General features: G+C 67.9%; 105 protein-coding genes, 1 tRNA gene and 1 other RNA gene (1 of these 107 only partly in view). 50 read left to right on the plus strand and 57 right to left on the minus strand.

Annotated features, from left to right (window positions below):
- Positions 1-830: 3-hydroxyacyl-CoA dehydrogenase family protein (locus AB4Y72_RS08815; RefSeq protein WP_441425787.1), on the plus strand; the 830-nt coding region annotated here is incomplete at its 5' end.
- A 97-nt stretch (positions 831-927) separates the two neighbouring features.
- Here the strand turns inward: AB4Y72_RS08815 and AB4Y72_RS08820 are convergent.
- From AB4Y72_RS08820 to AB4Y72_RS08830, 3 genes are read right to left on the minus strand one after another with little or no spacing between them, the layout of a single operon-like run.
- A complete protein-coding gene (locus AB4Y72_RS08820) occupies positions 928-2,124 on the minus strand; it encodes an acetyl-CoA acetyltransferase (protein ID WP_441425788.1) in 1,197 nt (398 codons plus the stop codon).
- Positions 2,121-2,810: a CoA transferase subunit B gene (locus AB4Y72_RS08825; RefSeq protein WP_441425789.1), complete on the minus strand. Its 690-nt coding sequence runs from the start codon at positions 2,808-2,810 to the stop codon at positions 2,121-2,123. The genes AB4Y72_RS08820 and AB4Y72_RS08825 overlap by 4 nt, the downstream gene beginning before the upstream one ends.
- 42 nt (positions 2,811-2,852) lie before the next feature.
- Positions 2,853-3,590: a CoA transferase subunit A gene (locus tag AB4Y72_RS08830; RefSeq protein ID WP_441425790.1), complete on the minus strand. Its 738-nt coding sequence runs from the start codon at positions 3,588-3,590 to the stop codon at positions 2,853-2,855.
- Positions 3,591-3,808: 218 nt separating this feature from the next.
- Between AB4Y72_RS08830 and AB4Y72_RS08835 the strand changes: the two genes are divergently transcribed.
- Entirely contained in the window at positions 3,809-4,582 is a 774-nt protein-coding gene (locus AB4Y72_RS08835; RefSeq protein WP_441425791.1) for an IclR family transcriptional regulator, read from the plus strand.
- Positions 4,583-4,808: 226 nt separating this feature from the next.
- Positions 4,809-5,714 (plus strand): NADP-dependent oxidoreductase, encoded by a 906-nt coding sequence (locus AB4Y72_RS08840; RefSeq protein ID WP_441425792.1) that lies wholly within the window; start codon positions 4,809-4,811, stop codon positions 5,712-5,714.
- Between the two features lie 150 nt (positions 5,715-5,864).
- Here AB4Y72_RS08840 and nadE read toward each other — a convergent pair whose 3' ends face one another.
- Positions 5,865-6,689 (minus strand): ammonia-dependent NAD(+) synthetase, encoded by an 825-nt coding sequence (gene nadE / locus AB4Y72_RS08845; protein WP_441425793.1) that lies wholly within the window; start codon positions 6,687-6,689, stop codon positions 5,865-5,867.
- 299 nt (positions 6,690-6,988) lie between these two features.
- Here nadE and AB4Y72_RS08850 point away from each other — a divergent pair, with 299 nt between their 5' ends.
- Positions 6,989-8,242 (plus strand): FAD-dependent oxidoreductase, encoded by a 1,254-nt coding sequence (locus tag AB4Y72_RS08850; RefSeq protein WP_441425794.1) that lies wholly within the window; start codon positions 6,989-6,991, stop codon positions 8,240-8,242.
- 100 nt (positions 8,243-8,342) lie between these two features.
- On the opposite strand, the gene AB4Y72_RS08855 is transcribed toward AB4Y72_RS08850, so the two are convergent.
- The 5 genes from AB4Y72_RS08855 to acsA are packed head-to-tail and all read right to left on the minus strand — an operon-like array spanning position 8,343 to position 13,940.
- Positions 8,343-8,585: an acyl carrier protein gene (locus AB4Y72_RS08855; RefSeq protein WP_441425795.1), complete on the minus strand. Its 243-nt coding sequence runs from the start codon at positions 8,583-8,585 to the stop codon at positions 8,343-8,345.
- 28 nt (positions 8,586-8,613) lie between these two features.
- Complete coding sequence (locus tag AB4Y72_RS08860) at positions 8,614-10,014, minus strand: 2-oxo acid dehydrogenase subunit E2 (RefSeq protein WP_441425796.1); 1,401 nt, start codon at positions 10,012-10,014, stop codon at positions 8,614-8,616.
- 7 nt (positions 10,015-10,021) lie between these two features.
- Positions 10,022-11,002 (minus strand): alpha-ketoacid dehydrogenase subunit beta, encoded by a 981-nt coding sequence (locus AB4Y72_RS08865; protein ID WP_441425797.1) that lies wholly within the window; start codon positions 11,000-11,002, stop codon positions 10,022-10,024.
- Positions 10,999-12,069, minus strand: a complete 1,071-nt coding sequence (gene pdhA / locus AB4Y72_RS08870; protein WP_441425798.1) for a pyruvate dehydrogenase (acetyl-transferring) E1 component subunit alpha — start codon at positions 12,067-12,069, stop codon at positions 10,999-11,001. The genes AB4Y72_RS08865 and pdhA overlap by 4 nt, the downstream gene beginning before the upstream one ends.
- The gene (acsA, locus tag AB4Y72_RS08875) at positions 12,066-13,940 is read right to left on the minus strand and encodes an acetate--CoA ligase (protein ID WP_441425799.1); all 1,875 of its coding nucleotides are present in this window, start codon (positions 13,938-13,940) and stop codon (positions 12,066-12,068) included. The genes pdhA and acsA overlap by 4 nt, the downstream gene beginning before the upstream one ends.
- A 135-nt stretch (positions 13,941-14,075) precedes the next feature.
- Between acsA and pyrE the strand changes: the two genes are divergently transcribed.
- From pyrE to AB4Y72_RS08895, 4 genes are all read left to right on the plus strand, one after another.
- Positions 14,076-14,660: an orotate phosphoribosyltransferase gene (pyrE, locus tag AB4Y72_RS08880; RefSeq protein WP_441425800.1), complete on the plus strand. Its 585-nt coding sequence runs from the start codon at positions 14,076-14,078 to the stop codon at positions 14,658-14,660.
- Between the two features lie 98 nt (positions 14,661-14,758).
- Positions 14,759-15,532 carry a GAF and ANTAR domain-containing protein gene (locus tag AB4Y72_RS08885; protein WP_441425801.1) on the plus strand — a complete coding sequence of 258 codons (774 nt, stop codon included), beginning with the start codon at positions 14,759-14,761 and terminating at the stop codon, positions 15,530-15,532.
- 95 nt (positions 15,533-15,627) lie between these two features.
- On the plus strand, positions 15,628-16,173 hold the full coding sequence (locus tag AB4Y72_RS08890; protein ID WP_441425802.1) for a hypothetical protein: 546 nt from the start codon (positions 15,628-15,630) through the stop codon (positions 16,171-16,173).
- A 114-nt stretch (positions 16,174-16,287) separates the two neighbouring features.
- The gene (locus AB4Y72_RS08895; RefSeq protein ID WP_441425803.1) at positions 16,288-17,328 is read left to right on the plus strand and encodes a thioesterase domain-containing protein; all 1,041 of its coding nucleotides are present in this window, start codon (positions 16,288-16,290) and stop codon (positions 17,326-17,328) included.
- 39 nt (positions 17,329-17,367) lie between these two features.
- Here AB4Y72_RS08895 and AB4Y72_RS08900 read toward each other — a convergent pair whose 3' ends face one another.
- Complete coding sequence (locus tag AB4Y72_RS08900; protein WP_441425804.1) at positions 17,368-18,222, minus strand: HAD-IIA family hydrolase; 855 nt, start codon at positions 18,220-18,222, stop codon at positions 17,368-17,370.
- A 55-nt stretch (positions 18,223-18,277) separates the two neighbouring features.
- Between AB4Y72_RS08900 and AB4Y72_RS08905 the strand changes: the two genes are divergently transcribed.
- The 4 genes from AB4Y72_RS08905 (at position 18,278) to AB4Y72_RS08920 (ending at position 22,688) form a co-directional block, all read left to right on the plus strand.
- Positions 18,278-19,012: a TrmH family RNA methyltransferase gene (locus AB4Y72_RS08905; protein WP_441425805.1), complete on the plus strand. Its 735-nt coding sequence runs from the start codon at positions 18,278-18,280 to the stop codon at positions 19,010-19,012.
- A gap of 84 nt (positions 19,013-19,096) precedes the next feature.
- Positions 19,097-21,076 carry a S53 family peptidase gene (locus AB4Y72_RS08910; RefSeq protein WP_441425806.1) on the plus strand — a complete coding sequence of 660 codons (1,980 nt, stop codon included), beginning with the start codon at positions 19,097-19,099 and terminating at the stop codon, positions 21,074-21,076.
- Positions 21,077-21,240: 164 nt separating this feature from the next.
- Entirely contained in the window at positions 21,241-22,260 is a 1,020-nt protein-coding gene (gene fbaA / locus AB4Y72_RS08915; RefSeq protein ID WP_441425807.1) for a class II fructose-bisphosphate aldolase, read from the plus strand.
- A 2-nt stretch (positions 22,261-22,262) separates the two neighbouring features.
- The gene (locus tag AB4Y72_RS08920; protein ID WP_441425808.1) at positions 22,263-22,688 is read left to right on the plus strand and encodes a DUF3151 domain-containing protein; all 426 of its coding nucleotides are present in this window, start codon (positions 22,263-22,265) and stop codon (positions 22,686-22,688) included.
- 147 nt (positions 22,689-22,835) lie between these two features.
- On the opposite strand, the gene AB4Y72_RS08925 is transcribed toward AB4Y72_RS08920, so the two are convergent.
- Positions 22,836-23,468, minus strand: a complete 633-nt coding sequence (locus AB4Y72_RS08925) for a uracil-DNA glycosylase (protein ID WP_441425809.1) — start codon at positions 23,466-23,468, stop codon at positions 22,836-22,838.
- A gap of 186 nt (positions 23,469-23,654) precedes the next feature.
- Positions 23,655-24,893: a cobalamin-independent methionine synthase II family protein gene (locus AB4Y72_RS08930; RefSeq protein ID WP_441425810.1), complete on the minus strand. Its 1,239-nt coding sequence runs from the start codon at positions 24,891-24,893 to the stop codon at positions 23,655-23,657.
- A gap of 373 nt (positions 24,894-25,266) precedes the next feature.
- On the opposite strand from AB4Y72_RS08930, the gene AB4Y72_RS08935 reads away from it, so the two are divergent.
- The 10 genes from AB4Y72_RS08935 to AB4Y72_RS08980 all read left to right on the plus strand — a co-directional run bounded on the left by AB4Y72_RS08935 (position 25,267) and on the right by AB4Y72_RS08980 (position 31,609).
- A complete protein-coding gene (locus AB4Y72_RS08935) occupies positions 25,267-26,556 on the plus strand; it encodes an adenylosuccinate synthase (RefSeq protein WP_441425811.1) in 1,290 nt (429 codons plus the stop codon).
- A 389-nt stretch (positions 26,557-26,945) separates the two neighbouring features.
- Positions 26,946-27,452: a hypothetical protein gene (locus AB4Y72_RS08940; protein WP_441425812.1), complete on the plus strand. Its 507-nt coding sequence runs from the start codon at positions 26,946-26,948 to the stop codon at positions 27,450-27,452.
- A 101-nt stretch (positions 27,453-27,553) separates the two neighbouring features.
- Complete coding sequence (locus AB4Y72_RS08945) at positions 27,554-28,102, plus strand: RNA polymerase sigma factor (protein ID WP_441425813.1); 549 nt, start codon at positions 27,554-27,556, stop codon at positions 28,100-28,102.
- A complete protein-coding gene (locus tag AB4Y72_RS08950; protein WP_441425814.1) occupies positions 28,099-28,869 on the plus strand; it encodes a hypothetical protein in 771 nt (256 codons plus the stop codon). Before AB4Y72_RS08945 ends, AB4Y72_RS08950 begins: the two co-directional genes overlap by 4 nt.
- 16 nt (positions 28,870-28,885) lie before the next feature.
- On the plus strand, positions 28,886-29,311 hold the full coding sequence (locus AB4Y72_RS08955) for a CoA-binding protein (protein ID WP_441425815.1): 426 nt from the start codon (positions 28,886-28,888) through the stop codon (positions 29,309-29,311).
- 36 nt (positions 29,312-29,347) lie between these two features.
- Positions 29,348-29,758 carry an MmcQ/YjbR family DNA-binding protein gene (locus AB4Y72_RS08960; protein ID WP_441425816.1) on the plus strand — a complete coding sequence of 137 codons (411 nt, stop codon included), beginning with the start codon at positions 29,348-29,350 and terminating at the stop codon, positions 29,756-29,758.
- On the plus strand, positions 29,755-30,300 hold the full coding sequence (locus tag AB4Y72_RS08965) for a DUF1990 family protein (protein ID WP_441425817.1): 546 nt from the start codon (positions 29,755-29,757) through the stop codon (positions 30,298-30,300). The genes AB4Y72_RS08960 and AB4Y72_RS08965 overlap by 4 nt, the downstream gene beginning before the upstream one ends.
- A gap of 14 nt (positions 30,301-30,314) precedes the next feature.
- Positions 30,315-30,917 carry a hypothetical protein gene (locus AB4Y72_RS08970; protein ID WP_441425818.1) on the plus strand — a complete coding sequence of 201 codons (603 nt, stop codon included), beginning with the start codon at positions 30,315-30,317 and terminating at the stop codon, positions 30,915-30,917.
- Between the two features lie 49 nt (positions 30,918-30,966).
- On the plus strand, positions 30,967-31,284 hold the full coding sequence (locus AB4Y72_RS08975) for a putative quinol monooxygenase (RefSeq protein WP_441425819.1): 318 nt from the start codon (positions 30,967-30,969) through the stop codon (positions 31,282-31,284).
- 31 nt (positions 31,285-31,315) lie between these two features.
- Entirely contained in the window at positions 31,316-31,609 is a 294-nt protein-coding gene (locus AB4Y72_RS08980; protein ID WP_441425820.1) for a DUF503 domain-containing protein, read from the plus strand.
- Between the two features lie 83 nt (positions 31,610-31,692).
- On the opposite strand, the gene purL is transcribed toward AB4Y72_RS08980, so the two are convergent.
- The 3 genes from purL to purS are packed head-to-tail and all read right to left on the minus strand — an operon-like array spanning position 31,693 to position 35,034.
- Positions 31,693-34,026 (minus strand): phosphoribosylformylglycinamidine synthase subunit PurL, encoded by a 2,334-nt coding sequence (purL, locus tag AB4Y72_RS08985; protein ID WP_441425821.1) that lies wholly within the window; start codon positions 34,024-34,026, stop codon positions 31,693-31,695.
- The gene (purQ, locus tag AB4Y72_RS08990) at positions 34,023-34,781 is read right to left on the minus strand and encodes a phosphoribosylformylglycinamidine synthase subunit PurQ (RefSeq protein WP_441425822.1); all 759 of its coding nucleotides are present in this window, start codon (positions 34,779-34,781) and stop codon (positions 34,023-34,025) included. Before purQ ends, purL begins: the two co-directional genes overlap by 4 nt.
- A 1-nt stretch (position 34,782) precedes the next feature.
- The gene (gene purS, locus AB4Y72_RS08995; RefSeq protein WP_011690410.1) at positions 34,783-35,034 is read right to left on the minus strand and encodes a phosphoribosylformylglycinamidine synthase subunit PurS; all 252 of its coding nucleotides are present in this window, start codon (positions 35,032-35,034) and stop codon (positions 34,783-34,785) included.
- 263 nt (positions 35,035-35,297) lie between these two features.
- On the opposite strand from purS, the gene AB4Y72_RS09000 reads away from it, so the two are divergent.
- Both AB4Y72_RS09000 and AB4Y72_RS09005 read left to right on the plus strand, forming a co-directional pair.
- Positions 35,298-35,483 carry a hypothetical protein gene (locus AB4Y72_RS09000; RefSeq protein WP_441425823.1) on the plus strand — a complete coding sequence of 62 codons (186 nt, stop codon included), beginning with the start codon at positions 35,298-35,300 and terminating at the stop codon, positions 35,481-35,483.
- 291 nt (positions 35,484-35,774) lie between these two features.
- Positions 35,775-39,002, plus strand: a complete 3,228-nt coding sequence (locus tag AB4Y72_RS09005) for a S8 family peptidase (RefSeq protein WP_441425824.1) — start codon at positions 35,775-35,777, stop codon at positions 39,000-39,002.
- Positions 39,003-39,166: 164 nt separating this feature from the next.
- Here the strand turns inward: AB4Y72_RS09005 and AB4Y72_RS09010 are convergent, their stop codons facing one another.
- Genes AB4Y72_RS09010 through AB4Y72_RS09025 form a run of 4 tightly spaced genes read right to left on the minus strand, consistent with a single transcriptional unit; the run spans position 39,167 to position 41,545 of the window.
- Positions 39,167-39,550: a serine protease inhibitor gene (locus AB4Y72_RS09010; protein WP_441425825.1), complete on the minus strand. Its 384-nt coding sequence runs from the start codon at positions 39,548-39,550 to the stop codon at positions 39,167-39,169.
- A complete protein-coding gene (locus AB4Y72_RS09015; protein ID WP_441425826.1) occupies positions 39,547-40,566 on the minus strand; it encodes a 3-methyladenine DNA glycosylase in 1,020 nt (339 codons plus the stop codon). Before AB4Y72_RS09015 ends, AB4Y72_RS09010 begins: the two co-directional genes overlap by 4 nt.
- Positions 40,523-41,083: an SSI family serine proteinase inhibitor gene (locus AB4Y72_RS09020; RefSeq protein WP_441425827.1), complete on the minus strand. Its 561-nt coding sequence runs from the start codon at positions 41,081-41,083 to the stop codon at positions 40,523-40,525. Before AB4Y72_RS09020 ends, AB4Y72_RS09015 begins: the two co-directional genes overlap by 44 nt.
- 27 nt (positions 41,084-41,110) lie before the next feature.
- A complete protein-coding gene (locus tag AB4Y72_RS09025; protein ID WP_441426000.1) occupies positions 41,111-41,545 on the minus strand; it encodes a MarR family winged helix-turn-helix transcriptional regulator in 435 nt (144 codons plus the stop codon).
- A gap of 181 nt (positions 41,546-41,726) precedes the next feature.
- Between AB4Y72_RS09025 and AB4Y72_RS09030 the strand changes: the two genes are divergently transcribed.
- Positions 41,727-41,951, plus strand: coding sequence for a hypothetical protein (locus AB4Y72_RS09030; protein WP_441425828.1), 225 nt, complete (start codon positions 41,727-41,729; stop codon positions 41,949-41,951).
- A 142-nt stretch (positions 41,952-42,093) separates the two neighbouring features.
- Entirely contained in the window at positions 42,094-42,288 is a 195-nt protein-coding gene (locus tag AB4Y72_RS09035; protein ID WP_441425829.1) for a hypothetical protein, read from the plus strand.
- Between the two features lie 159 nt (positions 42,289-42,447).
- Here AB4Y72_RS09035 and AB4Y72_RS09040 read toward each other — a convergent pair whose 3' ends face one another.
- The 5 genes from AB4Y72_RS09040 to ffs form a co-directional block, all read right to left on the minus strand.
- Positions 42,448-43,806 (minus strand): aspartate kinase, encoded by a 1,359-nt coding sequence (locus AB4Y72_RS09040; protein WP_441425830.1) that lies wholly within the window; start codon positions 43,804-43,806, stop codon positions 42,448-42,450.
- Between the two features lie 315 nt (positions 43,807-44,121).
- Positions 44,122-44,700, minus strand: a complete 579-nt coding sequence (locus AB4Y72_RS09045; protein WP_441425831.1) for a GNAT family N-acetyltransferase — start codon at positions 44,698-44,700, stop codon at positions 44,122-44,124.
- 5 nt (positions 44,701-44,705) lie between these two features.
- The gene (gene recR, locus AB4Y72_RS09050; protein WP_090579574.1) at positions 44,706-45,305 is read right to left on the minus strand and encodes a recombination mediator RecR; all 600 of its coding nucleotides are present in this window, start codon (positions 45,303-45,305) and stop codon (positions 44,706-44,708) included.
- Positions 45,306-45,356: 51 nt separating this feature from the next.
- Positions 45,357-48,512: a DNA polymerase III subunit gamma and tau gene (locus tag AB4Y72_RS09055; protein WP_441425832.1), complete on the minus strand. Its 3,156-nt coding sequence runs from the start codon at positions 48,510-48,512 to the stop codon at positions 45,357-45,359.
- A gap of 27 nt (positions 48,513-48,539) precedes the next feature.
- Positions 48,540-48,636: signal recognition particle sRNA small type (ffs, locus tag AB4Y72_RS09060), an RNA gene on the minus strand.
- A 271-nt stretch (positions 48,637-48,907) separates the two neighbouring features.
- Here ffs and AB4Y72_RS09065 point away from each other — a divergent pair.
- Positions 48,908-48,992: transfer RNA gene (locus AB4Y72_RS09065), tRNA-Ser, on the plus strand.
- 52 nt (positions 48,993-49,044) lie between these two features.
- Here the strand turns inward: AB4Y72_RS09065 and AB4Y72_RS09070 are convergent.
- Positions 49,045-49,956: an oxygenase MpaB family protein gene (locus AB4Y72_RS09070; protein WP_441425833.1), complete on the minus strand. Its 912-nt coding sequence runs from the start codon at positions 49,954-49,956 to the stop codon at positions 49,045-49,047.
- Positions 49,957-50,267: 311 nt separating this feature from the next.
- Between AB4Y72_RS09070 and AB4Y72_RS09075 the strand changes: the two genes are divergently transcribed.
- The 4 genes from AB4Y72_RS09075 to AB4Y72_RS09090 all read left to right on the plus strand — a co-directional run bounded on the left by AB4Y72_RS09075 (position 50,268) and on the right by AB4Y72_RS09090 (position 54,892).
- Positions 50,268-51,653: a M23 family metallopeptidase gene (locus AB4Y72_RS09075; protein ID WP_441425834.1), complete on the plus strand. Its 1,386-nt coding sequence runs from the start codon at positions 50,268-50,270 to the stop codon at positions 51,651-51,653.
- Positions 51,654-51,789: 136 nt separating this feature from the next.
- Positions 51,790-52,275 (plus strand): glutathione peroxidase, encoded by a 486-nt coding sequence (locus AB4Y72_RS09080; RefSeq protein WP_441425835.1) that lies wholly within the window; start codon positions 51,790-51,792, stop codon positions 52,273-52,275.
- 224 nt (positions 52,276-52,499) lie between these two features.
- The gene (gene fdhA, locus AB4Y72_RS09085; protein ID WP_441425836.1) at positions 52,500-53,711 is read left to right on the plus strand and encodes a formaldehyde dehydrogenase, glutathione-independent; all 1,212 of its coding nucleotides are present in this window, start codon (positions 52,500-52,502) and stop codon (positions 53,709-53,711) included.
- Positions 53,712-53,950: 239 nt separating this feature from the next.
- Positions 53,951-54,892 carry a phosphodiesterase gene (locus AB4Y72_RS09090; RefSeq protein ID WP_441425837.1) on the plus strand — a complete coding sequence of 314 codons (942 nt, stop codon included), beginning with the start codon at positions 53,951-53,953 and terminating at the stop codon, positions 54,890-54,892.
- Positions 54,893-54,969: 77 nt separating this feature from the next.
- Here AB4Y72_RS09090 and AB4Y72_RS09095 read toward each other — a convergent pair whose 3' ends face one another.
- Together AB4Y72_RS09095 and AB4Y72_RS09100 are read right to left on the minus strand one after the other, a co-directional pair.
- The gene (locus AB4Y72_RS09095) at positions 54,970-56,385 is read right to left on the minus strand and encodes a stealth family protein (RefSeq protein ID WP_441426001.1); all 1,416 of its coding nucleotides are present in this window, start codon (positions 56,383-56,385) and stop codon (positions 54,970-54,972) included.
- Between the two features lie 303 nt (positions 56,386-56,688).
- Positions 56,689-57,603, minus strand: coding sequence for a hypothetical protein (locus AB4Y72_RS09100; protein ID WP_441425838.1), 915 nt, complete (start codon positions 57,601-57,603; stop codon positions 56,689-56,691).
- A gap of 179 nt (positions 57,604-57,782) precedes the next feature.
- Between AB4Y72_RS09100 and AB4Y72_RS09105 the strand changes: the two genes are divergently transcribed.
- Both AB4Y72_RS09105 and AB4Y72_RS09110 read left to right on the plus strand, forming a co-directional pair.
- A complete protein-coding gene (locus tag AB4Y72_RS09105; protein ID WP_120954228.1) occupies positions 57,783-58,082 on the plus strand; it encodes a type II toxin-antitoxin system VapB family antitoxin in 300 nt (99 codons plus the stop codon).
- Positions 58,075-58,752, plus strand: a complete 678-nt coding sequence (locus AB4Y72_RS09110) for a LytR C-terminal domain-containing protein (protein WP_441425839.1) — start codon at positions 58,075-58,077, stop codon at positions 58,750-58,752. Before AB4Y72_RS09105 ends, AB4Y72_RS09110 begins: the two co-directional genes overlap by 8 nt.
- Here the strand turns inward: AB4Y72_RS09110 and AB4Y72_RS09115 are convergent.
- Positions 58,749-59,387, minus strand: coding sequence for a TetR/AcrR family transcriptional regulator (locus AB4Y72_RS09115; protein ID WP_441425840.1), 639 nt, complete (start codon positions 59,385-59,387; stop codon positions 58,749-58,751). The genes AB4Y72_RS09110 and AB4Y72_RS09115 overlap by 4 nt on opposite strands.
- A gap of 242 nt (positions 59,388-59,629) precedes the next feature.
- Between AB4Y72_RS09115 and AB4Y72_RS09120 the strand changes: the two genes are divergently transcribed.
- Entirely contained in the window at positions 59,630-60,691 is a 1,062-nt protein-coding gene (locus AB4Y72_RS09120) for a sodium:calcium antiporter (RefSeq protein ID WP_441425841.1), read from the plus strand.
- 57 nt (positions 60,692-60,748) lie between these two features.
- Here AB4Y72_RS09120 and AB4Y72_RS09125 read toward each other — a convergent pair whose 3' ends face one another.
- From AB4Y72_RS09125 to AB4Y72_RS09160, 8 genes are all read right to left on the minus strand, one after another.
- On the minus strand, positions 60,749-62,071 hold the full coding sequence (locus AB4Y72_RS09125; RefSeq protein ID WP_441425842.1) for a nicotinate phosphoribosyltransferase: 1,323 nt from the start codon (positions 62,069-62,071) through the stop codon (positions 60,749-60,751).
- Between the two features lie 180 nt (positions 62,072-62,251).
- Entirely contained in the window at positions 62,252-62,983 is a 732-nt protein-coding gene (locus AB4Y72_RS09130) for a DsbA family oxidoreductase (protein WP_441425843.1), read from the minus strand.
- Between the two features lie 72 nt (positions 62,984-63,055).
- The gene (locus AB4Y72_RS09135; RefSeq protein WP_441425844.1) at positions 63,056-63,592 is read right to left on the minus strand and encodes a GNAT family N-acetyltransferase; all 537 of its coding nucleotides are present in this window, start codon (positions 63,590-63,592) and stop codon (positions 63,056-63,058) included.
- Positions 63,593-63,675: 83 nt separating this feature from the next.
- The gene (locus tag AB4Y72_RS09140; protein WP_441425845.1) at positions 63,676-64,548 is read right to left on the minus strand and encodes a TolB family protein; all 873 of its coding nucleotides are present in this window, start codon (positions 64,546-64,548) and stop codon (positions 63,676-63,678) included.
- Positions 64,549-64,562: 14 nt separating this feature from the next.
- Entirely contained in the window at positions 64,563-65,558 is a 996-nt protein-coding gene (locus tag AB4Y72_RS09145) for a sugar phosphate isomerase/epimerase family protein (RefSeq protein WP_441425846.1), read from the minus strand.
- 1 nt (position 65,559) lies between these two features.
- Positions 65,560-66,753 (minus strand): Gfo/Idh/MocA family protein, encoded by a 1,194-nt coding sequence (locus AB4Y72_RS09150; RefSeq protein WP_441425847.1) that lies wholly within the window; start codon positions 66,751-66,753, stop codon positions 65,560-65,562.
- 10 nt (positions 66,754-66,763) lie between these two features.
- Positions 66,764-67,885, minus strand: coding sequence for a Gfo/Idh/MocA family protein (locus AB4Y72_RS09155; RefSeq protein WP_441425848.1), 1,122 nt, complete (start codon positions 67,883-67,885; stop codon positions 66,764-66,766).
- The gene (locus tag AB4Y72_RS09160) at positions 67,885-68,616 is read right to left on the minus strand and encodes a sugar phosphate isomerase/epimerase family protein (protein WP_441425849.1); all 732 of its coding nucleotides are present in this window, start codon (positions 68,614-68,616) and stop codon (positions 67,885-67,887) included. Before AB4Y72_RS09160 ends, AB4Y72_RS09155 begins: the two co-directional genes overlap by 1 nt.
- A 197-nt stretch (positions 68,617-68,813) precedes the next feature.
- Between AB4Y72_RS09160 and AB4Y72_RS09165 the strand changes: the two genes are divergently transcribed.
- The 5 genes from AB4Y72_RS09165 (at position 68,814) to AB4Y72_RS09185 (ending at position 74,906) form a co-directional block, all read left to right on the plus strand.
- Positions 68,814-70,040 carry an ROK family transcriptional regulator gene (locus AB4Y72_RS09165; protein ID WP_441425850.1) on the plus strand — a complete coding sequence of 409 codons (1,227 nt, stop codon included), beginning with the start codon at positions 68,814-68,816 and terminating at the stop codon, positions 70,038-70,040.
- 261 nt (positions 70,041-70,301) lie between these two features.
- Positions 70,302-71,630 (plus strand): ABC transporter substrate-binding protein, encoded by a 1,329-nt coding sequence (locus AB4Y72_RS09170; RefSeq protein ID WP_441425851.1) that lies wholly within the window; start codon positions 70,302-70,304, stop codon positions 71,628-71,630.
- A gap of 72 nt (positions 71,631-71,702) precedes the next feature.
- A complete protein-coding gene (locus AB4Y72_RS09175; RefSeq protein WP_441425852.1) occupies positions 71,703-72,677 on the plus strand; it encodes a carbohydrate ABC transporter permease in 975 nt (324 codons plus the stop codon).
- Positions 72,670-73,509, plus strand: coding sequence for a carbohydrate ABC transporter permease (locus tag AB4Y72_RS09180; RefSeq protein ID WP_441425853.1), 840 nt, complete (start codon positions 72,670-72,672; stop codon positions 73,507-73,509). The genes AB4Y72_RS09175 and AB4Y72_RS09180 overlap by 8 nt, the downstream gene beginning before the upstream one ends.
- 209 nt (positions 73,510-73,718) lie before the next feature.
- Positions 73,719-74,906 carry an MFS transporter gene (locus AB4Y72_RS09185; protein ID WP_441426002.1) on the plus strand — a complete coding sequence of 396 codons (1,188 nt, stop codon included), beginning with the start codon at positions 73,719-73,721 and terminating at the stop codon, positions 74,904-74,906.
- A gap of 211 nt (positions 74,907-75,117) precedes the next feature.
- On the opposite strand, the gene aceB is transcribed toward AB4Y72_RS09185, so the two are convergent.
- Entirely contained in the window at positions 75,118-76,782 is a 1,665-nt protein-coding gene (gene aceB / locus AB4Y72_RS09190; protein WP_441425854.1) for a malate synthase A, read from the minus strand.
- A 203-nt stretch (positions 76,783-76,985) separates the two neighbouring features.
- Positions 76,986-78,329, minus strand: coding sequence for an isocitrate lyase (gene aceA, locus AB4Y72_RS09195; RefSeq protein WP_441425855.1), 1,344 nt, complete (start codon positions 78,327-78,329; stop codon positions 76,986-76,988).
- A 167-nt stretch (positions 78,330-78,496) separates the two neighbouring features.
- On the opposite strand from aceA, the gene AB4Y72_RS09200 reads away from it, so the two are divergent.
- The 3 genes from AB4Y72_RS09200 to AB4Y72_RS09210 all read left to right on the plus strand — a co-directional run bounded on the left by AB4Y72_RS09200 (position 78,497) and on the right by AB4Y72_RS09210 (position 83,385).
- Positions 78,497-79,981, plus strand: coding sequence for a helix-turn-helix domain-containing protein (locus AB4Y72_RS09200; protein ID WP_441425856.1), 1,485 nt, complete (start codon positions 78,497-78,499; stop codon positions 79,979-79,981).
- Positions 79,982-80,186: 205 nt separating this feature from the next.
- The gene (locus AB4Y72_RS09205) at positions 80,187-81,935 is read left to right on the plus strand and encodes a pyruvate dehydrogenase (protein ID WP_441425857.1); all 1,749 of its coding nucleotides are present in this window, start codon (positions 80,187-80,189) and stop codon (positions 81,933-81,935) included.
- A 178-nt stretch (positions 81,936-82,113) separates the two neighbouring features.
- Positions 82,114-83,385: a serpin family protein gene (locus AB4Y72_RS09210; RefSeq protein WP_441425858.1), complete on the plus strand. Its 1,272-nt coding sequence runs from the start codon at positions 82,114-82,116 to the stop codon at positions 83,383-83,385.
- 108 nt (positions 83,386-83,493) lie between these two features.
- Here the strand turns inward: AB4Y72_RS09210 and AB4Y72_RS09215 are convergent, their stop codons facing one another.
- On the minus strand, positions 83,494-84,414 hold the full coding sequence (locus tag AB4Y72_RS09215; RefSeq protein ID WP_441425859.1) for a hydroxymethylpyrimidine/phosphomethylpyrimidine kinase: 921 nt from the start codon (positions 84,412-84,414) through the stop codon (positions 83,494-83,496).
- 157 nt (positions 84,415-84,571) lie between these two features.
- Between AB4Y72_RS09215 and AB4Y72_RS09220 the strand changes: the two genes are divergently transcribed.
- Positions 84,572-85,978: an MFS transporter gene (locus tag AB4Y72_RS09220; protein WP_441425860.1), complete on the plus strand. Its 1,407-nt coding sequence runs from the start codon at positions 84,572-84,574 to the stop codon at positions 85,976-85,978.
- A gap of 132 nt (positions 85,979-86,110) precedes the next feature.
- On the opposite strand, the gene AB4Y72_RS09225 is transcribed toward AB4Y72_RS09220, so the two are convergent.
- The 9 genes from AB4Y72_RS09225 to AB4Y72_RS09265 form a co-directional block, all read right to left on the minus strand.
- Positions 86,111-86,893 (minus strand): ABC transporter permease, encoded by a 783-nt coding sequence (locus AB4Y72_RS09225; protein WP_441425861.1) that lies wholly within the window; start codon positions 86,891-86,893, stop codon positions 86,111-86,113.
- A complete protein-coding gene (locus AB4Y72_RS09230) occupies positions 86,893-87,717 on the minus strand; it encodes an ABC transporter ATP-binding protein (protein WP_441425862.1) in 825 nt (274 codons plus the stop codon). Before AB4Y72_RS09230 ends, AB4Y72_RS09225 begins: the two co-directional genes overlap by 1 nt.
- 9 nt (positions 87,718-87,726) lie before the next feature.
- Positions 87,727-87,975: a substrate-binding domain-containing protein gene (locus tag AB4Y72_RS09235; protein ID WP_441425863.1), complete on the minus strand. Its 249-nt coding sequence runs from the start codon at positions 87,973-87,975 to the stop codon at positions 87,727-87,729.
- Positions 87,976-88,063: 88 nt separating this feature from the next.
- A complete protein-coding gene (locus AB4Y72_RS09240; protein ID WP_441425864.1) occupies positions 88,064-88,813 on the minus strand; it encodes a dienelactone hydrolase family protein in 750 nt (249 codons plus the stop codon).
- A gap of 62 nt (positions 88,814-88,875) precedes the next feature.
- Positions 88,876-90,183: a tRNA guanosine(34) transglycosylase Tgt gene (gene tgt, locus AB4Y72_RS09245; protein WP_441425865.1), complete on the minus strand. Its 1,308-nt coding sequence runs from the start codon at positions 90,181-90,183 to the stop codon at positions 88,876-88,878.
- A gap of 33 nt (positions 90,184-90,216) precedes the next feature.
- Positions 90,217-90,942, minus strand: a complete 726-nt coding sequence (locus AB4Y72_RS09250; RefSeq protein WP_441425866.1) for an SRPBCC domain-containing protein — start codon at positions 90,940-90,942, stop codon at positions 90,217-90,219.
- Positions 90,943-91,020: 78 nt separating this feature from the next.
- Entirely contained in the window at positions 91,021-92,121 is a 1,101-nt protein-coding gene (locus AB4Y72_RS09255) for a DUF6707 family protein (RefSeq protein ID WP_441425867.1), read from the minus strand.
- Positions 92,122-92,241: 120 nt separating this feature from the next.
- Positions 92,242-92,781, minus strand: coding sequence for an NUDIX hydrolase family protein (locus AB4Y72_RS09260; RefSeq protein ID WP_441425868.1), 540 nt, complete (start codon positions 92,779-92,781; stop codon positions 92,242-92,244).
- Between the two features lie 117 nt (positions 92,782-92,898).
- Positions 92,899-93,678, minus strand: a complete 780-nt coding sequence (locus tag AB4Y72_RS09265) for a VOC family protein (RefSeq protein WP_441425869.1) — start codon at positions 93,676-93,678, stop codon at positions 92,899-92,901.
- A 90-nt stretch (positions 93,679-93,768) separates the two neighbouring features.
- Between AB4Y72_RS09265 and AB4Y72_RS09270 the strand changes: the two genes are divergently transcribed.
- Positions 93,769-94,368 carry a YdeI/OmpD-associated family protein gene (locus AB4Y72_RS09270; protein WP_441425870.1) on the plus strand — a complete coding sequence of 200 codons (600 nt, stop codon included), beginning with the start codon at positions 93,769-93,771 and terminating at the stop codon, positions 94,366-94,368.
- 91 nt (positions 94,369-94,459) lie between these two features.
- On the plus strand, positions 94,460-95,272 hold the full coding sequence (locus AB4Y72_RS09275; RefSeq protein ID WP_441425871.1) for a phosphatase PAP2 family protein: 813 nt from the start codon (positions 94,460-94,462) through the stop codon (positions 95,270-95,272).
- Here the strand turns inward: AB4Y72_RS09275 and AB4Y72_RS09280 are convergent.
- The 5 genes from AB4Y72_RS09280 to AB4Y72_RS09300 form a co-directional block, all read right to left on the minus strand.
- Positions 95,225-97,147, minus strand: a complete 1,923-nt coding sequence (locus tag AB4Y72_RS09280; protein WP_441425872.1) for a glycogen debranching N-terminal domain-containing protein — start codon at positions 97,145-97,147, stop codon at positions 95,225-95,227. The genes AB4Y72_RS09275 and AB4Y72_RS09280 overlap by 48 nt on opposite strands.
- Before the next feature lie 26 nt (positions 97,148-97,173).
- Positions 97,174-98,310, minus strand: a complete 1,137-nt coding sequence (locus AB4Y72_RS09285; protein WP_441426003.1) for an ABC transporter ATP-binding protein — start codon at positions 98,308-98,310, stop codon at positions 97,174-97,176.
- A gap of 50 nt (positions 98,311-98,360) precedes the next feature.
- On the minus strand, positions 98,361-99,923 hold the full coding sequence (locus AB4Y72_RS09290; protein ID WP_441425873.1) for an ABC transporter permease: 1,563 nt from the start codon (positions 99,921-99,923) through the stop codon (positions 98,361-98,363).
- 47 nt (positions 99,924-99,970) lie between these two features.
- Positions 99,971-101,008 (minus strand): iron ABC transporter substrate-binding protein, encoded by a 1,038-nt coding sequence (locus tag AB4Y72_RS09295; protein WP_441425874.1) that lies wholly within the window; start codon positions 101,006-101,008, stop codon positions 99,971-99,973.
- Positions 101,009-101,209: 201 nt separating this feature from the next.
- Positions 101,210-102,403, minus strand: a complete 1,194-nt coding sequence (locus AB4Y72_RS09300) for a glycoside hydrolase family 76 protein (RefSeq protein WP_441425875.1) — start codon at positions 102,401-102,403, stop codon at positions 101,210-101,212.
- 215 nt (positions 102,404-102,618) lie between these two features.
- Between AB4Y72_RS09300 and AB4Y72_RS09305 the strand changes: the two genes are divergently transcribed.
- Together AB4Y72_RS09305 and AB4Y72_RS09310 are read left to right on the plus strand one after the other, a co-directional pair.
- A complete protein-coding gene (locus AB4Y72_RS09305) occupies positions 102,619-103,410 on the plus strand; it encodes an SDR family NAD(P)-dependent oxidoreductase (protein WP_441425876.1) in 792 nt (263 codons plus the stop codon).
- Positions 103,407-104,687 (plus strand): acyl-CoA dehydrogenase family protein, encoded by a 1,281-nt coding sequence (locus AB4Y72_RS09310; protein ID WP_441425877.1) that lies wholly within the window; start codon positions 103,407-103,409, stop codon positions 104,685-104,687. Before AB4Y72_RS09305 ends, AB4Y72_RS09310 begins: the two co-directional genes overlap by 4 nt.
- Before the next feature lie 7 nt (positions 104,688-104,694).
- On the opposite strand, the gene AB4Y72_RS09315 is transcribed toward AB4Y72_RS09310, so the two are convergent.
- Together AB4Y72_RS09315 and AB4Y72_RS09320 are read right to left on the minus strand one after the other, a co-directional pair.
- The gene (locus tag AB4Y72_RS09315; RefSeq protein WP_441425878.1) at positions 104,695-105,525 is read right to left on the minus strand and encodes a DUF1684 domain-containing protein; all 831 of its coding nucleotides are present in this window, start codon (positions 105,523-105,525) and stop codon (positions 104,695-104,697) included.
- Between the two features lie 106 nt (positions 105,526-105,631).
- Complete coding sequence (locus AB4Y72_RS09320; RefSeq protein ID WP_441425879.1) at positions 105,632-106,273, minus strand: TetR/AcrR family transcriptional regulator; 642 nt, start codon at positions 106,271-106,273, stop codon at positions 105,632-105,634.
- A 406-nt stretch (positions 106,274-106,679) separates the two neighbouring features.
- Here AB4Y72_RS09320 and AB4Y72_RS09325 point away from each other — a divergent pair, with 406 nt between their 5' ends.
- The 3 genes from AB4Y72_RS09325 to AB4Y72_RS09335 all read left to right on the plus strand — a co-directional run bounded on the left by AB4Y72_RS09325 (position 106,680) and on the right by AB4Y72_RS09335 (position 111,032).
- Positions 106,680-107,360 (plus strand): NADPH-dependent F420 reductase, encoded by a 681-nt coding sequence (locus tag AB4Y72_RS09325; RefSeq protein ID WP_441425880.1) that lies wholly within the window; start codon positions 106,680-106,682, stop codon positions 107,358-107,360.
- Positions 107,361-107,597: 237 nt separating this feature from the next.
- Positions 107,598-110,411 (plus strand): phosphoenolpyruvate carboxylase, encoded by a 2,814-nt coding sequence (gene ppc, locus AB4Y72_RS09330; protein ID WP_441425881.1) that lies wholly within the window; start codon positions 107,598-107,600, stop codon positions 110,409-110,411.
- Positions 110,412-110,726: 315 nt separating this feature from the next.
- Positions 110,727-111,032 carry a hypothetical protein gene (locus AB4Y72_RS09335; protein WP_441425882.1) on the plus strand — a complete coding sequence of 102 codons (306 nt, stop codon included), beginning with the start codon at positions 110,727-110,729 and terminating at the stop codon, positions 111,030-111,032.
- Between the two features lie 30 nt (positions 111,033-111,062).
- On the opposite strand, the gene AB4Y72_RS09340 is transcribed toward AB4Y72_RS09335, so the two are convergent.
- Both AB4Y72_RS09340 and AB4Y72_RS09345 read right to left on the minus strand, forming a co-directional pair.
- Positions 111,063-111,698, minus strand: coding sequence for a DedA family protein (locus tag AB4Y72_RS09340; protein WP_441425883.1), 636 nt, complete (start codon positions 111,696-111,698; stop codon positions 111,063-111,065).
- A 28-nt stretch (positions 111,699-111,726) separates the two neighbouring features.
- Positions 111,727-112,221 carry the 3' portion of an RluA family pseudouridine synthase gene (locus AB4Y72_RS09345; RefSeq protein ID WP_441426004.1) on the minus strand. The gene runs 489 nt beyond the window's last position, so the window shows 495 of its 984 coding nt (coding positions 490-984); its start codon lies off the right edge, out of view; it ends in the stop codon at positions 111,727-111,729.

Here is a 112,221-nt window from a genome sequence, read left to right on the forward strand (position 1 = left end):
ACCGGCCCATCACTGTCATCGGCGGCGGCACCCTGGGCCGGCGCATCGCCTTGATGTTCTCGCTCCAAGGCGCCGAGGTGCGCGTCTACGACACGAACCTCGGGGTGGCCAAGGCCGCCATCGAGTACATCGCAACGCAGCGCCACCGCGCCGTGGAAGAGCTCGGCGGCAACCCGGCGGTCCGGCTCGCGGCCAAGGACAATCTCGCCGAGGCCCTCCAGGATTCGTGGCTCGTGGTCGAGGCGGTGCCCGAAAAGCTCGGGCTCAAGCAGGCGATCTTCGCCGACCTGGACCAGTTGGCGGCCCCGGACGCCGTGCTGGCCAGCAACTCCTCCTCGTTTGCCTCCGCCGAATTCATCGGCGGCGTGAGCAGCCCCGAGCGCGTCCTGAACATGCACTTCTACATGCCCCCGGCCGTCCGTTCGGTGGAGCTGATGTCCAGCGGCCACACCGATCCGCAGATCATGGAACTGCTCATGGCCGAGCTGCCCAAATACGCGCTGGTGCCGCACCTGGTGCGCAAGCAGAGCACCGGCTTCATCTTCAACAGGATCTGGGCGGCGATCAAGCGCGAATCCCTGCTGGTCGTGGCCGAGGGCGTCGCGGAGCCGCAGGACGTGGACGCCCTGTTCGCCGACGTCTTCAAATCCGAAACCACCCCGTTCCGTTTCATGGACGAGGTGGGCCTGGACGTGGTCCTGGACATCGAGAACCACTACTGCGAGCTGGCCGGCGTCGAGAACAAGTCGGCCCCCATGCTGGAGGAATTCATCGCCAAGGGCTGGCTGGGCGTCAAGAGCGGCCGCGGCTTCTACAACGACTACGCCTGACCCCACGGCGCCCAAGAACAACGCGGGGTCAGATCCGGCCCATAAAGTCCGCCGGAATGGGCCGTTGGTGACCCGCGTTGCCTTTTCAGACGGCTGCCTAGACGGCTTCAAGCACGCTGACGTAGTTTGCGATGCCCACGCCGCCCATGTTCTGCACCGCGGCCCGGCGGGGAGCAGCCAGCTGCATGTCCCCGGCCGTTCCGGTGAGCTGCATGGCCGCGATGACGTGCTGTGAGACGCCTGTGGCGCCCACCGGGTGGCCCTTGGCCTTGAGCCCGCCCGAGACGTTGACCGGCAGCCTGCCGTCCTTGAAGACCCAGCCTTCCTCGAGCGCCCGGGCGCCCTGGCCGCGTTCGGTCAGGCCCATGGCCTCGTACATCAGCAGTTCGGCGATGGTGAAGCAGTCGTGGACCTCCGCGAAGTCGAGGTCATCCAGCCCGACGCCGGCCATCGCCAGGGCGCGCTGCCAGGAGGCGCGCGTGGCGGCGAACTCGGTGGGGTCCCGGCGCTCGGACGGGAAGAAGTCGTTCGCCTGGCCGAAGCCGGCGAGCCGCACCGGGGCGGTGGCGCCGCCGGTGGGGGCAACGCTGAGGACGACGGCGGCGGCGCCGTCGGACACGGGGGAGCAGTCGGTGCGGCGCAGCGGATCGGCAACCATCGGGTTCTTGTCCGAGACGGTGCGGCAGAAGTCCTCGCCGAGGTCCTTGCGGAGCTGGGCGTAGGGGTTGTCCACGCCGTTGCGGTGGTTCTTCGCGGCGATGGTGCCCAGGACGTCGCCGAGCTTTCCGTTGCCGTCCCCGTAGCGCTTCCCGTAATGCTTCGCGACCTCGGCAAAGAGTCCCGTGAACCCGGTGGTGGAGGCTTTACCGGCCATGTCATAGTCCGCGCCGAGCAGGGCCGCGCCCACGACGTCGGCCCCGGCCTGGGTCATCTTTTCGGCACCGATGACGAGCACGGTCTTCGCGGTGCCGGCGAGCAGGGACTTGGTGCCTTGCTGGAACGCGGCAGAGCCGGAGGCGCAGGCGTTCTCGACCCGGGTGGAGGGGACGTTGGCCAGCTGGTCCGAGACCTGCAGGGCCAGCGAGGACGGGAAGGCCAGCGGCATCATGCCGGAGTTGAACTGGCCAAGGTAGATCTCGTCGATCTGGCCGGGCTCGATCCCTGCGTTGCCGATCGCCTCGGTGGCAACCTGCACGATCAGGGACTCGAGGGTCTCCTCGCTGAGCTTGCCGAAGCGGCTGTGCCCCCAGCCGGTGAGCAGGACGTCCTTGCCGAACTGGTCTTTGAGGCTCATGCCGTCGCTCCTTCAAGGGTGGGGGTTGCCTCTTCCAGGGCGACGGTAAACGCCGCCTCGGTCTTGGCCCGGATCTCGTCCACGGTGACGCCGGGGGCCAGGCGGGTCAGCGTCAGCTGCCGGCCGGCGCCGGGTTCATGCTTCACCAAGTCGAAGACGGCGAGGTCGCTGATGATGCGGTCCACGCAGCTGAGCCCGGTGAGCGGCAGGGTGCATTCGGCGACGATCTTGGCGGTGCCGTCCTTGGCGTTGTGCTCCGTGAGGACCACCACGCGCGGCGTGCCGGCCACGAGGTCCATGGCGCCGCCCATGCCCTTGACCATCTTGCCGGGAATGGTCCAGTTGGCGAGATCGCCGTTCCCGGAGACCTGCATGGCGCCCAGGATCGCGACCTTCACGTGGCCGCCGCGGATCATGCCGAAGGAGGTGGCGGAGTCGAAGATGCTGGCGCCGGGCAGGACCGTAACGGTCTGCTTGCCGGCGTTGATGAGATCGGCGTCTTCCTCGCCCTCGTAGGGGAAGGGCCCCATGCCGAGCAGCCCGTTCTCGCTCTGCAGGACAACGCGGACGCCGTCGGGCAGGTTGTTGGCCACCAGCGTGGGGATGCCGATGCCCAGGTTGACGTAGTCGCCGTCGTTCAGTTCTTCGGCCGCGATCGCGGCCATTTCATCTCGGGTCCAAGCCATGGTGTTTCTCCTGAAAGTGTGGGTGGCGGCGCTCAGGCCGGTTTAGGCAGAGGCGGCGGCGGATGCGGGTTCGGCAACCTCGGGGCGCGGGCGGACGGTCCGCTGTTCGATGTCCTTGGCGCGGCCGCTGGCCTGGACGAGGCGCTGCACGAACACGCCGGGGGTGACGATGTGGTTCGGGTCCAGCTGCCCGGGCTCCACGATCACCTCGGCTTCGGCGACCGTCACGACGCCGGCCGTGGCCACCACCGGGTTGAAGTTCTGGGCGGTGTAGCGGTAGATCAGGTTGCCCTCGGTGTCGGCGGTGTGGGCGTGCACGAGCGCGACGTCGGCCTTGATGGCGCGCTCCTGGACGAACGTTTCGCCGTCGAACTCGGCCAGCGGCTTGCCTTCGGCGACGAGGGTGCCCACGCCGGTCTTCGTGTAGAAGGCCGGGATGCCCGCCCCGCCGGCCCGCAGGCGCTCGGCGAGGGTGCCCTGCGGGGTGAACTCCACCTCCAATTGGCCGGCGAGGTACTGCTCGGCAAAGAGCTTGTTCTCCCCGACGTAGGAGGCGATGACCTTGCGGACCTGGCCGCCTTCGATCAGCACGCCGAGGCCCTTGCCGTCCACGCCCATGTTGTTGGAGACGACCGTCAGGTCCCTCACGCCGGAGTCCCGCACGGCCTCGATCAGGTCAGCGGGGATCCCGCTGAGGCCAAAACCGCCGACGGCGAGCGTCATGCCGTCGCGCAGCACGTCCTGCAGCGCGGCTGCTGCCCCGGATTTCACCTTTGACATTGCATCTCCTCATTGAGCTCTTCTTGCTGTCCTCGACAATCCACTTTGTGGACTCCGCATCTGAAGAAGGAGCCTATGGTGTGTCGCAGGCCACTGTCAATGCGGAAAACGGCTGTCAGATAGCGGAGTTTATAGTGTGGACGCTATGCTGAAGCGTGTCCACAATATGGATGCTATGGAGTGTTTTGGGATGTATTTCGAACCGGAATGAGGCAAGGATGAATGCTGCACCAATCCAGGGCGCCCAGGTGGTCAACCGGGTGGCCGGCCTGCTGCGGATGGTCGGCCGGAAACCGGAAGGCTGCCCGCTCGTGGAATTGGTGCGCGAATCGGGATTGACGCGCCCCACGGTGCACCGGCTGCTCAGCTCCCTGGCGGCCGAGGGACTGCTGGACCAGGATCCCGGCAGCGGCAACTGGGTCCTGGGTCCGGAGATCCTGCTGCTGGGCTCCGTGGCCTCGGCCCGCTTTCCACTGGAGGACATCGCCAGGCCGAGTCTGCGGCGCCTCGCCGAGGAGACCGGTGAAAGCGCGTTCTTCTCGATCCGCCGCGGGAACGAGACCGTGTGCCTTCTCCGGGAGGAGGGCAGCTTCCCGGTCCGTTCCTTCGTGCTGCACGAGGGGGTGCGGTTTCCTCTCGGCGTCGCCTCCGCCGGCACGGCCATCATGGCATTCCTGCCGCCGGAAGAGCAGGAAGAGCTGTTCGCGGACTGGGCCGCCCATGCCGGTAGCTTTGCGGCCGCGCACACAGAGGCTCTTGTCCGCGAGAACCTTGAGGCGACGCGGCAGGCCGGCTATTCGGTCAACCCGGGGCTGGTCCTGGAGGGCAGCTGGGGGATGGGCGCCGCGGTCTTCGACCGGCGGGGACGGCCGGCCTGGGCGCTGTCCCTGACCGGCATCGAGCCGCGCTTCAGGGAAGACCGGCGCGCCCGGCTGGGGCGGCTGCTCATGGACGAGGCCCACCGGATCTCGACGCAGCTGCAGGGCACGTGAGCGGGCAACGCCTGATGTGGGCAGCCCCGGCCGGCCATCGCGGGGCACGTTGACACGGACGCGCCGCTGGTCGACGCCGGGGGTGCCGGGCCGGGGCTCAAAGTGCCCCCGGACGGCCCAGGCTACCTCGGGCAGGTCCCTAGTCTCGAGGCTCTTGCGCAGGCGCCCGTTGTGCCAGAAGCTGGCAGCAGGCCGCAATCGCGTCGTGCCGAAGGAGCGCAGCCTCATGAAAAGCACCAGGATCTCTTTCGATCACTACGGCAGCTCGGACGTCGTCACCGTGGGCGATGAGGACCTGCCGGCGCCGGGGGAGAGCGAGGTCCAGGTGGGAATCCGCGCAGTCGCCGTCAACCCGGTGGACTGGAAAGTCGTTGCCGGCCACCTGGAGCGCTACCTTCCCCTGGACCTCCCAGCAGTTCCCGGCTGTGAGGCGGCAGGAACGGTGACCGCCGTCGGCCCCGGCGGAACCGGGTTCGAGGTGGGCGACGAGGTCATCTGGAATGGCATTTCCGGTGGCTACCGCTCCGTGGCCAATCTTCCGGCCAGCCAGCTGACGCCAAAGCCCGCGGGCATCGAGTTTGAGCAGGCGGCCTGCGTCGCGATCGCTGGCGGCACAGCGTATTCGGCGCTGGTCCAGCTCGGCATTGGCGTGGGGGACACGGTCCTCATCCACGGCGCAGCGGGCGGGGTCGGCTCGGCGGCAGTCCAGATCGCGCGGCACCTCGGCGCCAGGGTCATTGGCACCGCCTCAGAGCAGAATCATGACTATCTGCGCGGCCTCGGCGCCGAACCGGTGGTTTATGGCGATGGGCTCGTGGAACGCGTCCGCACCCTGGGCACCATTACCGCCGTCGTGGACACCTTTGGAGGGGAGGCGACGACGACGGCGACGGTTCAGTTGCTCGGTGGTCACGGCGCCGCGGTGACCACTGTGCCCGGCAAAGAGGCCAACGCCGCCGGCATTGCACCGGTCAGGCTGCTGGACGGACGGGTAGCGGAGGCGGCCCGGCTGTCCGCCGATGGAAAGCTCCGCTTCAGCATCCAGGAGCGGATTCCCCTCACCGATGCGGCCCGGGCGCTGGGCATCAGCCGCGCAGGCCACGTCCGGGGCAAGCTCGTGCTGATCCCGTAACTGGAACCTCAGCGGGGCCAAGAGCACCCGGCCAGAACATCGAGGCAAAGAAGCCGGCCGCGGGGCACATTGACACGGGCACGCCGGTCGTTGACGGCGGAGAGGTCAAGAAACGGCTCAAAGTGCCCCGCGGAGACACCTACCTCCGCGTTACTGCTTCCACCAGGTGTCGAAAATCGTCACCGGCACCGTGCGCTTGTGCCGGGTCCGCAGGTACAGCGTCTCGATCCGCTCCGCAACGGTATCCGGGACTTCGCGGCCCTCGAGGTAGTCATCGATCAGGTCATAGCTCAGGCCGAGTTCGTCCTCGTCGGTGCGGCCGGGCTTGCCGTCCAGGAGGTCCGCCGTCGGGATCTTTTCCCAGATCCGGGCCGGCGCGCCGAGCTCGGCCAGCAGCGCACGGTTCTGGCGCTTGTTGAGGCCGAACAGCGGCAGGATGTCCGCGCCGCCGTCGCCGAACTTGGTGAAGAATCCGGTGACGGACTCGGCGCCGTGGTCCGTGCCGATCACCAGGTAGTTGTGCTCGCCGGCCAGGGCGTATTGGGCGATCATCCGGGTCCGGGCCTTGGTGTTGCCCTTGTGGAAATCGGAGATCTCCGCGCCGACGGTCTTCTGGAACTCGTCCTCGAAACCGTCCACCGCGGCCGAGATATTGAACGTCCATTCGGTCTTGGCGGACACGAAGTCCAGGGCCGCCTGGGCATCGTCCTCGTCGTGCTGGACGCCATAGGGGAGCCGAACGGCCACGAAGTTCGCCTCGACGCCCTCGGCCTCAAGTTCCTCGACCGCCAACTGGGCCAGCCGGCCGGCGAGGGAAGAGTCCAGGCCGCCCGAGATGCCCAGGACAAAGCCCTTGGTGCCGGTGGCCGCCAGGTATTCCTTGAGGAACGTCACGCGTTTGCGCACCTCCCCGGCGGGGTCGATCCGGGGCTGCACGCCCATTTCTTCAATGATCTTGGCCTGGAGTTCACGCATGCCCCTCAGCCTAGCCAGCGGTGTCAACCGCGCTCAACTATTGCAGCCGACCCAGGCCCGACTGCCAGCACGGCCCGCGGCCCGGCTGGCCGTTCGGCGTCGGGCGGGCGGTTCCGGCGTCGGCGGGCGGGTAGCGGACGGCTTCAGGGCCGGAATGCGCTACGGTCCTCGACGGCCGCTGCGCTTTCGGACCGGCGCTACGCGGATCCCCGCCGCGCGGGTCAGAAACCGCAGCGCGGGTCCGAAACCGCCGCGACAACCCCCTCCCGCAGCACCACCGGCAGGCGTACCGTGGGGCCATGGAAAAGACCGGTTGCGCGGTGGTGGGCGGTGGTCCTGCGGGGATGATGCTCGGCCTGCTCCTGGCCCGGGCCGGGGTGCGGGTCACAGTGTTGGAGAAGCACTCGGATTTCCTGCGCGACTTCCGCGGCGACACGGTGCACCCCTCCACCATCCGGCTGATTGACGAGCTGGGCCTCGGCCAGGAATTCCGCCGGCTGCCGCAGAGCCGCCTGAAGAATGTCGCGCTTCCGGTCCCGGGCGGCCCGCCGGTAACGATGGGCGATTTTGACGCCCTGCCGCCGCCGTACAACTACGTGGCCATGATGCCGCAGTGGGATTTCCTGAATTTCCTCGCCGCCGCCGCAGCCGAGGAACCGGGGTTCACGCTGCTCATGAACCACACGGCCACCGGTCTGGTCCGCAACGGCGGCCGCGTCCGCGGCGTCCGTCTCCGCACCCCGGACGGCACGGCGGACGAACTCCTGGCGGATTTGGTGGTCGCTACGGACGGCCGCCATTCCGCCCTGCGCACCGCCGCCGGGCTGGCACCGAAAGAGTTTCCGGTGCCCTTCGACACCTGGTGGTTCCGGCTGCCCCGGTATCCCGCCGAAACCGGCGAGGTCGCCGGACTGGTCCCGGCGTTCGGCCCTGGCGAGGCGATGGTGGCCCTGTTCCGCAACGACTACTACCAAATGGGCTACCTCGCCCCGAAGGGCGCAGACGCCCGGATCCGCGCCGAAGGCGTCGAAGGATTCCGAGGGCGGATCGCGGCCCTCCGCCCAGACCTCGCCGACCGCGTGGACGCCATCCGATCCCTCGATGACCTCCACTGGCTGGACGTGCGCCTGAACCGGCTGCACTCGTGGCACATCAACGGGCTGCTCTGCATCGGCGACGCCGCGCATGCGATGTCCCCGGCCGGCGGGGTCGGCATCAATCTCGCCATCCAGGACGCGGTGGCCGCCGCCAACTACCTTGCCCCCGCCCTGCTCCGGGGCCGGGTGACCGCGGCGGACCTGAAGAAAGTCGAACGACGGCGGCGGCTGCCCACCTTCATCGTGCAGAGCGCCCAACGGCTCATGCAGCGCGCGGTCTTCGGCCCGATCATGGCCGGGAAGCGGACAAAAGTTCCTGCGGCGGCGCTCTTCGTGGCCCGCCGCGTTCCTGCGGTCCGCACCATCGTTCCCCGGTTCATTGCCTTTGGTCCGCGGCCCGAGCACGCGCCGGCGTTCGCGCGGCGGGCCGAACCCCGGCCGCAGAGGCAGCCGTAGCTGCACACCAAGCCATGCAGGGCCAGGCTTCGCCCCGTCGAGTGCTCCGTAACCGCCCCTTAGGCCCCCAAAAGGGCCGTTATGGAGCAGTCGATGGGGGTCAGCCGTGCGCCGCGAGGTAGCCGATGAGGCCTTTGACGGTGGCGACGGCCGGATAGTCGCGCTCCGGAATGTCGACGCCGGTGGCCGTATCGATGGTTTCCACAAGCCGCAGGAAATCCAGCGAATCGAGCTCCAGGTCCTGGCGCAGCCGGGCGCCCTCGTCGACGTCGTCGAGGTCGACGTCGGGTGCCACCGCGCCGATGGCGGCGTGCACCGCCGCCCGGGCGTCCTGTTCGTTCATGGTTCCTCAGCTTTCCTGGCGTTGGGTTTCACAGGTTCTCCGGTTCCTGCAGCAGCTCGTTGATCCGGACGAGATAGCGGCCGCCGCGCAGCCCGTCGCTGACCCTGTGGTCCGCGGAGAGCGTGGCAATGACGGCGTGACGGACCCCGAGCAGACCGTTCTCGGCCCACGGTTGTTCCATCACCCGGCCCAAGCCCAGCATGGCGACCTGGGGCGGATAGATCACCCCGTACACACTGTCCACGCCGAGGTCCCCGAGGTTGGTCACCGTCAGCGTGGGATCTGCCATCTCGGCGCGCTGCAGCCGTCCCGCGCGGGCCCGGCTGACAAGATCCCGCAGCTGCTCCATCAGCACGTCCAGGGGCAAGGTGTCGGCGTCGTGGATTGCGGGGGCCACCAGGCCGCCCTGGCGGAGGGCCACCGCGACGCCCAGGTGCACCGCCGCGCTGGGCCGGAACCCGCCGTCGTCGTAGAAGCCGTTGACCTCGGGCACATCCCGCGCCGCCAGCGCCGCCGCTTTGAGCAGGAGCGCTGACGGGACCAGCCGGGCGGCGACGGGCCGGTGCGCGTTGACGGACTGCATCCAGTCGACGGCGGCCCGCAGGTCCAGTGTGGTGCTGAGGTAATAGTGCGGGATGGTCTGCTTCGAGCGCGTCATCAGGGCGCCGATGGCCCGGCGCAGGCTGGCCACGCGCTCGCGGGCCTCCGCCGAAGGCTTTCCCTTTGCTGGAGCTGCCGGTGCTGCCGGTGTTTCCGCTGCCCGCGCAGCGCCTTCCCCGGCCGCGGCGCCCTGCACATCAGCCACGGTCACCGCACCGTCCGGGCCGGTGCCGGTCACGGTGGAAAGGGCGATCCCCAGCTCCGCCGCCAGCCGCCTGGCCCGTGGGGAGGAACGCACCCGGCCCGCGCTGCCGGGCCGGGCTGCCACCGCGTGTTCCACGTCCGCGCGGGTGACGGCGCCGTCCTTGCCGGTGCCGTGGATTCTGCCGGTGTCCACACCCAACCGGTGCGCCAGATGCCGCACGGGAGGCGCGATAGGCGCACCCTGCGACCGGCCGGGCGTCTCCGGAATCTGCGGGATCTGAGGCGGCCCCGCAGACGGGCCGGGCGCCTCCGGAATCTGCGGCGGGACCTGAAGCGGCCCCGCAGCGGCTTTGGCCGGCGCCCGTGCCGGGAGTGCCTCATGAACCGGAGCCCCGACCTCGGCCGGGGTCTGGGTGATCACGGCCAGCGGGGTTCCCACCGGGACGGTTTCGCCGATGCCGACTAGGAGGTCCGCCACGACCCCCTCCTGGAAGGACTCCACATCCATGACCGTCTTGTCGGTGTCCACGACGGCCACGAGATCGCCGCGGCGCACATAGTCGCCGGGCTTGACCAGCCATTCGACGATCTTGCCGTGCTCCATATCGGCCCCGAGTGAGGGCATCAGGAAGTCACCCACCGATGTCCACCGTCGCTTTGGCCGCGGCCACGATCCGTTCCGTGGACGGCAGGGCGGCCAGTTCCAGGTGCTTCGCGTAGGGGATCGGCACCTCGGCGCTGCAGACCCGGCCCACGGGCGCGTCGAGGTCGAAGAACGCCTGCTCGGTGATCCGCGCACTCACCTCGGCGGACAGGCTGCCGCTGCGCCAACCCTCGTCGATCACCACGGCGCGGTGCGTCCGCGCCACGGACGCGAGGATGGCGGCGTCGTCGAGCGGGCGGAGCGTGCGCAGGTCCAGGACCTCGGCGTCGATTTTGTCGGCCGCCAGTTGCTCCGCGGCGTCGAGTACCGCGGGGAGGGTCCCGCCGTAGGTGATCAGAGAGATGTCGTTGCCAGGTCGCCGGATGGCGGCGGTGCTGATATCCACGGCCCCGGCGTCGTCGGCCAGCTCCCCGGCGACGTTGTACAGCGAACCGTGCTCGAAGATCAGCACGGGGTCCGGGTCCTGCAGGGCCGTCCACAGCATCCCGCGGGCATCTTCGAGGGTGGCCGGAGCGAGGATCCGCAGACCCGGAATGTGGGCGTACCAGCCCTCGAGGCTGTGCGAGTGCTGGGCGCCGAGCTGGCGGCCCGCGCCGGTGGTCATCCGGATCACGAGCGGCACGTTGAACTGGCCGCCGGACATGTGCAGCAAGGTGGCGGCGTTGTTCACGATCTGATCGAGGGCGAGCAGGCTGAAGTTGACGGTCATGATTTCCACGATCGGGCGCATGCCGCCCAGCGCGGCCCCGATCCCGGCACCGACGAAGCCGGATTCCGACAGCGGGGTATCGCGGATCCGGTCCGGGCCGAACTCCTCCAGCAGGCCCAGGCTGACGGCGAACGAGCCGCCGTAGGCGCCCACGTCCTCGCCCATCAGGAATACGCGCTCGTCGCGGATCAGGGCGTCGCGGATGCCCGCCCGGAGCGCTTCGCGGTAGCTGGATTTCATGGCGTTCCTGTTCCCTTCCCGGCACGCCGCCGTGCGGCCGCCGAGCGGGTTGCTGTGTCCGTGCCCTCGTCGCCGCCGCGCTCGCTGTAGACAAAACGGGTCAGTTCTTCCACCGGTTCCGGCGTTCCGGCCTCGGCGAAGTCGACGGCGGCCGCGACTTCCGCCTGGACGTCAGCCTGCAGCTGCTCCCAGTCGGCGGCCGAGAGCTGGCCTGCTGCTTCCAGGGTGGCGCGCAGCAGCATGATGGGGTCCCGTTCCATCCACCGGGCCACCTCCTCCTTGGTCCGGTAGCGTTCGGGATCGAACATGGAGTGGGCCCGGAAGCGATAGGTCCGCAGCTCCAGGAAATGCGGTCCGCCGCCTGAGCGCACCGCGTCCACGGCTCGGCGGGCAGCCTCCTGGACAGCCAGGACGTCCATGCCGTCCACCGCCCAGGCGGGGATCTCGTAGGCGGCGGCCTTGAGCGCAATGTCCGTCTGGGACTCCGAACGCACCAGCGCGGTGCCCATGGCGTAGAGATTGTTCTCGCAGCAGAACAGCACTGGCAGCTGCCAGAGAGCCGCCAGGTTGAGGCTCTCGTGGAAGGCGCCTTCGGCCACGGCCCCTTCGCCGAAGAAGCACACCGTGACGTTGGAACGCCCCGCCATCTTGTCCGCGAGGGCCAGGCCGACGGCGAGCGGAAGGCCGCCGGCGACGATCGCGTTGCCGCCGAAGAAGCGGGTGGCGGCGTCGAAGAGGTGCATGGACCCGCCGCGGCCGCGGCAGCATCCTTCGACGTGGCCGTACATTTCGGCGAGGATCGCGCCGGCCGAGACGCCCCGGAGCAGGGCGTGGCCGTGTTCCCGGTACGTCGCGACGACGGCGTCCTCCGGGGCCAGGGAAGCCATGACGCCGGCGGCTACGGCTTCCTCGCCGATGTAGACGTGCAGGAAGCCGCGGATCTTGGCCGCGCTGTAGAGCTCGACGCACTTCTCTTCGAGCTGGCGGACGCGCAGCATCTGCAGCAGCAGGTGCCGGCCGTGGGCCGCGTCCACGGGGCCCCCGCGCGGGACTGCGGTGCCGGTCATTTCGGGGCCCGCTCTGTGCTGGCCGGCTCTGTGCTGGTCCGCTCTGTGGCGGCCGGGTCTGGCGCGGCCTGGGGCGTCTCGATGGTGGAGGTGTCACCCTCCGGCAGGCCGAGCTCGCGCGCCTTGAGCAGGCGCCGGAGGATCTTCCCGCTGCGGGTCTTGGGCAGCGCTGTGGTGAAGTCCAGCAGCCGCGGCGCGACGGCGGGGCCCAGCCGCTTGCGGGCGAAGCCGATGATGTCCAGCGCCAGCTCCCCGGACGGCTCCCAGCCGGTCCGGAGCTCAACAAAGGCCTTGACCACCTCGCCGGCCACGGGGTCCGGGACCCCGATCACGCCGGCCTCGGCCACGGCCGGATGCTCCATGAGGGAACTCTCCACCTCGAACGGCCCGATCAGGTGCCCCGAGGACTTGATGACGTCGTCGCCCCGGCCGACAAACCAGTAGTAGCCGTCGGCGTCGCGTTTGGCGAGATCCCCGGTCAGGTACCAGCCGCCCGCGAAGCAGCGGCGGTAACGCTCCTCCTCATGCAGATAGCCGCGGAACATGGACGGCCAGCCGGGCCGGAGGGCCAGTTCTCCCATGGTGTCCGGGGCCGTGACGAGGACCGCTGCGCCGTCGCGGATGACGGGCTTGCCGTCCGCGTCCCGGACCACGAGGGCCGCCTCGACTCCGGGCAGCGGCCGTCCCATGGACCCGGGCCGGATCTCGGTACCGGCGAAGTTGGAAATCATGATGCCGCCCGTTTCGGTCTGCCACCAGTTGTCATGCACCGGCTGCCCGAACGCCTCCTGCCCCCACACCACCACTTCCGGGTTGAGCGGCTCGCCGACGCTGGCGACGAAACGCAGGGCGGAGAGGTCGTGGCCCGCGGCGCGGCCGGCCCCGGCCTTCATGAGCATTCGCAAGGCCGTCGGGGCCGTGTACCAGACGGTGACCCGCTGTTCGGCCAGGATCCGGTACCAGCGGTCCGCGTCCATTTCCTCCTCGTCCACGATGGCCGTCACCCCGTGGCTCAGGGGTGCGATCACGCCGTAGGAGGTTCCCGTGACCCAGCCCGGGTCGGCCGTGCACCAGTAAACGTCTCCGGGGTGCAGGTCCAGGGCGAAGGTGCCGGTCGCGTGGTGGGCGGTCACGGCGTCGTGCACGTGGATGGCGCCCTTCGGGGTGCCGGTGGTGCCGGACGTGAAGTGCAACAGGGCCATGTCCTCCGGCTGGGTGACCGCGATCTCACTGTCCGGCGGTGCCTCGCGCATGAGGGCGGCCAGGTCGAGGGTTCCGGGTTCGGGATCGCCGTCGGCGTCGACCAGCAGGACGTGCTGGAGGTCCGGGAGCTGCCTGCGGAGCTGGGCGATCTTCCGGCGGTACAGCGCCCGGGTGGTGACCAGTGCCCGGCCGGAGCCCAGTATGAGGCGCTGCCTTACCGGCTCGGGGCCGAAGGCTGAGAACAGGGGGCAGAACACGCTCGCGTTCTTGAACGTGCCGAGGACTGCGATGTACAGGGCCGGCCCGCGGCCGGTGAGGGAGAAGACCCGGTCCCCGCGGCCGACACCAAGGCCGCGCAGGACAGCGGCGAAGCGGTTGGTCTGTTCGGCCAGCCCGGCGTAGCTCAACGAATGGGTGCTGCCGTCGGCCCGGACGAACCGCAGGGCCTCCCGCGCGGCCCCGCTGCCGGCCGCGTGCCGGTCCACCGCCTCGTAGGCGATGTTCAGGCCGCGGCCGCCGGGGAGCCCTGACAGGGCGCGCCTGGCTTCATCCCAGGTGAAGGCCGCACACGCCGCGTCATAATCCACCAGGTTTGGCCGGACCCGGAAACTGCCGGGGTCTTTGGTGATCGCAGGCCAGCGGGTGGATGGTTCGGTTCCTGCCGTCATGCTTCCATCGGACTCCCGGGTGCCGGTGCCGCCAAGAGTACAAGGTCCCGGGCCGCTGACCCCGCGCCCGGTGTCCCCGACACACAGGGAGCCCGGCTGGGAATCCGTGACCGGCCAGCCACTAAACTGGGAGCCATGACTGCCACCCGTGACTTCGCAGCCGATGCTGCCGCTGCCCGTGCCCGACTCCTGGAACTGATCAAGGAACTGGCGGTCGTCCGCGGCAAGGTCATCCTCTCGTCCGGCGCGGAGGCCGACTACTACATTGACCTGCGCCGCATCACCCTGCACCACGAGGCCTCCAAGCTGGTGGGGCAGGTCATGCTCTCACTGCTGGACGACGCCGGGATCGATTTCGAGTGCGCCGGCGGACTCACCATGGGGGCAGACCCCGTGGGCACCGCGGTCATGCACGCCGCCGTCGACGCCGGGCGCCCGGTAGACGCCTTCGTCGTCCGGAAGGCACAGAAGTCCTACGGCATGGGACGCCAGGTGGAGGGCCCCGCAGTGGAAGGGCGCAAGGTCCTGGTCCTGGAGGATACGTCGACCACCGGCGGCTCCGCGCTGACCGCCGTCGAAGGTGTCCGCAAAGCCGGCGGCAACGTGGTGGCCGTCGCCGTGATCGTGGACCGCGACACGGGAGCCAAAGAAAAGATCGAAGCCGAAGCCGGTGTTCCGTACCTCTTCGCTTTCGGCAAGGATGAGCTGGGCCTCAGCTAGCCGTTACTCCTGCGGCGTACACAGGTAGACGGTGTCTGGGGGGTGACTTATCATTTCTTAAATACCCCCGTCCGTACCCGCCCCTGGAGAAACGCGACATGCTCCCGCCCAATGAAGCCCTGACGACTGACTCCATCAGTTCTGTCGATCAGATCCAGAACCTGATCCTCGACAGCACGGACTTCGAAGAATTCCTCAACGAGCTGGCGCGTTTTTCCGCGCACCAGGTCGCGGGCTCCGGCGACGACGCGCTGTGCGGAATTACCCTGCTGCGGGACCGCAAGGCCGCCACGATCGGGTGGAGCAGCGATTCCGCGCGGGAGGTCGACGAGATCCAGTACTCGCTGTCCCAGGGCCCCTGCCTCACGGCCGCCAAGGAGGAACGGGAAGTCTACGTCCCGGACCTCTTCGACGAGGACCGCTGGGGCCCGGACTACGCCACGGCGGTGGCCTCGCACGGGCTGCGCTCGGTGTTGTCGGTGCCATTCCACCTCCAGGGCGAAGCCCAGGCGGCCCTGAATCTTTACTCCGACGTTCCGCACAAATTCGACGGCGACGTCGCGGCCCGGGCGCGCGGGTACACCCGCGAAATCTCCCAGGCCCTGCGGCTGGCTGTCCGGTTCTCCCTGCACACGGACAGCGCCACCAACCTGCGCGCCACGCTGGAGTCCCGGACTGTCATCGACATGGCGATCGGGATCGTCATGGCGCAGAACCGCTGCGACCAGGAAACGGCGGTCCGGATCCTCACCGACGCCTCCAGCAACGGCAATGTGAAGCTGCGCGATATCGCCACATCGCTGGTCCAGTCCGTCGGCGGAACCGGCACGCGGACCCACTACGAGGAGCCGGGCCGGCGACAGGCGGTCTGAACCGGCAGCCGGCGATGACTTGTGCGCCGAGAACAGCGAGGATACGCTGGATGCGGTTGAGCCGTCGGCCATAGTCATCCTTCTTTGGAGTACCTATGGACCAGTCTCTGCAAGCCCACGTTAAACTCGATGTCACTTCGGATGTCGTCCGGATCGATGTCCGGGGGAGCCTCACGCAGGCCTCCCGTCCCTCCCTGATGCAGATCATCCAGCGTGTTCGCCGCATGGGCATCACCGCGCACATCCGCGTCGACCTCGGCCGGGCCGCGTTCGTGGAATCAGGGGCGCTGGCCGGCCTGCGCAACGATCTCAACGCGATCGACGGCAGCACCTCCGGCTCGGAGACCGCCGGCATGCCGGCCCCCGGCGGCGTCTCCCTGGAACTGAGCCTGCGCGTCGATGACTCCGCCGCGATGCAGACACTGGACATGTCCGGTGAATTCCTCGCCTCGGTTGACCCCTCGGGCACCCGCCGGCTGACCCGGTTCTCCGACGACGAGCTCCTCGCCGCGAGCGACTCCGTCTTCGGCCTGCTCGATGACCCCTCAGACATGGCCCGCTCAGAACTCTTGGCGACCTATGACGAGATCGGTATGGAAATCAGCCGCCGCGAGGTCGGCCGCGAGCCCGAACCCGCGTAGCCGCGGGCTCCGAACCGCGCCGATGACGGCCTGGGACCGCGATTCCGGCCGCGTTCCATCCCTTCGTGCCGGTCCCGTTTCTCATCCCCGCCGGAGCGTGGATACGGTAGTCATGTGCCGGCCGAAATGGAACCGAACCATCCGCGAGGCCCCGGCCCTGCCGAGGCCCGCCTGCTCCGCCACGCCGTGGAGCTCAAACGGTTTTCCCGACGCACTTTCCTGATCGGCGCCGGGTCCGCGTCCCTGCTGGCGGCGGACATGCTGTTCACGCAGCACGTGCAGAACGAGCGGCGCGTCAACCGGATCCTTGAAGTGAGCGACGACGTCGCCGAATTGTATTTCCCGCACGCCAGCTGGATCCTGTTCCCCGGCTACAAGACCAGCTGGGAGGAGGCCCTGTGGATCCTGAACGCCCTGCGCGGCTCGCTGAACAAAAGGGGCCAGCTCGCCGCCGTCGGGTATTCCAACAACGGCCTGGACATCGACGAGGTGGTGATTGCCGTAATCGAGCACGTCCGCGCCCACCAGCTGACCACTCTCTATTTCTACGGCCACAGTTTCGGCGGCATGGTCGCAACCCAGGTGGCCGCCCGGCTGCGCGAGCTCCACGGCGTCGAAGTGGCGTTCATCCTGCTCGACTCCAGCCCCGAGAGCCGGCACGACGTGCTGGACCAGAGCTGGTTCGAGGGCGTGGTGCTGCTCTATGAGAGCGGTTTCCGCTTCCCCTCGGTGCTGCGCGGGGGCTACGAGCTCGGCGAGAGGATGCTGCACAAGAATGAGCGCAGCTGGGGCCAGGTGGTGGACCAGACCTTGGAGCAGTTGTCGCCAATCGCGCCCTCCAGCGTGCTGATCCAATCCGAATCCGCTTACATCTACCACTTTGACGCCAGCCGCTTCGTCGGGAAGCTGGGCGGCACCAAGATGGCGTTCATTGGCAACCCCGGGGACAAGACCGTGGATTACGAGTCTGCCCGGGACTCGTGGTCACTGACCTTCAAAGCCAACATGGTCTCGGATGACCTGCGAACGGACGGCGCCAGGCCGGAGCACGCGAGCCCCGGTTGGAGCCCGTTCATCTACCGGCCCATCATCGAAAAACTCCAGGACGACTTCTTCCCGCTGCCGGGCGGCGGCGGGAAGAAGACCGCGTTCTGATGCATCCCGGCGCCGGGAGCGGCCCCGCCGGCGCCCCGGTCAGATCTGGTTCTTGAGGTCCGCCACGGAATTGAGGACCTGGTTCGGCCGGAACGGAAAGGCGGCGATGTCGTCCCGGTGCGTGATGCCGCTGAGCACCAGCACCGTGTGCAGTCCCGCTTCCATGCCCGCGATGATGTCGGTGTCCATGCGGTCGCCGATCATGGCCGTGGTTTCCGAATGGGCGTCGATCTGGTTCATGGCCGAACGGAACATCATCGGGTTGGGCTTGCCCACGATGTACGGTTCGCGGCCCGTGGCCTTGGTGATGAGGGCCGCGATGGCGCCGGTAGCGGGCATGGGGCCGTCCTTCGACGGGCCGGTGGCGTCCGGGTTCGTGGCGATGAAGCGGGCGCCGGCCAGGATCAGGCGGATCGCCATGGTGATGGCTTCAAAGGAGTAGGTGCGGGTCTCGCCGAGCACGACGAAATCCGGGTTCTGGTCGGTGAGGATGAAGCCTGCCTCGTGGAGCGCCGTCGTGAGCCCGGCCTCGCCGATCGTGTAGGCGCGGTTGCCCGATTCCGATCCGCGGACCTGGTCCTTGAGGAACTGCGCCGTGGCCAGCGCCGAGGTCCAGATGTTCTCCTCGGGGATTTCCAGGCCGGAGGAGCTCAGCCGGGCCGCGAGGTCCCGGGGCGTGAAGATCGAGTTGTTGGTCAGCACGAGGAAGCGCTTGGAGGTATCCACCCAGCGCTGGATCAGCTCCGACGCGCCCGGGATGGGCTGGTTCTCGTGAACGAGGACGCCGTCCATGTCCGTCAGCCAGCACTCGATTTCCTGGCCGCTGCGGTACACCGACGCAGGTGAACTGGGCTCGCCTGAATCGGTCCGCTGGTCGTCGCGCTGTTCTGCCATGGTGTCCTCCGCCGTGAGTGTGCTGCTGCCTGCGTCCTAAGTCTAGTGTTGAGGCGTGACTGAACCCCAGATTCCCGACGACGCCGGTGCAACGCCCGCGGCCGAGCTTCCGCCCGCCCCTTTCACCGAGGCCGATACTGAGGCTGCTACTGGGGCTGATACTGAGAGCGGGCCCAAGGCGGAGGTCGGCGTCGGCCCCTGGGAGGGCGAACTTCCGCACGGCGACCACTGGGATCCGGACCTGCTGGCCGACGGGGACCGGCGCAACGTGGTGGACAAGTACCGCTACTGGAAGCACGAAGCGATCGTGGCCGACCTGGACTCGAAGCGCCACAGCTTCCACATCGCGATCGAGAACTGGCAGCACGACATGAACATCGGCACCGTGGTCCGGTCCGCCAACGCCTTTCTCGCCAAGGAAGTCCACATCATCGGACGACGCCGGTGGAACCGCCGCGGCGCCATGGTCACCGACCGCTACCAGCACATCCGCCACCACCCCACCGTCGCGGACTTCGTGGCCTGGGCGCAGGGGGAGGGCCTCGCGATTATCGGGATCGACATCTTCCCGGACTCCGTCCCGCTGGAGACCTACGAACTGCCGAAGGACTGCGTGCTGGTGTTCGGGCAGGAGGGCCCGGGGCTGACCGCCGAGGTCCACGAAGCGGCGCTCGCCACCTTGTCGATCGAGCAGTTCGGCTCCACCCGCTCCATCAACGCCGCATCCGCCGCGGCCATCGCGATGCACGCCTGGGTCCGCCGCCACGTGTTCGGCCAGATAGTTTCCTGAGGCACCTATAGTCAGATCGGTTTTTGCCGTTTAGGCTCTGGCGTGTGCGGGCGCAACGGGTGCCTGCTTAGGGGAAGGCATTTCATGAAGAAGGTCGCAACTTCGCATTCCCGGCGCACCACGCGCCTGCTCGCGCTTGGAACATCCCTGGCCGTTGCCATCGGCCTGACCGCAACAGCCGCGGTCGCGGCCCCGCCGACGCCGCCGCCGTCGAACAACTCTCCGGGTTCAGTTCCCCCCTGGGCAGGTTCACGCGCCAAGACCGGCACCCCACTGAGCAATACGACCGTCGAGGGCGAGATCTACCTGAACCTGCCCGACGCCGGAGCGGCCAAGGCGTTTGCGACGGCCGTGTCCACTCCGGGCAATCCGAACTACCAGCAGTACCTGTCGCCCGCGGACTGGATCGCCAAGTACGGTCCGGCCAAGGCTGACGTCACGGCGGTCGTTGACTACCTGAAGGCGCAGGGCATGGTGATTACCTCGGTCCCCGCGAGCGGCCTCTACGTGGTCTTCCGCGGAACCGTCGCCCAGATCAATGCCGCTTTCAGCACCACCGAGCAGACCTATTCGTTCCAGGGCCAGAGCCTGATCGGCCCGTCCACCGCCCCCTCCGTGCCGGCGAACCTGTCAGCCAAGGTCCAGGCGATCTCCATCGACCAGGGGCGGCTGCTCACCCGCCCGTCGCTGGCAACCGCCGGCGAGGCCTCGGACCAGGCCCAGCCGTCCGCCAAGCCCGTCGGCGCCCCGCCGGTTGCGGCACCCTGCTCGAACTACTGGGAGCAGAACAAGGTCACCGTCCCGGCGGCCTACGGCTCAACGAGCTTCGGCACCGGCATCTGCGGTTACACCCCGTCCCAGCTGCAAGGCGCTTACGGGGTGACGTCCCCCTCGACAGCCGGCGCGGGCCAGACTGTGGCGATCATCGACGCCTACGCCTCGCCGAGCATCGAATCGGACGCGAACACGTACTCGCAGAAGAACAGCCTCCCGGCCCTCAAGACCGGGCAGTACCAGCAGATCGTGCCCGACTCGAAAATGTTCATGGACCAGGCCCTGTGCGGGCAGCCCAGCGGCTGGCAGGGTGAGCAGACGCTCGACGTCGAGGCCGTCCACGGACTCGCCCCTGCCGCGAATATTCTCTACGTCGGAGGGAACAACTGCGGCGCGGGCCTCGACGTCGCGATGTCCACCATCCTGGACAAGAAGCTCAGCAACATTGTCAGCAACAGCTACGGCTACGTGGGCGAGGCGGTCTCCCCGAACGCGCTGATGGGCATGCAGAACATTCACCTTCAGGCGGCCGGCGAAGGCGTAGGGCTCTACTTCTCCAGCGGCGACAACGGCGACGAGAAGGCGAGCTTGGGCTACGCGTCCCCGGACTTCCCGGCCAGCTCGCCGTTTGTTACGGCCGTCGGCGGAACCAGCCTGGCCGTGGGCAAGAACAACGACTACCTGTTCGAAACCGGCTGGGGAACCACCCGCAACCGGATCGTCCCGAATCCCGACGGCAGCCTCAGCTACGCCGGGGCCATGCCTGGAACCTTCCGTTTCGGCGCCGGCGGCGGAATAAGCGCGGTGTTCGCCCAGCCGGGCTACCAGCAGGGCACCGTGCCGGCCGCGCTGGCCAATGGCCACCGGGTTTCCCCGGATGTGTCCTCCCTTGCCGATCCCTACACCGGCTACCAGGTGGGGATCAGCCCGATCACCAACGACCACGTCCTCAAAACCGGCGCCTATGAGACGACCGGGTACGGCGGAACGTCGCTGGCCTGCCCGCTGACGGCGGCACAGATGGCGATCGCACAGTCCGCGACCGGAAAGACCGTCGGGTTCGCCAACCCGGCCATCTACGCTGCAGCGAAGACGGCCAACTCCGGAGCGCGGGATGTGGTGCCGCAGTCCAGCCCCCAGGCCATGGTCTTCTCCAGTCCCATCAGCGGCGCTAGCTATCTGGTTGGCACCGGCAACGACACATCGCTGGGAACCGCGCCGGGCTATGACGACGTCACCGGCGTCGGCAGCATGACCGTCCGGTTCGCGACGAGCGTCGCGGGACAGTAGCCGGAGGCCGGCGCGCCGGCAGGGCGCCATAACATCTTTGCCTGCCTCTGTGGCCGGGTCCGGGAACATTTCCCGGGCCCGGCTTCACGTATGCGGCTCCGGGACGCACGTGGCTAGGATGTAGATAGCCATGTAGCTACCACTGCTTTCGACGAGGAGTCAGCATGCCCATTGCAACCCCAGAGATCTACTCCGAGATGATCGACCGCGCAAAGACGGGCGGCTTCGCATTCCCGGCCGTCAACGTCACGTCCTCCCAGACCCTGAATGCCGCCCTCCGCGGCTTCGCCGAGGCCGAGTCCGACGGCATCGTCCAGGTCTCCACCGGCGGTGCGGCTTACTGGTCCGGCGCCTCGACCAAGGACATGGTTGCCGGCTCCTTGGGCTTTGCCGCCTTCGCCCGCGAGGTCGCCAAGAATTACGGCGTCAACATCGCCCTGCACACCGACCACTGCCCCAAGGACAAGCTGGACGGCTTTGTGCTCCCGCTGCTCGCCGCCTCCGAGGCCGAGGTCAAGGCTGGCCGCAACCCCCTCTTCAACTCGCACATGTGGGACGGCTCGGCCGAGACCCTGCAGGAGAACCTGCGGATCGCCCGCGAACTGCTCGAGCGCACCGCGGCCGCCAAGATGATCCTCGAGGTTGAGATCGGCACCGTGGGCGGCGAGGAAGACGGCGTCGAGAACGCCATCAACGAAAAGCTCTACACCACGGTCGAGGACGCCCTGGCCACCATCGACGCGCTCGGTTCCGGCGAAAACGGCCGCTACATCACCGCCCTGACGTTCGGCAACGTGCATGGCGTGTACAAGCCGGGCGGCGTCAAGCTGCGCCCGGAGATCCTCAAGGACATCCAGGTGCAGGTCGGGGACAAGATCGGCAAGGCCAACCCGTTCGACCTGGTCTTCCACGGCGGCTCCGGCTCGTCCGAGAAGGAAATCGCGGACGCGGTCTCCTACGGCGTGATCAAGATGAACATCGACACCGACACCCAGTACGCCTACACCCGTCCGGTGGTGGACCACATGTTCCGCAACTACGACGGCGTGCTGAAGGTCGACGGCGAGGTCGGCAACAAGAAGCTCTACGATCCCCGCGTCTGGGGCGCCTCCGCCGAGGCCGGCCTGGCCGCCCGCGTGGTGGAAGCAGCCCAGCAGCTCGGCTCCACCGGTAAGACCTTCTAGCCATGTCCGACGAGTTCCGCAAGAATCTGATGGGTCCCGAGCCCACGCTCCTGCCTGCCGAGACTGAGATCTACCAGCACCTCGCGCTCGGCCAGGAAGCCGTGGACCTCGTGGCGAAGCACCCCACGTCCTCGCTGCTGTGGGCCATCCTGGCCGAGGAAGCGTGGGATGAGGGCCGCACCATCGATTCCTACGCGTACTCGCGGGTGGGCTACCACCGCGGCCTGGATTCGCTGCGACGCAACGGCTGGCGCGGCGTCGGGCCGATCCCGTGGGAGCACGAACCCAACCGCGGCTTCCTGCGCTCGCTCTACTCGCTGGGCCGTGCGTCCGCGGCGATCGGCGAGGCCGAAGAGCCGGAGCGGATCGAAAAGTTCCTGTCCGATTCCGATCCGGGCGCCAAGGCGGCCATCGAAGCCCAGGGCTGACGCGGCACCAAACGACGCAACGCGGGGTCACTTACGGTCCATCCCACCACGGTGGACAGGCGGTAAGTGACCCCGCGGTGTGGGTTAACTAGCGACGGCGGGCTCCCACCTTGAGGTGAGAGCCCGCCGTCGTATGGTGCAGGTGGGTTAGCTGGCCTTGGCCAGACCGGTGCGGGCCATGGCGTCCGCGTACGCGGTGTGCATTTCCGCCAGGTACTCCTCCTGGCGGACCGGGGTGCCGGCGAAGGCGCGGCCGCTGAGCGAACGGACCTTGTAGGTCTTCAGGCCGCGGCGCCAGATCATGGGCACTTCGGTCTTGAGCAGCAGGTTGGCCAGACGGTTGGCCTCGGTGCCGTGGGCCACGATCACGGAGGCGCGGGGCACGAGGGCCAGGAACTTCAGCAGCGGCTTGAGCCCGGCGGAAATCTGGTCCGGCGTGAACTTGCCGTTGGGTTCGCCGTCGACGTGCCACGGGTGGACGTTCCACGGCATGACGAATTCGGGGCGGAGGCCCAGCTTCCACTGGACGCCGAGCATGCGGGTGGCCGCCTCGTCATCGCCGGCGGTGATAAAGCCCGATGCGTCCGCGGTGCCGATGTTGGAGTACAAGCTGATGATGCGGCACTCATCGACATCGTGCATGGGGTCCACGTAGGGGACCATGGTGCCAGCTTTGGCTGCCTGGAGGGCGTCACAGAGTTCGTTGACGGCGCCGACGTTGGGTTCGTACCGGCGGCTCAGGAGCTCTTCGCGGAAATTTTCAGTGGCCAGGGCTGTCATATGTTGCTGGGTCTCCTGCGGGATTGGCAAAGCTGCCACACCGGATGCAGGCACGCCGAATACAGGCCATGCTTAGCAATGGTGTGGTTTGAAAATGTGGTGTGGACCGATTCCTGATCGATCTATATCAGTCTATCAAGCCCCGCGAAATGCGGCACCGGACGGCGGGCCTGCCCTCCGGCGCTGTTACCAGAGACGTTTGCTCGCGCGGCGTGCGCCCTCACCCAGGGCCTCCAGCTTGGCGTAGGCAATTTGCGGGTGCACCCTGCCGCCCAGCCCGCAGTCCGTGGACGCAATCACGTTTTCGCGGCCGACGAGCTCGGCAAAACGCACGATCCGGTCTGCCACCAGGTCCGGGTGCTCCACAACGTTGGTGGCGTGGGAAACGACCCCGGGAATGATGACTTTGCCGTCGGGGAGCTTGGTGTCTTCCCACACCCGCCACTCGTGTTCATGCCGGACGTTGGCCGCTTCGAAGGAGTAGCCGCCGGCGTTGATCTGCAGGACCGCCCCGACGATGTCAGCGAACGGGATGTCGGTGGTGTGCGGGCCGTGCCAGGAACCCCAGCAGACGTGCAGCCGAATCTTGTCCTGCGGGAGATCGCGCAGCGCCCAGTTTGTGGCTTCGACGCGGAGCTGGATGAACTTCAGGTAGTCCTCGAGGCTCGGCTCCGGGTTGATCTGGTCCCAGCTCTCGGCCAGGGACGGGTCGTCGAGCTGGACCGTCAGGCCGGCGTCAATGATGGCCTTGTATTCCTCCCGCATGGCGTCGGCGCAGGCATAGAGGAGTTCCTCATCGCTGCGGTAGTACTCGTTGGCCACGCGGGCGCACGAACCGGGGGAGAGGGACGCGACGAACCCCTCGGTGAGGCCGGCCGCGGCCAGGCCGGTCTTGAGGTTGGCGACGTCCGAGGCCACGAGCGCCTGGCCCGTGTACGTCAGCGGCCCGGCGATCTTTGGCTGCGTAACCGCGCGGCGGTGAGCCAGGATCCCCGAGGAAGGATCGTTGTAGGCGTCATCGAACTTCTGCCGGTCCCGGCGGTCCGGGAAGGATGTCAGGACGATGTGCCCCGGCGAGGAGCGGTGCGCCTTGGCGTCGGCCCAGCGGTCCACGTCGGTCGGTTCCAGGCCGCCGAGCCGGGAGAAGGAGTAGTTCCACCAGGCGCCGTAGTCCACGGAACTGGACATCGTGTGCCCGTATTCGCCGTCGTTGGGGATATCGATGCCGAGATCCTTTTGGCGTTGGACGACGTCCACGACGGAGGTTTGCAGCAGGTCCAGGAATTCAGGCGTGATGCCGTCGGCCTCCTTGACCTCGTTCGCGGCAATCAGCTCGGGCGTGCGGGGCAAGGAGCCGGCATGGGTGACCCGGATGTGATCGGTGTTCTGGGACGGGCTGTTCTGGGACAAGGTGTTCTGGGACATGGCGCGGGTTCCTTTCCATCGGTCCTGGCAGTAGCACCGTGGCCGGTCACGGCCGCCGCGGTGAAGCGGGCTGTGTCCGGCAGGGTTGCTGCGGCGTCAACGGTCCAGGTCCCTCGGCCGCTCGGGATGGTCCCTCCCACTTAATTCCATGCCCGGTCGGCCCGCAAGTCACGTCCGCTATGTGTCGGGCCGGTGCTGGTGGGCGATGCCGGAGAGCGTTTTCGGCTAAACTTGGGTGGTAAGAGCCCCGGAACTCTGGCGTTGGGTAAGAGCACAGCGGTAGATTCGGGGCATTCTCATGAACGGCGCTGCGCTGCGGTGGCCACCTGGTCAATCACCTGCAGCTCGGCCCGAACGAATGGGGGAGGATCCCATGCCAGCAATCGTGATCGTCGGAGCCCAATGGGGCGACGAAGGCAAAGGAAAGGCCACCGACCTGCTCGGTGGCCGGGTTGACTACGTCGTCAAGCCCAACGGCGGCAACAACGCCGGGCACACCGTCGTCGTGGGCGGTGAGAAGTATGAGCTCAAGCTCCTTCCGGCCGGCATCCTGAGCCCCAACGCGGTGCCGATCATCGGCAACGGCTGCGTGGTGAACCTGGAAGCCCTGTTCCAGGAAATCGACGGCCTCGAGGCCCGCGGCGCCGACACCTCCAAGCTGCGCGTTTCCGCCAACGCCCACCTCGTGGCGCCTTACCACCAGGTCCTGGACAAGGTCACCGAGCGGTTCCTCGGCAGCCGCGCCATCGGCACCACCGGCCGCGGAATCGGCCCGGCGTACATGGACAAGGTGGCCCGCCTCGGCATCCGGGTCCAGGATGTGTTCGACGCCTCGATCCTGCGCCAGAAGGTCGAAGGGTCGCTGCGCCAGAAGAACGAGCTCCTGGTCAAGGTGTACAACCGCCGCGATATCGAGGTGGACGAGATCGTGGAGTACTTCCTGTCCTTCGCCGAACGCCTCCGCCCGCTCGTCATTGACAGCACCTTTGTCCTGAACACGGCCCTGGACGAGGGCAAGGTGGTCCTCATGGAGGGCGGCCAGGCCACCTTCCTGGACGTCGACCACGGCACCTACCCCTTCGTCACGTCCTCGAACCCCACCGCGGGCGGCGCCTCCGTGGGATCCGGCATCGGCCCCACCCGCATCTCGCGCTCCATCGGCATCATCAAGGCGTACACCACGCGCGTGGGCGCCGGTCCATTCCCCACGGAACTGTTCGACGAGATGGGCCTGTACCTGCAGAAGACCGGCGGCGAGTTTGGCGTCAACACCGGGCGCCCCCGCCGCTGCGGCTGGTACGACGCCGTCCTGGCCCGGCATGCCTCCCGCGTCAACGGCTTCACAGACTACTTCGTCACCAAGCTCGACGTCCTCACCGGCATCGAGCAGATCCCGGTCTGCGTGGCCTACGACGTCGACGGGGTCCGGCACGACGAGATGCCCATGACCCAGACCGAGTTCCATCACGCCAAGCCGATCTTCGAGTACTTCGAAGGCTGGACCGAGGACATCACGGGCGCCCGTACCTTGGATGACCTGCCGGAAAATGCCCGGAACTATGTCCTGGCCCTGGAAAAGCTCTCGGGCACGCGCTTCTCCGCGATCGGCGTCGGACCGGACCGCGACCAGACAATCGTGGTCAACGACCTCATCAACGACTAGCTCTGGCGGACGCTTGAGTAGCTGATGCGGCACTGACCGACGCACGACGGCGGCGGGTCACCCTGGAAGGGGCGGCCCGCCGCCGTCGTCGTTAATGGCGCCGTCGTTAACGACGTGCTGTGCCAGGCGGCAAAGCCCTTCCGGAAAAGAAAAAAAGAAATTTCCGATCAGCGCGTAACCTTTCGGGCCACCCCAGCGATTACTCCTTATGTAAGCGCCGCCGGAGTTTGGACCCCCCACCAGTTCTCCGGCAGGCCTTCCACCGTAAGCGCCGGCCGGCGCCTGCCCCCATGGGCGCCGGCCAGCCTTCCACGGCGAGAACGGGCTGTCTATTGCCCACAGAGGGCCGCAGCCCGCCTTCCACCAAAAACAAAGGATGTATGTCTGTTATGAAGAGTGTTAGCAAGACCACCAAGATTGCCGTCGGCGCCGCCATCCTCGCAGTCGGAGGCTTCTCCGGCATCGGACTGGCCAACGCGGCTCAGGTGTCCAGCACCCAGCAGTCTGACGTGACCCACGCTACGCCCGCCACCCCGGCTACTCCTGCTGTGCCGGCCACCCCCACGCTCCCGGCGAAGCCCGCCGTTCCGGCCGTACCGGCCACCCCCGCGGTACCGTCTGCCCCGTCTGCTGACGGCTCCGCAAAGGGCGACGCCGCCGCCAAGGGCGCCAAAGCTGCCGGTGAAGGCTCCGTCGACGGCACCGTTGACTCGAAGGACGGCGCCAACGTCAGCGGCACCGCCGGTGTCAAGAGCGCTGCCGGCGAGGCGCACGCCAACGCCAACGTAAACGCTGCCGTTCCGGCTGTTCCCGCCGTTCCCGCCGTCAAGGGCGTTCCGGCCACCCCGGCCGTTCCGGCTACGCCGTCTGCGCAGCTGCCCAAGGTCGAGAAGTAAGCCTCGACAAGCAAGCACTGAATGCCTCCACCGAGGCATCGGGGGTGCGGCCGCTAGACTTGCTGAGGCCGCACCCCCAGCAGTAACGGAAGGACAGCCTCTTGGCAGAACAGCTAAGCGATGACGAATTGTCAGCCGCCTTGGCTGGCGACCCGTCAGGCTTCAGCGCTGTCTACACGGCCATTTCGCCCGCGGTGCTCGGTTATTTCCGGGCCCGCGGTGTGGAAGATCCCGAGGCGCTCACGCAGGACGTCTTCGTCGACGTCCTGCCAAAACTGGCCAACGTCACCGGCGGCCACACGGGGCTGCGGACCTTCATTTTCTCTGTCGCCCACGCGCGATTGGTCGACTACCGGCGCCGGGCCGAACGCACACCGTACCTGGCCGAATACGATCCCTTGGTCGACGCGCGGTATTCCGCTTCCGCCGAGGACGAGGCCCTCGGCTCCCTGGGCGGCATTTCTGGCACCCTCTCCCAGCTCAACGAGGAGCAGCGGGAGGTCCTGGTCCTGCGCATCGTCGCTGACCTTTCCATCGAACAGGTGGCCGGAATCATGGACAAGACACCCGGGGCCATCAAACAGCTTCAGCGACGCGGGCTCAGCGCCTTGCGCGAACTCGTAACCGAAAAGGACCACGCAGCATCATGACCGGCACACGCGACACCCAGCAGGATGGCAGCATCCAGGCGATGCTCCGCGATTCCGGCCTCGAAGCTGCCCCCGAACTCCGCAACTCCCTGGAACAGCTCAAGGCGTTGGTCCCTGACGAGGCACCCGCACCCCGCGCCGACCTCGCGGCACTTCTGGCCGCCGGAGCGCCCGGCCCGGTGCGCCCTGTCCCATTGACGACGACGGCACTCCCCACGGTCACATCCGCGAAGGATTCCGCCGATGAATCGCTGCCGCCCGGGGTCACGAGCCTCGCCGAACGCCGCGGCCGCAAGCGCCGGCTGGCAATCGTCGGCGGCGCCGTTGTGGGCGCCATGACCCTCGGTGCCGGTGCCGTGGCGGCCTCCAGCGAGGATTTCCGGCACGGCGTCGGCCATACGGTCGGCGTCATCTTCCAGCCTTCCGGCCAGAGCCGGGAAGTGGCGCCGAAGCCCGCCCAGCCGTCACCGGCGGACCTCCCGGCAACCCCCATCCGATCGGAAACGGCGCATGCCACCACGCCCCCGGCGCCCGGCATCGCACCGGCCGAGCCCGGATCCGCTGCTGCGGTTCATGCGGAGCCCACACCCGGCGCGACGCCGCCCGCCGTTGGCCGTGGCGGGGTCCTGCCCACACCGCCACATCGTCCGGTCACGCCGGGAATGCCCGCACTCCCCGGCCGGGGCGGCGACCGCAGCCTTCCCGCCGAACCGCTGCCCGCGCCGACACTTCCCGATGTGATCCCCACGCTTCCCGGCCACCCGTAGCGCGTAGGCTGTGGTCATGTCGCACGTCAACGATCCCTCAGTACTCGAACGGCTCATGCGCACCAAGGGGCGCTGGGCCATCGTGGGCCTGTCCACCAACGAGAGGCGTGCCGCCTACGACACCGCCCTCTTCATCCGCGACCGGCTGGGCATGGAGATCATTCCGGTGAACCTGCGGGGCGGGTCCGTGCACGGCGAGACGGGCTACGCCAGGCTCGCAGACATCCCGGACAGCAAGCGGCCCATCGACGTCGTGGACTGCTTCGTGAATTCGCGCCGGGTGGGTGACGTCGTGGACCAGGCGATCGCCGTCGGGGCCAAAGCCGTGTGGCTGCAGCTGGGCGTCATCGATGAAGCGGCCGCCGGGCGGGCCAAGGCCGCCGGCCTCGATGTGATCATGAACGCGTGCCCGGCGCAGGACGCCGCGCGCTTTGGCTTGTAGCCTCCGCAACGGAACCTGAAACAGTAGGCTCGAGGCATGGATGCAGCTGCCCTTCGGGCCCTTTGCCTCGGGTTCCCCGGGGCCTTCGAGGACTTTCCGTTTGGACCCGAGATCTCCGTCTTCAAGGTCCGCGCCGCCGTCTCCGGCGGACTCCGGAATGAGGCCAAAATGTTCGCCCTCTCCGCGATGGACGAGTCCGACTTTTCCGTCAGCCTGAAATGCGAGCCGGCCCTGGCCCAGCAGCTGCGGACCGCCCATCCGGAGATCACCGGAGCGTGGCACCTGAACAAGAAACACTGGAACGGTGTGCGCCTGGACGGGTCTTTGCCCGATGCGATGGTGCGCGACATGGTGGAAGACTCGTACGACCTCGTGGTTGCGTCGCTGAGCCGCCGGCAGCAGGAGCAGCTCGGCTGGGCCCGGCTGGCCGGCGGAGGCAGCGCGTGAACGCGCGGATCGCCCGCGGCGCGCTGAACTATCCGGGCATCGGCTCCACCGAGCACGGCCAGGCTCCGGAAGGCTTTCCCTGCCTGGTGTCCCGGACCTACCTCGGCGACGGCCAGGCGCTGTACCGGCGGGTGGCTGAGGGCGTCCTTGCCTGGGAGCTGCAGAAGCGGTCCGGGCTGCGCGTCCGCACGGAGTCGGCCACAGTCGTGCCCGGCGCGCGCGTGGTGAGCGGATTCGGCGTCGGCCCCTTCCGGATCAACGCCCCCTGTGAAGTGGTGTGGGTGCGCCCGGTTGCACTCGACGACGGGCCGCAAAGCGCCGGGTTCGGGTACGGCACCCTGCCGGGCCATCCGGAACGTGGCGAGGAGGCCTTTGAGGTGGCGATCGACGCCTCGGGGCAGGTGCTGCTGACGATCACCGCCTTTAGCCGGCACTCCAACTGGTTCTACAGGGCCGGGGGCCTGGCGGCCCGGGCGGCGCAACGGCACGTCACTTCCCGATACATTAGGAGTGCCCAAGAACTGGCCGCAGGTGTGAACTGAGCAGGAGCCTTTGGATGCTGGATCAACAGACCCTTGACCGATTGTGGAACTTCGATGACCCCGCGCTCTCGGAGACCCGGTTCCGCGCGGCGATTGCCGATCCCGGCTACGACGCCGACGAACGCGCAGAGCTGACCACGCAGCTGGGCCGGGCCATCGGGCTGCAGGGCCGCTTCGAGGAAGCCGACGCCCTCCTGGACGCCGTTGACGGCGATGAGCCCACCGTGGCAGTGCGGGTGCTCCTGGAACGCGGCCGGGTGCTCAATACCAGCGGCCACCCCGAAATGGCCGTGCCGCTGTTTGAACAGGCCGCTGAACTCGCAGACCACCTGGGCGAGGAATTCCTGGCCGTGGACGCGCTGCACATGCTCGCCATTGCCGACTCCGCGCACGCCGAAACCTGGACCCGGAGCGCACTGGAGTACGCGTCCACGGTCCACGATGAGCGGACCAAACGGTGGATCGTGGCGCTGCACAACAACCTCGGGTGGACACTGCACGACGCCGGCCGCTGCACCGAGGCCATGGTGGAGTTCCAGCTGGCCGAACAGTGGGCCGACCGGATCGGCACCCCGCGGCAGCAGGAACTGGCCCGCGAGGCCATCGAGGCCTGCTGAGCGCCTGCAAGAATTGAAACTCCGGAAACCGAACGAAAGGCTTCAGCCAATGATCTTCATCGTCGTCAAATTCAAGGTCAAGCCCGAGTGGTCCGAGCGCTGGCTCGGGCTCGTGGAGGATTTCACCCAGGCCACCCGGAAGGAGCCGGGCAACCTCTGGTTCGACTGGTCCCGCAGCGTGGAGGATCCCCACGAATTCGTTCTGGTTGAGGCCTTCAAGGATGACGCCGCGGGTGACCACGTCAACAGCGACCACTTCAAGAAGGCCATGGCGGACATGCCTCAGGCCTTGGAAGAGACGCCGCGCATCATCAGCCGGCAGTTCGACGGCGAAGGCTGGGACCGGATGGGCGAACTCACCATCTAACCGGCATCGGAGCAATCGATAGGCTTGTGGCATGTGGATCGGCTGGATTGAATTCGATCTCCTCCTGGGCGACGTCCATAGCCTGAAGGAGAAACGTTCCGTGGTGCGGCCGGTGCTGGCCGAGCTCAAGCGGCGCTTCGATGTCTCCGTGACTGAGGCGGACCTCCAGGATCAGCACCGGCGCACCGTGATCGGCGTCGGCCTGGTCGCGGCCGACCGGGCCCACCTCGTCGAGGTGCTGGCCGCCGTCGAACGCTTCGTCGCGGCCCGGCCGGAACTTGAACTCCTCAGCGCCCGGCAGCGCGAGCTCCGCAGCGACGACTAACAAGCAACGCGGGGTCACTTAGCGCCCATCCCGAGGGGATTTATGGGCGGTAAGTGACCCCGCGTTGCTTGCGGCGGTGGGGATTAGCCGAAGTACTTCGGCAGGGTTGCCTCGTGGGCTTCGCGGAGGGCGTCGAGGTTCATGGTCTCGACGCCGTTGATTTCCAGCGTGCCGCCCTCGGCGTCCACGACGCCGATCCGGACGTGCGCGAAGCCGCGGGCGGTGCACATGTCCGTGAAGCGGATTTCCTCCGAGCGGGGCACCGCGACGACGGCGCGGCCCTGGGTTTCGGAGAACAGCGCCGTGAACAGGTCCACGCCGTCGCGGTCCAGGACGTCCTGCAGCGCGATCCGGGCGCCCACGCCGTAGCGCAGCGAGGACTCCACGAGGGCCGCGGCGAGGCCGCCTTCGGAAAGGTCGTGGGCGGAGTCCACCATGCCGTCGCGGGAGGCGTTGATCAGGATCTCGCCGAGCGCGCGCTCGGCGTCGAGGTCAACCTTCGGCGGCAGGCCGCCGAGGTGTCCGCGCATGTTGGACCATTCCGAACCGTCCAGCTCTGCCGCCGTCGTGCCGAGGAGGTAGATGGCCTGGCCGTCTTCCTTCCAGCCCGACGGCGTGCGGCGGGCGACGTCGTCGAACTTGCCCAGTACGGCCACCACGGGGGAGGGGTGGATGGGGGTGGTGCCGGTCTGGTTGTACAGCGAGACGTTGCCGCCGGTGACCGGGATGCCCAGGACCATGCACGCGTCGGACAGGCCGCGGATGGCTTCGGCGAGCTGCCACATGACGTCGGGATCCTCGGGGGAGCCGAAGTTCAGGCAGTCGCTGACGGCCATCGGCACGGCGCCGGAGGTGGCGATGTTGCGGTACGCCTCGGCCAGGGCCAGCTGCGCGCCGTGGTACGGGTCGAGGTAGGTGTAGCGGCCGTTGGCGTCGGTGGCCAGGGCCACGCCCAGGCCGGTTTCCTCGTCCACCCGGACCACGCCGGCGTCGTCCGGGAACGCCATGGCGGTGTTGCCGCCGACGTAGCGGTCGTACTGCTTGGTGATCCAGGCCTTGCTGCACATATTCGGCGAGGCGACGAGCTCGGTGATGGCGGCGGCCAGCTCCGCGGGGGCTACGGGACGGCCGGCGTCCTGCACGGACCCGGTGAACGAGTCGGCCTGGACGGCGTCCTGCCATTCCGGGCGCGCGTACGGGCGGTCGTAGACCGGCCCGTCGTGCGCCACGGTGCGCGGGTCGACGTCGACGATGACTTCGCCTTCCCACGTGATGATCAGGCGGCCGGTGTCGGTCACTTCGCCCAGCCAGGAGTACTCCACGGCCCACTTGTCCATGACCGCTTCAAACGCGGCGATGTTCTCCGGCGTGACGACGGCCATCATGCGTTCCTGCGACTCGGACATCAGGATTTCGCCCGGGGTCAGGGTGGGGTCGCGGAGCAGGACGGAGGTCAGCTCGACCTCCATGCCGCCGTCGCCGTTGGAAGCGAGCTCGGACGTGGCGCAGGAGATGCCTGCGGCACCGAGGTCCTGGATGCCTTCCACCAGGGAGCCCTTGAACAGCTCCAGGCAGCACTCGATCAGGACCTTCTCGGCGAAGGGGTCGCCCACCTGGACGGCGGGGCGCTTGGAAGGCTTGGTGTCGTCGAAGGACTCGGAGGCCAGCACCGAGGCGCCGCCGATCCCGTCGCCGCCGGTGCGGGCGCCGAACAGGACCACCTTGTTGCCCTTGCCGGAGGCGTTGGCGAGGCGGATGTCCTCGTGGCGCATGACGCCGACGGCGAGGGCGTTGACCAGCGGGTTGCCCTGGTACACGGAGTCGAAGACCATCTCGCCGCCGATGTTGGGCAGGCCGAGGGAGTTGCCGTAGCCGCCGATGCCGGCCACGGCGCCGTGCATGACGCGGGCCGTGTCCGGGTGGTCGATCGCGCCAAAGCGCAGCGGATCCATCACGGCCACCGGGCGGGCGCCCATGGAGATGATGTCGCGGACAATGCCGCCGATGCCAGTTGCCGCGCCCTGGTAGGGCTCAACGAACGACGGCGAGTTGTGCGACTCGATCTTGAACGTCACGGCCCAGCCGTCGCCCAGGTTGGTGACGCCGGCGTTTTCGCCGATGCCCACGAGCATGTCCTTCTTCATTTCCTCGGTCACCTTGTCGCCGAACTGGCGCAGGTGGTTCTTCGAGGACTTGTAGGAGCAGTGTTCGCTCCACATCACCGAGTACATGGCGAGCTCGGCGCCGGTGGGGCGGCGGCCCAGGACCTTCACGACCTCGTCGAACTCATTTTGCTTCAGGCCCAGTTCGGCCCAGGGGAGCTCGGTGTCCGGGGTCTTGGCCGCGTTCTCGACGGTGTCGATGTTGAACTTCCGGGCGGTCTCCGCGGGTGCCGCCACTGCGGGTGTCTCCGTCATTTGTTGTCTCCCACGATTTTGTTCAGGACAGAGGTGAAGAAACCGAGGCCCTCGGTACCGGAACCGAGCTCGGGGCCGAAGCCGGCCTCCACGGCGTGCTCAGGGTGCGGCATGAGGCCCACCACGTTGCCCGCGGCGTTGGAGATGCCGGCGATGTCGCGGCGGGAGCCGTTCGGGTTCCAGCCGACGTAGCGGAACACCACGCGGCCTTCCGCCTCCAACGCGTCGAGCGTCTTCTCGTCCGCGATGTACTGGCCGTCCTGGTTCTTCAGCGGCACGGTGATTTCCTGGCCGGCGGCGTAGTCCCCGGTCCAGGCGGTGGTGTTGTTCTCGACGCGCAGGACCTGGTCGCGGCAGAGGAACTTCAGGTGGTCGTTCTTGATCATCGAGCCGGGCAAAAGGTGCGACTCGGTCAGGATCTGGAAGCCGTTGCAGATGCCGAGCACGGGCAGTTTGGCGTCCGAGTTGGCGGCGTCGATGATCTTGGCCATCAGCGGCGCGAACCGCGAGATGGCACCGGCGCGGAGGTAGTCACCGTAGGAGAAACCGCCGGGAATCACGACGGCGTCAACGTCACCCAGGGTGGTGTCGGCGTGCCAGAGCGCCACCGGGGTGGCACCGGCCAAGCGCACCGCACGGGCGGCATCGCGGTCATCCAGGGTGCCGGGGAAGGTGACGACGCCGATCTTCGCACCGGCCAACCGGGGGTGCGCGGCGACGGCAACAGCCTCGCCGATCAGGGGGAGTTCAGTCATCTCAGGCCTCAACGACCTCGACGTTGACGACGTCCTCGATGACCGGGTTGGACAGCAGGGTCTCTGCGGCATTCCGGGCCTGGGCCAGGATCTCCTCGGTCACCTCGCCGTCGACCGTGAGTTCGAAGCGCTTGCCCTGACGGACAGAGCTGAATGCGGTGAAGCCCAGCCGGGGCAGCGCACCGACGATCGCCTTCCCCTGCGGGTCCAGAATCTCGGGCTTGGGCATGACGTCGACAACGATCCGGGGCATCCGGCAACTCCTGTGCGTGAGCGTTGGGTAAGGGCGCAGCGGAGTGGTGCCGTCTCACGCCGATCCGCTGTGGTTTGAGGACAACGTGATAAGGGCGCTCCGCGAGCTTGCATGCCCATTCTACCGGGCGCGTTGCATCCGGCCGCATTCGGGCTGGGAGTGTGAACGTGGGCTCTCCGGCAGCTCCTGGAACTGGACAAATGCCGCCCCGGGCGGGATGCGGCCTATGGTCCCGGGCAGCCGCGGGTCAGTAGGATGGGCGCATGGCTGAGAAAGCGAAATCCGTGCTGTTGCCCGTCGTCGCCGCCGCCGTCTTTGCCGGGCTGGGCCGGATGGTCCTGCAGAAGGTCATGGCCGACCGTGCAGCGCGCAAGAGCAACGTGGCCGGGCCCCTGGACGAGAAGACCCGTGCATGGATCAGCGACGTGGTGCGGACACCGCGCCAGTAAGCCGGCCAGCAGACCCGCCCGGACACCGCCCCTGGGCGGCCGCCCGCGCGTCGGCGTCCCCGCAGCTTCGGCATCGGCCCAGCTCAGAAGCGTGGTCGACACATCGTGTCGCGATGCGTGACAAATTTTAAATAGCCCCAAGTGGTCTATGTCATATCTGGCTCTCAGTCTGTACTGTATGAATCGGCTGGTATCCGTCGGGTCAGCCGGGCGATCGCCCGGCGCTGCCCCGCCAGTCCGTAGGGCCCGGCTTTGAAGCCGAGCCGTTCCTTTACGAAAGGTTCATCACTCGTGACATCACCAGGAAAGAGCTTCCTTCGAAGCGGGGGACTCCGGAGGGCCGCGGCACTGACCCTGGGCCTGCCGGTTCTTCTGTCCAGCATCGCGATCGCACCCGCCAACGCTGCCCCCGCCCAGGGCGCAGCCGTCGCCGGCTTCGCGCAGAAGAACATTGATCCAAACACCTACAAGGACGGCCGCTACATTGTGGTCTTGGCTGAAAAGCCGTCCGCAACCTACGACGGCGGGACCGCCGGGCTGCCGGCCACCAAGCCGGCCGCCGGCAAGAAGCTGGACGCGAACCGGCCCGAGGTCAAGCAGTACGGGGCGCACCTGGAGCAGAAGCAGGCCCAGGTGGCCCGCCAGCAGGGCGTCAAGATCCAGCGCCAGTTCACGGCAGCCCTCAACGGCTTCAGCGCCAAGCTGACGGCGGACCAGGCCATCAAGCTGGCCAAGGACCCCGCGGTCCTGGTGGTCGCGCCGGATACGCAGAACGCACCCGACTACTCCAGCACCGACTTCCTGAAGCTCAGCGGGCCCAACGGCACCTGGAACACCAAGTTCGGTGGCCAGGACGCGGCCGGCAAGGGCGTCGTGGTCGGTGTCATCGACACGGGCTACACGCCCTCCAGCGCTTTCTTCGCCGGGGACGAGGTTAAGCCGCTCACCGGAGATCCTGTTGTGGGCGTGCCCTACCGCACCGCAGACGGCAAGATCAAGATGCTCAAGGCCGACGGGGACTCATTCCAAGGCGAGTGCCAGACCGGCACCGACTTCGACGGCACTGCCTGCAACTCAAAGGTTTTGAGCGCCCGGTACTTCGGCGACGTCTTCGCCGGCAACGTCCCGAAGTCGAACTGGGCTCCCGGCGAGCGGCTCTCTCCAGTCGACGCTGCCAGCCACGGAACCCACACTGCCAGCACGGCTGCCGGCAATGCCAACGTGGAAGCCGTCGTTGACGGCCGGAGCTTCGGACTGACCAGCGGCATGGCCCCGGCAGCCAAGCTCGCCATCTACAAGGTCTGCTGGGAAGACAACGACCCCAACACCGGCGGCTGCTACTCCTCGTCCGCCGTTGAGGCCATCAACCAGGCCGTCCAGGACGGCGTGGATGTCCTCAACTACTCCATCTCCGGCGCCACGGACACCACCACGGACCCGGTGTCCATGGCGTTCCTGTCCGCAGCCTCTGCCGGCGTCTTCGTCGCCGTTTCCGCCGGCAACTCCGGCCCGACTGCCAGCACCGTCAACCACGGCGCCCCCTGGCTGACCACGGTCGCCGCCAGCAGTTTCTCGCAGGAACTGCAGGGCACGGTCGAGTTCTCCGACGGCAGCAAGTACCGCGGCGCCAGCATCATGAACAGCCAGGTCTCCAACGCCGGCGTCGTTCTGGCGGCCAACGTGGGAGCCCCGGGAAGCACCAGTCCCGCCCTGTGCGGCGACGGGTCGCTGGACCCGGCCAAAATCGCCGGCAAGGTGGTGGTCTGTGACCGCGGTGTGGTTGACCGCGTCGCAAAGAGCGCCGAGGTCAAGCGCGGCGGCGGCGTCGGCATGATCCTGGTCAACCTGAGCAACTCCTCGCTGGATACGGACAAGCACTCGGTCCCCACCGTCCACGTGAACCCGCCGGCCACCGAGGCCATCAAGGCCAAGGTCGCCGCCAACCCCGACATCAAGGTGTCCCTGATCAACAAGGACACCACCGGCCTGCCCCTTGAGGCGCAGCCGCAGATCGCCGGGTTCTCCTCCCGAGGCCCGCTGCTGGCCGAAAACTCGGATCTCCTGAAGCCCGACGTCGCGGCGCCCGGTGTGGCCGTGCTGGCCGGCGTTTCGCCGATCGGCACCGGAGGAGACAGCTTCGGTTTCCTCTCCGGCACCTCCATGGCGTCCCCGCACGTGGCCGGCTTCGGCGCGCTGATACTTGGCAAGAACCCCAAGTGGTCCCCGGCGACGGTCAAGTCCGCGATGATGACCACCACCAGCGACATCAAGAACGCCGACGGGTCGAAAAACACCGATGTCTTCGCCACCGGCGCCGGCCAGGTTGACCCGGCCCGTGTGCTGGATCCGGGCCTGGTCTACGACGCCACCACGGACGACTACCTGGCCTTCATCCAGGGCACGGGGATCGACCTCGGGATCCCGGGCATCGGCACCACCAAACCGCGCGACATGAACCTGCCGTCCTTCGCCCTGGGCAACCTGGCCGGCAAGATCGAGGTCACCCGCACGGTGACCGCCCTGACCCCGGGACTTTACCGGGCCAAAGTGGATGTCCCCGGCATTAATGTCAAGGTCACCCCGGCCGTTCTGAACTTCAGCGCCGCGGGCGAAAAGCGCACGTTCAAGGTCTCCTTCGAGAACCAGGGCGCACCGCTGGGCAAGTTCGCGATGGGGTCATTGACGTGGCAGGGCGCCAACAAGTCCGTGGCGTCGCCGATTGCGGTCCGCCCGCAGTCGGTAGTGGCATCGCACGATGTCGCCTTCACCTCCCAGGGCGGCACGAGCTCCGGCGCCATCAAGGTGGTCTCGGGTACCAACTCGCCGGTTCAGATGACGCTCGACGGCCTCTCCAAGGCCGATTCCACCGCGGTTGAGCTCGTCCCGGGTCCGTTCACGGGAGCCACGGATGCCTCGAACCTCGTCAGGACCGTCCAGGTCCCGGCCGGCGCGCCGCTGGCAAAGTTCTCGGTCATTTCCTCGGACCCGGGCGCTGACTTCGACATGTACGTCATGACTCCGACGGGACCGCTGACGGTCGCGACGTCCTCGGCCAGTGAATCGGTATCCATCCCCAACCCGGCCCCGGGCAACTACACGATTTACGCGAATCTGTACGCCAGCCCGAACAACCAGGCCACGAAGGCCTCGGTGGACTCCGCCGTGCTGGGCGCGAACGTGGGTAACGCATCGCTGAACCCGAACCCGCTGCGTCTGTCCAACGGCAAGGCCGGCAGCGTCAGCCTGAACTGGAAGGGACTGGCCGAAGGATCCTACATCGGCCGGGTCACCTTCGCCGGGGCCAGCGAGCCGACCTTCGTCTCCGTCCTGGTGACCCCGGCAGGGGCCGTCATGGTCCCGCCGACCTCTGAGGACCAGAACTCCAACGATGGTCCGGGTGACAACGCCGATGGCGACAAGGGACACAGTGACAAGAAGGACAAGGGCACGAAGGTGAAGAAAGAGAAGGGCAAGATCCAGAACAGCGATCAGTCCTTCTCCCGGGACAACGCCATCTAGGCAACGCAACCTGGGCGGCACCCTGCACCAAAAAGAACGGCGACGGCCGGCGGTTCACCCCGCCGGCCGTCGCCGTTTAAGCGCCCAGGGGCTCGAGCAGGAGCAGCGCAGGGAAGCGACGGAGCCGGGCCGCTTTAGGCGCCCGGCCCGGGCCGCCTGACGGGTTAGATGGCGCCGCTGCCGCCCGCGTTGCCGCCGAGCAGCGGCGCCATCGCGCGCCAGCGGGCGATCTCGCACCCGTCGGTCCGGCTGAAGCGGCTATTGACCTCGCGGCCCAGGTACCAGCCGGTCACGACGGCGGTCTGCGGGCCGCCGTACTGCTGCGTGCACAGCCGCGGCGGCCCCGGTTCCGGGAAGAAGATGGCCTCGCCGTGGCGCCGGACGGACTCAAGGGCGGCGGCCGGATCGGGGAGGGTGGACGCGGCGGAGGGGGCGCCGTCGCCGGCCACCAGCCGGAAGGTGTACTCCGGAGCGCCGGGAGCCTCGGTCAGGCGAATGGTCAGATCGACGCCGTTGCGGGCGTCATCAGGGCTGGCTGGCTCTGTCATGATGGGTCCTTCGGGCTCGTGTCCTGCGTCTGGGGCCGGCCTGCGGTCGCGGAATCGGATATGGCCGCGGCGTTGAGCAGCGGAGCCAGTTCCTGCAGCAGCCGCGCCCGGAGCTGCTGCGACTCGGCCGCGAACGCCCGCTGATAGTCCACATACTCGGCCTTGCCCTCCGGCGTCTCGATCCGGATGGCGGGGTATCCCCAGTCGGCGAGGTCGTACGGGGAGGCCCGCATGTCCATGGCCCTGATCCGCCACGACAGTTCGAAGCAGTCCATGACCAGCTCGCCGGGCAGCAGCGGGGAAAGTTTGTAGGCCCACTTGTACAGGTCCATGTTGGCGTGCAGGCAGCCGGGCTGCTCCATGGTCCGCTGGTTCTCCCGGCTGGGGACCAGGCTGTTCAACGGAATGGCGTCCGGGGTGTAGAAACGGAAGGCATCGAAATGCGAACACCGGATCCGGTTCTCCTCCACCACCTCATCGGTGCGCCCGGACCCCAGCCGCAACTGCAGGTACTCGTGCCTGAGGTCGAACTTGTCCTGCCGGTAGACCATGGCCCACTCGTGCAGCCCAAAGCAGCCGAACTGCGCGGGCCGCGCGGCGGTCCCGGCAAGAATGATCCCGGCGAACTGCAGCGCTTCCCGGCGGTCCCGGAGGAAGGCGTCGACGTCGACCGTCACCGCCGGCGTGTCTGCCGGGAGCCCGGCCGCGGCGAGTTCGGCGCCGTCGGCCGGGCGGTAGAACTTCCAGCCGGCACGCGCCGCGGCCTCCGGGCCGGAAAGCAGGACGCCGGCGCCCGGGTGCCAGCGGAGCAGCTGCCCGGGCTTCTGGGTGTAGTACGTGAAGAGGAAATCCTCCACCGGGTGCTTCCGGCCGGCGGAACGCCGCTTGAGATACGGGTCCGCATAGCGGCGGACGCGGTGCTGATGGGCGGCCTCGCGCGGCAGCCACTCTTCCTGCTGAAGGTGCAAGGGCTTAGCTCGCCCCGCCGGATGAACCCAGGACGGCCTTGGCGGCATTCCAGGCGGCAATCTGGCAGCCGTCTTTCAGGCTGAAGCTCGACTGCACCTGCCGGCCGTCCACGACGCCGGTGACCGTGGCCACCTGCGGGCCGCCGTACTGCTGGGTGCAGGCTTGGGTTTTGTCGGGAGGGGCGGGGGTGAGGATGGCCGGGTTCTTCTTGATGGCCAGGCATGCTGCCGCGGGGTCGGGGTGCTGGCTTCCGGCGGCAGGAATCCCGTTGTGGCAGACGAGCGTGAAGCTGGTCGGCGAGGCGGTTTCGGACGGCTTGACCACGATGTCGAGCTTGGCGTTGCCTTGCCCCGGTCCGGATGGCAGCGGTGTTGCGGACGGCGAAGGGGAACCGGACGGGGCTGTGGGGGACTGGGTAGGCGAGGGGCCTGTCGGGGTGCCGGTTGCCGTGCTGGCGGAGGGGGAAGGGGCGGGTCCGCCGTTCGGTGTGCAGGCGGCAAGTCCGGCCACGGCCAACAGAACGGCCGCCAGAACAAGTCCCGGGCGGCCCGATTGCGTGCGCATCAGCAGTCCTCCTCTGTTTCGCCCAGTCTACCGCCCGCGGGCGTCCTCCGAGCCGGGCCTTGTGGCCGCAATCAGGTCCATCATGGACGCGTGCAACTGGCCGACCTGGTCACGGGTCAGGCCCAGCCGGGCCATCATGATGCTGGGGACTGCGGTGGCTTGCTCCCGAAGGGCGGCTCCGCGCGGCGTCAGCCGGACATCCAGGGTGCGTTCGTTGCCCGCCATGCGCTGGCGGGTGATGAACCCGGCGGTTTCGAGGCGGCGCAGCAGCGGGGAGATGGTTGCCGGCTCCTGGGCCAGGGCGTCGCTGATGTCGCGGACAGACCTCGGGCTGGCTTCCCAGAGGCACAACATGACGAGGTACTGCGGGTGGGTCAGCCCGAGCTTGTCCAGGACAGGCTTGTAGGCGCCCACGACGCTCCGGGAAGCCACGGTCAGGGCGAAACAGAGCTGTTGTTCCAGGAGGAGGTCGTCCTGCCCCGCCCGGGATTTTCCGCTCTTTTGGAAGTCCCGCGCTGCGTGGGTGTCCTCCGTTGCCTGGCTTCCTGCGGTTCCTTCGGTCACACCGGCTCCTTCTGATGATTAGTGCACTAATGATTAGCGTACACTGGGATCATTGTCTTGTTCCCAGGAGAGGATGGCCATGTCCGAAAGAAACGCCGCCGAGAGGTTCATGCGGGCAACCGGGAAGCTCCGGGCCGTCTTCGGCCCGGCCAACCGCAGTGCTCTCGGCCACGAGATGACCGAGCAGAACAGGCGGCTGCTGGCGATGCGAGAGGCCGAGACCAAGCAGTGGGAGACCGTGCGCCGGCCCGACGGCAGCACCTATGTGGTGCCCCGCAACCCCGACGACAAATCCCTGCGGTAGGCACGTTTCGCCGAAACCCGGCCGGGCCATTTCCCGCCGTCGGGCGTAAAATTAGGGCACTGACACACCGCTGTGCAGCATCCTGAACCACCCACGACGAGGAAAGGGGGTGGGAATAGTGACACGTTCGGTCAAAGGTTTCATGGACAAGACTGACAAGCTGAAGGTCCTGTTCGGACCCGCGAACCGGGGCGACACCGCGGCGCCTGTAGTCCACCAGCATGACGACTTCGAGCACGCCTCGGAAGACGACCTGGCAGGCTTCGAGGTCGAGACGGACTCTCACGGACACCACTACGCTGTCCGGAAGACGGATCTCTGGAAAGAAGAGGTCTGACATACCCCCGCGCGATCCCTGCCGGAAATGCGGCGGCAGGCATACGGAAAAGGGAAGGGAGCGGCAGGTGCCGCTCCCTTCCCCTTTCCATGCAAGCGTCCTGCTGCGGACCCCGCCCGGCGGCCAAAAGGCTGGTCTGCGCCGGCTGCTTCGCCGCGCCTAGCGCCCGGTGCCGCCGTAAACCGTGGCCTCGTCCTCGCTGTCGAGGTCAAACGCCCGGTGGATGGCGCGGACGGCGTCGTCGAGCAGATCCGCGTGGGTGACCACGGAAATGCGGATCTCTGAGGTGGAGATCATGTTGATGTTGATTCCCGCCTCGGAGAGGGCCGCGAAGAAGCGTGCGGACACGCCGGGGTGCGACCGCATGCCGGCGCCGATCAGCGAAAGCTTGCCGATCTTCTCGTTGTATTCGATGCTCTCGAAGCCGATCCGTTCCTGCGCGGCGTGCAGGGCGGCCAGGGCCTCGGCGCCCTCGACGATCGGAAGGGTGAAGGAGATGTCCGTCCGGCCCGTGCCGTGCGTGGAGACGTTCTGGACGATCATGTCGATGTTCGAGTGGGCGTCCGCTATGACCTGGAAGATCGCCGCAGCCTTTCCGGGAATGTCCGGTACGCCAACAACCGTGACCTTGGCTTCGGAACGATCATGTGCAACACCGGAGATGATTGGCTGCTCCAAGGCAACTCCCTCTTGAGTCGTGATCTTGTCGTCGGCCCCGGGGAGGACCCACGTGCCTTCGTTCTGGCTGAATGAGGATCGGACGTGCAACGGTACCCCGAAGCGGCGGGCATATTCCACGCAGCGCAGATGCAGAATTTTAGCGCCGGATGCTGCCAGTTCCAGCATTTCCTCGCTGGAAATCCGGTCGATTTTTTTGGCCGACGGGACGACGCGCGGGTCGGCCGTGTAAACGCCGTCGACGTCCGTGAAAATCTCGCACACATCGGCGTCGAGCGCCGCGGCGAGGGCCACCGCCGTCGTGTCCGATCCGCCGCGGCCGAGCGTCGTGATCTCGTTCGTGGTGTGGCTCATGCCCTGGAATCCGGCCACAATCGCGATGTGCCCCTTGTCCAGGGCGGTGCGGATGCGGTGGGGATCGACGTCGATGATCCGGGCCTTGCCGTGGATGCCGTCGGTGATCATGCCGGCCTGGGAGCCGGTGAACGACTGGGCCGACGCGCCGAATTTATTGATGGCCATGGCGAGCAGTGCCATGGAGATGCGTTCCCCGGCGGAGAGGAGCATGTCCATCTCGCGGGCCGGGGCGGAATCGGTCACCTGGCTGGCGAGGTCGAGGAGCTCATCAGTGGTGTCACCCATGGCGGAGACCACCACCACGACTTCGTCGCCGGCGTTGTGGGCGTCCACGACCCGGCGGGCGACGCGCTTGATGCCCTCAGCGTCGGCCACCGAGGAACCGCCGAACTTCTTCACAACAAGGTGTTTGGTGGTGGCGGCCGAGACCGGCAGCGTCTGCGGCTGCGATCCGGGCTGGACTTCGGTAGTGGGCAAACTCATTCGCGCACCCTCACTGGATCATCGGGGTTCTGGGCCAGGCAACCAAACGGCGCGACGGCGTAACTTCTCACCCCAGTTTATCGCCGTGTACCCTGCGCCGTTGAATTGTGACCGCATGGCAGACATGCCGGGCCCTTTCCGCCGGTCCTGTTCCACCGGACATGCCCCGCGCTGGTGCCCAGGGGTGGACATGCTCTCCCGGGTCCGGGGGACATGCTCATTCTTCGCGGCCAGGGGTGGGCATAGGGGCGTTGTGCCCAATGGCGGGCGCGGGCGCGGGACATGTCCAGTGGTGGGAGCCGCACGCGTCTGGGGCTAGCCGCGGTCCAGCCGGTAGCGCCAGGAAGCCAGCTGCTTGCCCGCGGTGTCCTCGGCAACGGGGAAGAAACGGTCCTTCCGGAAACCCAGGCCCTCCAGCAGTCTGCGCGAGGGGAGATTGGGCTCGTAGACCCCCGCGAAAATGGTCTCGCTGCCGCGGACGGTGAAAAGCCACTCGACCAGGGCGCCGGCGGCCTCCCGGCCCAGGCCCAGCCCATGGTGGTCCGGGTGCAGCACGTAGCCGAGGCTCGCTGATTCGGCGGGAATCCGGCCGGGCGCCGGGGGCTCCGCCGTGTTCCAGGTCCGGCCGTCCCCAATGACTTCACCGGTGGCCCGGAGTTCGATCGCCCAGCCGAAGTGAAACCACTCGGCGGTGGAGGCCGCCGCCGCGGACAACGCCTGCTCGAGCCGCGCGCGGTTCTGCGCCGGGGTGAGCGGACCGTGCGACAAGTACCGCGTGGCTGCGGGGTCAGCACGGAACCGGAGCAAGGCGCCGGCGTCGTCCGCCCTCAACGGACGCAACAGCAGCCGCTCGGTGAGGAGCGGGGCCCTAACGTCGCTTCCGTCAGCTGCCACAAGTCTCAGCTCAGCGCGTTGCGGCGGCCCTCGAAGGCCCTGCCGAGCGTGACTTCGTCGGCGTACTCGAGGTCCCCGCCCACGGGCAGGCCCGAGGCGAGCCGGGTAACCGCGATGCCGATCGACTTGAGCATTCGGGCAAGATACGTCGCCGTGGCCTCGCCCTCGAGGTTGGGGTCGGTGGCGATGATGATTTCCTGAATGGCGCCGTCGTTGAGCCGGGTGAGCAGCTCGCGGATCCGGAGCTGTTCCGGGCCGATGCCGGCGATCGGATTGATCGCGCCGCCCAGCACGTGGTACCTGCCGCGGAACGACCGGGTGCGCTCCACCGCCAAGACGTCCTTGGATTCTTCGACGACGCAGATCACCGAGGGATCCCGGCGCGGGTCACGGCAGATGTTGCACAGTTCCTGCTCCGTCACGTTCCCGCACACCGTGCAGAACTTGACCCGTTCCTTCACCGTGGTGATGGCGTCAACGAGCCGCTTCATGTCCTGCGGATCCGCCTCGAGGATGTGAAAGGCCAGCCGCTGGGCAGATTTGGGCCCTACCCCGGGAAGGCGGCCGAGCTCGTCGATCAGCTCTTGAACTGCACCTTCGTACACAATGTCCTCGTTCGTTTGGAGTGGGGTCGGGGCCAGCCGGCGGGGGGTCTGTTAGAAGCGCGGCGGCAGCGGGCTTCCGTCCAGGGAGCGCTCCTCCACCAGTTTCCCGCCCAGAATCCGCTCGACGGCGGCCCTGCCGAAGACGCCAGATTCCTCGATTGTTTCGTCGTCGGCGCTGGGGATGTCCTGCACGTACACGGTCGGGGCCGCCGCGCGGGCAGGGGCTTTCGCGCGCCCGGCCTCGGCCTCTGGACTGTTCGACAGCCGCTGGTACAGGCTTTGCCGGCCTGCCGGGGCGGCCGCCTCGGGCACGGCGGCCACCGCAACAGCCCCCGCGGCTGCAGCAACGGCAGCGGCGGCCACCCGCGGCGCAACAGAGTCCGCAACGGCCGGGGCCGGAGCCGCCTCCGCGCGGGCGGGGTGTCCCGAGGCCAGCCCGGACGCCGCGGACACGACACCCGCGTACTCCGGGATCTGTGCCGCCGCCGGTTCGTAGTGCACTGGCGCCGGCTCGGGCACCGGAGCAGGCTCCGCGTCCGGGGTCACGTACCCGCCGACGTTGGAATTTGTGCCGACCGTCCAGACGCCGGGTGACTGCTCGACGGCGCGGGCCCACGCGTCGGCCGACGCGTCCTGGCCCAGCGCGGCCGGGGAACCGGCGGCCTTGGATGCAGGCGGGGTCGGGGTCTTGCGGGCAGGAGCCGCTGCCGCTGCTGACGGCTCGGGGCGGCGCGGGGCGGCAGCGGGCGAAGGATCCCAATCCAGGGGTGGTTCTTCGTCCAGCGGCGGAGCGTCCTCGTCCCGGGGCGGTCCCCAGTCGTCGTCGGGGTCCGCGTAGGATCCGGAAGCCTCGGAAGGGCCGCCCGATTCGACGGCCGGCTCGGCCGCGCGTACCTGGGCTTGGGCCGTGGGGGCGGGCGCCTGGGGTTCCGCTGCCGGCGCGGCGACGGGAACCACTCCGGTGCCGGCGCGGGCCGGGGTGGATTGGGCCGCCGGCATGGCGGCGGCAGGAACGTGCGCCTGGGCCGGCGCCCCCGCCGGGATCGCTTCAGCGGTTTCGTTCGCCGGCGATGCGGGCGGCTGCGGAGCCGGGCTCAGGCCCCAGGCGACGTCGGCCGACGTTGCAGACGTTGCCGGGGCCTCCGGGCTAGCCGGCGCTTTTGGGTTTGGCTCAGAGCTCGCTGGGCTGTTGCCGCCGCCGGCCACGGCCCGGATCTGGCAATCGATGCCGATCGTCTTGTGGATCGCCTGCCGGAGGTTGTCGGCGTGGTCGGCCCGGCCAAAGGCCCCCGCCAGCCCCGTGGTGGTGAACGCGAGGGTCAGGACGTGGTCTTCGAAATGGCCGACCTGGGCATTGGGTTCCACCAGGGCCCAAGTGCTGCGCTTGATCTTGGTGAGTGTTTGCAGGATTTCGGGCCATGCGCGGCGCAAGACCTCGACGTCGGGGCCCGCTCCGGAGACTGCGGCGGATGCGGGGGCATCCGGGGCAGGTTCGGTTCGTGCAGGCGCGGACGGGGCCGTCGCTGCTGCGGCCGCCGGGGACGGCTCGACTGACGGGGCGGCAGCGGGCTGGGCCCGGGATGCCGGGGATGCCTGGGCCGTGGCCTGGGCGGGGGATGCTTCGGCAGGGGCAGACGGGGCCGGCCGGGAGGCGGGCTTGCCCGCTGGGGCGGTGTCCTCCACGGGCCAGTCGCTGGTGCTGACCCGCGGGGGCGTGAGCGGTTCCCGGGCAGGCTCGTCCCGGCGGGCGTGTGCTGGCGCCGCCGGCGCGGGGGTGACGGGTCCGGCTGCCGCGGCCGGCTGATGCCCGGTCTGCTGATGCCGGGCCCGGGCCTGTTCGGCTTGGGGCTGCGCGGCCGCAGGGCTGGCGGCCGGGGCGCCCGGTGCCGCGGGCGAAGGCGCCGCAGACGGCTGGCTAGCAGGCGGCTGGGGAGCAGGCGGCTGGGGAGCAGGTGACTGTTCGGCAGGCGCAGCCGGCGCGGGTGGGACGGTGCCCGCTGCGGGGGCGCTGGCGAGGGGGGACCCGACGTCGTTCCCGGCGTAGTTCAACCGCCGCTCGACGCGGTCGATCCGCGCCGCGATGCCGCGCTCGGTCTGCTCGGAGCTGGGCAGCAGAATGCGGGCGCACAGCAGTTCCAGGTGCAGGCGCGGCGAGGTGGCCCCGGTCATGTCCGTGAGCGCGGTGTTGGTGACGTCCGCGGCGCGGGAGAGCTCGGCCGCCCCGAGGTTGTGCGCCTGATTCTGCATGCGGGCAATCTGGTCTGCCGGCATGCCGCGAAGGATGGACTGGGCGCTCTCGGGCATGGCCTGGACGATAATGAGGTCGCGGAAGCGCTCCAGCAGGTCTTCGACGAAGCGGCGGGGATCGTGCCCGGTCTGGATGACCCGGTCCACGGCGCGGAATACCGTGGCGGCGTCCGACGCGGCGACTGCCTCGACGACGTCGTCCAGCAGAGAAGCGTGGGTGTAACCCAGGAGGGCGACCGCGAGTTCGTAGTCCAGGCCGTTTGGTCCGGCGCCGGCCATGAGCTGGTCCAGCACGGAAAGGGAATCGCGCACCGAACCCCCGCCCGCGCGGATGACGAGCGAGAGTACGCCGGGCGCCACGGGGACGTTCTCCTGGGTGCAGAGCAGCTCAAGATAAGCCATCAGGGGCTCCGGCGGCACCAGCCGGAAGGGGTAGTGGTGCGTGCGGGAGCGGATGGTGCCGATCACCTTGTCCGGCTCCGTGGTGGCGAAGATGAACTTGATGTGTTCCGGTGGTTCTTCGACGATCTTGAGCAGGGCGTTGAACCCGGCCGAGGTGACCATGTGGGCCTCGTCGATGATGAAGATCTTGTAGCGGTCCCTGACCGGGGCGTAGGTGGCCCGTTCGCGGAGGTCGCGGGCGTCATCCACACCACCGTGGCTGGCGGCGTCGATCTCGATGACATCCAGGGAGCCCGAGCCGCCGCGGGCGAGTTCGATGCAGCTGGGGCACTTGCCACAAGGGGTGTCCGTAGTCCCCTCGGCGCAGTTCAGACAGCGCGCCAGGATGCGGGCGGACGTGGTCTTGCCGCAGCCGCGGGGGCCGGAAAAGAGGTAGGCGTGGTTGACGCGGTTCTTGCGCAGGGCCGTCATGAGGGGCTCGGTGACGTGCTCCTGCCCGATAACGTCCGCGAACGAATCGGGGCGGTATCTCCGGTACAGGGCGGTAGTAACAGTCACAGATAAACCCTACCAATCGGCACAGACATAAAAGACCCCCCATGCACCCGCCAGAGCCCGTTTACCCTTGCTACCTTCCGGTCCTGGGGGAGTTCAACAGGATGACGCCACATGAGGGGCCGTCAGCAAGTTTACCTGACGATTGGGTGTGCCCCGAATTGGCCTGTTTGTGGCCTCCTTCCCACCAATGAACATGCTCATTTTTCGCGGCGAGGGCTGGGCGGAATGGGAGTATGTCCATCCGTCGCGTGCGTCGCGGGGCATGTTCGTCGGGCAGCCTCAGGCGTCGCGGGGCATGTCCGTCGGGGCAGCCTCAGGCCGCGCGGGGAGGGCCCAATTGGGCGAAGCCGGAAAGTTCAGGTAGTCTAGTATCTGCTTTTGATTCAGAAGCAACTGGAGAATTCGCCTAGCGGCCTATGGCGCACGCCTGGAACGCGTGTTGGGTTAACGCCCTCGGGGGTTCAAATCCCCCATTCTCCGCGGTTGGCCCCGGTCCCTTGGACCGGGGCCTTTTTGCGTCCGGAGACCGCGCTCAGGCGCTGTAGCCCAGCCGGCGCAAGCGGCTCCGGGCGGCCTGCTCGCTGGGCCCCACCCGGCCGAGGGCGAGATGCACGATCCCGAGCGTGACCCGCGTGGCCAGGGTGACAGGCAGCGGGATCGGGCCCAGCCGCGCGGTCCGAAGGCCCAGCAGTTCGCGGTACTTGGGTTCAAGGCTCGTCACGGCGGCCGCGAATAGCACCCGGTAGCCCGGTTTGAGCGCAGGGTGCAGGGGGGGATCGCGGATGAACGCCACCGTTTCGGCCACCCGTTCGTCACAGCGAAGCTCGCCGTCGTCGTACCAGCGGTCCAGTTGCGCCCGCATTTCGGCCTCGGTCAGCGGAGGCGCCTCCACACCCATGAGCCGGCCGGCCTGGGCCCACTCCCGGACATAGGCATCGGGTCCCCCCGGAATCGGCCGCCCCCACAGCTTATGGGCGGACAAGAAGGCATCGGTGAAGGCGATGTGGACCCAGCGGAGCAGCTCAGGATCGTTGGCCGCGTAGCTGCGCCCGATGCCGTGGCCGTCCACGAATTCTCCCCGAACCGTCCGGTGGAGCCGGAGCACCCAGTCCGAGGCAGCCCGTGCCGCATCGGTGGAGCCGTAGGAAACGGTGAAGATCCAGCGGATCGTGCCCGCGAGCCGGCCCAAGGGGTCTTCCCGGAAGCGGGAGTGATCGTGGACCCCGGCCAGCGCGCCGGGGTGAAGTGCCTGTATCAGCAGCGCCCGGATTCCGGCCACGATGGTGGGCATGTCCCCGTGCACGGCCCAGACCGCCGACCCTGGCAGGTGGTAACCGGCGTCGTCGCCTTCGGCAAGGTGCGGAACCCACTCAGGCACGGCCTCGCGCGTCCCGGTGAACGTTTGTTTGAGTTCTGCCTGCCATTCCCTGAGGACATTGCGCATGCTCCATTGTTACCCGCGCACGAGTTCCCTGACACTCGCAACCCGGCCGGAGACTACCCGGCCGCCACCTGCTGGCTACTGGGGTCTCCGGGCGATCTCCGATTGGTACCGCAAAAGGGGGCTGCGGACGGTTCACAGACCCGACCGTCTGTGGTCCCATAGGGAGGTAAGTCCGTGAAGATTGGGGTCTGGCGGACATATATTGCGGGAGTCACATCGTGGGAAAACACTGGGGAAACTCAACGAGTGAGCAAACAACCAGGGTACGGACCGCTGCCGTGCGGTGCCTATCCGGAGGGCTGTGCCTGTCCTTGGCCGTACTGACGTTCGTCGGCCTTCAGGGACTGAGTGCCACTGCGCCCCCGGCGGTACCTGCCGCGGTGCCTGCCGCGGTACAGGCCTCCGGCGCCGTGGGGCCGGAAACCCTGGACCCGTCTGCCGACTCCGACCCGGCCGCAGCGAAACGGGCACCAGCCGCCGTCACGGCCAACCCCCAGGCGCTTGTGGCCTTCAGCCGCTCCACGGTCCAAACGGTGACCCGGGAAGGGGTCGCGGGCGAACTCAATGTCGCCTCCGCGACCCTGAGGCGGCCCGCAGCGGGCTTCCTCATGGCCCCGCTTGAAACGTTGGTGCCCTCGTCCCCCTTCGGGGTGCGCACCAGCCCCCTCACAGGGCTCGCAGGCGAATTCCACTGGGGCCAGGACTTCGCCGCGGCCTGCGGCACCCGGGTGTACGCGGCCGACGCCGGTGTGGTGCGGGCCGTCGGGTGGCACCCGTGGGGCGGCGGCAACCGGGTGGAAATCGACCATGGCAACGGTCTCATCACCACGTACAACCACCTCCAGGGGATCGCGGTCAAGAAGGGCGACTCCGTGCGGGTGGGGGAGGTCATTGCCCTGGTCGGCACTACCGGCTCCTCAACCGGCTGCCACCTTCATTTCGAAACGATCCTCAACGGCTCCCACACCGATCCGATGGGATGGAAGTTCATCCCCATCAAGCAGGTGGACCAGCTCGGCCCGCTCGACCTGACCAGTTACGCGCCCGACGCCGGCAATCCAGCCAACGCAGGGCTTGGCTGGGCGATTCCCGTCCAGACAGACTTGACCCACGTCGTGGGCGGAGGGGTTCAGGAACAGCCTGCATCGGTGGCGGCCAAGCCATCCCAGAGTGCCTCAGCCGCAGCTACCAAAGCCGCTGCCGGCACGGTATCGGCAACCGCCAAGCCCAAACCCAAGCCCACGACGGCGACGCCGACTCCCAAGCCCACGACGGCGACGCCGACTCCCAAGCCGACGACGGCGAAACCAACGCCGCCAACTACTGCTTCGGCGACTCCGACTCCGACGCCGACTCCCAAACCGACGACGGCGACACCAACACCAACGCCGACGCCGAGCCAGACCGCGACCCCGACGACCCCTCCGGTGCCGGGTCAGCCTTCCATCACTCCGCCGACTTCCTCGGCGTCGGGATCTCCAAGCGCCACGGAGGCTGCCACCGCGTCGCCCACGTCCACGTCTGCGCCGGTCACGACGCCGGCCGTGCCGCCGCTCTCTCTGACGGCCCAGCCCATCGCACCGGTGCCGCCGGCGCCGCCCGTCACGCCAACCGTCACGTCAACCCCGACCACCAAGCCGTCCACCACGGCCACGACCAAAGCCTCAGCGACGCCCACCGCAACGCCGAGCCGCTGACAAGCGCCCCGAGAACCTTCCGGGGTGGGAGCCGCACCGGAACGCAAACCCATCCCCGCGCGCCTCGGCACCGAATTACACTGGTGACCAGTTCCGGATCACTGCTTCGGACCACCGACACCGCGAGGACGCGCCCATGACCGCTCTGTACTCCATTCCCTTGACTCTCATCGACGGCACCGAGACCGATTTTGGCCGCTTCAAGGGGGAGGTGGTGCTGGTGGTGAACGTGGCGTCCCAATGCGGGTTCACACCCCAGTACGCGGGGCTCGAGGCGCTGCACAATAAGTTCCGCGACCAGGGCTTCCAGGTTTTGGGCGTCCCCTGCAACCAGTTCGCTGGGCAGGAGCCCGGTGCCGACGCCGAGATCGCCGAATTCTGCCAGCGCAACTTCGGCGTGACGTTCCCGCTGACAGCCAAGGCCAACGTCCGGGGCAAGAACGCGCATCCGCTTTACACCGAGCTCACCAAGTTCAAGAACGGCATCCTCCCGGGCCTGGTGAAGTGGAATTTCGAGAAGTTCCTGGTGAACCGCGACGGCGAGATCATCGCCCGCTTTGCGCCGACCGTGGAACCGGACGCTCCGGAAATCATCGAAGCTGTGCAGTCCGCCCTGGCCTGAAACGGCCCGTTTGTCTGCAGGGCATTCGCCCCCTATCCCTAAGCATGCTTACCGCCTAGACTGGCCAGACCCTCCAGCATTCCGGGCATACCCGCGGCGCAGTCATCCCTGACAGCCGTCCGTCGGCAGTGCGGCCGAGGTATTCCTGCGGGGGGCGCATCAAAGAACTTCGTGAATCACAAGTGGACCCCAAATCTGGGGCCCGTGAAAGCAGGAGGAAATAGATGACAGGGAACAAAGCCGTTGCCTACAAGGGGCCGGGCAAGGTCGAACTGATCGACATTGACTACCCCACCTTCGAACTCAAGGACGGTCCGGGGGTCAATCCCGCCAATGTGGGCCGTTCGGTACGCCATGGTGTAATCCTCAAAACCGTTGCCACGAATATCTGCGGCTCGGATCAGCACATGGTCCGGGGGCGCACCACCGCTCCAAGTGATCTGGTGCTTGGCCACGAAATCACCGGCGAGGTGGTGGAAGTGGGGCCGGATGTGGAATTTATCAAAGTCGGGGACATCTGTTCCGTCCCGTTCAACATCGCCTGCGGACGCTGCCGGAACTGCAAGGAACGCAAGACGGGCATCTGCCTGAACGTCAATCCCGACCGCCCGGGCAGCGCCTACGGCTATGTGGACATGGGCGGCTGGGTGGGCGGCCAGGCCAACTACGTCCTGGTGCCGTACGCCGACTGGAACCTGCTGAAGTTCCCGGACAAGGACCAGGCCCTGGAGAAGATGATGGACCTGACCATGCTCTCGGACATCTTCCCGACCGGATTCCATGGCGCCGTCAGCGCGGGGGTCGGCGTGGGCTCCACCGTCTACGTCGCCGGCGCGGGACCGGTCGGCCTGGCCGCGGCGACCAGCGCCCAGCTCCTGGGGGCCGCCGTCGTGATCGTGGGAGACATGAACGCAGACCGCCTGGCGCAGGCGCGCAGCTTCGGCTGCGAGACCATCGACCTGAGCAAGGGCGGCCCGGCGGAGCAAATCGAGCAGCTCCTCGGGGTCCCGGAAGTCGACTGCGGCGTGGATGCGGTGGGATTCGAGGCCAAAGGCCACGGGGCCGGAGCCCACGAAGCCCCGGCAACCGTCCTGAACTCCCTCATGGAAGTGACGGCCGCCGGTGGCGCCTTGGGCATTCCGGGGCTCTACGTCACGGGTGATCCGGGCGGTGTGGACGAGGCCGCCAAGAAGGGCTCGCTCTCACTTAGCCTCGGAACGGGCTGGGCTAAGTCGCTCAGCTTCACCACGGGGCAGTGTCCGGTCATGAAATACAACCGGCAGCTGATGATGGCCATCCTTCACGACAAGGTGCATATCGCCAAGAACGTCAACGCGAAGGCCATTCCGCTGGAGGACGCGCCCAAGGGGTATGCCGAATTCGACGCCGGTGCGGCGACGAAGTTCGTGCTCAACCCGAACGGCTACCTGAGCTAGCGGACGACCCTAACCCGTCGGCACTGCCCATCCCCGTTGAACCGGGACCAGGCAGTGCCGCCGGGCGGCCCGTTCCCCTCATATGCCGACAGGAGCATGTGAGGGCCGACCACCTGTTAACGTCGTTTTTCCAAACATGCCTGTCCAAGTTTTAACATTGTTTGCCGAATGTCTGGTTGGATAGTCCTTACTGAGAGGGACACTGGAAGCACCGCTTCCACCCAACCAAGAAGGCAGCAATGGAGCGCATCGAGGCCGAACACCCCCGGCCACGTCATTTCCTACTTCATCTAAGCGACCCCCATTTGCTGGGGGGTCCGCAACCCCTGCACGGCGTCGTGGACAGCGAAGCCCTGCTCAGGCAACTCTTCGACGAAGTCCATGCCTCAGGCGCTCGCCCCGAAGCCGTGATCTTTACAGGCGACCTCGCCGACCTCGGCGAACCGGAGGCCTATGCCAAGCTCCGCGCGATCGTGGAGCCGGCGTGCAAGGCGCTGGGAGCGAAGGTTATCTGGGCGATGGGCAACCATGATGACCGCGCCAATTTTCGGGCCGGGCTCCTGGACCAGGCGGACAATGACGACCCGGTGGATCACAGCTATTTCGTCAATGGGCTGCGCATCATTACCCTCGATACCTCCGTGCCCGGCTTCCACCACGGCGAATTGAGCCAGGACCAGCTGGACTGGCTGGCCGCTGAACTGGCCACCCCCGCCCCGGACGGGACTATCCTTGCCCTGCACCACCCACCGGTACCGTCCGTGCTCGATCTTGCCGTGCTGGTGGAACTCCGGGGCCAGTCTGCGCTCGCCGGTGTCTTGCGGAATTCCGATGTCCGGGCCATCCTGGGCGGCCACCTGCACTATTCCACCACCGCGACGTTCGCAGGCATTCCCGTGTCCGTGGCATCAGCGACCTGCTACACGCAGGACCTGAACGTTGCGGTGGGCGGCACCCGCGGACGTGACGGCGGGCAGGCGTTCAACCTGGTCCACGTCTACGAACACACGATCGTGCACTCCGTGGTGCTCCTCGGCGACTCCCCGGAGGTCGGCGAGATCGTGTCCCCCGAGGAGGCCCAGCGGCGGCTGGCGGCCGCCGGGATCACCATCCCGGCGCAGGCCAGGCTCGAGGCCCCGGCGCGGACGCCAGCGCACCGCAGGTTCACCACCCTGAACTGACCAGCCCCTGAACTGACCAGCCCCGGGACAGGCGTGGCCCGGGCCGCCCGGAACGGGCGCGGCCTCGGTGCGCGCCGTTACTTTTCCCAGGGGGCCTTGAGCGGGTAGTACTTCTCCAGGAAGTCCGTGACCAGTTCGGCCCGTTCTTCCGCGGGGACCTCGGGGAAGCTGCCGTCGTTGAGGCAGAAGAAGTCCATGTTCCGCTTGGCCAGAAGCTTGGGCAGGTAGTTCAGGCCCGCCCGCGCCGTGGTGTCGACGTACCTCACCTTGGCCGCCGTCTGGGTCACAGCTCGGCCCGTGAGCAGCGCGTAATAGTGGTAGAACGAGTTGGTTACGGAAATGTTATCCGCGGCCCGGAAGGTGCTCGCGGCGGTCTTGGCGAACTCGGCCGGGAACTCCTGTTCCATTTGCTCGACCACGCTTCGCCGCAGGGGAGCCGCCGTGTGCTCCAGGTGCCGGGTGGTAATGCGGCCGAACCGGTTCCAGAGCAGCTTGCGGTTCACCCGGGCGGCGTTCTCAAAGCCGCTGCGCTCGGCGTCGTTGTCGCCCAGGCCGATCCGCGTTTCGGCCTCAATGAACTTAGTGATCCCGCCCGGGGTGAAGAACATGTCCGGTCCGACGGCCCGGCCAAAGAACATGTCGTCATTGGAATACAGGAAGTGCTCGGAGAGTCCCTCGATGTGGTGCAACTGGCATTCCACAGCCTGCGAATTATGGGTCGGCAGAACTGAGGGGTCGGCGAAAAACTCTTCGCTGCGCACGATCGTCACGCCCGGGTGGTCCGCCAGCCATGCGGGCGCCGGGGAGTCGGTGGCAATGAAGATCCGGCGGATCCACGGCGCAAACATGTAGACCGAACGCAGGGCGTACTTGAGCTCATCGATCTGGCGGAAGCGGGCCTCGTGATCGTCCCCTTCGCCCACCACGACGCCGGCCATGCGGGCGCGCCGGGCCGCGATGTACTCGGGGGAGCTGCCGTCCACCCACGAGAACACCAGGTCGATGTCGAAGCTGATGTCGCTGGCATGGTCCGCAAACATGTTCTCGATGGTGGGCCAGGTGTGGCCGTAGCGTTCCACCGTGCCGCGCACCGCATCCTGGGCCAGCATCGTGCGGCGCGTCAGGGAGTTCTCGATCGGCAGGATCAGCTGGTCGCCCTCGAAGCTCCACAACTCCAGCTGCACGCCGGCGGAAGCGCCGAATTCAAAACCGCCCTCCGGCTCCACCCTGGGCCGGTACAACCGGAAAATCCGGGCCTGGCGGTTCGGCGAGAGCTCACCGTCGGCCACCAACACGGAGGACTTCTTCTTGGCGTCCACGCTCATGGAGTAGAACGGTTCGTCCCGGCACGCCTCCACCAGGGCGTCGCGGAGTTCCTTGCGGTCTTTCCAGTCGACGGCGATCACCGGACGGTGGTTGTTGCCCCGGACCAGCAGATAGTCGAGGCCGGCGTCGGCCAGAACGGAACGCAGGAACATCAGGTCTTCGACCATGGCCTGGTACGGGGTGCGGTTCTCGTTGATCAGCGCATAGCGGCCACGGTGACGGACGACATCGGAACGGGTCCGGAATCTGGCCACGGCGGCCGCCGAGGTGACCTCGGCGTGGGTGTCCTCGGACGCCTGGCTGCCATAGTAAATCTCGTCTTGGATCGCTGCTTCGGTGATGTTAGATCTCCCGTTTCTTGAATGCGTTGCTGTCTACTTGCATGATAACGCGGCCCTCAAAATTGCCGTGGAAACCCGCCCGGCCCCGGTGCCCGTCTGAGGCGGGTTGTGACGCCGGCCCGGCTTGGACTAGCCGGCGACGACACCCAGCCAGTGGTGCAGGAAGGCGGCACCGGCGTCGTCGTGGATCACGTCCTCGCCGAGTCCCAGATCGGCGGCGGTGAGAACCTCGTACGGTTTCACCGGGATGCCGTCCGCGGGCCGGACGTCCACGTGCTTTACGGCATGGTCGTTGTGGTGCAGCCAGTCCGCCATGGCGTAGTCCGTGCGCGAATCTCCCACAGTGCGCCAGGCCTGCGGTGTGATGCCCTGGGCGGCCAGGAGCTCCACCGCCCGGCTCGCCCCCAGGTCCTTGCCCAGCCGCACCGATTCGATGTCAGTGGAGATGATGGTCGGGTCGACGCGGAAGTCCACCTGGTCATCCGAATCCGGGACATGGTGGTCAAGCCGCACGACGCCGAGGCCGTGGCGCGCCATGAGGTCCATGGCGTCGGCGTCGAAGAGTTCCTGCTCGGCCCGGTACTCAAGGTTCGCGACGGCGATGTGCTGCTCCACCGAGACCATGGCCCGCTTGGTTTCGTCGTAGAACATGTGGGCGGAATAGTCTTCCGCGACCAGGCGGCGGACGTCGTCGCCGAACGCGCGGGGGATGGCGAGCCCGTGATCGACATGGACGGGGCCGGGGCCCTCCGCGGTATAGCTGAACCAGACGGCGCCTTTCTCGCAAATGGCGTGGATGACGGTGGCGGCGGGCATGCCGGCCGCGATCATGGGTTCCATGACTTGCTCGCGGATGAACGCGTCCGAACGGCCGGTATTGAAGATGACCGGCACGCCGGCGGCGGCAAGCGCCAACAGATCCGCGATGATCCCGGGCTGCACGTCGCGGGTGACCGGGCTCGCAACCGGGCCGTCAACGTCGAGCAGCAGCGCCAGGACAGGGGCCTGCGGTGACGGAAGTGGGGAAGTTTCGGGCGAAGTCATACCGTTATTCTCTCAGCCGTGTCGGGGCTTTGCGCGAAGTGTCGAGAAGATCGACGCCCCGGCACTTGGTGTGACACGCGGCAGGGCGGCGTGTGACAAATGGTTACCGTTTGGCCACAACCTCACGCCGGCCGGGGACTTCGATTCCTTTGGGCGTTCAAGTTCCCTAGGCTGGCAGGGTGATATTCAAAGCTGTGGGCGAGGGACGCCCGTACCCCGACCATGGTTACAACACGCCCAAGGACTGGGCGGCCCTGCCGCCTCGTCCGGTCCGTCTCGATGAGCTGGTGACCACGAAGCGCACCTTGGACCTTGAAGCCCTGCTGGCCGAGGACTCCACCTTCTTCGGCGACCTCTTCCCGCACGTCGTGGAATACCGCGGCGTCCTTTACCTTGAAGACGGCCTGCACCGGGCTGTCCGCACCGCACTGCACCAGCGCACCGCGATCCACGCGCGGGTCCTCGTGATAAATGGCTAGGAAGCCGCCAGATGTCACTGTCCTGCACGGGCACCGCGTGATCAGTGGCTCCGAGCTGCGGGCCACGTTCGTGGAGCAGGACGACCCGGGGACCAATCCGGTTCGGCTGCGCCGCAGGATCCTGCATGGCGCCGTCCTGGTGATGCTTGTCGGCCTCATCGTGGCGGCGATCGTGGTGGCCCTGGGCATCATGAACGGTCAGATCAAGCTTCCCGCGACGGAGCGGAGCAAGGCGGCAGCGTCGGTGTGCCCCGCAGCCACGTACGACTACACGCCGCCGGGGAAGGTCACCCTCAACGTCTACAACTCCACGAGCCGGGCCGGCCTGGCGCGGAGCATCGCCAAAGAGTTTTCCGACCGGAAGTTCGCCGTGCGCGCCGTGGGGAACACGTCGTCGAGCTTCCGCGGCGTGGCCCTAGTGGTCTCCGGCGCCGCGGGCCAGTCGGCCGCCTTCAGCGTCCAGCGCAACGTGCCCGGCTCGGACTACGTCCAGGACGGCCGCACCGACGCCAGCGTGGATGTCATACTGACCGAGGACTTCAAGGGACTGACCAGGCCGGAACTGGTGGACCAGACGCCGGGCCGGCTCAGCTGCCCCCGCGAGAACCGTCCCGTCGCGGACCAGTCCAAGGTGACCCCCAAGCCGACGGCGCCGCCCACGACCCGCTAGTTACGGACGCGGACCGGACGGCCGGCGTCGTCGAACCTGGCCCCGGCCCCCAACTGGACGAAGCGCACCGTCCGGGCGAGCCGGGCTTCGGCTTCGGCGTCCTGGCCCGCGCCGTCGCCCCGGGCGGCGCTCGAGGACAGCGTGCCGTGGATGAGTTGGGCAAGCTGGGCGATGTCCGACTCGGGCAGGTAGCCCTGGGTCATTCCGTCGCGCAGGATTCCCTGCAGGAGCACGCTGAGCTCGCCCACGTGGTCCGCGAGCTTGGCGAACGACGACGGCGAGAGCACCGCGGCCATGGCGGGTCCCGGCGGCAGGTGGCGCCGGCTCAGGTCCGCCACCTGGGCCCGGACGTAGACAGCCAGCCGCTCCACCGGGTTCTCCAGCGAATCCAGCGCTTCGCGAAGGTCGAGCAGGAACCGCTCCGTCTCGTCCAGCGCATAGGCGATGAGGAGCTCTTCGATGTCCGCATAGTAGTTGTAGACGGCGGTCCGGCCGATCCGGGCGTGGCGCGCGACGTCGGTCATGGTCAGGCCGGGCAGCCCGTGCGTGAAGAGGAGTTCCCCGAACGCGGTCAGGATGCGACGCTGGGTCTCGGCACGTTGGGCGGCGTTGCTCGCGGCCGAAATCCTGGGCATACGGACACTTTAGCGCGATCTGTCACCAAATCGGGGGGGTGGGGGTACTGTGACACGGTCCGTGCCGACTGCTGGTCTTTTTGAAACTCCACAGACACGGATCAACTCCATCACCGGATAGAGCCGAGCATCGCTTCAGGTCGCGGGAGAGACCGTCATATAGGCTGGGCGCGAGCGGGCGGGGACCCTCTGGAAGTATCTGGGACCGCCTATATGGCTTCAGGGACGAAGGGGAAACATCGATGGAATCACTGCCGTTGGCGGTCCTGCTGCTCATTTTTGCGGGCGCTGGAGCGGTCATTTGGGTGGCGGGGATCCAGCTTTCGAAGCAGACGGACGTGCTGGATGACCGGCTCCACCTCGGCTCGGCCCTGGGCGGGCTGATCCTGCTCGCGATCGCCACGAACCTGCCGGAAATCGCAATCACGGTCAGCGCGGCCGCTTCCAACAATATTGGCGTCGCGGTCGGGAACATCCTGGGTGGTATCGCCATCCAGACCGTCGTGCTGGTCATCCTTGACGTGTTCGGGACAAGGGGCACCGAACCCCTCAGTTACAAGGCCGCATCCCTGGCGCTGGTCATCGAGGCAGTAACCGTCGTCGCGGTTCTCGCCGTCGTGATTGCCGGCAGTCAGATGCCCAACAACCTGGTTGCCTTCCGCCTCACGCCAGCCCCAATTCTCATCGCCGTGATCTGGATACTGGGGCTGGTTCTGGTCCGACGCTCCCAAAAGGGTCTTCCCTGGCACCAGCAAGGCGAAGCTACAGGCGCCCAGGAGAAACCCAAAGGGCACTCCAAGAAACAGACCACCCAGCGAAACAGCCAACTCAGCACGGCTGCATCCGTCCTCATCTTCAGCGTCGCGGCCCTCGCGACGCTCGGGGCAGGCGTGGCCCTGGAAACCAGCGGGAGCGCAATCGCGGGACATATCGGGCTGTCGGGGGTACTCTTCGGAGCCACCTTCCTGGCCCTCGCCACATCACTGCCCGAGATTTCCACAGGTCTGGCATCAGTAAAACAAGGGGACTACAAACTGGCCTTCAGCGACATTTTCGGAGGCAACGCCTTCTTGCCAGTCCTGTTTCTCGTGGCCGTTCTCATCACGGGCCGCCCCGTCCTGCCCCAAGCCCAGGCGACCGATATCTATCTCACCGCGCTGGCGGTCCTGCTGACGCTGACCTACATCCTCGGACTCATCTTCCGGCCCAAAAAGAAGATTTTCGGCATGGGAATGGATTCCCTCGTCGTCCTCGTCCTCTATCTTTTAGGGGTCGTCGGGCTCTTCGCCGTTGCCAGCGCCTGATTGATTCGACCGTCAGCGGGTCCGGGACGTCACTCGTGATGCGGAACGCGAGGCTGGTCATTCGTAAATGGTCGGGATGGCCGGCTCCCCGGGCTGCAGCCGGTCCACCACCCTGGGGAGTTCCGCCATGGAGGCCGTGTGCCGCTCCCGGGCCCGGCCCACGGCGTCCGGCCCGGTCCATCCGGGCAGGATTTCGCCGTCCTTCATGAACTGCTTCAGGAGGGGACGCCCGTGGCCGCCGCCCGCCGGAGGGTGCTCCACGCCGAGAACCTCGTGGGTGGCGGTACCGCGCTCATCCAGGCGGCGCACCGCGAACTTGCGGCCGCCGACGTTGATCTTGTCCTTGGAGGTTTTCGCCACGGCGATGAGCCCGCCGGAGTCACCGGCCCGGCTCACCAGCTTGTAGACCATGCCGGCCGTGGGCGCCCCGGACCCCGTCACCAGCGATGTGCCGATGCCGTAGGAATCGGCCGGGGCCGACCGGAGGGCCGCGACGGAAAATTCGTCCAGGTCCGAGGTTACGACGATCCTGGTGTTCACATTGCCGAGGCCGTCCAGGAGTTCGCGGACCCACCGCGCCTGGGCCACGAGGTCTCCGGAGTCCAGCCGGATGGCCCCGAGACTGTTTCCCGCGAGGTCGACGGCGGTGCGGACGGCCGCTTCGACGTCGTACGTGTCCACGAGCAGCGTGGTACCGGGTCCCAGCGAGGCCAGTTGGGCCGCGAAGGCGGCGCGCTCGGAATCATGGACCAGCGTGAAGGAGTGGGCCGCGGTGCCGACGGTCCGGAGGCCGTACCGCCGCCCGGCGGCCAGGTTGGACGTGCCGGCAAAACCGGCGATCACGGCCGCGCGGGCCGCCGCGGCGGCCGCTTCCTCGTGCGTGCGGCGGGATCCCATCTCAATGCAGGGCCTGCCGCCGGCGGCACTGGTCATCCGGGACGCGGCCGAGGCGATGGCGCTGTCATGATTGAGCACCGACAGGACGTAGGTCTCCAGGACGCAGGCCTCGGCGAACGTCGACTCGACGATCAGGACGGGGGAGTGCGGGAAGTACGCTTCACCCTCCGGATAGCCCCAGATGTCGCCGGAGAACCGGAAGGCGGCCAGGTGGTCCAGCGTGTCCTCCCGGACCACCCCGGTCCCGGCCAGAAAATCGAGGTCGTCCTGGTGGAACCGGAAGTTCGCGATGCCCTCCAGGAGCCGGCCGGTGCCGGCCACTATGCCGTACCGGCGGCCGTCCGGCAGCCCCCGGGCAAAGGCCTGGAACACTGACCTGCGGTGCGCCGCGCCGGAGTGCAGGGCCGCTTGGAACATCGTGAGTTCGTAGTGGTCGGTAAACAGGGAGGTCCGGGGCCCGTCCGGCCCGGCCGAAGTGTCCATGGTTCACTCTAGGCCGGGCGCGCCAGGAGTAGCAGGGCGCGGCCATGAAACCCGGGCGTTTCCGGCGAACCTCGGCGTCGCCGGGCTCAGACGGGGCAGGGTTCATACGCGCCGGGCTCAGACGGGGCAGGGTTCATACGCGCAGGGCTCAGGCGGGGCCGGGTTTATATGGGGCAGGGTTCAGACGGGGCAGCCGTCGGGGCCGCACGCGCCGGATCCGGCGGTACCCGCCGTGCCCGCAGTTTCGGTGCCGGCGGAACCGACCATGGCCAGCGGGTGGCTGTCCTGCCAGGCCTGTTCGAGGGCGGCACTGAAGGTCTCCGCGGGCTGGGCGCCGGAGAGCCCGAACTTCCGGTCGATCACGAAGAACGGGACGCCGCTGATGCCCAGGGCGCGGGCCTCCGCGAAGTCGTTCCGGACGTCGTCAGCGTAGGCGTCCGTGCTGAACAGCTCCGCCAGGTCGCCGGCGTCGAGCCCGAGATCCAAGCCCAGGGCGGTCAGGTATTCCTGGCTGCCGATGTCCAGGCCCCGTTCGAAGTGGTCGCTCAGCAGGCGTTCCTTCGCGGCGTCCTGCTTGCCGTGGGCGGCGGCGAGGTGGATCAGCCGGTGGGCCGTGAAGCTGTTGGCCACCACGACGGCGTCGAAGCGGTAGTTCAACCCCTCGCCCCTGGCCTGGGCCGCCACGTGCTCGAACATCTGGGATACCTGCTCTGGTGCCATGCCCTTGCGCGTGCTCAGGTAGTCCAGCTCGGTGCCGTCATAGTGCTCCGGGAGCGTGGGATCCAGCTGGTAGCTGCGCCACTGCACCTCCACGGCGTCGCGGTGCGGGAAGGCCGCGAGGGCGGTTTCGAATCGGCGTTTGCCGATGTAGCACCAGGGGCAGGCGACGTCGGACCAGATCTCAATCTTCATGCCGGCAACAACCGCGACGGCGCCGGGTCCATTCCCCGGCGTCCTGTCGTTTTGCTCACTTCCCGGCGGCACTCACGGCGTGACCGGCCGCTCCATGACGAAGTCGTGTTCCACGGTGGTCCCGAGCTGGAAGGACTTGGTGCCGACCTTGCGGAACCCGGACTTCTCGTAGAACCGGATGGCGCGGGCGTTCTGGCTGTTCACGCCGAGCCAGAGCCCGCGGGCTCCGGCGCCTGCGGCCGCGCCGATGCTGGCGTGCATCAGTTCGGCCGCGGCGCCGAGTCCGTGGTGGTCGGGGTGGACGTAGCACTTGCTGAGTTCAGTGCACGGCAGCTCGCTCAGGACCGCGGTCACGTCCGGGTCCCGGGTGGGGCGGGCCACCAGCAGGCTGTAGCCGCGGAGCTCGCCGTCGGCGTCGATCACCAGCACCGTTATCTCGGGATCGGCCAGGTAGGTCCGGAAATTGGTCTCGCTCAGGGTCTTGGCGAGGTGCGCCGCGATGTCCTCCGGCCGGGACTCCGGCGGGCAGGCGAGTGGGAAGGTGACGGCCGCAAGCGCGGCCAGCCTCCCGGCGTCGTCCGCTGTTGCTCTCCGGATCTGGTGCGTCATAGCGAAAACCCTACCTAGCCCGCGGCGGGTTCCGGACATCAATGAGCGCCTGTTCCGGGTTCCGGCCACGTTGCGTCGATGAGTCAGCGCAACGGGTAGGCGACGAAGGCGAACCGTGCTGAGTCCGGTGACCAGCTGTTGACGTTGAGCGTTCCCTGGCCGCCGAACAGGGGCCAGGTGTGCAGGGGCACGGTCCAGTCGTGCACCGCGACGGCGACGATTTCGACCGGCAGATCGGCCGGATGGCCGACGGTTCCGGGCGGGAACCTGAGGTAGGCGGCGAAGGCGCCGTCGGGGGAGATGTGCGGGAACCAGTCGACTGTTTCGCTCTCGACCAGACGCTCAAGGCCTCCGCCGTCACAGCGCACGCGGGCCAGTTGGGCGTGTCCTGGCTGGCTGGTGAACGTCTCGGTGTTGAGATAGATCCATTCGCCGTCGGGCGAATATTCCGGCCCGTCGCAGTGTCCTGGCCCGACGTCGATCGCCGCCGCGGCCCCGCCCTCGGACGGCACTGTCCAGAGTCGGCCGGGCGTCGCGAAGTCCCCGGCCTGGATCCCCACGTAGGCGAGGCGCTCGCCGTCGGGGCTTACGCCGTGAAGGAAGTGGAAAAAACCGTCCTCCGCGCTGATCCGGGTCGCCGGGCCGCCCGCAAGGTCGGCGCGGTAGATGTGGCCGTCGTCGGCCGAGAGGTAGATCCCTGTGCCGTCCGGCGCCAGGACATGGTCGTTGTTCAAATCCGGGACACCGCTAACGGGCACTTGGCCGAGTAAACCGGTGCCGAGATCCAGCCGCCACAGTGCGCCGCCCCCGTTGAGGATGAGCGCGTTGTCAGGAGTCCAGTTGGGTGCCTCCAAGAGCAGCTCGTCAGTGGTGAAGGCCAGCTCCCGCGCCCCGGTTGCCGCGGAAGCGGTCCAGACCTCGCAGCGCTGCCCGGGCTGCAGCAGCCGCGGCGCCATGGTGCGGCGTGCCCCTACTGCTTGAAGGCGGCGTCGAAGGAGGTGTGGGACGCCGGGAAGTCGAATTTCTTCAGCGCGGCGAGGGCTTCGGGGGCGCCGTGGAGCCGGTCCATGCCGGCATCTTCCCATTCGACCGAGATGGGGCCGGCGTAGCCGATCGCCGTCAGGGCGCGGAAGGACGATTCCCACGGCACGTCCCCGCGGCCGGCGGAAACGAAGTCCCAGCCGCGGCGCGGGTCCCCCCAGGGCAGGTGCGAGCCCATGACGGTGTTCCGTCCGGTGGGGCGCAGCTTCGTGTCCTTGCAGTCCACGTGGTAGATCCGGTCCTTGAAGTCCCAGATGAAGGAAACGGGGTCGATGCCCTGCCACATGAAGTGGGACGGATCCCAGTTCAGGCCGAAGGCCGGGCGGTGGCCGATCGCCTCGAGGGTACGGACGGTGGTCCAGTAGTCGTAGGCGATCTCGGAGGGGTGGACCTCGTGGGCGAAGCGGACCCCGCAGTCGTCGAAAACGTCCAGGATGGGGTTCCAGCGGTCGGCGAAGTCCTGGTAGCCGGCCTCGATCACCTTCTCCGGGACGGGCGGGAACATTGCGACGTACTGCCAGATCGAGGATCCGGTGAAGCCGACGACGGTGTCCACACCGAGCGCTTTCGCGAGCCGGGCGGTGTGTTTCATTTCCTCGGCAGCGCGGGTGCGGACGCCTTCGGGGTCACCGTCGCCCCACACCCTGGCCCCGACGATCGCTTCGTGCCGGAAGTCGATGGGGTCGTCGCACACGGCCTGGCCCTTGAGATGGTTGGAGATGGCCCAGACCTTGAGGTTGTACTTCTCGAGCACGGCCAGTTTGGACTCGACGTAGCCGGGCTCGTCCCAGCGCCAGGCGTCCAGGTGGTCGCCGGAGACGGCGATTTCCAGGCCGTCGTAGCCCCAGCCGGAGGCCAGGCGCGCCACTTCCTCGAAGGGCAGATCGGCCCACTGGCCGGTGAACAGGGTGTACGGGCGGGGCACGTCAGGCTCCTTCGGTAATCGTTTGGGTGGTCCGTGCGGACGGGGTGAGCTGGATGAGCGAACTTTTGGCCGCGGCGCTCTCTTCCACGGCGGCCAGGATCCGCTGGACGGCCAGCCCGTCCTCGAATGACGGCGAGGGCGGGGTCCCGGCGCCGATCGCCGCGAGGAAGTCCCGCGCCTGGTGGGTGAAGGCGTGTTCCCAGCCGAGCACGTGGCCCTGCGGCCACCAGGCACCGATGTAGGGGTGCTCGGGCTCGGTCACGACAATGCGGGTGAATCCCTGTTCCTGGACGGGCACCGTGCCGTCAAGGAACTGGAGTTCATTGATGGTTTCCAGATCGAAATGGAGGGCGCCGCGGCTGCCATACACCTCAATCGTCAGGGAATTCTTCTTCCCGAGCGCCACACGGGAGACCTCGATGCTGGCCACAGCGCCTCCGGCCAGGGACAGGGTGGCCCAGGCGGCGTCGTCGACCGTCACGGGCTCCGGGCCGGCGGGTCCGGGACGCTCCGTGGTGAACGTATGCAGCCTGCCGGAGACGTCCGTGACCGTGTCGGCCAGGAGGAACTGGACTTGGTCGACGGCGTGCGAGGCTATGTCCCCCAGCGCCCCGGACCCGGCGGACTCCTTGCGCAGCCGCCATGTCATCGGCGCCTGCTCGTCGGCCAGCCAGTCCTGAAGATAGCTGGCGCGCACCTGGCGGATGGTGCCCAGCCGGCCCTCGCCGATCAGTTTTTTGGCCAGTGCCAGCGCGGGAACCCGCCGGTAGGTGTACCCCACCATGGACTGCACGCCGCGCTCAAGCGCCGCCTGCGCGGCCTGAACCATGGCTTCGGCTTCGGCCAGGGTGTTTGCCAACGGTTTTTCCACGAGGACATGCTTGCCCGCGGCCAGGGCCGCGACGGCGATCTCGGCGTGCAGCCAGCCGGGGGCGCAGATATCGACGATGTCGATGTCGTCCCGGGCGATCACCTGGCGCCAGTCCGTCGCGGACTCGGCCCAGCCGTACTGTGCGGCGGCGGCCGCGGCCCCGGCGGGGTCGCGGCCGACTAGGACGCGCCGCTCGAAAGCCGGCACGTCGAAGTAGCTGGCCACGTTCCGCCACGCGTTTGAGTGGGCCTTGCCCATGAAGGCGTAGCCGATCATGGCCACCCCCAGGGGGGACGGGCCGGGGGCGGCTTCGTGATCCGGCATCGGAGGCATCCTAGAGAGTGGCGGCGGTCGGGTCCCAGTCGGCGGGCAGCGGGGGAGCCGCCGACGCCGTGCTGGCCAGGTCGATGAACGTTCCGGTCTCGATGGACTCGGCGATGGAGACCATGGCGTCGAGGACGTGGTACGCCATCTGTCCTTGTGCCCGGTGCGGCACTCCGGCCCGGATGGCCCGGGCCATCTCCAGGACGCCGGTGCCGCGGGAGGACTTCGACCCGACGGCGGCGATGACCTCGGGCGCCTCCGCGCCGCGCCGCGTCAGCAGGATATCGCCGTCGAACATGTTGGGATCGGGGAAGGCAATGGTCGCCTCGGTCCCGTTCACCTCCACAAAACCGGCCCGCTGCAGGTTGGAGTCAAAGCTGAAGATGCTCTGGGAGGACTCGCCCCCGGCGAACTGGGCGATCGCGCTGACGTGGCTCGGTACGGTGACGTCGAACTCCTCGCCGGCCTTGGGGCCGGAGCCAATGACGCGCTTCTGCCGGGAGGTGGACCCGAAGGCTGCCACCTTGGCGATGGGGCCAAAGGTCTGCACGAGTGTCGTCAGATAGTAGGGCCCGATGTCGAAGAGCGGCCCCGCGCCGTCCTGGAACAGGAACGCCGGATTCGGGTGCCAGGACTCCGGGCCGGGGGACTGCATCAGCGTCAACGCGGTCAGCGGAACGCCGATGCCGCCTTCGGCGATAATCCGCAGGGCTGTCTGCAGGCCCGCACCCAAGAACGTGTCCGGCGCGCAACCCAGCCGGACACCGGCGGCGTCAGCGGCTTTGAGCAGTCCAAGGCCACTTTCGCGGTCCAGCGAAAAGGGCTTCTCACTCCAGACGTGCTTCCCGGCGTTGACGGCAGCAGTGGCAATTTCCACGTGCGCGGCCGGCGTGGTCAGGTTGACGACGATTTCGACGTCGGGATGGGTCAGGGCCGCCTCGACGCCGCCGGAGACGGGGATGCCGAACTCCGCGGCGCGCGCAGCGGCGGCGTCTTCGAAGAGGTCGGCCACGACGTGGACCTTCACGTCGGGGAAGCTCGTGAGGTTGCCCAGGTATTCCTTGCTGATGACGCCGGCGCCAATGATGGCGACGCCGACGGGACCGGTCCGCGGAGAGCTTGCCGTTGCCATTAGTTCCCTGCTTTCAGGTAAGTGAGGGACTCGCCGACGGCGTCGAATATGTCCCCGTTGAAATCGTCCAGTTCCACGACGCCGGCTTCAAGGTTCTTGGCGGCAGCGATGATCTCCCTGATCGGCATCCGGCCGGCGCCCACGGCAACCTGGTCCTTGTCCTCCTTGGTCAGCGGCCCATCCTTGATGTGGATGAAGCGCACCCTGTCGCCGAGCCGTTCGAGCAACGCGACCGGGTCTTCACCGCCGACGGCGGCCCAATAAGTATCCACCTCGAGCACCACCTGTGGATCCAGATGCTCCGCCAGCACTTCCAAGGCCGAGCGGCCGCTGATCCGGTTTTCCAGCTCAAACTCGTGGTTGTGGTAGCCGACGGTGATGCCGTAGGCGGCGCCCTTGGCGGCAGCCGCGTTCAGCGCCTTCGCCGTGTCCTTGATGTCGGTCTCGGTGGTCCACCGCGCGCGGTCCACGTGCGGGTCAATGACCGTTCCGATGCCGAGCTTCTGCGCGGCCTGGAAGATTTCGTCCTGGTCCCGGCTTAGCAGCGGGGCGTGTCCGGACGGGGCGGTCAGGCCGTTCGCGGCCATCGCGGCCGCCAAGGCGTCGGCTGTGGCCACGAAGTTGTAGGGCTCAACCTGGGTGTAGCCGAGCTCCGCGACGCGTTTGACGGTCCCCTCCAGATCCTCTTCCAGGGGGCCGCGAACGGTGTAAAGCTGAAGGGAGTAAGACACAGATTCTCCTGGCGTAGATGCTTTCGGCCCAAGGCCGATCCCGGCAGTTGCTGGCTCGTGCGAGGCGAACGGTTGTTAAGGACCGCCGCACCAGTAAAGCTAGAACAGCTTTTGTCGACAGTCAAGCAAAAGTCGTAGGTGATTGATCGATAATGGAGATTGTGACAGGAATAAGCCCGTCATGTTTACATTGACCCATGTCAATTCCGCCCGTATCCGGGCTGCAGTCCTCCCGCATTTCCGCGTCTGCCGCGCAAGCGGGCAGCCAGTCGCGAACGGGGGAGCTCTTCCAGCTTCTGCGCGATGGCCGGGCCCGCACCCGGGCTGAGCTCGCCGAGCTGACCGGACTGGCGAGGTCAACCGTAGCCGCCCGTGTTGACGCGCTCAGTTCGCTGGGACTCATTGGTCCGGCCGGTGAGGCGTTCTCCTCCGGGGGGCGGCCGCCGTCGCGCTTTGCCTTCCAGCCCTCCGCGCGCATAGTGATGGCCGTGGACGTCGGCGCCACCCACATCCTGGTCGCGGCGACCGACCTGAGCGGCCGGGTCCTCTCGGAGTCCAGGGTGGACATCGAAATCTCCGCCGGGCCCCAAGCGGTGCTTGACCTCGTCGTGCAACTTTGCAGCACGCTGCTGGCAAAAAGCGGCCGGGATGCACGCGAGCTGGCCGGCATCGGCATCGGACTGCCGGGCCCCGTGGAGCACTCCAGCGGGAAACCGGCCAATCCCCCCATCATGCCCGGCTGGGACGGCTTCGACGTGCCGCACTATATTCAGCGCAGTTTCGACACCCACGTCGTGGTCGACAATGACGTGAACATCATGGCGCTGGGCGAGCGGGCATTCTTCTGGCCGGACGTCGACAGCCTGCTCTTTATCAAAGTCGCCACCGGAATCGGCGCCGGCATCATCAGCGGCGGCCTCCTGCAGCGCGGTGCCGATGGCACTGCCGGGGACATCGGGCACGTCCGCGTGCCGCGTGGGGACGGGCTTCTGTGCCGGTGCGGCAACTACGGATGCCTCGAGGCGCTGGCCTCGGGACCCGCGGTGGCGGCCGCGCTGACCGCCGAGGGAGTGCCCGCCGCAACCGGCGAGGATGTTGTCCAGCTTGCCCGCCACGGCAATGTCAAGGCCGTCCAGGCCATGCGCCAGGCCGGCCGTGACGTGGGGGATGTGCTGGCAACGTGCGTAAACCTGCTCAACCCTTCGGTGATCGTCATTGGGGGTGCGCTGGCTGCAGGCGGAGAACACCTCTTGGCCGGCGTCCGGGAAGTGGTGTACCAGCGTTCCCTGCCGCTGGCCACTGCCCGGCTGCGCATTGTCCAGTCGATGGCCGCCGACGAGGCCGGAGTGCTCGGTGCGAGCCGCCTGGTGGTCGACGACGTTTTGTCCCCGGCGAGTATCGAAGCCCTCCTGGAAAAGGCGTAACCGGTCCGGAGCCGCGCCCCGCCCGCCCCGGCTCTCACTGGGCTCCCACTGATCTGCGCCGCCGTCCGCGCCGTCCGGCCGGGGCATACCGCCGCACTGCCGCGCCCGGTGGTTTCCCGCTGCTCCGTGGCCGCCGAAAAATTTCCCTGCCTGAGAGCGAACTTTTGATTGACCATCAACATAAGTTCCACTAGCTTTGTGGAAAGTCCGGAGGCCGGACTCTCAATGCGCATTGCGAATCTCAGACAAGGAAGTCATGAAGTGAAAATTCGTACCCTTGCTGCTACTGCCGCCATCGCGGCGCTAGCGCTGACGACAGCCGCCTGTGGTGGCAACAGCAACCCCTCTTCCTCATCTTCCGCGGGTTCGGACGCTTCCGGCTCGGGCGGAACCATCACCTACTGGGCCAGCAACCAGGGCACCAGCCTGGACAACGACAAGCAGGTTTTGACGCCTCAACTGGAGAAGTTCACCAAGGAGACCGGGATCAAGGTCAACCTTGAGGTCATCGGCTGGAACGACCTGCAGACGCGTATCCAGACGGCGGTCACCTCCGGCCAGGCGCCCGACGTCGTCAACATCGGCAACACGTGGGCGGCTTCCCTTCAGTCCACAGGGGCCTTTATGCCCTTCGACGACGCGGCCTTCAAGGCCATCGGCGGCAAGGACAAGTTCGTCAAGACCGCGATGGACACCGGAGGGGCCCCCGGCCAGGATCCGACGTCGGTTCCCGTCTACGGTTTGGCCTATGGGCTGTACTACAACAAGGCCATGTTCTCGGCGGCAGGTCTGACGCCCCCCAATAACTGGGAGGACCTGGTCACCGACGCCAAGAAGCTCACCAGCGGGGGCAAGTACGGCTTCGCGCTGGCCGCGGGCAGCTACACGGAAAATGCCCACTTCGCTTTCATCAACGCTGCCCAGAACGGCGCGGATCTTTTCGACAAGGACGGCAAGCCGACGTTCTCCTCTGACGGCGTGGTCACCGGGATTGAGCGTTATCTCGACCTGATGCAGAAGGACAAGGTTGTCAACATCGGCAACGCCCAGTACGACAACGGGACCAAGGCAGTCAATGACTTTGCCACCGGCAAGGTGGCCATGATCCTGAACCAGAACAACGCCGACAGCTCCATCGTCGCCAACGGCATGACGAGCGACAAGTACGGCGTCGTTCCCTTCCCGGCGCCCTCGAACGCCAGTGCCCAGACGGCCAGCCACGTTGCCGGCATCAACCTGTCCATCTTCAAGAACACGAAGAACCAGGACGCCGCCCTGAAGTTCGTGAACTTCATGACCAGCGCGGAGACGCAGACCGCCCTCGGCAAGCCGTTCTCCTCCCTGCCGGTGCTCAACGCCGCCACCCCAAACTTCACCGACAACGCAGATGAGGCGAAGACCTTTTCGGACATCTACGCCACCAAGTCCAAGCCGCTTCCGCTGGTGCCCGCCGAGGACCAGTTCGAAAGCACAGTCGGCAAGGCGATGAACCAGATGTTCGCCACGATTGCCTCCGGTGGAACCGTGAGCACGGATGACATCCGCACCGCCATGAAGACGGCTGAGCAACAGGTCGCAGCCGCCGGCTAACGCCACCGGGTGGTGCCGGTACGCCCGGCACCACCCGTCCGGACGCCCGCACCTACAGAAAGGTCAGTTCCCGTGGCTGTTGCAACGGCACCCACCATCACTACCGAGGCCCCTCCGGCGTCCCCGCCCAAACGGCGCCGGCCGCGTCCGTCCGGCTGGTGGCTTCCTTACGCCCTGCTGGCACCGGCCATCGTCTTCGAACTGGTCATCCATGTCATCCCCATGGTGACGGGTATCTGGATGAGCTTCCTCAAATTGACCAAGGCGTTCATCTCCAATTGGGGCAACGCTCCTGTCACCGGGCTGAAGAATTACCAGGTTGCCCTGGACTTCAACGGCGCCGTCGGGTCGGCGTTGCTCCAGTCCTTCCTAGTCACGTGTGCCTTCACTGTCCTAGTGGTGGGCATCTCCTGGACCCTCGGCATGGCGGCCGCCGTGGCCCTCCAGGGAAAATTCTTCGGCCGGGGATTCTTCCGCACACTCTTCCTGGTTCCCTACGCCTTGCCCATGTATGCCGGCATCATCGCCTGGAAATTCATGCTGCAAAAGGACACCGGCGCAATCAACCACTTTGTCTATGACAACCTCGGTGTGGGCGGGGAAAAGCCGTTCTGGCTGATCGGCAATAACTCTTTCGCCGCCGTCGTCGTCGTCGCTATCTGGCGGCTCTGGCCCTTCGCGTTCCTGATGCTGATGGCAGGACTTCAGTCCATTCCCACCGACGTCTACGAAGCGTCCGCCGTGGACGGGGCCAAGCCCTTCCGGCAGTGGCGTTCCATCACGCTGCCGATGGTCAGGCCGGTGAACATGGTGCTGCTGCTGGTCATGTTCCTGTGGACGTTCAACGATTTCAACACACCATTTGTGCTGTTCGGCAACGCCCAGCCACCCGCGGGGGACCTGATCTCCTTCCACATCTACAACGCCTCGTTCCTGACCTGGAACTTCGGTTCGGGCGCGGCCATGTCCGTGATGCTGCTCTTGTTCCTGCTGCTGGTCAGCGGAATCTACCTGATTGTTTTGAACCGGAGGTCCCAGCGTGCGTGAAACCAACGGATCCAAGGCCTTCCGGGTCATCGTGGTCTCTCTCTTGACCGTCTTCACGGTGGTTCCCATTTACGTCATGACCACCTCAGCCATGAAGCCGCTGTCCGACGTTCAGGGTCCCTTCACCTGGTGGCCGACCTCGGTGACCTTCGCCCCGTTCATCGACATGTGGAAGACCGTGCCGCTGGCATCGTATTTCGTCAACAGCGTCATCGTGGCGGGAGCGGCAACCATCCTCAGCCTGGTGATCGCGGTCTTCGCCGCCTACGCGATCTCCCGGTACCGTTTCCGGGGCCGCTCCGTCTTTTCCACCACGATCCTCTCGACGCAGATGTTCCCGGGTGTGCTCTTCCTGCTGCCGCTGTTCCTGATTTTCGTCAACGTCAACTCCGCCGTGGGGATCCAGCTCGTCGGAACCCGTGCCGGTTTGGTGGTCACCTACCTGACCTTTTCCCTGCCGTTCGCCATCTGGATGCTGGCAGGGTACTTTGACGGCATCCCGCGGGACCTGGACGAGGCCGCAAAGGTTGACGGGAACGGACCTATGGGCGCCCTCTGGCGCGTCGTCCTTCCGGCCGCGCGGCCCGGGCTGGTGGCCGTCGCCATCTACAGCTTCATGACCTCGTGGGGTGAAGTGCTCTTCGCCTCCGTCATGACCACAGACGCCAACCGGACCCTGGCCGTGGGCCTGCAGTTGTACTCCACCCAGACCAATGTCTACTGGAACCAGATCATGGCCGCGTCGCTGGTAGTTAGCATCCCGGTCGTAGTCGGTTTCCTGCTGCTGCAGCGCAATTTCGTCGCCGGCCTCACCGCCGGTGCCGTCAAGTAGGGAGGGCCGTGCGCGCAGGCCGCCCGTGAAGCTTCTCAAGCCCAAGGCCCTGACGTCGCGTACCGGCATTCGCTCGCGGGCACGGACCACAGGTAATCAAACGTGGAGTCGCATTTCCGTCACCATCCCGCGGTGGCGCCGGGCCCGTGATAGCAATGGGACTGATGAAATCTAATTTTCTGCCCGGCCGCCGGGCCACGGCCCCCTCCATGAGCGACCCGGCCCGGGCACCACGCGGCTGGCTCCTCATGCTCGCGATCGGGCTCATCGCACTGAACATGCGGGGCCCTCTGGTGGCTGTGGCCCCGGTTGTCGCGCAGATGCAGCACGACCTGGGGTTCACCCCGGTGGAACTGGGATTCCTGACCGGGATCCCGGTGCTGTGCTTCGCCCTGGCGGCACCGCTGGCCTCGCTGGCCGGGCGAAGGCTGGGGCCAGAATTCGCCATCACCTTGACCCTGCTCGGCGTGCTCCTGGGCGTGGTGGTCCGCTCGGCCGGCGGCGGCTCCCTCGTCCTGCTGGGCACCGTGATCCTCGGCGTAGCCATCACGATCGGCAACATCGTGGTCCCGCTGATCATCCGGCGGGACTTCACCCCGGCCCGGCAGGGCGCGGCGATGGGCACCTATACCGCGGCGCTGAACATCGGCTCATTCCTGACCTCCATGGTGTCCGCGCCGCTGGCAGAACTGCTCGGCTGGCGGCCCGCGATCGCCGCGAGCGGCCTCTTCGCAGTGACCGCCGGCGCGGTCTGGGTCATCGCGGTCGGCCGCCGGGCCTTCATTCCTGCTGCCATCCCCGCCGCGGACCCGGGGCGTCCGGCAGGCAAGCTCACGTCGCGGTGGATCACGGCAGCCCTGACCCTCGGGTTCGCCGGGCAGGCGTTCTCCTACTACGGGGTGACCGCCTGGCTGCCGAGCCTGCTCGCCGACGAACTCGGCATGGCGCCGTCGGCCGCCGGTGCCGGGTCCTCGCTCTTCCAGATCCTCGCCATTGTGGGGGGACTGGGCGTCCCGCTGGCGGCACGCTTCGCCAGCACGACGGCGGTGGGCCTCACCCTGGGCCTGCTGTGGCTCACCGTTCCTGTGGGCCTGCTGCTCGCACCGGAGCTGTGGTGGCTGTGGTGTTCCCTCGGCGGGGTGGCCCAGGGCGGCGGCATCACGCTGATCTTCCTCGCCATCATCCGGCTCGCCCGGGACCAGGCCTCGGCGGCCCGGATGTCCGCGGTCGTCCAGGGCACGGGGTACTCCTTCGGCGCAGTGGCGCCCACGCTCCTGGGCTACGTCCACGGGGTGTCCGGTGCCTGGACCGGCCCGCTGCTGCTGATTCTCTGCTCCGTGACGGCGTTCATCACCGGCACGGCTTTGTCCCTGCGCAAGGTGCCGAAGCCGCACTAGGCCCTGCAGCGCCACTGGCCGGAGGCGCTCGCGGCCGAGGATCCCTCGTGCCGAGCCCACAGAGAAGGCCCATGTTTGTCGAAAACATGGGCCCTGACTGTCAGTCCGACGCCGTTGTCGGCGCTGCGGGGTGTTCCGTTGCTGGGCTGCCACCCGGATCTCGGGCTGCCTGTTGCGAAGGGCAGGCAGCCCAGCGGACGGAATTCTGGGGCTACGCCGGGATGAGGGCCGTCTTGTCCTGGCCGAGGTCGGCGCCGTCGCGCGCTTCATGCAGGAAGCGGTCGTAAGCCGGCAGCGTCAGGAAGGCCGGGAACTCGTTGCCGAGCGTGACTTCCTCGAAGATGTCCCGCGCGTCGGCGAAACGGTCCCCTTCGAAGCGCTCCAGCTTGGCGAACTCCTCGTCCAGCATGTCCTCCACCCACTCGCGGGTCACCACATCGCCGTCGTCCGTGATGGCCCGGGAGAAGATCCACTGCCACAGCTGCGAGCGGGAGATCTCCGCGGTGGCGGCGTCCTCCATCAGGTTGTGGATGGCGACCGCGCCGTTGCCGCGCAGCCAGGACTCGATGTAGCGGATTCCCACTTCGATGTTGTTCCGGATGCCCTGCTCGGTGATGGTTCCCGTGGTCGAGGCGATGTCGATCAGGGCGCGGTCGTCCGGGGTGACGTCATCGCGGAGGCGGTCCAGCTGGTTCGGGCGGTCGCCGAGAACGCCGTCGAACACCTCGCGGCAGACCGGCACCAGGTCCGGGTGCGCCACCCACGAGCCGTCAAAGCCGTCGCCGGCCTCACGGGTCTTGTCCGCGCGGACCTTCTCGAAGGCGATCGCATTGGCGTCGGCGTCCTTGCGGTTCGGGACGGCCGCGGCCATCCCGCCGATCGCCATGGCGCCGCGCTTGTGGCAGGCCCGCACCAGCTGTTCGGTGTAGGCGCGCATGAACGGCTGGGTCATGGTGACCTGGCCGCGGTCCGGAAGCACGAAGCGCGGTCCGCGGGTGCGGAAGTTCTTGATCAGGGAGAAGATGTAGTCCCAGCGGCCGGCGTTCAGGCCCGCGGCGTGGTCGCGGAGTTCGTAGAGGATTTCCTCCATCTCGAACGCCGCGGTGATGGTCTCGATCAGCACGGTCGCGCGGATGGTGCCCTGCGGGATGCCCAGCAGGTCCTGGGCCAGGATGAAGATGTCATTCCACAGCCGGGCCTCGAGGTGGGACTCGATCTTGGGCAGGTAGAAGTACGGTCCCTTGCCCTGGGCGATCAGGCGGCGGGCGTTGTGGAAGAAGTACAGGCCGAAGTCCACAATCCCGCCGGCGATCGGGGTGCCGTCGATGAGCATGTGCTTCTCCGGCAGGTGCCAGCCGCGGGGACGGACCACGATCGTGGGCAGCTCCTCTGCGGCGCGGAGCTTGTACTCTTTCCCCTCCGGGGAGGTGAAGTCGATCCGGCGCTCCAGCGCATCCGTCAAGTTCAGCTGGCCCTGGATCACGTTGCGCCAGGACGGGGTGGAGGAGTCCTCCATGTCCGCGAGCCACACCTTGGCGCCGGAGTTCAGCGCGTTGATGGTCATCTTCTTATCGACCGGCCCGGTGATTTCCACGCGGCGGTCCTCCAAGCCGGGGGCCGGGGGAGCGACGCGCCAGTTCGGATCGTTGCGGACGGACTCCGTTTCGCGGAGGAACCGCGGGTCCTGGCCCTTCGAGATCTGCTGGCGGCGTTCTTGTCGTGCCTGCAGCAGTTCCTGCCGGCGCCCGGCCGTGGCCCGGTGCAGCTTGGCAACAAACGCCAGCGCGTCCGGCGTCAGGACCTCGCCCTGCCGGCAAATCGGCTGCGCGGTCAACGTAATGCCGTTGATAGTGAAGTTGTCAGTGAAGCTGTTCATTTCAATCTCCTTAGAGAAGAAGCAAGTTCGACGGCGATTGGCGACATACGCGCGAGGCGGCGAGCCGTGTGCTCCGGAAGCGTGCGTAAAAGGGGCCCCATTGCCGCCTGGCCGAGTCGTAACGAAGCAGAGGCGGCAATGGGGAATAGCACGCGGAGGAGTACGCGGTCCGCCGGCGGAGGCGAGGGCCGCCGTCGGAAGGGTTAGTGGAACTGGCCTTCTTCGGTGGATCCCACCAGGGCCAAAGTGGATGCGTTCGGGTTGAGCGCGGTGGCGATGTCGTCGAAGTACCCGGTGCCGACTTCGCGCTGGTGCTTGGTTGCAGTGTAGCCGCGGGACTCGGAAGCGAATTCCTTTTCCTGCAGCTCGACGTAGGCGCTCATGCCTTCCCGGGCGTAGCCGTGGGCGAGGTCGAACATCGAGTAGTTCAGGGCGTGGAAGCCGGCCAGGGTGATGAACTGGAAGGTGAAGCCCATGGCGCCGAGTTCACGCTGGAACTTCGCGATCGTGGCGTCGTCGAGGTGCTTGCGCCAGTTGAACGACGGCGAGCAGTTGTAGGAAAGCATCTGGTCCGGGAACTCGGCCTTGACCGATTCGGCGAACTTGCGGGCCAGCTCCAGATCCGGGGTGCCGGTCTCCATCCAGATGAGGTCCGAGTACGGGGCGTAGGCCTTGGCGCGGGCGATGCAGGGCTCGATCCCGTTGCGGACCTTGTAGAAGCCCTCGGGGGTGCGGACCGGCTGTCCGCCCTCGCGGAGGATGAATTCCTGGTCGCGCTCGTCGACGTCGGAGGTGATCAGGGTGGCCGCCTCGGCGTCGGTGCGGGCGATGATGACCGACGGCGTGCCGGCGACGTCGGCGGCGAGCCGGGCCGCGTTCAGCGTCCGGACGTGCTGCTGGGTGGGGATCAGGACCTTGCCGCCGAGGTGGCCGCACTTCTTTTCCGAGGCGAGCTGGTCTTCCCAGTGCACACCCGCGGCGCCGGCCTGGATCATGGACTTCATGAGCTCGTAGGCGTTCAGCGGCCCGCCGAAGCCGGCCTCGGCGTCGGCCACGATCGGGACCATCCAGTCCTCCACCGTCTGGATGCCCTCGGAGAACTCGATCTGGTCCGCGCGGAGCAAGGCGTTGTTGATGCGGCGGACCACGGTGGGCACCGAGTTGGCGGGGTAGAGCGACTGGTCCGGGTACGTGTGGCCGGAGTTGTTGGCGTCAGCAGCGACCTGCCAGCCGGAGAGGTAGATGGCGCGGAGCCCGGCCTTGACCTGCTGGACGGCCTGGTTGCCGGTCAGCGCGCCCAGGGCGTTGGTGTACCTTCCGGTAGCGTGCTCCTCGGTGAGCTGCTTCCACAGTTTCTCGGAGCCGCGGCGGGCCAGCGTGTGTTCTTCGGAGACGCGGCCGCGGAGGCGGACGACGTCGGAGGCTGAGTAGTCCCGAGTGACACCTTCCCAGCGGGGGTTGGCGGCCCACTCGAGCTCCAGCGCGGCGGCCTGCGATGTTGTGTCCTGGCCGGAGGGCTGCTGGGTGGGCTCAAATGCTGCAGTCATCTTTGTCTCCTTGGTGGTTCCGGACCGGCCAGTCTGCGACTCTGCAGATCCTGGCCGGTTTGTCCCGGATGCGAATCTTTCCGTGAGATCTACTTTTCTTCACTTTCCAATAGGTTTCTAGACCAAAACTATGGAAAGAAATGCACTTCTTCGCATATTCTCAATAAATGCAACCCGCCAGCTGGAACCGCCAAGCCTCACCCCTGCCGTCTCCCGCCGCGCCCGAGGTGGACGTCATCAGCATGGGCCGCCGCGTCCGCCATCTGCGCAAGGCGGCCGGACTCACCCTCGATGCCCTGAGCGCCGCCGTCGGGACGGCTCCCAGCCAGCTGAGCCTGATCGAAAACGGCAAGCGCGAGCCCAAGCTCGGCCTGCTTCAGCAGCTCGCCGCGGCCCTGGGGGTCAGCATCGACGAGCTGCTCGGCGCCGAACCGCCCAACCGCCGCGCGGCGCTGGAGATTGAGCTGGAGCGCTACCAGCGAAGCCCCATCTATGAGTCCCTCAACCTGCCGAAAATCCGCATCAGTTCGCGGCTTCCGATGGACGTGCTGGAGTCCATGGTGGGCTTGCAGCACGAACTGGAGCGCCGGCTCAACGAGCAGGTGGCCACGCCCGAGGAGGCCCGGCGCGCCAATGGTGAGCTGCGGGCCATGATGCGGGAGCGGAACAACTATTTCCCGGAGTATGAGGCCGAGGCGCAGAAGGTCCTGGCTTCGGTGGGCCACACGAGCGGTCCGCTGTCCCACCACGTCATCGCGGACATCGCCGGGCACCTCGGGTTTAGCCTCCACCACGTGGGCGACCTGCCGCATTCCACCCGCTCGGTGACGGATCTTAAGAACCGCAGAATTTACCTCACCCAGAACGTCCGCAGCGATCACGACCCCCGGTCGGTGCTGTTGCAGGCCCTGGGCCACTACGTCCTGGGTCACCAGACGCCGTCGAACTACGGGGACTTCCTCATGCAGCGCGTCGCCACGAACTACTTCGCCGCCGCGATCATGCTGCCCGAGCAGGCCACCGTGGAGTTCCTGCAGCGGGCCAAACAGGCCAAGGAAATCGCCGTCGAGGACATCCGGGATGCCTTCGCCGTGTCCTACGAGACGGCCGCCCACCGGTTCACGAACCTCGCCACCCAGCACCTAGACCTCCGGACGCACTTCCAGAAGACCCACAAGAGCGGCATCATCTACAAGGCCTACGAGAACGACGGCGTGACGTTCCCGCAGGACCACACCGGCGCCATCGAGGGCCAGCCGTCCTGCAAGAACTGGACGTCGCGGGTGGTGTTCGACGTGCCGGACAAGTTCAGTGCGTACAACCAGTACACCGACACCCCGGCCGGGACCTACTGGTGCACGGCCCGCACGGAACGCTCCGCCAACGGCGAGTTCTCGCTCTCCGTGGGTGTGCCGTACGCGCACGTGAAATGGTTCCGCGGCCGCGACACGACCGAGCGGTCCAAATCCACCTGCCCGGACGAAAGCTGCTGCCGCCGTCCGCCGGCCTCTTTGACCGCCGAATGGGCCGGCAACGCCTGGCCCTCCGCCCGGGCCCACTCGCACCTGCTGGCCGCCATGCCGCCGGGTGCCTTCCCCGGCGTGGACGAAACCGAGGTCTACTCGTTCCTGCAGGCCCACTCCGGCAGCTGACCCTCCCTCAGTTCCTGCGGCTTCCACCGGGACCCTCCCTCAGTTCCTGCGGCTTTCGATGCGTCGCTCCCGCACATCAGGTGAGGGGGCGTCCGAGGATTTGTTGCGGAAGCTGAGGGAGCGTCCCTTTGGGCGTGGCTGACAGCGGGGCAGACTATATTGGCCTGTGTCAGCTCATCGATCCACCTCGCGGGAGCGTGCACCCATGGCCAAGGAACTTGCCACCCAGCTCATCGAACAACTCCAGGCTGCCGGCGTGCAGCGGATCTACGGGATTGTGGGGGACAGCCTCAACCCGATTGTCGACGCCGTCCGCAAGACCGGCGGCTCGCAACAGGGCGGCATTGACTGGATCCATGTCCGGCACGAGGAAGCCGCCGCCTTCGCCGCGGCCGCCGAGGCCCAGCTGACCGGCCGGCTCGCGGTGTGCGCCGGCTCCTGCGGGCCCGGCAACCTGCACCTGATCAACGGACTGTATGACGCCAACCGCTCCGGGGCCCCGGTGTTGGCCATCGCCTCGCACATCCCGAGCAAGCAGATCGGCAGCAGTTTCTTCCAGGAAACCCACCCGGACCGGCTCTTCAACGAATGCTCGGTCTACTCCGAGCTGATCAGCACCGCCGAACAGGCGCCGCGGGTCATGCACAGCGCCATCCAGCACGCCGTCGGGCTCCGGGGCGTCGCCGTCGTGACCCTTCCCGGCGATATCGCCGGCCTGGAGGCGACGGCCGCAACGCCGGCCCCAGCGGCATTCCGGCCGGCGACGCTGACGCCGGATCCCGCGAGTGTGCAGGAACTGGCCGACGCCATCAACGCCGCCGAGAAAGTGGCAATCTTTGCCGGGGCCGGCGTCGAGGGCGCCCACGACGAGGTGGTTTCGCTCGCGGGACTGATCGGGGCACCGATCGGGCACTCGCTCCGCGGCAAGGACTTCATGCAGTACGACAACCCGTACGACATCGGGATGACCGGGCTGCTGGGCTACGGCGCCGCCGCCGAAGGCATCGAGGACGCGGACCTGCTGATCCTGCTGGGCACCGACTTCCCGTATGACCAGTTCCTCCCGGGAACCCGGACGGCGCAGGTGGACCGGGCCGCCCACAAGCTGGGGCGTCGGACCGACGTCGACGTCGCCGTGCACGGGGACGTCCTCCCCACGCTCGCTGCCCTCATGCCGCTCCTGAAGGCCAAAAAGAGCCGCCGTTTCCTCGATGCGATGCTCAAAAAGCACGACCGGCTTATGAACAAGGCCGTGGGCGCGTACACCCGGAACGTGGGGAAGAAGCAGCCGATCCACCCGGAATACGCGGCGTCGCTGCTGGACCAGGTGGCGGCCGAGGACGCGATCTTCACCGCTGACACCGGCATGTGCAACGTGTGGACCGCGCGGTACATCAACCCGCTGGGCACCCGCCGGCTGATCGGGTCCTACCTGCACGGCTCCATGGCCAACGCGCTGCCGCACGCGGTCGGCGCCCAACTCGCCTATCCGGGCCGGCAGGTGGTCTCGGTCTCGGGCGACGGCGGCCTGTCCATGCTGCTGGGCGAGCTCATCACCGTCGCCGCGCACCGGCTGCCGGTGAATGTGGTGGTCTTCAACAACTCCACCCTGGGCATGGTGAAACTCGAAATGCTGGTGGACGGACTCCCCGACTTTGGCGTCGACGTTCCGGACGCCAACTACGCCGCGGTGGCCCGGGCCCTGGGCTTCCATGCCGTGCGAGTTACGGACCCGTCCCGGATCGAAGCCGCGTACCGGGAGGCCTTCGCCCACCCCGGGCCGTCCCTCGTGGAGCTCATCACCGACCCCAAGGCGCTGTCCCTCCCGCCGAAGATCAAGGGCGCGCAGGTCCTGGGCTTCGCCACGGCCATGTCCAAGGTGGTCCTGAACCGGGGCGCGGGCGAGGCCGTCAGCATGGCGCGGAGCAACCTGCGCAACATCCCGCGGCGCTGACGCGGTTCGAGGTGGGCACCGCGACGTGGGTGGACGGGCCGGACCTGGCGCTTCGGCGGGAAAACGCCGTCAAATCGTGACTCGTGTCCGGTCGCGCTTTGCCAGACCCGGTGCTTGACTGGCCGTAGGCGGACCCCCGCCGATTTACTGTCGCTGTTGTGCGGGTCTTGGGGGCGCGATGAAACTGAAGTTTTCGGCACGGATCCTTGCCGCCACTGCCGCCGTGGCGCTGGCGTTGACAGCCTGCTCGGCATCGCCGCCGGCGCTGTTGAAGGCCAACGGCGTCGAACGCGTTTCGGCGGAGCAATCAGACTACCCGGGCGAGCTGGCTCAACTCCGGGTGTCGGCGCGGAAGCTGGGCGCCGCCCTCCTGGCCGACGGCGGGGACTCCGGAAACGGCAACGTGGTTGCGTCCCCGGGCAGCCTGCTGATTGCCCTGGCCATGCTGCGGACAGGAGCGACCGGGATGACGGCTGCCGAGATGGACCGGACCCTGGGTCTCCCCGCGGACCACCGCGACGAAGCCATGAGCGCGCTGCTCGCGTCCCTCGAAGCTTTCGACGGCGATCCCGGCTCGGTGGACGAAAAAAATCCTCCGCGCCAGCCCGTCCTGCACAGTGCAAACGGCCTGTTCGTGGACAAGGGTGTGCCCACGGGGGAGGACTATCTGCACTCCCTCGCCCGGTATTACGGGACCGGCGTGTACCCGGTGGATTTCCAGGACCAGGCCGCCACCCAGCCCGCGATCGACGCCTGGGTGGACAAGAACACCGGCGGACGGATCAAGAAAGCGCCCGCGGAGTACGATCGCAAAAATACCCTCAGCGTGCTCAACGCGGTGTATTTTGCCTCGGCCTGGAAGGTCCCCTTCGACCCGGCCGACACCTCCGAACTGCCCTTCACGACGGAGCGCGGCCGGCAGGTTTCCGTGCCCACCATGTCCGGCGTTCAGGACGTTGCCTCAGTTCAGGGTGCGGGCTGGCTGGCGGTGCAGCTGCCTTACGCCGAGGGGTTCGTGATGCGGCTCCTGCTGCCGGATGCCGGGGCTGCCGCGCCCGGGGCAGAAGTCTTCGCGGACGTTGCCCGGGCCCTTGACTCCGCGGCCCCGTCGCCGACGCAGCTCTACTTGCCGAGGTGGGATCACAAGAGCAACTTTGAGCTGCGCAAGGTCTTCGCTTCCCTGGGGCTGCGGGAAATGCTGCAAACCGAGATCGACTTCGATTCGATCCAGCCCGGCCTCAAGATCAAGCAGGCCGGGCAGTCCGCCAACATCACCGTGGCGGAGAAGGGCACCGTTGCCGCAGCTGTAACCCAGATCAACGCGGAGGCGACGAGCGGCACAGTCCCGACGAAGGTGATCCGTTTCGACCGGCCGTTCCAGTACGAAATCGTCCACGTCGAGACCGGGCTCCCGCTGTTTATGGGCACCGTGGCCGATCCCCGCTCATGATGAGACGCTCCCTCGGATCCGGCAGGCTAAAAACGGACGCTCCCGCACCATGTGAGGGAGCGTCCGGATGGAAGCTGCCAAACGTGAGGGAGCGTCGCATCTGACGGGTTAGCGCGGGCCGCCCTGCCAGAGGGCGTCGAACGGGGCACCCGAGGCCACCCGGTTCCGGATTCCCGCGGTCACGAACTCCTTGGCCGTCCGGGCTGCCGCCAGCGGCGTCGCGCCCTTGGCCAGCTCTGCCGTCACCGCGGCGGCCAGCGAGCACCCCGCGCCGGACACGGCCACGTCGCCCACCTTCGGGGCAGACAGGACTTCCAGCGTTTCGCCGTCGTAGTAGACGTCGACGGCGTCGGGGCCTTCCAGCCGCACGCCGCCCTTGGCGAGTACCGCGGCGCCGCTGAGCTCATGGATGCGGACCGCGGCGGCCTTGAGCGACTCGACGTCGGTGATGTCCAGTCCGGAGAGCGACTCGGCCTCGAAGTGGTTGGGCGTGACGAAGGTGGCCAGCGGCAGGATCTGGGACTTGAGCGCTTGGTCGGTGTCCAGGGCGTGGCCCGGCTCCTGGCCCTTGCAGATCAGCACCGGATCCAGCACCACGTTGGCGAACTGCCCGCCGGCCAGCGCCGAGGCCACGGTCGAGATCGTCGCGGGGCTGCCCAGCATGCCGATCTTCACGGTGTCCAGCACCGCCGGTGCGCCGGACGCGGCGCCGTAGGCCGCCGTCGTCGCCTCCAGTTGGTCCGCGATGACGTGCGGGTCCACCGGGACGAAGCGGTGGTTCCAGTTGTCCTTGGGGTCGAAGGACACGATGCAGGTCAGGTTCGCGATCCCGAAGACGCCGAGTTCCTGGAACGTCTTCAGGTCAGCCTGCGCGCCGGCGCCGCCGGTCGCTTCTGAGCCTGCGATGGTCAGCGCGACGGCGGGAGAGGATGCGGTAGCGGGAGCAACAGCGTCAGCTGTATCGGAAGCTGGTTCGGAAGCAGCAGCGCCAACCGCTCGGGCGGTGGAGTCGAATGCGGTAGAAGTCATGGTCCCATCCTGCCATCCCGCCAAATCCGCCCGCATTGTGCTGTTGAACAGCCATTCCATGAACAATATGAACAAAACCCGAGTGTTCCGGATCACCCGGACTAGGGTGGCGGGCGGTGTTGCTTGCAGGCGGCGCCGGATCCAGGAAGGTTCATTGATGAGCACCCAACTGTCCGAAGCGGCGCAGACCCGAAAAGCCGTCGGCAACATCCTCAAAGGCTCGGCCGGAAACCTCGTCGAGTGGTACGACCTCTACGTCTACACCGTCTTCGCGGCCTACTTCCAGGCGCACTTCTTCAACTCCAAGGACGAGCTCCAGGCCGGCCTCGAGGCGATGGCCGTGTTCTCGACGTCGTTCCTCATGCGCCCGATCGGCGCCTGGTTCTTCGGCCGGTACGCCGACCGCAGGGGCCGCAAGGCCGCCCTGACACTGAGCGTGACCATGATGTCGGCAGGCTCCTTCGCCGTCGCCGTGCTGCCCACCCAGGATGTGATCGGCCTGTGGGCCATGATCCTGCTGGTGCTCATCCGCGTGATCCAGGGCTTCTCGGTGGGCGGTGAGTACGGCACCAGCGCCACCTACATGTCCGAGGCCGCCACTACCAAGCGCCGCGGCTTCTTCTCCAGCTTCCAGTACGTGACGCTGATCGGCGGCCAGATGCTGGCCCTGCTGGTCCTGGTCATCCTGCAAAACGCCATGCCCAAGGCGGAACTGAGCGAGTGGGGCTGGCGGATCCCGTTCGCGGTGGGCGGCGTGGCCGCACTGGTGGTCCTGTGGTTGCGGCGCTCCATGGAGGAGACCCTCTCGGCCGAACAGATTGAAGCCGCCAAGGCCCCCACGGTGCCGGGCGAGGCGCAGCCGGGCACCATGAAGCTGCTGTTCACCAGCTACTGGAAGCCGCTCATGATTTGCATCGGGATCACGCTCGGCGGCACGGTGGCGTTCTACACGTACACCAACTTCATCCTGAAGTTCATGAACGATACCTCCGGCATCGCCAAGACCGACACCTCGGTCATCAACTTCTGGGCGCTGTTCATCTTCATGCTGCTCCAGCCGGTCTACGGCATCATCTCGGACAAGGTGGGCCGCAAGCCCTTGCTGCTCTGGTTCGGCATCACCGGCGTCCTGTTCACCTGGCCGCTCCTGTCCGCCCTCGCCGGCACCAAGGATCCGTTCACGGCATTCCTGCTCATGATGGGCGGTCTGCTGATCGTGGGCGGCTACACCTCCATCAACGCCCTGGTGAAGGCGGAGCTCTTCCCGGCGTCGATCCGGGCCCTCGGCGTCGGCCTGGGCTACGCGATTGCCAACTCCCTCTTCGGCGGCACCGTCCCGCTGATCGGCGCGGCGCTGCAGAAGGCCGGCCAGGAAGAACTCTTCTTCACCTACGTCACTGTGGCGATCGGCATCTCCCTGCTGGTCTACATCTTCGCGCTGAGGAACAAGAAGTCCACCCACCTGGACCACGAACAGGGTCACGCGTGGGCGTCGGGTGCGGGCAAAGACACGAGCAAGGACGCTGGCGAGGACAACGCCCTCATCGACGCTTCGCGCCGCTAGAACCACCACGCGGTGAATACCGCGGAGGAGAACGACGGCGGCCCGCCGGCCAGGGACGTGCGTTCCGGGAGCCGGCGGCCCGCCGTCGTCGTTAGGGCTGGCGGTGCTACTGGCGCTGGTGCCGGGCCCGGGCTACTGGGCGTTGTCGGCGAACCGCAGTTGCAGGATCGTGGCTGCGGTGCCCGCTACGAACGTCCCGGCGAGCACCCAGTAGCTGCCCGCCGGGAGCGTGCCTACAGGGTCGGCCACCATGCCGATCAACAGTGGGACGATCGAATAGGGGAACCACTCCGCCCAGCCGGTCTTGCCGAACAGATTGCCCAGGGCCAGCATCACGAGCGAGAAGGCGATGGGAGCCACTTCGCCGCGGCTCCACACGGCGATCCAGGCGACCACGGGCGCGAGCAGGAACGAGATCGTCGCGGCGAGCAACACGTTAGTGATTCCGGCCGCGGCCAGCTCCGCCGAGAACCCTGGGAGCCCCAACGCCAGTCCGATCGCCATCGCCTCGACGAGGACGAGAACGATAAGCGCCATCCACCACAACGCAGCGACCGCCAGCTTGGCGACGGCGAACCAGTGACGGGCCACGGGCAAGGCGAGCATGTTCTTGGCGGTGGCATCCCGGTACTCCCGGCCAAACAGGTAGGCGACGATGAACGCCAGCAGCAGCATCCCGCCGACGCCGAAGACCAGCGTGAGCATGTAGAAATATTCGGGCCACGTCGCCTCGAGCCCGGCGAGGCTCGCTTTGGTGCCCAGAAGCCCCAGCTGGGCCGCCCGCCCCGGTTCGCGCACGATCCACATGAAGAGCGCGATGCCGAGGGGCATCAGTGCCAGCACCGCCAGGGTGGCCCACGTCGCTTTGGCGCGGCGGAGCTTCATGAACTCGGTGGCGAAAACCTGACCGATCATCAGGCCGCGCCGCCCGTGGACGAAGCGCCGCTCTTGGGGTCATTGCCCGTGCGCGCATCGCCCGTGCGCGCGAGGAAGTAGCGCTCCAGATCCAGTGTGAGCAGCGCCTGCTCGCGCTCTTCCGGGGTGTAGGCGTCGGCCGCGAAGGCGCGTGCGTTCGCGGCGAGTTCCTCGCGCGACGACTCCTCGAGGAGGCGGCCGTCGTGGACGATGCCGATACGGTCGGCCAGGTGGGCGACCTCGGCGAGGATGTGGCTCGACATGAAGACCGTGACGCCGCGGTCGTCGGCGAGCGAGCGGAGCAGCTCGCGGATCTCAACGATACCGGCCGGATCGAGACCGTTGGCGGGCTCGTCGAGCACGAGCAGCTCGGGGGAGTGCAGCAGCGCGCGGGCGAGGGCGAGGCGCTGCTTGTTGCCGAGCGAGAGTTGCCCGGAGCGCCGGTTGGCGTAAGAATCGAGGCGCAGCAGCGCAATCGAGTCGGCGACCGACTGGGGCGGCGAACCGGTGAGCCGGCGCTGGATGTCGAGGTTCTCGCGCACGGTGAGGTTGGGGTAGGCGGTCGCGGTCTCAACGAGGAAGCCGACGCGGGCGAACACGCCCGTCTCGCCAGGGATGATGCGCCGGCCGAGGACGGTCACCTCTCCGCCGCTCGGTCGGATCAGGCCGAGCAGCATGCGAATGTTGGTCGTTTTACCCGCCCCGTTCCTGCCGAGGAACCCGTAGATTTCGCCGCGGCGGACGTCGAGGTTGAGCGAGTCGACGGCGGTGACGTCGCGGTACCGCTTGACGAGGGCGCGCGTGGAAACCGCGGTGTCAGGCATGGGTCCACTTCATGGCCCCATCCTGCCACCACGCCCGGAGCGTTTACAGTGTGAACGTTTTGTGCCGGACGGGTAGTGCGGGGGCACGGCCGCGTTGAATCGCGGGAAGCCTGCGCCAAGAGACGTCGTCCGGGAGCCGATCACGGAGGGATCCGCCGGGACGGACAAGCCGCGGGCCTTGGCGGCGGCGAAGGCGCCCAGGGCCATGGTGTCGTTGGCCGCGAACAGGGCGGCCGTGTCAGCCGACGCGGCGCTCACGGCGTCGCTGCGCCTCACGAACTGACGGCCAGGAAACCCGCGAGCCGGAGACGCAGCTGGGGCGTCGCGCAGCGGCGGGATGCTTCCGTCAGGCTTTGAGCGTCCCGTCAAGAAGCTCGCGGAGTTCGCGGAAGTGCCGTTCCGTGGCCTCCGCATGGAACGCGGAGGTGTCCGCCATCGAATAGCCGTGCGGTGCCCCCGCGTAGATCTCGTTGACGGCCTCCAGCCCGGCCGCGTCCAGGGCCTCACCCAGCCGGGCAACGGCGTCGGGACCCATGCTCTGGTCATGGTCGGCGTGGCCGAAGACGAACCGGGCGCGGGCATTGCCGAGTCCGAGATGCGGGCTGTCCGGGTCGGCGGTCGCGAGACCGCCGCCGTGGAAGCCGCCGCAGGCTGCCACCGCGTCCGGGTGGGCCGTTGCCGTGCGCACAGCGAGCCGTGCGCCCATGCAATAGCCGACGACGCCGATCGGGCCGGGGGCGACGCCGCCGAGGCTGCCCAGCGCGTCCACCCACGCAGCGAGGTCGGGCAGCGCCTTGTCCGTGGTGAGGCGTCCGACCCGCGGGAACGCCGCCGCCCCGGCCGCCTCGCGGCCCTCCTGGGTGCTCATGTCCGATTCCGGAGCCAGCTCGGCTGCCGTCCCTTCGCGGTAGAAGACGTTGGGGGCCAGCACGACGTAGCCCCAGTCGGCGATGCGCTGCGCCATGTCCTGGATGCGGGGGCGCAGGCCGAAGGCGTCCATGTAGAGGATGACACCCGGGAACGGGCCCGCGCCGGTCGAGGGGCGGGCCACCAGGGCCTCGGCAGTGCCGTCTGCGGCAGGAATCTCAATGAGCATGCCGTCAGGATATCCGAAGAGGTTCCGGCGCAGATGAAGACCCGGACCGAGGCCAGGATGCCCTACGAGTAGTACTGCCCCAGGGTCTCGGCCTTGAACTCGAAGAAGTTGCCGGCCTCGATGGCGAGCCGGGCGTCGTCCACCATCTTCACCACGAAGCGCTCGTTGTGGATGGAGATCAGCGTGGCCGAGACCATCTCCTTGGCCTTGAACAGGTGGTGGATGTAGGCGCGGGAGTAGTTCAGGCAGGCGTAGCAGTCGCAGCCTTCCTGCAGCGGGCCAAAGTCGCGCTTGTACTTGGCGCCGGAGAGGTTGTAGCGGCCGGTGGGGTGGTAGAACGCCGAGTTGCGGGCCACCCGGGTGGGGGAGACGCAGTCGAAGGTGTCCGCGCCGTTTTCGATGGCGGTGAAGATGTCGTCCGGTTCGGAGATGCCCAGCAGGTGCCGCGGCTTGTTCTCCGGCAGCTCCTCGTTGCACCAGCGCACGATCGTGCCGAGGTTCTCCTTCTCCAGCGCGCCGCCGATGCCGAAGCCGTCAAAGTTCATCGCGCCGAGGTCGCGGCAGGCCTTGCGGCGCAGGTCCTCGTACTGGGCGCCCTGGATCACGCCGAACAGCGCCTGGTAGGGCTTGCCGGCGCGCTCGTTCGTGAGCCGGAAGTGCTCGGTGATGCAGCGCTCGGCCCAGCGCCGGGTCCGCTCCAGGGACTCCTCCTGGTAGCCGCGGGAGTTCTGCAGCGTGGTGAGCTCGTCGAACGCGAACATGATGTCCGCGCCGATCTGGTGCTGGACGTTCATCGAGATCTCGGGGCTGAAGCGGTGCCGGTCGCCGTTGAGGTGGCTCTTGAACCACACGCCTTCCTCGTCCACGTGGGCCAGGCGTTCCTTGCCGGGGGCCACGGCGTCGTCCGGCCCCGAATGGTCGACCGATTTCATGTCGATGACCTTTTTGAACCCCGAGCCCAGGCTCATCACCTGGAAGCCGCCGGAGTCGGTGAACGTGGGCCCATGCCAGTTCATGAACGCCCCCAGGCCGCCGGCCTCGTCCAGGATGTCCGCGCCCGGCTGCAGGTACAGGTGGTAGGCGTTGGACAGCACGGCCTGGGCGCCGAGCTCGGCGATGGATTCGGGCAGCACGGATTTGACCGTGGCCTTGGTGCCGACGGCGATGAACGCCGGGGTCTGGATCTCGCCGTGCGGGGTGGTGATGGTGCCGGTCCGGCCCAGGAACTCCCCGCCGTTGGCGGCAATCTGCCCGGCCGACGGCGGGCACGCCTCGCTCAGGCGTTTGCCCACGCGGAAGGAGAACTCGGACTGCTGGGCGGGCGCGGCGGCCGCGGCGGGCAAAGGATTGGAGTCAGGATTGGCTGGCACGGTTCAAGTGTGCCAGCTAACGCAGCTCTTGCCTTATTGGACGGGATCCGATGTGGGGTAGTTCTCAGCCCGCCACTTGTCCCAGTAATTGCGAATTGCCTCCAGCTGGTGGGCCCCGAGGTCGTAGGTGGAGACGATCGCGAGGGATCCGCCGTCGGGCCGGACATCAGCGATCGCGGGCTGGTCCGCCACAATCAGCAGGCCTTCCCCGTGCTCGGCGTAGTTGTGGACCGTCAGGCCGACCTGGTGGTTGCTGCGGAACCACACCTTGCCGGAGATTTCCTCACCCGTGGGCAGGGTGAGCGAATACGGGTCGCCAGGGGAGGGGACATCGCTGAGCCCGAGTTTTTCTATCGCGGACCCGCCGGAGCCGGGTACGGAGAAGAAGAGGGTCCTGCGCCTGCCGTTCGGGTGCCGTTCCAGGGCGAAGCGCAACTGGTGGAGGAAGGTCAGCCAGCCCTGGGTGATGTCCTCATCCCAGGCCGCCCACTCGGAATTGTGGTCGATCGCCGCGCGGGTGACGCTGACCTCCGTGCCCGTGGGGACAGGTTTCACGGTGAAGACGTCTCCGCCATCGACCACCAGGGAGGTGTGGTCCGCGCCTTCGACCACATTGGGGCCGAAGTAGATTTCGTTGATTTCGGCCTCTTGGTCATCGGCCACCCAGCCGTGCCATTGGGCGATCTTGGCGGGTTCGCGCAGCATGGTCCAAACTTGCTGCGCGTCGGAGTTGATCACAACGCTCAGATTGTTCGTCATGGGGTGAATCTACAACTCCGGGCCCGCGACGGGTAGGGCCCTCCAAAACCTCGCGTCCGCGACCTCACGCCCCGAACGTCAGGCGCGGACGGAGTCGAGCTCGTTGCCGATCCGCCGGTCCAGCTCGGCGGCGCCGATGGTCTCGGAGCCGCCGTGCGCGCGCAGCACCAGCAGGGCCTCGAGGCGCAGGAGCCGCCATTCGCGTTCCGCGTCCGGATTCGCGTTGTCGATCGAGCGGAAGATTTCCTTGTCGTACAGGTTGGGCTCGTTGAGCGAGCGCTGACGCACCTTGGCGTTGATCCTGGCCTTGAACGGGTCCGCTTCCATGGCCTCCGGCGCGCGGAGGAATTTCTCGTAAATCCCGGCGCGTTCGGGCTGGCCCAGCTGGCGGCAAATGTAGCTGGACAGCGCCAGGGAGGACTCCACCGAGGCCCAGCGGCCCGGGTTGCCGTCGAACGGCAGGACGTTGAGCAGGTCCGCGACCGCCAGGGCGTTGTCGGCGTCCTTGAGGGTGATGAACAGGTCATGCGCGAGGTCGCTGAGATCCTTCAGGCAGCTGCCGGACTTGGTGTTGATGCCCTTGGCGAGCCGTTCACTGAGCAGGAGGACCCCGACGGCGCCCGGGTGGGCCGCGGCCGCGGCTTCCACGACAGACTCCGGTGTGCCGTCCGGGGCAGGGATGAGGGCCAGATCCGCGTCGCTGGGACCGCTCACCGCGGGCGGCGCCGCAGGCTGGGGCGGAACGACGACGGCGGCGGTCGGCGCGGTGTCAGACAAAACGGCGTCAGACAAGACGGCGTCAGGCAAAACGGCGCCGGACGAACCTGCGTCGGACAGGACGGCGCCGGGCACGTCCTCGTCGGACGTTCCGGGGGCACCGTGCTCCGCGGGCGTTGCGTCAGCGGTTCCGGCGGGCAGGAAACCTGCGGCTTCCGGGGTGTCCGCGCCGGGCTCGGCATCCGGGGTGGTCCGGACAGTTGATCCCGCCGCGATCCGCAGCACGCCGCCGCCGCTGAGGGTGGCCAGGACCATCGCGGGCGTGCCGAAATCGTCGGTTTCGACGTCCACTTGATAGACCTCGGCGGAGCGGTTCCCGTCGGGCAGGATCAGGTGGTCGCCGGCCCGTAGGGATCCAGCCTGCTGTTCACTGTAGTTCCGGGAGGCTGGGGGGTGGGTCATCGGGAGTCCTTAAAGTTCTCTTGCGGTCCGCCCTACAGTCTACAAAATCGGGTGCGCGAAGTCGGGGACGCAGGGGACGCGCCGAGCGTCCCGGGGCGGCGGCAGGCCAGGGGGAGCCTGCTAGTTGCCGACTCCCGCGAAGGCCAAGGCCTGCCGGATCAGGGCGCCGCGTCCGCCGCTGAATTCCAGCTGAACGTCCGAGCTCATGACCTCCTGCGGGGTCATCCAGGTCAGCTCCAGGGCGTCCTGGCGCGGGGAGCATTCGCCGGTAACGGGAATGATGTAGGCCAGGGCGACGGCGTGCTGGCGGTCGTCGGTGAAGCCGGTGTGGGACGGGGACGGGAAGTATTCGGCCACGGTAAACGGCACCGGACTGACCGGCAGCTGCGGGAACGCGAGCGGGCCCAGGTCCTTCTCCATGTGGCGGAGCAGCGCGGCGCGGATGGTCTCGCGGTACAGCACCCGGCCGGAAACCAGGGAGCGGACCATGGTGCCGTCCTCGTCGGCCTGCAGCAGGGTGCCGACCTCGTTCACGAACCCCAGGGGGTCCAGCCGGACCGGAACGGCCTCGACATAGACCATCGGCAGCCTGCCGCGCGCCTCGAACAAGTCGTCGTCGGAGAGCCAGCCGGGATTCGGGTCAGGGGTGCGCACATTCATGGTTAAGTTCTACCCCATCCCCGAGACAACGGGCCGACGCCGCGTGGCGGGGCGGCCGGGTCCCCCGCGTATCCGTCATGGTGAGCCGCCATGGTGCGCCGGCATGGTGACGCGGTCTCAGCCGGCCCGCTTTTCGGTAATCCAGAGCATCGCCCCGTTGGGGTTGTCCGGCAGGTCGGCCGCGTCGGGGTTGGCCACGTGCAGGCTCCTCCCGAAGGCTTCTTCCGTCATGCTGACCTGGTGGCCCGCGGCAGCCAGGCGGTCCCGCAGCGCGGAGAGATCGCCGGAGTATTCAAAACCCAGGCCGGAGCGGGCCGTGCCGCTGGCGGGCCGCACCATCAGCACGCCGCCGTTCTTCGCCGTGAAATCCGCGGTTTCGTCGTCGTCCGGGGACGGGCGCAGCCGGGCACCCATGTTCCGCAGCGTTTGGGCGGCAGCAGCCGCGTCAGGACTGAACCAGACCTCGACGACGGCGAGGGCAGGATCGGCGCCCGCGCACTGAGCGCCATGGGCGGCCTTGTCCGCGAAGAAACCGAACCCGTCCTCGCCCGTAATCCGGCAGGTCTCGCCGTGCTCGGCCCGGAGCAGCTCCGCCGGAGACGTCCCCTCCTCCACCCCGGCGGCGTTGGTGCGCCGCGCGAACTCTGCGAGGTCCCCGACCTCGACGCCGAAGTCCGTCCGGCCGTCCAGTACGTTGCCATCCAGCGCGTTGCCTTCGGGCGTGGTTCCGCCCCCGCCGGCGCCGGCCGCTACGCGGTGCAGGGCGAGGCGGCCGGAGCCGGCGTCGAACTCCTGCCAGTCGCCGTCCTGGGCCGTCCGCACCATGCCGAGGGCGGACAGCAAACCCTCCCACTGGTCCATGCGGGAGGTGTAGTGGATCGGGCGGACGCGCAGCATGGGATCTCCTTGTGAGGACAGGTTTGGCTCCTCATGACATGGTGCCACCAAAGCACGCATCCGGTCAGCCCCGCGGAGCACAATAGTGCCATGGCTGTAGAACTCGAGGAATTGCTCGTGAAGGATGCCGCCGCGTGGCGCGCCTGGTTGGAGCAGAACCATGCGCGCAGTCCCGGCGTGTGGCTCGTGCTGCACAAGAAAGGCGGCTCGGTGACCGAGCTGGACTACGAGGCCGCGCTGCAGGAGGCGCTGTGTTTCGGCTGGATCGACGGGCAGGGCCGGCGGCGGGACGGGGAGAGTTCGTTCCAGCGGATGACCCGGCGGGGGCCCAAGAGCGTCTGGTCCGCGCGGAATGTGGAGCGGGTTGAACGCCTGGAGGCGGCCGGCCTCATGACCCCGGCCGGGCAGGCCGCCGTTCTCAGCGCCAAGGCGGACGGGCGCTGGGAGGCCGCCTACGCGGGGTCAGCCACGGCGGAGGTCCCGGAGGATCTCGCGGCGGCCATCGCCGCGGAGCCCCGGGCGCAGGCGATGTTCGAGGTCCTGACGTCCGTGAACAGGTACGCCCTGATCTACCGGACGAACGGGGTCAAGCGGGCCGACACGCGGGAAAAGAAGATCGCAGGGTTCGTGGAGATGCTGACGCGGTTCGAAACGCCGTACCCGCAGGCCAAGCGGCCTCCGGAGGCATAGCGCCGCGCCGGCGCCCGCGGGGCGCCGAACTCCCAGAGAATTGCCAGCCGCCATCCGGGCGACAGGGAGTTGCAGCTGGCAGGATAGAGCGATGCTCTTTGCCCAGCGCGCCAAGCGACCCTCCACCCGCCCGCCGCGGCCGTCCCAGCGGCGGCTCTTCTTCGCGGCAGTCGGCCTGCTGATCGCGGGCGAGACGATCTTCTGGACCATGCTCGCCGCAGTGCAGTCCAACAGCGGTGCGGCCGCCCTGGACGGGCCGGTGCATAACGGCCTCGTGGCGTCGCGGAACCCACTGGCCACGGCCCTCCTTACGGCTGTGACCACGGTGACTTCGCCGGTGGCGATGACCGTGATCGGCTGTGCGCTCGCCCTGGCCTGGGCGGTGTGGAAGCGGGAAGTCTGGCATCCCGCGCTGCTGATCGGTGCCATGGCGGCGACTTTCGCGGTGTCCACGCTGATCAAGCACGAGATCGGCCGCGGCCGGCCCGCCGCCAGCGATTTCCTGCTGGGCCCGGACGACGCCCTGTCCTTTCCCTCCGGCCATACCTTCGGTGCCGGGGTCTTCCTGGGCGTCCTGAGCTACCTGGTGCTGGCGGCCCGCGGCACGCGGACGATCAAACGCACGACGTCGGTACTCGGCTTCGCGGCGGCGGCGGCCGGGACGCTGCTGGTCGCCTACAGCCGGTTGTACCTGGGCTATCACTGGCTGACGGACGTCGTGGCTTCCATCGGTCTGGCGCTCGCCGTCACCGGAGTGGTGATCCTGGCCGACGGGCTGCGTGCCGCCAGGGCCGGCCGGACGGCGCCGGTGGCGCCATCCGTGCCGGCAGCGGAAGTCGCCGTGGCGGAAGTCCCGTCAGAGCGCGACGCCCATCGCCTGGGCGATCACCACAGCCGACGCTGAGGACCACGCCTGCGGGTGGCACGACGCCGGATAGGGCACCGCGACTGACGAGTCCTCGGCCCGGACCCCGGCGAAGACCTCCGGCAGCCGGTGCCCGAAAGAGGCTGCCGCCGCGAGCAGCCCATCGGCGAGCACGCGGGCCTCGGCGGTGAAACCGTCGGCCAGGAGGCCGCGGATCGCAATGGCGGTGTCGTGGCTCCAGACCGAGCCGCAGTGGTAGCTGAAGGGCCAAAAACCCGCAGCGCGGCGTGAGATCGTGTGCACGCCGTAGCCGGAGAACAGCTCCGGGCTCACCAGCCTGTCCGCCACGAGCCGGGCCTCGTCCGGGTCCAGGATGCCCGTGCCCAGCAGGTGCCCCATGTTCGAGCCCGGGATATCGAGCGGAACCCCGTGCCCGTCGAGGGCCATGGCCGGGAACGGCCCGGCGTCGTCCTCAACCCAAAAGCGCTCACGGAACCTGAGCCGGAGGGCGGCGGCGAAGTCCCGGAGCGCCTGACCGCCGGGTTCCCCGTACGCGTCGAACAGCCCGGCCGTTTCCAGCGCCGCCTGGTACGCGTAGCCCTGGACTTCGGACAGGGCGATCGGCCCGTCGGCCTGCCGCCCATCACGGAACTGCATGGCGTCCCGCGAGTCCTTCCAGCCCTGGTTGCTCAGGCCGTGGCCTGTCGCGTCCCGGTAGCTGAGGAACCCGCCGTTGCCCGCGCCGGCAGCGAGCAGCCAGTCGGCGGCGCGTGCCGCATTCGGCAGCAGCGAACGGACGGCGGCGTCGTCCCGGCCGGCGCGCCAAAGTTCTCCGAGCAGGCAAAGCCACAGCGGGGTGGAATCCACGGCCCCGTAGTACACCGGCGGCAGGCGCAGGCCTTGGCTCTCCAGCACCAGCTCCTTGGACCGGAGTTCGTGCAGGATCTTGCCGGGTTCCTCGGCCGCTGCAGGGTCCGTCCGGCTGCCTTGGAACGCGGCCAGGGCCCGCAGCGTGCCCGAGGCCAGCCCGTTGTCCGTTCCGGAGTCCAGCGGCAGCAGCAGACGCGCCGCCCACAGGGAGTCCCGCCCGAAGAGCGTGAAATACCAGGGCGCCCCGGCTGCGGTGAAGGGGGCATCCGGAAGCTGGCGGGTGGCCAGCCGGAGCCCGCCCACGTCATCGAGGGAGTTGTCCAGGAGCAGGCCCAGCGCACCGGCAGGACCGGTCCGCGGCGGCCGGGACGCGGGCGGACGGGCCGCCACGACGGCGCCGTCCTCGTCCGTGAGGACGGCCTGCCATTCGGCCTCAAATGGACGGCCCCGGCCCAGGCTGCCGCGCCAGGCGAGGCGGCCTTCCGCGGTGACGGCACCGGGCGCCCCCACCGTCAGGGTCTTGCCGCCCTCCCGCCAGCGCAGCGCCGACTGATCGGCGGAGAACGGGCCGGAGGCGTCGCGGAAGCGGCTGAGCCGGATGTCGGCCATGTCGGTGAAATCGGCGGCCAGCTCAACGTCGATTTCGACGTCGAGCGAATCAAGTGAGGTGCGCAGCTGCAGGCTGTGCCGCACCACGCCGGGCGTCACGGTCCAGGTCTGCAGGAGCTCGACCGCGGGATCCTCCGTGGGCCCCGGGATGCCCCGGACGAGTCCCCGGACGCGCAGGACGCCGCCCGGCTCGGTTTCGACCGTGGCCGGTTCCGGTTCCAGGCCGTTGACGCGCACGAGGGCCCGGCTGAGCATCCGCGTGTCGCCGTGCAGGAGCCCCGTGAACCCGGCCGGATCGGCGGGATCGCCGGCTCCGGGCAGGTCGGCGCCGGGCGGGGTGACCTCACCGGCCAGGCGGCCGTCCGGATCGAGCCACAGCTGGGTGGGGGCGGCTACGGAGCAATACTGGCGGTGCAGGCCTGGCTGAACAGTCATCCGCCAACCCTATAACTAGTGCATCCCTACGGAGACGGCTGCTCATCCACCGGGAAGGCGACGGCCTCGCCCACCACGCGGAGCCGCAGCTCCGTGCCCGGACGGGCGATGGAGGCGTTCCAGTGCCGGATCGTGATGATTTCCCCGCCGCCGGGGTAGCGGTGGTCCGGAATGGCGCCCGCGGCAAGGACCGGCGGGACCGGAAGCTGGAGCCGCACGGTGGTTTCGGGGCCGAAGTAGTCGGTGTCCACCACGGTGCCGCGGATGGGGCCGTCCTCGGAAATGCGGATTTGTTCGGGCCGGAGCATCAGCTGGACCCGGCCCTGCGCGGGCGGCCGGCGAACCGGGATGCCGCCCAGCGAGCACGTGGCCAGGGAGCCTTCCATCCAGGCATCCAGGATGACGGCGTCCCCCAGGAACTCGGCGGTGGCGCGGTCCGCCGGGCGGGTGTAGACGACGAACGGGTTGCCGATCTGGGCCAGCCGGCCGCCCCGCATCACGGCCACCTGGTCGGCGAAGGACAGGGCCTCGGCCTGGTCGTGCGTGACGAGGATCGTGGTGACGCCGGCGTCCTTCAGGACCTGACCCACGGCGCGTCGGGTGGCCACCCGCAGGCCCGCGTCCAGGGCGGAGAACGGCTCGTCCAGCAGCATGAGCTCGGGCTCGCGGGCCAGGGCCCGGGCCAGTGCGACCCGCTGCTGCTGGCCGCCGGAGAGCTGGTGCGGGCGGCGCTTCGCCATGCCCGGGTCCAGCGAGACCATGTCCAGCAGTTCAGTGACCCGTTCCTTGACGCCCCGGCGGCCGCCCGGGAGCTTGGCCGGGTCCAGGCCGAACGAGATGTTCTGCCCGACCGTCAGGTGCGGGAACAAGGCGCCGTCCTGGGCCACGTAGCCGACGTGGCGTTTGTGGGCCGGGACCCAGGCGTTCTCGCCCGCCACCTTGGTGCCGTTCAGTGAGATGCTGCCGGTATCGGGGTGTTCGAAGCCCGCGATCAGGCGCAGGAGCGTGGTCTTGCCGGAGCCGGACGGGCCCACGATCGCCGTCGTTCCGCCCCTGGCGACGGACAGGTTGACGCCCTTGAGGACGGCCTGGGAACCGAAGTTCTTGGTGACCGCATCGATCTCCAGGTGGCTGTTGGTGCTGGTGGCCACGGAGGCCGCGATCCGCGGCTCGGGGAGACGGGAGCGGGCCTCCAGCGACGGGTGGGTATCGGTCACTGTCCGGCTACTTTCTTGGACTGCTGGAAGAGGAGATAGGTCATGGGTGCGGAGATCAGGATCATCAGCAGCGCGTACGGGGCCGCGCCGGCGTAGTCAATCTCGCTGCTCTTGCTCCAGAACTCGGTGGCAAGCGTGCTGGTGCCGTTGGGCGAGAGCAGCAAGGTGGCGGTGAGTTCGTTGACGATCCCCAGGAACACCAGGGCCGCGCCGCCGGCCGCGGCCGGGGCCGTCAGCCGCAGCGTCACCCGGAGGAAGGCCAGCAGCGGCGGCTTGCCGAGCGCCTGGGCGGCCTCGTCGAGTTCCTTCGGTGCCTGGGACAGCCCGGAGCGGATGTTCACCAGCGCCCTGGGCAGGAACAGCAGCACGTACGCCGCGATCAGGAGCGCTGAGGTCTGGTACATGCTGGGAAGAAACCGGATGCTGACGGTCACGAAGGCCAGGCCCACCACAATCCCGGGCATGGAGCTGGTGATGTAGTTGGACAGCTCCAGGGACTTGCTGAACCAGCTGGGACGCCGCACGGCCAGATAGGCCATGGGGAAGGCGACCACGGTGGTGGCCACGGCGGCGGCGACGCCGTAGGCCAGGGTCTGCAGCAGGGCCGGCAGGAACTCCTCGGCGGCCCAGACATCCGGGCCGCCGGCGACCACCCAGCGCAGCACGAACGCCAGCGGCAGCCCGAAGGCCAGCCCGGTGAGCGCGAGCAGCGACAGCTGGGCGGGGACCTGGTAGGCGTGCAGGGGCAGCCGCAAGGCCCGCGCCTGGGCGCCCGACCCGATCCTGGCATACCGGGCACTGCCGCGGCTGCGGACCTCCACGAGCAGCAGGATCAGGCACAGGAAGACCAAGACACTGGCCAGCATGTTCCCGGCCGTGCCGTTGAAGGTGGACTGGTACTGCACCATGATCGCGGTGGTGAAGGTGTCGAAGCGGATCATCGCGAAGGCGCCGTATTCGGCCAGCAGGTGCAGCGCGACCAGCAGCCCGCCGCCGGTCATGGCGACGCGCAGCTGCGGCAGCACCACGCGGAAGAAGGCGCGCCAGGCGCCGAGGCCGAGGGACGCCGCGGACTGCTCGATGGCCGGGTCCAGGCGGCTGAGCGTCGCGGCGGCCGGGATGTACACGAGCGGGAAATAGGACAGCGTGGCGATCAGGACCCCGGACCACAGCCCGCCGAGCGAGGGCACCGCGGAAACCCAGGCATAGCTGTTGACGAAGGCGGGGATGGCCAGCGGGGCGGCGAGCAGCACGGCCCACCATTTGCGGCCCACCAGGGTGGTGCGTTCCACGAGCCACGCGCCGCCGACGCCGAGCACCAGGCACAGCGGCACCGTCACCACGGTCAGCAGCACAGTGTTCAGCAGGAGCTCCCCCACCCGGGGGCGGACGATCAGGGCCACGGCGGTGTCCCACCCGGTGGCGCCCGTCATGACGATCACGTAGGCCAGGGGCACCAGGGAAAACAAGGCGATGAGGACCGCCATGATCGACACGACAGAGACGCCGAAAGGCGGGCGGGGGCGCTTGCCCCTGCCCGCCGTCGTCGTGTCCGTCATCGCCTCAGCAGATGGACCGGGGACCGCCAGCTTGCTCGTCACCGGAGTTACAGCAGTCCTGCCTGGGTCATCAGCTCGGTGACCTTGGCGGAGTTGAGCTTGGCCGGGTCCACAGTGGGGGCCTGCAGTTCCTTCAGCGGGACCAGCTTGTCGTTGGACGGCACGCCGGAGCCGACGGCGTATTCGAAGGACGTGCCCTTCTGGAGCACTTCCTGGCCCTTCTTGCCGGTGATGAACTTCAGGAAGGCCTGGGCCGCTGCGGCGTTCTTCGAGGACTTCAGCACGCCGCCGCCGGAGACGGAGACGAAAGCGCCCGGGTCCTGGTTCTTGAAGTAGAACGGCGTGACGTTATTGGAGTTCTCGCCGGTCTTGGCCTGGTCGCCGTAGTAGTAGTAGTGGTAGATGAGGGCGGCGTCCACTTCGCCGGCGTTGACGGCCTTCATGGCCGTGCTGTTGCCCTTGTAGGCCTTGGCGTTCTCCTTCATGCCCTTGAGCCATTCCTGGGTGGCGGCTTCGCCCTTGAGTTCCAGCAGGGCCGAGACGATCGCCTGGAAGTCGGCGCCCGACGGCGAGGCCGCCCACTTGCCCTTCCACTCGGGCTTGGCCAGGTCCAGCATGGACTTGGGCAGCTTGTCCGCGCTCAGCTTCTTCTTGTCATAGACCAGCACGGTGGAGCGGGCCGCGATACCGGTCCACTTGTTGGTGGAGGGGCGGAATTCGGCCGGCACCTGGTCCACGGTGGCCTTGTCCACGTCCGCGAACAGGCCGGCGTTTTCCACCTGGGCCATGGCGGGGGAGTTCTCGGTGAGGAAGACATCCGCCGGCGAGGCTTGGCCTTCCTGGACGATCTGGTTGGACATTTCGGTGTCGTCGCCCTGGCGCAGGGTGACCTTGATGCCGGTTTCCGCGGTGAAGGCGTCGACCCACTCCTTGGTGAGGGACTCATGCTGGGCGTTATAGACCGTGATCTCGCCGGAGGCGGCGCTGCCGGCCTGCGAGGAGGAACCGGAGCCGCAGGCTGCCAGGCCCAGGGCGGCAGTGACGGCCAAGGCGATGCCCGCCAGTGCGTTGGTGCGGATCTTCATGGGGCTACTTTCTGCAAGGAAGTCGTCGGAGGTGCCCGCCCCCCGTGAGCGGGGAAGTTAGGGCATGCTCACTACAAAAGACTGTAGGTTAGCCAAACCTAAGCAACCAACCTGAGATGCCGTTAAGTGATCAGGATCACAGGAATTACGAAACTATTGCGTGACGTAATTGAAGCGGCGGGGTAGCGGGCTGAAAACGGGCTACGGGAGGGGTGCCGCCGCGGCCGCCGCGGCCGCCTCCAGCACCATCCAGGCCTGGAGTTGGGTGGAGAGTTCGACGGCGGCGCCCTCCGGATAGCTGCGCCGCGCCGGCAGCTCGGTGCGGTCGGAGAAGACCAGATGGCCGCCCGACCGGGCGAGGCGGTCCTGCGGCGGGAGGATCCGGCGGCCTTCCCAGAGCGCCTCGGCCGTGTTGTTCACGAGCGTCGCCGCCGTGTTCCGGGTCTCGGCAGGCAGCCGTTCGTCGCGGGCGGCCAGGGCGAGGTAGCGCACGAGGATCCCGGTGAAGAGACCGCCGTCGCCCGTTCCCTCGCAGCGCAACACGGAGACGGTGCGCCCCAGCAGCGGGGCCGGCTGCGTGAGGCTGCGCGCCACGGCCTCCACCAGCGCGGCCGCCCGTCCGAGGTTCGCCTCGCCGCCGAGTTCCAGCAGGGCACCGAGGACCGGCCCCTGGTTGTAGGTGTAGATGGTCTCTTCCAGCAGCACGTCACCCGCGCCGGTAATCCGCACCCCGTCCCGGTACAGGCCCTGTTCCGGCTCGTAGAGGCGTGCATCGAGCCAGTCGAGCAGCGCCTGCGCCTTGGCCGGGTTGCCCGTCCGTGCGTAATAGAGGGCCACCGGTGCGGTGGCCGGGGTGTTTTTGAAATCGCGCTTGGTGCTCCAGAACGTGCCGCCGCCCAAGTCATCCGTGGAGGCGGAGTCGAACTGCAGGGTCAGGCTCTGCAGGACCTTGGCGTTGCGCTCGCGGCCGGTGGTTTTGCGGGTGTCCTCGGCGAGCTTGTCCAGCCGGAGCGTGGCCAGGGCCAGCCAGGCCATGTCGTCGTAGTAGTTGTTGACCACGGTGAGGAAGTTTCGCAGCCGGATGCCCGTGACCAGCCGGGAGGCGAGCCGGCCGGCGCTGGGCCTGTTCTCGCCGTCAAACTTGGTGCCGGGACGCCCCGGCGAGCCGAGTTCGCGGCGGCCGGCATCCACGAGGCAGTCCAGGTAATGCGCCTGCCACCAGTAGTGCCAGGGCCGGGACAGGTTTTTCAGCCGGCCGGAGGGACGGAGGGTGGCGCCAATGTGGGTGCCGGGCAGGAAGAACAGCCGCTGCCCGAAAAGCCTGGTGACCGAGCGGGCGGCCTCGTCCGCACGAAAGGACCAGTTAGGGGCGGCTGAGGCGTCTGCTCGGTTCATGGCTCAAGCCTAATAGCGGACCCGATCCGGTGCCGATCGTGACGGCCCGCGGCGAACCTGCGGCGAACGTACGGCGCCGTAGTGCGGGGCTAAGGTGCGGAATGACCTAATTCCAGTTAACATTCACTAACTAACGTTCCCCGCGGGCCGCTGCTGCAGTGCCGCCCGCGTCGAGGCTTTACTGCCGGGGTTCGGTTCCACATCAAGGAGGATGTATGGACGTCTTGGGTACTGTCGCACTGATTACGGGCGGGGCCTCGGGTCTCGGAGCTGCCACGGCCAGGCGGCTGTTCGACGCCGGCGCGTCGGTGGTGCTCGTGGACCTGCCGGGGTCCGCCGGAGACGCCCTCGCCGCCGAACTGAACGCTTCCGGTGACAGCCGCACGGCCGTCTTTGTCCCCGCGGACGTCACCAACGAAGCGCAGGTGCAAGCCGCCGTCGACGCCGCCTCCGCCCTGGGCCCGCTGCGGATCGCGGTGAACTGCGCGGGAATCGCCACCCCAGGCAAGGTCCTGGGCCGCGACGGCGTGCTGCCCCTCGAGGCCTTCAGCCGCGTCATCCAGGTCAACCTCGTGGGCACCTTCAACGTGATCCGCCTCGCCGCCGCCGCGATGGCAGCCACCGAGCCCGCCAGCACCGAGCTCGGCGGTCCCGAGCGGGGCGTCATCATCAACACCGCCTCCGTCGCCGCGTTCGACGGCCAGATCGGCCAGCCCGCCTATGCCGCCTCCAAAGGCGCGGTGGCAGCCATGACGCTGCCGATCGCCCGCGAACTCGCGCGCTCGCTGATCCGGGTGGTCACCATCGCCCCGGGGATTTTCGAGACCCCCATGATGGCCGGGCTGCCGCAGGAGGCGCAGGACTCCCTGGGCCGTCAGGTGCCGCATCCCTCGCGCCTGGGCCGCCCGGCCGAATACGCCAACCTCGCGGCGCACATTGTGGAGAACGCCATGCTCAACGGCGAGACCATCCGTCTCGACGGTGCCATCCGCATGGGCCCGAAATGACCAGTTCCGAAATGACCAGTTCCGACATGACCGGGACGGGTCTGGCCGCCACGGCGGCGCCGACGGGGGTCGCCCCGGCGGTGATCTCACCGCCGGTGGCGGGGCTGCCCACGGCGGACTTCTTCGACTTCGAAGCCCTGCTCAGCGCCACGGAGCAGGCCAAGCTGGCGCAGCTGCGGGAATTCCTGGCGGCCGAGGTCGCCCCGTTCGCCACCGACTGGTGGAACAAGGCCGAGTTCCCCGCCCACATCCTGCCCAAGCTGGCCGCCCTGGAGCTCAGCGCGCCGGCCCAGCGCGGCTACAGCCACCTCTTCGCCGGCATCGTCATCGCGGAGATGACCCGGGTGGACACCTCGCTCGCGACCTTCTTCCTGGTCCACCACGACCTGTTCGTGGAGTCGCTCTACGGCTTCGGCTCCGATGACCAGAAGGCGCGCCTGCTCGAGGACGCGGCGAACCTGCGCACCACCGGCGCCTTTGCCCTCACGGAGCCGGAGCACGGCTCGGACGTCGCCGGCGGCATGGAAACCCGGGCCCGGCGGGTGCCAGGCGGTGCCGCCGACGGCGGCGATGCCTGGATGCTCAACGGCGCCAAACGCTGGATCGGCAACGGGACGTTTTGCGACTACCTCCTGGTCTGGGCCAGGGACGAGGCCGACGGCGGCATCCGCGGCTTCATCGTCGACGCCACCTTGCCGGGCGTGCACCGGAGCCGGATCGAGAACAAGATTGCGCTGCGCACGGTACAGAACGCGGACATCGTCTTCACCGACGTCCGCGTGGCCGAGACGGACCGCTTCGCCGGGATCAGCAGCTTCGAGGACACCAACGAACTCCTGCGCGGCTCCCGGATCATGGTGGCCTGGCAGGGCGTGGGGCAGCAGCTCGCGGCGTTCGACGTTGCCCGGCAATACGCCGTCGAACGCCAGCAGTTCGGCCGTCCGCTCGCGAAGTTCCAGCTGGTTCAGCAGCAGCTGGTGACCATGCTCGGCAACGCCGTGGCGAGCATGGGCATGATGGTCCGGATCGCCCAGCTGCAGGAGCAGGGCGCCGCGGACATGCCGCAGGTGGCGCTCGCAAAGTCCTATGTCAGCGCCCGGATGCGCGAGACCGTGGCGATGGGCCGGTCCCTGCTGGGCGGCAACGGGATCGTCACCGACTACCGGATGGCCAAGATCTTCTCCGACGCCGAGGCGATCTACACCTACGAGGGCTCGTTCGAGATCAACACCCTGATCGCGGGGCGGGCCGTCACCGGGGTGTCCGCGATCGTCTAGAGACCGGTTAGAAGAGGCCGGGTTCCTTCTCGCCGGCCTCGATCCGGTAGTCGAGGCTGTTGTTCTTCACCGGCATGGGGCAGGTGCCGTACGGGGTGAATGCGCTGGGGTAGTTGATGGCCCGGTTGAAATCCAGGATCACCGTTCCGTCCGGCCTGGGCTTCGCCGTGGAGACCTTGCGCCACTCGTCCGTTGATTCCCCGTTGGTTTCGTCGTGGAACGTCACGGTCAGGGCGCCGAGCTTTTCTTCCTCGGCCTGCAGGCGGAACTCGTGCTCCGAGCCCGGCAGACGGAAGACGAGTTCGCCGACCGAGCGGTGGATCCCGTCCACCAGCGGGTTCGCGGTGCCGATCGGCACGTCCACGGGCTCGGGATAGGGCACGAACCGGGCCTCGACCACCAGGTCGGGGCGGAAATCGAACGTCGGCACGCCGTCGAACTCAGTGAAAGCCGGTGACTGCGAGTCCCGCGTGCGGATGGCGTACCTGTCCGCCCGCATGGCGAGCTCCACCACCACCTGGCGGCCGTCGCCGCCGCCGTACTGCACCCACATCAGGGACTCCTCATCGGCGAGCACGGCGCTGACGGTCCCGTCCACGGGCCCGCCGCCGTCCACGAGGGTCAGTCCGTCCGACGCCGCAGCGGCGAGGAACGCTGTCGTGCCGTCCGTGGACCACAGCCCCGGGGCGAGTTCGACGCCGGCAGGCCGGTCCTCGAGCCACTGGAAGGACGTCAGGGTCAGCCAGCCGTGGTCACTTGCCAGGGCCGCGTTCCGGCTGTTCCGGAAACGCTGCCAGCGGGCAAGCTGCGGGTCCGTCGCTGAACCGGGTGTGGGCACGGAACTAGACGTGGGCCTCGAACCAGTTCCGGGGTCAGGAGCATTCACGCGGCACCTCCAGGTGGCATCCGCCCAACTAGCTCGCAGCAGGGGCCGTTTTGGGGCCTCAAAACGGCCCCTGCTGCGAGTCAGTTGGGGCGGGCGGGGTTTTGAGGCTGAGGTTCACCAGCTGGGCTGCCGTGGCCCCGGCCGTGGCGGCCGTGTCCGGGTCGCCGTCGAGCACCCCGCTGGCCAGGCCGCCGTCGAGCAGCAGGGTCAGGCTGCGGGCCAGCTTGTCCGGGTCCGGCGCGCCGGCGCGGGCGGCCAAATCCCGGATCCAGGCGCGGATCTGCTGTTTGTGGGCCACGGTCCGGGCATGGACCGGGGTGCCGGCGGCCGACTCGGCCGCGGCGTTGATGAAGGCGCAGCCGCGGTAGCCATCGCGCCGGCAGGCCGTTGTCAGGGCATCGAACAGACCGACGAGCTGCGCCGCGGGGTCCTGGCCGGCGGCCTCGGCGGCGGCATGGAGCTGCCCGGACCAGACGCCGTCGACCTTTTCCAGATACGCCAGGACGAGGTCGTCCTTGGCCGGGAAGTATTTGTAGAAGGTGGCCTTCGCGACGCCGGACTCGGCAATGATCGTATCGATTCCGGCGCCGCGAAAGCCGTGCGCGTAAAAGAGCCGGAAGGCCGTGGCCAGAATCTTCTCCCTGGCATGCCCGGCGGGGGTGCGGACAGCCGGCGGTGCGGTGGCTGCTGGCAAAGTCATGACACCATCGTACACAGACAAGTCTGTCTATGCCGGGTTTCGCGCCTTCCGGCTGCCGCCGGCCCCCGGCCGGCCCCGTGGGGGCGGGCGCCGTGGGGGTCGGCGCCGGCCCGTGCGCAATGCGGGGCTACGGACGTGCGGCCAGGCCCTGCACGAGCAGCCGCCAGACCTCCCGCAGCCGCCGCGGGCGTCCCGCAGGGCGCCGAATTTCACGCTGATCTGCGCGTTCTCCCGCGGGCGGCCGCGGATCGCGTCGCGCAGCAGCATTTCGTTGTGGCTCATGCCGTAGAAGCCGCCCGGAGCCCCGGCGGGTGCCGCTTCTCTTGCCGTAGACAGATCTGTCTGATAGCGTCGGGCCCACAAGTAGACGAACCTGTCTACTCCACTGATTTGGAACGAGGACACCATGAAAATTGCAGTACTTGGAACCGGCATGGTGGGGCGCACGATCGCCGGCGCATTTGCGGGCCTGGGTCACGACGTCGTGATCGGCACCCGCGACCCGCAGGCCACGCTGGCCCGGACCGAACCGGACGTGATGGGGACCCCGCCGTTCGCCCAGTGGCACGCCGGGAACACCGGAGTCGGCGTCGAGGCCTTTGCCGATGCTGTGAGCGGCGCCGAGCTGATCGTCAACGCCACCAACGGCGGCGGCTCTCTGGCTGCGCTGTCCGCCGCCGGCACCGAAAACCTTGCCGGCAAGATCATCATGGACATCTCCAACCCGCTGGACTTCTCGCAGGGCATGCCGCCGTCGCTGAACCCTGTGAACACGGACAGCCTGGGCGAGCAGATCCAGCGGTCCTTCCCGGAGGCCAAGGTGGTCAAGACGCTGAACACGATGAACGCCAGCGTGATGGTGGATCCGGCGCGCGTGGCCGGCGGCGACCACTCGGTGTTTGTCTCCGGGAACGACGCCGACGCCAAGGCGGCCGTGACCGACATCCTCAAGGGCTTCGGCCACCGCGACGTGATCGACCTCGGCGACATCACCAGTGCCCGCGGCGCGGAAATGCTCCTGCCGATCTGGCTGCGGCTCTGGGGCGCGCTGGGCACCGGCGATTTCAACTTCAAGATCGCGCGGTAGTTCCTCAGCCCAACGAACCCGCAGTTAAGGCCGTTTTGAGCACACAGAACGGCCTTAACTGCGGGTTGGTCGGGAACCGGGGGCGGTGAGGGTGTCCGTGCGGGAGCGCCTGACACTATCTGAGACGGAATTCCGGCGGGCAGAGCCTGCGGGTAACATCCCATGGGAAGAAGTAATCAGGCTCACAGTATCCAGCGCAGTGTACGAGCTACGTCGAACCCTCGAAAGATAGTTTCCATGGCTGACACTGCAATGCATTCCGACACCGATCTTGCCGCCGAACTCCGGGCTGACGTCCGCCGCGTCTCCACGCTCCTCGGTGAATCCCTGGTCCGCCAGCACGGCCCGGAGCTCCTGGACCTCGTCGAGCAGGTGCGCCTGCTGACCAAGGAATCCAAGGAGGCCGCCCGGGGCGGGGCCGACGCCACCGGGCCGTGGAGCTCGTACGACGTCGTCGCCCAGGTCCGCGAACTGCTCGGCTCCCTGCCCCTTGAGCAGGCCACCGACCTGGTCCGCGCCTTCGCGTTCTACTTCCACCTGGCGAACGCCGCCGAACAGGTCCACCGGGTCCGCGGGCTGCGCACCCGGCAGGAGAAAGACGGCTGGCTCGCCAAGGCCGTGGAGGAGATCGCGGACCAGGCCGGCAACTCCGTGCTGCAGGAAGTCGTCAACGAACTCGATGTCCGTCCCATCTTCACCGCCCACCCTACCGAGGCGTCCCGCCGTTCCGTGCTGGACAAGATCCGCCGGCTCTCGGACATCCTTTCCGAGTCCACGGTGGAGGGCACCTCCGCGCGCCGGCGCCAGGACCGCCATCTGTCCGAAGTGATTGACCAGATGTGGCAGACCGATGAGCTCCGCCAGGTCCGCCCCACCCCCGTGGACGAGGCCCGGAACGCCATCTACTACCTCACCGGCATCCTCAGCGACGCCATGCCGGAGATGCTCTCGGACTTCTCCGAGCTCCTCGCCGAGCATGGCGCCACCCTGCCGTCGGAGAAGGCCCCGATCCGCTTCGGCTCCTGGATCGGCGGCGACCGGGACGGCAACCCCAATGTCACCGCCGCCGTCACCCGCGAGATCCTCCAGATCCAGAACCAGCACGCCGTGCGGATCAGCATCGGCCTGATCGACGGACTCATCTCCATCCTGTCCAACTCCACCGCGCTGGCCGGGGCCGACCAGGACCTCCTGGACTCGATCGACGTCGACTTGGGGAACCTGCCGGGCCTGGACCGCCGCGTCCTCGAACTGAACGCGCAGGAGCCGTACCGGCTCAAACTCACCTGCATCAAGGCCAAGCTGATCAACACCGGCCGGCGCGTCGCTGCCGGGTCCGCGCACGAGCCCGGCCGCGACTACACGGCCACCGCGGACCTCGTGGCCGAGCTCGGCCTGCTGGAACGGTCGCTGCGGAACCACCACGCCGCCCTCGCCGCCGACGGCGCCCTGTCCCGGGTCCGCCGCGCCATCGCCTCGTTCGGCCTGCACCTGGCCACCCTCGACATCCGGGAACACGCAGACCACCACCATGACGCCGTCGGGCAGCTCATGGACCGGCTCGGCGGTCCCGGCCTCCGGTACGCCGAACTCAGCCGCGTCGAGCGGCTCGAGGTGCTCGGCTCCGAGCTCGCCTCCCGCCGTCCGCTCTCGGGCCACCCGATCAAGCTCGACGGCGTCGCCGACGGCACCTACGACGTCTTCCGGGAGATCCGGCGCGCCTTGCGCACCTACGGCCCGGACGTGATCGAGACCTACATCATCTCCATGACGCGCGGCGCGGACGACGTCCTGGCCGCGGCCGTGCTGGCCCGTGAGGCCGGCCTGGTCAACCTCTTCGGCGAAGCGCCCTGCGCGAAAATCGGGTTCGCCCCCCTGCTGGAGACCGTGGACGAGCTCCGCGCCTCGGCCGAGATCGTGGACCGGCTGCTCTCAGACGCGTCCTACCGCGAACTGGTCCGGCTGCGCGGTGATGTGCAGGAAATCATGCTCGGGTACTCGGACTCCAACAAGGAATCCGGCGTCATGACCAGCCAGTGGGAAATCTACAAGACCCAGCGCAAGCTCCGGGACGTGGCCGCGAAGCACGGGGTCCGGGTGCGCCTCTTTCACGGCCGCGGCGGTTCGGTGGGCCGCGGCGGCGGTCCGACCTACGACGCCATCATGGCCCAGCCCAACGGCGTGCTCGAAGGCGAGATCAAGTTCACCGAACAGGGCGAGGTCATCTCGGACAAGTACTCCCTGCCGGAGCTGGCCCGCGAAAACCTTGAGCTCTCCCTCGCCGCGGTGCTCCAGGGCTCGGCGTTGCACCGCACGCCGCGCACCTCGGAGGACCAGCGCGTGCGCTACGGCCACGTCATGGAAACCGTCTCCGACGCCGCCTTCGCCCGCTACCGCGCGCTGATTGAGGACCCCGACCTGCCGGCCTACTTCATGGCCTCCACCCCGGTGGAGCAGCTGGGGTCCCTGAACATTGGGTCGCGTCCGTCCAAGCGCCCCGATTCCGGCGCCGGACTTGAGGGCCTGCGGGCCATCCCGTGGGTGTTCGGCTGGACGCAGTCGCGGCAGATCGTCCCGGGGTGGTTCGGCGTGGGCTCCGGCCTCAAGGCCGCGCGCGAGGCCGGGAACTCGGCCCAGCTCAAGGAGATGATCGAAGGCTGGCACTTCTTCCGTTCGGTGCTCTCCAACGTGGAGATGACGCTGGCGAAGACGGACATGGACATCGCCGGCTACTACGTCTCCACCCTGGTGCCGGAGGAACTGCACCACCTGTTCCGTGCCATTAGGGCCGAGTACGAGCTCACCGTGACGGAAATCCAGAACCTCACCGGCGAGCACGTGATCCTCGATGCCCAGCCCACGCTGAAGCGCTCCCTGGAGATCCGGGACCAGTACCTGGACCCGATCAGCTACCTGCAGGTGGAACTGCTGCGCCGCGTCCGGGCCGAAGCCGGGGCGAGCATCTCCGGCGCCGAGATCGACGAGCGCCTCCAGCGCGCCATGCTGATCACGGTCAACGGCGTGGCCGCCGGCCTGCGCAATACGGGCTAACCCCCTCCCCGACGCTCCCTCAGGTGTGGCGGGGTGTTTCCGGACGTTCCCTCAGGTGTGGCGGGGTGTTTCCGGACGCTCCCTCAGGTGTGGCGGTCTTTCCCCCGGGCGCTCCCTCAGGCGTGGCGGTCTTTCCCCGGACGCTCCCTCAGGACTCGAGAGCGTCCCCGCGAAACGGGCAGGATCTGCGGGAGGGGCCGTGTGAAACGGGCAGGATCTGCGGGAGCGTCTGCGCGATTCGGGCAGGATCTGCGGGAGGGTCCGTTTGAAACGGGCATGATCTGCGGGAGGGTCGGGGGCGGCTAGGGTTGTTCCATGCCGTCGTTCCAGACCAGACTGAAGATCACCGGGCTCAAGCCGGGCACCCCGCCGGAAGCGGTCATGGCCGCGGCCGTCGAGGCGCTCGGGACACGGCACCACGTCGAATCACACCAGCTTGAGCTGGCCGGCGGAGTCCCGCAGCTGAACCTGCGTTTCCTGGTTGAGGCTACCGCCTACCCGGCCGAAAACAGCCAGGCGCTCGAATCGGCAGCCATGATGCGCGACGCCGTCGAACGCGTTGCGCTTACCGGCTCACTGACGGTGCTGCGCCGCAGCCGCGGCCGCTGGGCCCCTGTTTAGAAAGTTTGGGCGTTTAGAAAGGTCGGGCGTCTAGAAGTCCAGTTCCTCGTCCGGGTTGACCGCGGTGGGGTCCACGGGGGAGCGGCTGCCCCGCCGCCGGGTCACGATCACGCCAACGATCGCGCCGATCAGCAGCCCGACGCCGACGCCGATCAGGGAGCTCGCCCAGAACGGGAGCCGGGTGGCGGAGCCCGTGAAGTACCCCAGCGCCACGGACCAGCTGGCCCAGAGCAGTCCGCCGAGCGCCGCGCAGAGGCTGAACCCGCGCGTTGAGACGTTCGCAATGCCGGCCGCCGCCGTCGTCGCCAGCCGCCCTCCCGGGATAAAGCGGAGGCCGATGATCGCGCCATAAGTGGAGGACCGGCCTGCCTTCGCAATCGCCGAGTGCACAGCCGCGTGGAATTGCAGGCCCCATTTCCAGCGGTCAAGCACGTGGCTCAGCCGCCGCTTGAACAGCTGGAACACCAGGAGGTCGCCGAGCCATGACGCCACTGCGGCCAGGAGCACCACGAGCAGGCCGTTGACGCGGCCCTCCGCGGAGAGCACTCCGCCCGCAATGACGAGCATTTCGGAGGGGATGGGCGGAAAGATGGCATCGCCGATCACGAAGGGGAAGATCCAGAAATAGATCGCGGCGCCCCAGCTGTCCGCATTTCCGAAGTACATGGGCACAAGGTACCGTACTTCCAGCCGGCTATCGGGCTTCGCTCAGGTTCAGGCCGCTGCGGTATTCCACCGGGAGCCCTGAGATGGGGTCGACGAAGCGGATCCCGCGGGCCAGGAGCTGCAGCGGCTTGGTGTAATCGTCCGGGGCCTTGTCCAGCAGCTCCGGGTAGAACGCGTCATTGACGATCCCCAGTCCCAGCGAGGCCATGTGCACGCGGAGCTGGTGCGTTTTGCCCGAATGCGGCTCCAGCCGGTACAGCGCGCGGTGCCGGGATCCGCCGTCGGGGCCGCTGCCGGACGTGGCTGAGACGTCTCGGCCGGCATCCGTGCCCGCCGCGTCAAACGTCCGCAGCCGCTCGATCCGGGTTTCCGCATTGGGTTCGCCATCAATGACCTCGGCGAGCAGGTAGCTGCGGGACTTGGTCATCCGGTTCCGCACCACCACGGGGAAGTCCACCGCGGGGTGGCCCGGGGCCGGCTCGGCGGCCGACACACACTCGTATTCCTTCTGCACCTGGCGCTT

The sequence above is a fragment of the Arthrobacter sp. YAF34 genome (assembly GCF_052113245.1).
Classification (GTDB): Bacteria; Actinomycetota; Actinomycetes; order Actinomycetales; family Micrococcaceae; genus Arthrobacter.

Bases quoted from the DNA above. Each gene is read 5' to 3' on its own strand.
- AB4Y72_RS08820 (WP_441425788.1), bottom strand. From the start codon at position 2,124: ATGAGCCTCAAAGACCAGTTCGGCAAGGACGTCCTGCTCACCGGCTGG.
- AB4Y72_RS08825 (WP_441425789.1), bottom strand. From the start codon at position 2,810: ATGGCTTGGACCCGAGATGAAATGGCCGCGATCGCGGCCGAAGAACTG.
- AB4Y72_RS08830 (WP_441425790.1), bottom strand. From the start codon at position 3,590: ATGTCAAAGGTGAAATCCGGGGCAGCAGCCGCGCTGCAGGACGTGCTG.
- AB4Y72_RS08835 (WP_441425791.1), top strand. From the start codon at position 3,809: ATGAATGCTGCACCAATCCAGGGCGCCCAGGTGGTCAACCGGGTGGCC.
- AB4Y72_RS08840 (WP_441425792.1), top strand. From the start codon at position 4,809: ATGAAAAGCACCAGGATCTCTTTCGATCACTACGGCAGCTCGGACGTC.
- nadE (WP_441425793.1), bottom strand. From the start codon at position 6,689: ATGCGTGAACTCCAGGCCAAGATCATTGAAGAAATGGGCGTGCAGCCC.
- AB4Y72_RS08850 (WP_441425794.1), top strand. From the start codon at position 6,989: ATGGAAAAGACCGGTTGCGCGGTGGTGGGCGGTGGTCCTGCGGGGATG.
- AB4Y72_RS08855 (WP_441425795.1), bottom strand. From the start codon at position 8,585: ATGAACGAACAGGACGCCCGGGCGGCGGTGCACGCCGCCATCGGCGCG.
- AB4Y72_RS08860 (WP_441425796.1), bottom strand. From the start codon at position 10,014: ATGCCCTCACTCGGGGCCGATATGGAGCACGGCAAGATCGTCGAATGG.
- AB4Y72_RS08865 (WP_441425797.1), bottom strand. From the start codon at position 11,002: ATGAAATCCAGCTACCGCGAAGCGCTCCGGGCGGGCATCCGCGACGCC.
- pdhA (WP_441425798.1), bottom strand. From the start codon at position 12,069: ATGACCGGCACCGCAGTCCCGCGCGGGGGCCCCGTGGACGCGGCCCAC.
- acsA (WP_441425799.1), bottom strand. From the start codon at position 13,940: ATGACGGCAGGAACCGAACCATCCACCCGCTGGCCTGCGATCACCAAA.
- pyrE (WP_441425800.1), top strand. From the start codon at position 14,076: ATGACTGCCACCCGTGACTTCGCAGCCGATGCTGCCGCTGCCCGTGCC.
- AB4Y72_RS08885 (WP_441425801.1), top strand. From the start codon at position 14,759: ATGCTCCCGCCCAATGAAGCCCTGACGACTGACTCCATCAGTTCTGTC.
- AB4Y72_RS08890 (WP_441425802.1), top strand. From the start codon at position 15,628: ATGGACCAGTCTCTGCAAGCCCACGTTAAACTCGATGTCACTTCGGAT.
- AB4Y72_RS08900 (WP_441425804.1), bottom strand. From the start codon at position 18,222: ATGGCAGAACAGCGCGACGACCAGCGGACCGATTCAGGCGAGCCCAGT.
- AB4Y72_RS08910 (WP_441425806.1), top strand. From the start codon at position 19,097: ATGAAGAAGGTCGCAACTTCGCATTCCCGGCGCACCACGCGCCTGCTC.
- fbaA (WP_441425807.1), top strand. From the start codon at position 21,241: ATGCCCATTGCAACCCCAGAGATCTACTCCGAGATGATCGACCGCGCA.
- AB4Y72_RS08920 (WP_441425808.1), top strand. From the start codon at position 22,263: ATGTCCGACGAGTTCCGCAAGAATCTGATGGGTCCCGAGCCCACGCTC.
- AB4Y72_RS08925 (WP_441425809.1), bottom strand. From the start codon at position 23,468: ATGACAGCCCTGGCCACTGAAAATTTCCGCGAAGAGCTCCTGAGCCGC.
- AB4Y72_RS08930 (WP_441425810.1), bottom strand. From the start codon at position 24,893: ATGTCCCAGAACACCTTGTCCCAGAACAGCCCGTCCCAGAACACCGAT.
- AB4Y72_RS08935 (WP_441425811.1), top strand. From the start codon at position 25,267: ATGCCAGCAATCGTGATCGTCGGAGCCCAATGGGGCGACGAAGGCAAA.
- AB4Y72_RS08940 (WP_441425812.1), top strand. From the start codon at position 26,946: ATGAAGAGTGTTAGCAAGACCACCAAGATTGCCGTCGGCGCCGCCATC.
- AB4Y72_RS08950 (WP_441425814.1), top strand. From the start codon at position 28,099: ATGACCGGCACACGCGACACCCAGCAGGATGGCAGCATCCAGGCGATG.
- AB4Y72_RS08955 (WP_441425815.1), top strand. From the start codon at position 28,886: ATGTCGCACGTCAACGATCCCTCAGTACTCGAACGGCTCATGCGCACC.
- AB4Y72_RS08960 (WP_441425816.1), top strand. From the start codon at position 29,348: ATGGATGCAGCTGCCCTTCGGGCCCTTTGCCTCGGGTTCCCCGGGGCC.
- AB4Y72_RS08970 (WP_441425818.1), top strand. From the start codon at position 30,315: ATGCTGGATCAACAGACCCTTGACCGATTGTGGAACTTCGATGACCCC.
- AB4Y72_RS08975 (WP_441425819.1), top strand. From the start codon at position 30,967: ATGATCTTCATCGTCGTCAAATTCAAGGTCAAGCCCGAGTGGTCCGAG.
- AB4Y72_RS08980 (WP_441425820.1), top strand. From the start codon at position 31,316: ATGTGGATCGGCTGGATTGAATTCGATCTCCTCCTGGGCGACGTCCAT.
- purL (WP_441425821.1), bottom strand. From the start codon at position 34,026: ATGACGGAGACACCCGCAGTGGCGGCACCCGCGGAGACCGCCCGGAAG.
- purQ (WP_441425822.1), bottom strand. From the start codon at position 34,781: ATGACTGAACTCCCCCTGATCGGCGAGGCTGTTGCCGTCGCCGCGCAC.
- purS (WP_011690410.1), bottom strand. From the start codon at position 35,034: ATGCCCCGGATCGTTGTCGACGTCATGCCCAAGCCCGAGATTCTGGAC.
- AB4Y72_RS09000 (WP_441425823.1), top strand. From the start codon at position 35,298: ATGGCTGAGAAAGCGAAATCCGTGCTGTTGCCCGTCGTCGCCGCCGCC.
- AB4Y72_RS09010 (WP_441425825.1), bottom strand. From the start codon at position 39,550: ATGACAGAGCCAGCCAGCCCTGATGACGCCCGCAACGGCGTCGATCTG.
- AB4Y72_RS09015 (WP_441425826.1), bottom strand. From the start codon at position 40,566: ATGCCGCCAAGGCCGTCCTGGGTTCATCCGGCGGGGCGAGCTAAGCCC.
- AB4Y72_RS09020 (WP_441425827.1), bottom strand. From the start codon at position 41,083: ATGCGCACGCAATCGGGCCGCCCGGGACTTGTTCTGGCGGCCGTTCTG.
- AB4Y72_RS09030 (WP_441425828.1), top strand. From the start codon at position 41,727: ATGTCCGAAAGAAACGCCGCCGAGAGGTTCATGCGGGCAACCGGGAAG.
- AB4Y72_RS09035 (WP_441425829.1), top strand. From the start codon at position 42,094: ATGGACAAGACTGACAAGCTGAAGGTCCTGTTCGGACCCGCGAACCGG.
- AB4Y72_RS09040 (WP_441425830.1), bottom strand. From the start codon at position 43,806: ATGAGTTTGCCCACTACCGAAGTCCAGCCCGGATCGCAGCCGCAGACG.
- AB4Y72_RS09070 (WP_441425833.1), bottom strand. From the start codon at position 49,956: ATGCGCAATGTCCTCAGGGAATGGCAGGCAGAACTCAAACAAACGTTC.
- AB4Y72_RS09080 (WP_441425835.1), top strand. From the start codon at position 51,790: ATGACCGCTCTGTACTCCATTCCCTTGACTCTCATCGACGGCACCGAG.
- fdhA (WP_441425836.1), top strand. From the start codon at position 52,500: ATGACAGGGAACAAAGCCGTTGCCTACAAGGGGCCGGGCAAGGTCGAA.
- AB4Y72_RS09090 (WP_441425837.1), top strand. From the start codon at position 53,951: ATGGAGCGCATCGAGGCCGAACACCCCCGGCCACGTCATTTCCTACTT.
- AB4Y72_RS09095 (WP_441426001.1), bottom strand. From the start codon at position 56,385: ATGGTCGAAGACCTGATGTTCCTGCGTTCCGTTCTGGCCGACGCCGGC.
- AB4Y72_RS09100 (WP_441425838.1), bottom strand. From the start codon at position 57,603: ATGACTTCGCCCGAAACTTCCCCACTTCCGTCACCGCAGGCCCCTGTC.
- AB4Y72_RS09110 (WP_441425839.1), top strand. From the start codon at position 58,075: ATGGCTAGGAAGCCGCCAGATGTCACTGTCCTGCACGGGCACCGCGTG.
- AB4Y72_RS09115 (WP_441425840.1), bottom strand. From the start codon at position 59,387: ATGCCCAGGATTTCGGCCGCGAGCAACGCCGCCCAACGTGCCGAGACC.
- AB4Y72_RS09120 (WP_441425841.1), top strand. From the start codon at position 59,630: ATGGAATCACTGCCGTTGGCGGTCCTGCTGCTCATTTTTGCGGGCGCT.
- AB4Y72_RS09125 (WP_441425842.1), bottom strand. From the start codon at position 62,071: ATGGACACTTCGGCCGGGCCGGACGGGCCCCGGACCTCCCTGTTTACC.
- AB4Y72_RS09130 (WP_441425843.1), bottom strand. From the start codon at position 62,983: ATGAAGATTGAGATCTGGTCCGACGTCGCCTGCCCCTGGTGCTACATC.
- AB4Y72_RS09135 (WP_441425844.1), bottom strand. From the start codon at position 63,592: ATGACGCACCAGATCCGGAGAGCAACAGCGGACGACGCCGGGAGGCTG.
- AB4Y72_RS09140 (WP_441425845.1), bottom strand. From the start codon at position 64,548: ATGGCGCCGCGGCTGCTGCAGCCCGGGCAGCGCTGCGAGGTCTGGACC.
- AB4Y72_RS09150 (WP_441425847.1), bottom strand. From the start codon at position 66,753: ATGCCGGATCACGAAGCCGCCCCCGGCCCGTCCCCCCTGGGGGTGGCC.
- AB4Y72_RS09155 (WP_441425848.1), bottom strand. From the start codon at position 67,885: ATGGCAACGGCAAGCTCTCCGCGGACCGGTCCCGTCGGCGTCGCCATC.
- AB4Y72_RS09165 (WP_441425850.1), top strand. From the start codon at position 68,814: ATGTCAATTCCGCCCGTATCCGGGCTGCAGTCCTCCCGCATTTCCGCG.
- AB4Y72_RS09185 (WP_441426002.1), top strand. From the start codon at position 73,719: ATGAGCGACCCGGCCCGGGCACCACGCGGCTGGCTCCTCATGCTCGCG.
- aceB (WP_441425854.1), bottom strand. From the start codon at position 76,782: ATGAACAGCTTCACTGACAACTTCACTATCAACGGCATTACGTTGACC.
- aceA (WP_441425855.1), bottom strand. From the start codon at position 78,329: ATGACTGCAGCATTTGAGCCCACCCAGCAGCCCTCCGGCCAGGACACA.
- AB4Y72_RS09200 (WP_441425856.1), top strand. From the start codon at position 78,497: ATGCAACCCGCCAGCTGGAACCGCCAAGCCTCACCCCTGCCGTCTCCC.
- AB4Y72_RS09205 (WP_441425857.1), top strand. From the start codon at position 80,187: ATGGCCAAGGAACTTGCCACCCAGCTCATCGAACAACTCCAGGCTGCC.
- AB4Y72_RS09210 (WP_441425858.1), top strand. From the start codon at position 82,114: ATGAAACTGAAGTTTTCGGCACGGATCCTTGCCGCCACTGCCGCCGTG.
- AB4Y72_RS09215 (WP_441425859.1), bottom strand. From the start codon at position 84,414: ATGACTTCTACCGCATTCGACTCCACCGCCCGAGCGGTTGGCGCTGCT.
- AB4Y72_RS09220 (WP_441425860.1), top strand. From the start codon at position 84,572: ATGAGCACCCAACTGTCCGAAGCGGCGCAGACCCGAAAAGCCGTCGGC.
- AB4Y72_RS09225 (WP_441425861.1), bottom strand. From the start codon at position 86,893: ATGATCGGTCAGGTTTTCGCCACCGAGTTCATGAAGCTCCGCCGCGCC.
- AB4Y72_RS09230 (WP_441425862.1), bottom strand. From the start codon at position 87,717: ATGCCTGACACCGCGGTTTCCACGCGCGCCCTCGTCAAGCGGTACCGC.
- AB4Y72_RS09240 (WP_441425864.1), bottom strand. From the start codon at position 88,813: ATGCTCATTGAGATTCCTGCCGCAGACGGCACTGCCGAGGCCCTGGTG.
- AB4Y72_RS09250 (WP_441425866.1), bottom strand. From the start codon at position 90,942: ATGACGAACAATCTGAGCGTTGTGATCAACTCCGACGCGCAGCAAGTT.
- AB4Y72_RS09255 (WP_441425867.1), bottom strand. From the start codon at position 92,121: ATGACCCACCCCCCAGCCTCCCGGAACTACAGTGAACAGCAGGCTGGA.
- AB4Y72_RS09260 (WP_441425868.1), bottom strand. From the start codon at position 92,781: ATGAATGTGCGCACCCCTGACCCGAATCCCGGCTGGCTCTCCGACGAC.
- AB4Y72_RS09265 (WP_441425869.1), bottom strand. From the start codon at position 93,678: ATGCTGCGCGTCCGCCCGATCCACTACACCTCCCGCATGGACCAGTGG.
- AB4Y72_RS09270 (WP_441425870.1), top strand. From the start codon at position 93,769: ATGGCTGTAGAACTCGAGGAATTGCTCGTGAAGGATGCCGCCGCGTGG.
- AB4Y72_RS09275 (WP_441425871.1), top strand. From the start codon at position 94,460: ATGCTCTTTGCCCAGCGCGCCAAGCGACCCTCCACCCGCCCGCCGCGG.
- AB4Y72_RS09280 (WP_441425872.1), bottom strand. From the start codon at position 97,147: ATGACTGTTCAGCCAGGCCTGCACCGCCAGTATTGCTCCGTAGCCGCC.
- AB4Y72_RS09290 (WP_441425873.1), bottom strand. From the start codon at position 99,923: ATGACGGACACGACGACGGCGGGCAGGGGCAAGCGCCCCCGCCCGCCT.
- AB4Y72_RS09295 (WP_441425874.1), bottom strand. From the start codon at position 101,008: ATGAAGATCCGCACCAACGCACTGGCGGGCATCGCCTTGGCCGTCACT.
- AB4Y72_RS09300 (WP_441425875.1), bottom strand. From the start codon at position 102,403: ATGAACCGAGCAGACGCCTCAGCCGCCCCTAACTGGTCCTTTCGTGCG.
- AB4Y72_RS09305 (WP_441425876.1), top strand. From the start codon at position 102,619: ATGGACGTCTTGGGTACTGTCGCACTGATTACGGGCGGGGCCTCGGGT.
- AB4Y72_RS09310 (WP_441425877.1), top strand. From the start codon at position 103,407: ATGACCAGTTCCGAAATGACCAGTTCCGACATGACCGGGACGGGTCTG.
- AB4Y72_RS09320 (WP_441425879.1), bottom strand. From the start codon at position 106,273: ATGACTTTGCCAGCAGCCACCGCACCGCCGGCTGTCCGCACCCCCGCC.
- AB4Y72_RS09325 (WP_441425880.1), top strand. From the start codon at position 106,680: ATGAAAATTGCAGTACTTGGAACCGGCATGGTGGGGCGCACGATCGCC.
- ppc (WP_441425881.1), top strand. From the start codon at position 107,598: ATGGCTGACACTGCAATGCATTCCGACACCGATCTTGCCGCCGAACTC.
- AB4Y72_RS09335 (WP_441425882.1), top strand. From the start codon at position 110,727: ATGCCGTCGTTCCAGACCAGACTGAAGATCACCGGGCTCAAGCCGGGC.
- AB4Y72_RS09340 (WP_441425883.1), bottom strand. From the start codon at position 111,698: ATGTACTTCGGAAATGCGGACAGCTGGGGCGCCGCGATCTATTTCTGG.